At 68.8% G+C, this 109878-nt stretch carries 122 protein-coding genes and 3 tRNA genes (1 of these 125 running past the window's edge); 76 read left to right on the top strand and 49 right to left on the bottom strand.

What is annotated here, in order from left to right; genetic code table 11:
• Positions 1–147: 147 nt before the first annotated feature.
• Positions 148–1236 carry a S1C family serine protease gene (locus ACIHA7_RS06065; RefSeq protein WP_397286007.1) on the top strand — a complete coding sequence of 363 codons (1089 nt, stop codon included), beginning with the start codon at positions 148–150 and terminating at the stop codon, positions 1234–1236.
• Here the strand turns inward: ACIHA7_RS06065 and ACIHA7_RS06060 are convergent.
• Together ACIHA7_RS06060 and ACIHA7_RS06055 are read right to left on the bottom strand one after the other, a co-directional pair.
• Positions 1233–1799 carry a vitamin K epoxide reductase family protein gene (locus ACIHA7_RS06060; RefSeq protein WP_397286005.1) on the bottom strand — a complete coding sequence of 189 codons (567 nt, stop codon included), beginning with the start codon at positions 1797–1799 and terminating at the stop codon, positions 1233–1235. The genes ACIHA7_RS06065 and ACIHA7_RS06060 overlap by 4 nt on opposite strands.
• Positions 1796–2572 (bottom strand): DsbA family protein, encoded by a 777-nt coding sequence (locus ACIHA7_RS06055; RefSeq protein ID WP_397286002.1) that lies wholly within the window; start codon positions 2570–2572, stop codon positions 1796–1798. The genes ACIHA7_RS06060 and ACIHA7_RS06055 overlap by 4 nt, the downstream gene beginning before the upstream one ends.
• Before the next feature lie 190 nt (positions 2573–2762).
• Between ACIHA7_RS06055 and ACIHA7_RS06050 the strand changes: the two genes are divergently transcribed.
• Entirely contained in the window at positions 2763–3623 is an 861-nt protein-coding gene (locus tag ACIHA7_RS06050) for an LLM class flavin-dependent oxidoreductase (RefSeq protein WP_397286000.1), read from the top strand.
• Between the two features lie 5 nt (positions 3624–3628).
• Here ACIHA7_RS06050 and ACIHA7_RS06045 read toward each other — a convergent pair whose 3' ends face one another.
• The 4 genes from ACIHA7_RS06045 to ACIHA7_RS06030 form a co-directional block, all read right to left on the bottom strand.
• Positions 3629–4477 carry a polyphosphate kinase 2 family protein gene (locus tag ACIHA7_RS06045; RefSeq protein ID WP_397285998.1) on the bottom strand — a complete coding sequence of 283 codons (849 nt, stop codon included), beginning with the start codon at positions 4475–4477 and terminating at the stop codon, positions 3629–3631.
• A 30-nt stretch (positions 4478–4507) separates the two neighbouring features.
• Positions 4508–5227, bottom strand: coding sequence for an ESX secretion-associated protein EspG (locus ACIHA7_RS06040; protein ID WP_397285996.1), 720 nt, complete (start codon positions 5225–5227; stop codon positions 4508–4510).
• 5 nt (positions 5228–5232) lie between these two features.
• Complete coding sequence (locus tag ACIHA7_RS06035; RefSeq protein ID WP_107659614.1) at positions 5233–5871, bottom strand: hypothetical protein; 639 nt, start codon at positions 5869–5871, stop codon at positions 5233–5235.
• 84 nt (positions 5872–5955) lie between these two features.
• The gene (locus tag ACIHA7_RS06030) at positions 5956–6348 is read right to left on the bottom strand and encodes a hypothetical protein (protein WP_397285994.1); all 393 of its coding nucleotides are present in this window, start codon (positions 6346–6348) and stop codon (positions 5956–5958) included.
• Positions 6349–6528: 180 nt separating this feature from the next.
• On the opposite strand from ACIHA7_RS06030, the gene ACIHA7_RS06025 reads away from it, so the two are divergent.
• From ACIHA7_RS06025 to ACIHA7_RS06015, 3 genes are all read left to right on the top strand, one after another.
• Complete coding sequence (locus tag ACIHA7_RS06025; protein WP_397285992.1) at positions 6529–7242, top strand: GntR family transcriptional regulator; 714 nt, start codon at positions 6529–6531, stop codon at positions 7240–7242.
• A gap of 57 nt (positions 7243–7299) precedes the next feature.
• Positions 7300–8544 carry a serine hydrolase domain-containing protein gene (locus ACIHA7_RS06020; protein WP_397285990.1) on the top strand — a complete coding sequence of 415 codons (1245 nt, stop codon included), beginning with the start codon at positions 7300–7302 and terminating at the stop codon, positions 8542–8544.
• Positions 8545–8828: 284 nt separating this feature from the next.
• A complete protein-coding gene (locus ACIHA7_RS06015) occupies positions 8829–9212 on the top strand; it encodes a hypothetical protein (protein ID WP_397285988.1) in 384 nt (127 codons plus the stop codon).
• 78 nt (positions 9213–9290) lie between these two features.
• Here ACIHA7_RS06015 and ACIHA7_RS06010 read toward each other — a convergent pair whose 3' ends face one another.
• The 5 genes from ACIHA7_RS06010 to ACIHA7_RS05990 all read right to left on the bottom strand — a co-directional run bounded on the left by ACIHA7_RS06010 (position 9291) and on the right by ACIHA7_RS05990 (position 14874).
• Positions 9291–10481 (bottom strand): serine hydrolase domain-containing protein, encoded by a 1191-nt coding sequence (locus ACIHA7_RS06010; RefSeq protein WP_397285986.1) that lies wholly within the window; start codon positions 10479–10481, stop codon positions 9291–9293.
• 146 nt (positions 10482–10627) lie between these two features.
• Positions 10628–11260 carry a class I SAM-dependent methyltransferase gene (locus ACIHA7_RS06005; protein WP_397285984.1) on the bottom strand — a complete coding sequence of 211 codons (633 nt, stop codon included), beginning with the start codon at positions 11258–11260 and terminating at the stop codon, positions 10628–10630.
• A 70-nt stretch (positions 11261–11330) separates the two neighbouring features.
• Positions 11331–12581 carry a saccharopine dehydrogenase family protein gene (locus ACIHA7_RS06000; protein ID WP_397285982.1) on the bottom strand — a complete coding sequence of 417 codons (1251 nt, stop codon included), beginning with the start codon at positions 12579–12581 and terminating at the stop codon, positions 11331–11333.
• Positions 12582–12599: 18 nt separating this feature from the next.
• A complete protein-coding gene (locus tag ACIHA7_RS05995) occupies positions 12600–14036 on the bottom strand; it encodes an ABC1 kinase family protein (RefSeq protein WP_397285980.1) in 1437 nt (478 codons plus the stop codon).
• A gap of 154 nt (positions 14037–14190) precedes the next feature.
• Positions 14191–14874, bottom strand: a complete 684-nt coding sequence (locus ACIHA7_RS05990) for a TetR/AcrR family transcriptional regulator (RefSeq protein ID WP_397285978.1) — start codon at positions 14872–14874, stop codon at positions 14191–14193.
• A 236-nt stretch (positions 14875–15110) separates the two neighbouring features.
• Here ACIHA7_RS05990 and ACIHA7_RS05985 point away from each other — a divergent pair, with 236 nt between their 5' ends.
• From ACIHA7_RS05985 to ACIHA7_RS05965, 5 genes are all read left to right on the top strand, one after another.
• Positions 15111–16445: a DUF445 domain-containing protein gene (locus ACIHA7_RS05985; RefSeq protein ID WP_397285976.1), complete on the top strand. Its 1335-nt coding sequence runs from the start codon at positions 15111–15113 to the stop codon at positions 16443–16445.
• A 104-nt stretch (positions 16446–16549) separates the two neighbouring features.
• Positions 16550–17053 carry a helix-turn-helix domain-containing protein gene (locus ACIHA7_RS05980; RefSeq protein ID WP_397285974.1) on the top strand — a complete coding sequence of 168 codons (504 nt, stop codon included), beginning with the start codon at positions 16550–16552 and terminating at the stop codon, positions 17051–17053.
• Entirely contained in the window at positions 17050–17715 is a 666-nt protein-coding gene (locus tag ACIHA7_RS05975) for a heparin-binding hemagglutinin (protein WP_397285973.1), read from the top strand. Before ACIHA7_RS05980 ends, ACIHA7_RS05975 begins: the two co-directional genes overlap by 4 nt.
• Positions 17716–17844: 129 nt before the next feature.
• Positions 17845–18135, top strand: a complete 291-nt coding sequence (locus tag ACIHA7_RS05970) for a DUF2516 family protein (protein ID WP_379291257.1) — start codon at positions 17845–17847, stop codon at positions 18133–18135.
• A 93-nt stretch (positions 18136–18228) separates the two neighbouring features.
• Positions 18229–19269: an alpha/beta fold hydrolase gene (locus ACIHA7_RS05965; RefSeq protein ID WP_397285971.1), complete on the top strand. Its 1041-nt coding sequence runs from the start codon at positions 18229–18231 to the stop codon at positions 19267–19269.
• 18 nt (positions 19270–19287) lie between these two features.
• Here the strand turns inward: ACIHA7_RS05965 and purU are convergent, their stop codons facing one another.
• Together purU and ACIHA7_RS05955 are read right to left on the bottom strand one after the other, a co-directional pair.
• Complete coding sequence (purU, locus tag ACIHA7_RS05960; protein WP_397285969.1) at positions 19288–20178, bottom strand: formyltetrahydrofolate deformylase; 891 nt, start codon at positions 20176–20178, stop codon at positions 19288–19290.
• Between the two features lie 162 nt (positions 20179–20340).
• A complete protein-coding gene (locus ACIHA7_RS05955; RefSeq protein WP_397285967.1) occupies positions 20341–20901 on the bottom strand; it encodes a GNAT family N-acetyltransferase in 561 nt (186 codons plus the stop codon).
• Positions 20902–21056: 155 nt separating this feature from the next.
• On the opposite strand from ACIHA7_RS05955, the gene deoC reads away from it, so the two are divergent.
• On the top strand, positions 21057–21725 hold the full coding sequence (gene deoC, locus ACIHA7_RS05950; protein ID WP_397285965.1) for a deoxyribose-phosphate aldolase: 669 nt from the start codon (positions 21057–21059) through the stop codon (positions 21723–21725).
• 85 nt (positions 21726–21810) lie between these two features.
• Here the strand turns inward: deoC and ACIHA7_RS05945 are convergent, their stop codons facing one another.
• A complete protein-coding gene (locus ACIHA7_RS05945) occupies positions 21811–22539 on the bottom strand; it encodes a DUF2993 domain-containing protein (RefSeq protein ID WP_397285963.1) in 729 nt (242 codons plus the stop codon).
• 99 nt (positions 22540–22638) lie between these two features.
• On the opposite strand from ACIHA7_RS05945, the gene ACIHA7_RS05940 reads away from it, so the two are divergent.
• Positions 22639–23247 carry a hypothetical protein gene (locus ACIHA7_RS05940; protein WP_397285961.1) on the top strand — a complete coding sequence of 203 codons (609 nt, stop codon included), beginning with the start codon at positions 22639–22641 and terminating at the stop codon, positions 23245–23247.
• A 60-nt stretch (positions 23248–23307) separates the two neighbouring features.
• Here the strand turns inward: ACIHA7_RS05940 and ACIHA7_RS05935 are convergent, their stop codons facing one another.
• From ACIHA7_RS05935 to ACIHA7_RS05925, 3 genes are all read right to left on the bottom strand, one after another.
• Entirely contained in the window at positions 23308–24126 is an 819-nt protein-coding gene (locus ACIHA7_RS05935; RefSeq protein ID WP_397285958.1) for a class I SAM-dependent methyltransferase, read from the bottom strand.
• Positions 24096–24617, bottom strand: a complete 522-nt coding sequence (locus ACIHA7_RS05930; protein WP_397285956.1) for a DUF2505 domain-containing protein — start codon at positions 24615–24617, stop codon at positions 24096–24098. Before ACIHA7_RS05930 ends, ACIHA7_RS05935 begins: the two co-directional genes overlap by 31 nt.
• Before the next feature lie 122 nt (positions 24618–24739).
• Positions 24740–25225, bottom strand: a complete 486-nt coding sequence (locus ACIHA7_RS05925; RefSeq protein WP_397285954.1) for a DUF2505 domain-containing protein — start codon at positions 25223–25225, stop codon at positions 24740–24742.
• Between the two features lie 24 nt (positions 25226–25249).
• Between ACIHA7_RS05925 and ACIHA7_RS05920 the strand changes: the two genes are divergently transcribed.
• The 3 genes from ACIHA7_RS05920 (at position 25250) to ACIHA7_RS05910 (ending at position 28491) form a co-directional block, all read left to right on the top strand.
• Positions 25250–26344 (top strand): UDP-N-acetylmuramate dehydrogenase, encoded by a 1095-nt coding sequence (locus tag ACIHA7_RS05920; protein ID WP_397285952.1) that lies wholly within the window; start codon positions 25250–25252, stop codon positions 26342–26344.
• A 68-nt stretch (positions 26345–26412) separates the two neighbouring features.
• The gene (locus ACIHA7_RS05915; RefSeq protein WP_397285949.1) at positions 26413–27645 is read left to right on the top strand and encodes an Ig-like domain-containing protein; all 1233 of its coding nucleotides are present in this window, start codon (positions 26413–26415) and stop codon (positions 27643–27645) included.
• A 45-nt stretch (positions 27646–27690) separates the two neighbouring features.
• Positions 27691–28491, top strand: coding sequence for a patatin-like phospholipase family protein (locus tag ACIHA7_RS05910; protein WP_397285947.1), 801 nt, complete (start codon positions 27691–27693; stop codon positions 28489–28491).
• 1 nt (position 28492) lies between these two features.
• On the opposite strand, the gene mscL is transcribed toward ACIHA7_RS05910, so the two are convergent.
• Both mscL and ACIHA7_RS05900 read right to left on the bottom strand, forming a co-directional pair.
• The gene (mscL, locus tag ACIHA7_RS05905; protein ID WP_397285945.1) at positions 28493–28948 is read right to left on the bottom strand and encodes a large conductance mechanosensitive channel protein MscL; all 456 of its coding nucleotides are present in this window, start codon (positions 28946–28948) and stop codon (positions 28493–28495) included.
• 133 nt (positions 28949–29081) lie between these two features.
• Entirely contained in the window at positions 29082–29816 is a 735-nt protein-coding gene (locus tag ACIHA7_RS05900; protein WP_397285943.1) for an SDR family NAD(P)-dependent oxidoreductase, read from the bottom strand.
• 70 nt (positions 29817–29886) lie between these two features.
• Between ACIHA7_RS05900 and ACIHA7_RS05895 the strand changes: the two genes are divergently transcribed.
• From ACIHA7_RS05895 to ACIHA7_RS05865, 7 genes are all read left to right on the top strand, one after another.
• Complete coding sequence (locus ACIHA7_RS05895; protein WP_397285941.1) at positions 29887–30708, top strand: alpha/beta fold hydrolase; 822 nt, start codon at positions 29887–29889, stop codon at positions 30706–30708.
• A 138-nt stretch (positions 30709–30846) separates the two neighbouring features.
• On the top strand, positions 30847–32268 hold the full coding sequence (gene mshA / locus ACIHA7_RS05890; RefSeq protein WP_397285939.1) for a D-inositol-3-phosphate glycosyltransferase: 1422 nt from the start codon (positions 30847–30849) through the stop codon (positions 32266–32268).
• A gap of 5 nt (positions 32269–32273) precedes the next feature.
• Positions 32274–32771 carry a YbjN domain-containing protein gene (locus ACIHA7_RS05885; protein ID WP_397286545.1) on the top strand — a complete coding sequence of 166 codons (498 nt, stop codon included), beginning with the start codon at positions 32274–32276 and terminating at the stop codon, positions 32769–32771.
• Positions 32768–33673: an ROK family protein gene (locus tag ACIHA7_RS05880; protein ID WP_397285937.1), complete on the top strand. Its 906-nt coding sequence runs from the start codon at positions 32768–32770 to the stop codon at positions 33671–33673. The genes ACIHA7_RS05885 and ACIHA7_RS05880 overlap by 4 nt, the downstream gene beginning before the upstream one ends.
• Positions 33674–33767: 94 nt before the next feature.
• Positions 33768–34505, top strand: coding sequence for a phosphoglyceromutase (locus tag ACIHA7_RS05875; RefSeq protein WP_397285935.1), 738 nt, complete (start codon positions 33768–33770; stop codon positions 34503–34505).
• A 393-nt stretch (positions 34506–34898) separates the two neighbouring features.
• Positions 34899–36956 (top strand): CocE/NonD family hydrolase, encoded by a 2058-nt coding sequence (locus ACIHA7_RS05870; protein WP_397285933.1) that lies wholly within the window; start codon positions 34899–34901, stop codon positions 36954–36956.
• A gap of 204 nt (positions 36957–37160) precedes the next feature.
• A complete protein-coding gene (locus ACIHA7_RS05865) occupies positions 37161–39191 on the top strand; it encodes a CocE/NonD family hydrolase (RefSeq protein ID WP_397285931.1) in 2031 nt (676 codons plus the stop codon).
• Positions 39192–39286: 95 nt separating this feature from the next.
• Here the strand turns inward: ACIHA7_RS05865 and ACIHA7_RS05860 are convergent, their stop codons facing one another.
• Complete coding sequence (locus ACIHA7_RS05860; RefSeq protein WP_397285929.1) at positions 39287–39949, bottom strand: NADPH-dependent F420 reductase; 663 nt, start codon at positions 39947–39949, stop codon at positions 39287–39289.
• A gap of 89 nt (positions 39950–40038) precedes the next feature.
• On the opposite strand from ACIHA7_RS05860, the gene ACIHA7_RS05855 reads away from it, so the two are divergent.
• The 3 genes from ACIHA7_RS05855 (at position 40039) to ACIHA7_RS05845 (ending at position 42617) form a co-directional block, all read left to right on the top strand.
• On the top strand, positions 40039–40446 hold the full coding sequence (locus tag ACIHA7_RS05855) for a winged helix-turn-helix transcriptional regulator (protein ID WP_397285927.1): 408 nt from the start codon (positions 40039–40041) through the stop codon (positions 40444–40446).
• Positions 40447–40695: 249 nt separating this feature from the next.
• Positions 40696–41931 (top strand): cell wall metabolism sensor histidine kinase WalK, encoded by a 1236-nt coding sequence (locus ACIHA7_RS05850; RefSeq protein WP_135233643.1) that lies wholly within the window; start codon positions 40696–40698, stop codon positions 41929–41931.
• Positions 41928–42617 carry a response regulator transcription factor gene (locus tag ACIHA7_RS05845; protein WP_069160635.1) on the top strand — a complete coding sequence of 230 codons (690 nt, stop codon included), beginning with the start codon at positions 41928–41930 and terminating at the stop codon, positions 42615–42617. Before ACIHA7_RS05850 ends, ACIHA7_RS05845 begins: the two co-directional genes overlap by 4 nt.
• 69 nt (positions 42618–42686) lie before the next feature.
• Here the strand turns inward: ACIHA7_RS05845 and ACIHA7_RS05840 are convergent, their stop codons facing one another.
• Positions 42687–43019 (bottom strand): hypothetical protein, encoded by a 333-nt coding sequence (locus ACIHA7_RS05840; RefSeq protein WP_397285925.1) that lies wholly within the window; start codon positions 43017–43019, stop codon positions 42687–42689.
• A 79-nt stretch (positions 43020–43098) separates the two neighbouring features.
• Positions 43099–43896, bottom strand: coding sequence for a hypothetical protein (locus ACIHA7_RS05835; RefSeq protein WP_397285923.1), 798 nt, complete (start codon positions 43894–43896; stop codon positions 43099–43101).
• A 143-nt stretch (positions 43897–44039) separates the two neighbouring features.
• On the opposite strand from ACIHA7_RS05835, the gene ACIHA7_RS05830 reads away from it, so the two are divergent.
• The 9 genes from ACIHA7_RS05830 (at position 44040) to ACIHA7_RS05790 (ending at position 52662) form a co-directional block, all read left to right on the top strand.
• The gene (locus ACIHA7_RS05830) at positions 44040–45074 is read left to right on the top strand and encodes a hypothetical protein (protein WP_397285921.1); all 1035 of its coding nucleotides are present in this window, start codon (positions 44040–44042) and stop codon (positions 45072–45074) included.
• Positions 45075–45099: 25 nt separating this feature from the next.
• Positions 45100–46680, top strand: a complete 1581-nt coding sequence (locus ACIHA7_RS05825; RefSeq protein ID WP_397285919.1) for a hypothetical protein — start codon at positions 45100–45102, stop codon at positions 46678–46680.
• Positions 46681–46808: 128 nt separating this feature from the next.
• Positions 46809–47675, top strand: coding sequence for a sugar phosphate isomerase/epimerase family protein (locus ACIHA7_RS05820; RefSeq protein ID WP_397286543.1), 867 nt, complete (start codon positions 46809–46811; stop codon positions 47673–47675).
• 135 nt (positions 47676–47810) lie between these two features.
• Positions 47811–48710: a thioesterase family protein gene (locus ACIHA7_RS05815; RefSeq protein WP_397285917.1), complete on the top strand. Its 900-nt coding sequence runs from the start codon at positions 47811–47813 to the stop codon at positions 48708–48710.
• A 22-nt stretch (positions 48711–48732) separates the two neighbouring features.
• Positions 48733–49569 carry a pyrroline-5-carboxylate reductase gene (proC, locus tag ACIHA7_RS05810; protein WP_397285915.1) on the top strand — a complete coding sequence of 279 codons (837 nt, stop codon included), beginning with the start codon at positions 48733–48735 and terminating at the stop codon, positions 49567–49569.
• A gap of 171 nt (positions 49570–49740) precedes the next feature.
• The gene (locus ACIHA7_RS05805) at positions 49741–50025 is read left to right on the top strand and encodes a helix-turn-helix domain-containing protein (protein ID WP_370465384.1); all 285 of its coding nucleotides are present in this window, start codon (positions 49741–49743) and stop codon (positions 50023–50025) included.
• 263 nt (positions 50026–50288) lie between these two features.
• Positions 50289–50390 (top strand): 30S ribosomal protein bS22, encoded by a 102-nt coding sequence (locus tag ACIHA7_RS05800; RefSeq protein ID WP_003402602.1) that lies wholly within the window; start codon positions 50289–50291, stop codon positions 50388–50390.
• 215 nt (positions 50391–50605) lie between these two features.
• Positions 50606–51640 (top strand): NAD-dependent epimerase/dehydratase family protein, encoded by a 1035-nt coding sequence (locus ACIHA7_RS05795; RefSeq protein WP_397286541.1) that lies wholly within the window; start codon positions 50606–50608, stop codon positions 51638–51640.
• Positions 51637–52662 (top strand): lysophospholipid acyltransferase family protein, encoded by a 1026-nt coding sequence (locus ACIHA7_RS05790; protein WP_397285912.1) that lies wholly within the window; start codon positions 51637–51639, stop codon positions 52660–52662. Before ACIHA7_RS05795 ends, ACIHA7_RS05790 begins: the two co-directional genes overlap by 4 nt.
• A gap of 152 nt (positions 52663–52814) precedes the next feature.
• On the opposite strand, the gene ACIHA7_RS05785 is transcribed toward ACIHA7_RS05790, so the two are convergent.
• A complete protein-coding gene (locus ACIHA7_RS05785) occupies positions 52815–53768 on the bottom strand; it encodes an HAD family hydrolase (protein ID WP_397286539.1) in 954 nt (317 codons plus the stop codon).
• A 186-nt stretch (positions 53769–53954) separates the two neighbouring features.
• On the opposite strand from ACIHA7_RS05785, the gene ACIHA7_RS05780 reads away from it, so the two are divergent.
• The 5 genes from ACIHA7_RS05780 (at position 53955) to ACIHA7_RS05760 (ending at position 59640) form a co-directional block, all read left to right on the top strand.
• Positions 53955–54215, top strand: a complete 261-nt coding sequence (locus ACIHA7_RS05780; protein ID WP_397285910.1) for a glutaredoxin family protein — start codon at positions 53955–53957, stop codon at positions 54213–54215.
• Between the two features lie 250 nt (positions 54216–54465).
• A complete protein-coding gene (locus tag ACIHA7_RS05775; protein WP_397285908.1) occupies positions 54466–55323 on the top strand; it encodes a redox-sensing transcriptional repressor Rex in 858 nt (285 codons plus the stop codon).
• Positions 55324–55387: 64 nt separating this feature from the next.
• Entirely contained in the window at positions 55388–56827 is a 1440-nt protein-coding gene (locus ACIHA7_RS05770) for a glutamyl-tRNA reductase (RefSeq protein WP_397285906.1), read from the top strand.
• Between the two features lie 79 nt (positions 56828–56906).
• The gene (gene hemC, locus ACIHA7_RS05765; protein WP_397285904.1) at positions 56907–58001 is read left to right on the top strand and encodes a hydroxymethylbilane synthase; all 1095 of its coding nucleotides are present in this window, start codon (positions 56907–56909) and stop codon (positions 57999–58001) included.
• 73 nt (positions 58002–58074) lie between these two features.
• Positions 58075–59640, top strand: a complete 1566-nt coding sequence (locus tag ACIHA7_RS05760; protein WP_397285902.1) for a uroporphyrinogen-III synthase — start codon at positions 58075–58077, stop codon at positions 59638–59640.
• A 61-nt stretch (positions 59641–59701) separates the two neighbouring features.
• On the opposite strand, the gene ACIHA7_RS05755 is transcribed toward ACIHA7_RS05760, so the two are convergent.
• The 3 genes from ACIHA7_RS05755 to ACIHA7_RS05745 all read right to left on the bottom strand — a co-directional run bounded on the left by ACIHA7_RS05755 (position 59702) and on the right by ACIHA7_RS05745 (position 61785).
• A complete protein-coding gene (locus ACIHA7_RS05755; RefSeq protein WP_135233633.1) occupies positions 59702–59974 on the bottom strand; it encodes a hypothetical protein in 273 nt (90 codons plus the stop codon).
• Between the two features lie 116 nt (positions 59975–60090).
• Positions 60091–60969: a tetratricopeptide repeat protein gene (locus ACIHA7_RS05750; protein WP_397285899.1), complete on the bottom strand. Its 879-nt coding sequence runs from the start codon at positions 60967–60969 to the stop codon at positions 60091–60093.
• A 30-nt stretch (positions 60970–60999) separates the two neighbouring features.
• Complete coding sequence (locus ACIHA7_RS05745; protein ID WP_397285897.1) at positions 61000–61785, bottom strand: hypothetical protein; 786 nt, start codon at positions 61783–61785, stop codon at positions 61000–61002.
• 243 nt (positions 61786–62028) lie between these two features.
• Here ACIHA7_RS05745 and hemB point away from each other — a divergent pair, with 243 nt between their 5' ends.
• The 6 genes from hemB to ACIHA7_RS05715 all read left to right on the top strand — a co-directional run bounded on the left by hemB (position 62029) and on the right by ACIHA7_RS05715 (position 65270).
• Positions 62029–63006: a porphobilinogen synthase gene (gene hemB / locus ACIHA7_RS05740; RefSeq protein ID WP_397285895.1), complete on the top strand. Its 978-nt coding sequence runs from the start codon at positions 62029–62031 to the stop codon at positions 63004–63006.
• Complete coding sequence (locus ACIHA7_RS05735; RefSeq protein ID WP_397285893.1) at positions 63003–63527, top strand: hypothetical protein; 525 nt, start codon at positions 63003–63005, stop codon at positions 63525–63527. The genes hemB and ACIHA7_RS05735 overlap by 4 nt, the downstream gene beginning before the upstream one ends.
• Positions 63528–63839: 312 nt before the next feature.
• Positions 63840–64394, top strand: a complete 555-nt coding sequence (locus ACIHA7_RS05730; protein WP_397285891.1) for a hypothetical protein — start codon at positions 63840–63842, stop codon at positions 64392–64394.
• Positions 64391–64639 carry a hypothetical protein gene (locus ACIHA7_RS05725; RefSeq protein ID WP_397285889.1) on the top strand — a complete coding sequence of 83 codons (249 nt, stop codon included), beginning with the start codon at positions 64391–64393 and terminating at the stop codon, positions 64637–64639. Before ACIHA7_RS05730 ends, ACIHA7_RS05725 begins: the two co-directional genes overlap by 4 nt.
• Positions 64640–64722: 83 nt before the next feature.
• The gene (locus tag ACIHA7_RS05720) at positions 64723–64962 is read left to right on the top strand and encodes a hypothetical protein (protein ID WP_397285887.1); all 240 of its coding nucleotides are present in this window, start codon (positions 64723–64725) and stop codon (positions 64960–64962) included.
• A 65-nt stretch (positions 64963–65027) separates the two neighbouring features.
• Positions 65028–65270: a hypothetical protein gene (locus ACIHA7_RS05715; protein ID WP_397285885.1), complete on the top strand. Its 243-nt coding sequence runs from the start codon at positions 65028–65030 to the stop codon at positions 65268–65270.
• 7 nt (positions 65271–65277) lie between these two features.
• Here the strand turns inward: ACIHA7_RS05715 and ACIHA7_RS05710 are convergent, their stop codons facing one another.
• Positions 65278–65649: a hypothetical protein gene (locus ACIHA7_RS05710; RefSeq protein ID WP_397285883.1), complete on the bottom strand. Its 372-nt coding sequence runs from the start codon at positions 65647–65649 to the stop codon at positions 65278–65280.
• Between the two features lie 211 nt (positions 65650–65860).
• Here ACIHA7_RS05710 and hemL point away from each other — a divergent pair, with 211 nt between their 5' ends.
• The 7 genes from hemL to ccsB all read left to right on the top strand — a co-directional run bounded on the left by hemL (position 65861) and on the right by ccsB (position 72839).
• The gene (hemL, locus tag ACIHA7_RS05705; protein ID WP_397285881.1) at positions 65861–67198 is read left to right on the top strand and encodes a glutamate-1-semialdehyde 2,1-aminomutase; all 1338 of its coding nucleotides are present in this window, start codon (positions 65861–65863) and stop codon (positions 67196–67198) included.
• A 590-nt stretch (positions 67199–67788) separates the two neighbouring features.
• The gene (locus tag ACIHA7_RS05700) at positions 67789–68439 is read left to right on the top strand and encodes a histidine phosphatase family protein (protein WP_107660986.1); all 651 of its coding nucleotides are present in this window, start codon (positions 67789–67791) and stop codon (positions 68437–68439) included.
• The gene (locus ACIHA7_RS05695) at positions 68436–69077 is read left to right on the top strand and encodes a TlpA disulfide reductase family protein (protein WP_397285879.1); all 642 of its coding nucleotides are present in this window, start codon (positions 68436–68438) and stop codon (positions 69075–69077) included. Before ACIHA7_RS05700 ends, ACIHA7_RS05695 begins: the two co-directional genes overlap by 4 nt.
• A 77-nt stretch (positions 69078–69154) precedes the next feature.
• Positions 69155–69322 (top strand): hypothetical protein, encoded by a 168-nt coding sequence (locus tag ACIHA7_RS05690; protein WP_397285877.1) that lies wholly within the window; start codon positions 69155–69157, stop codon positions 69320–69322.
• A gap of 48 nt (positions 69323–69370) precedes the next feature.
• Positions 69371–70213 carry a cytochrome c biogenesis CcdA family protein gene (locus ACIHA7_RS05685; protein ID WP_397285875.1) on the top strand — a complete coding sequence of 281 codons (843 nt, stop codon included), beginning with the start codon at positions 69371–69373 and terminating at the stop codon, positions 70211–70213.
• Complete coding sequence (locus ACIHA7_RS05680) at positions 70210–71868, top strand: cytochrome c biogenesis protein ResB (protein ID WP_397285873.1); 1659 nt, start codon at positions 70210–70212, stop codon at positions 71866–71868. The genes ACIHA7_RS05685 and ACIHA7_RS05680 overlap by 4 nt, the downstream gene beginning before the upstream one ends.
• 2 nt (positions 71869–71870) lie before the next feature.
• The gene (gene ccsB, locus ACIHA7_RS05675) at positions 71871–72839 is read left to right on the top strand and encodes a c-type cytochrome biogenesis protein CcsB (RefSeq protein WP_397285871.1); all 969 of its coding nucleotides are present in this window, start codon (positions 71871–71873) and stop codon (positions 72837–72839) included.
• Here ccsB and ACIHA7_RS05670 read toward each other — a convergent pair.
• Entirely contained in the window at positions 72805–73554 is a 750-nt protein-coding gene (locus ACIHA7_RS05670) for a hypothetical protein (RefSeq protein WP_397285869.1), read from the bottom strand. The genes ccsB and ACIHA7_RS05670 overlap by 35 nt on opposite strands.
• Complete coding sequence (locus ACIHA7_RS05665) at positions 73544–73753, bottom strand: hypothetical protein (protein ID WP_397285867.1); 210 nt, start codon at positions 73751–73753, stop codon at positions 73544–73546. The genes ACIHA7_RS05670 and ACIHA7_RS05665 overlap by 11 nt, the downstream gene beginning before the upstream one ends.
• Positions 73754–74146: 393 nt before the next feature.
• Between ACIHA7_RS05665 and ACIHA7_RS05660 the strand changes: the two genes are divergently transcribed.
• Positions 74147–74359, top strand: a complete 213-nt coding sequence (locus ACIHA7_RS05660; protein ID WP_397285865.1) for a hypothetical protein — start codon at positions 74147–74149, stop codon at positions 74357–74359.
• A 28-nt stretch (positions 74360–74387) separates the two neighbouring features.
• Here the strand turns inward: ACIHA7_RS05660 and ACIHA7_RS05655 are convergent, their stop codons facing one another.
• Together ACIHA7_RS05655 and ACIHA7_RS05650 are read right to left on the bottom strand one after the other, a co-directional pair.
• Positions 74388–74597, bottom strand: a complete 210-nt coding sequence (locus ACIHA7_RS05655; protein WP_397285863.1) for a hypothetical protein — start codon at positions 74595–74597, stop codon at positions 74388–74390.
• 118 nt (positions 74598–74715) lie between these two features.
• Positions 74716–74925 carry a BldC family transcriptional regulator gene (locus ACIHA7_RS05650; protein ID WP_040739417.1) on the bottom strand — a complete coding sequence of 70 codons (210 nt, stop codon included), beginning with the start codon at positions 74923–74925 and terminating at the stop codon, positions 74716–74718.
• Between the two features lie 184 nt (positions 74926–75109).
• Here ACIHA7_RS05650 and ACIHA7_RS05645 point away from each other — a divergent pair, with 184 nt between their 5' ends.
• The 5 genes from ACIHA7_RS05645 (at position 75110) to ACIHA7_RS05625 (ending at position 78017) form a co-directional block, all read left to right on the top strand.
• Positions 75110–75463 (top strand): DUF4229 domain-containing protein, encoded by a 354-nt coding sequence (locus tag ACIHA7_RS05645; RefSeq protein WP_397285861.1) that lies wholly within the window; start codon positions 75110–75112, stop codon positions 75461–75463.
• Complete coding sequence (locus tag ACIHA7_RS05640; RefSeq protein WP_397285859.1) at positions 75460–76545, top strand: PLP-dependent cysteine synthase family protein; 1086 nt, start codon at positions 75460–75462, stop codon at positions 76543–76545. Before ACIHA7_RS05645 ends, ACIHA7_RS05640 begins: the two co-directional genes overlap by 4 nt.
• A gap of 186 nt (positions 76546–76731) precedes the next feature.
• Entirely contained in the window at positions 76732–76953 is a 222-nt protein-coding gene (locus tag ACIHA7_RS05635) for a helix-turn-helix domain-containing protein (protein WP_397285857.1), read from the top strand.
• Positions 76953–77537: a Clp protease N-terminal domain-containing protein gene (locus tag ACIHA7_RS05630; RefSeq protein ID WP_397285855.1), complete on the top strand. Its 585-nt coding sequence runs from the start codon at positions 76953–76955 to the stop codon at positions 77535–77537. Before ACIHA7_RS05635 ends, ACIHA7_RS05630 begins: the two co-directional genes overlap by 1 nt.
• 93 nt (positions 77538–77630) lie before the next feature.
• Positions 77631–78017: a phage holin family protein gene (locus tag ACIHA7_RS05625; RefSeq protein WP_397285853.1), complete on the top strand. Its 387-nt coding sequence runs from the start codon at positions 77631–77633 to the stop codon at positions 78015–78017.
• Between the two features lie 13 nt (positions 78018–78030).
• Here the strand turns inward: ACIHA7_RS05625 and ACIHA7_RS05620 are convergent, their stop codons facing one another.
• Together ACIHA7_RS05620 and ACIHA7_RS05615 are read right to left on the bottom strand one after the other, a co-directional pair.
• Positions 78031–78900 (bottom strand): 1,4-dihydroxy-2-naphthoate polyprenyltransferase, encoded by an 870-nt coding sequence (locus tag ACIHA7_RS05620; RefSeq protein WP_397285850.1) that lies wholly within the window; start codon positions 78898–78900, stop codon positions 78031–78033.
• A 90-nt stretch (positions 78901–78990) separates the two neighbouring features.
• Entirely contained in the window at positions 78991–79458 is a 468-nt protein-coding gene (locus ACIHA7_RS05615) for an SRPBCC family protein (RefSeq protein WP_397285847.1), read from the bottom strand.
• 87 nt (positions 79459–79545) lie between these two features.
• On the opposite strand from ACIHA7_RS05615, the gene ACIHA7_RS05610 reads away from it, so the two are divergent.
• Positions 79546–82920: an AfsR/SARP family transcriptional regulator gene (locus ACIHA7_RS05610; protein ID WP_397285845.1), complete on the top strand. Its 3375-nt coding sequence runs from the start codon at positions 79546–79548 to the stop codon at positions 82918–82920.
• A gap of 89 nt (positions 82921–83009) precedes the next feature.
• Here the strand turns inward: ACIHA7_RS05610 and ACIHA7_RS05605 are convergent, their stop codons facing one another.
• Positions 83010–83846 carry an ABC transporter permease gene (locus ACIHA7_RS05605; RefSeq protein ID WP_397285843.1) on the bottom strand — a complete coding sequence of 279 codons (837 nt, stop codon included), beginning with the start codon at positions 83844–83846 and terminating at the stop codon, positions 83010–83012.
• Complete coding sequence (locus ACIHA7_RS05600; protein ID WP_397285841.1) at positions 83843–84829, bottom strand: ATP-binding cassette domain-containing protein; 987 nt, start codon at positions 84827–84829, stop codon at positions 83843–83845. Before ACIHA7_RS05600 ends, ACIHA7_RS05605 begins: the two co-directional genes overlap by 4 nt.
• Before the next feature lie 92 nt (positions 84830–84921).
• Here ACIHA7_RS05600 and ACIHA7_RS05595 point away from each other — a divergent pair, with 92 nt between their 5' ends.
• Both ACIHA7_RS05595 and ACIHA7_RS05590 read left to right on the top strand, forming a co-directional pair.
• Positions 84922–85146 (top strand): antitoxin, encoded by a 225-nt coding sequence (locus ACIHA7_RS05595; RefSeq protein WP_397285839.1) that lies wholly within the window; start codon positions 84922–84924, stop codon positions 85144–85146.
• Positions 85146–85574, top strand: coding sequence for a TA system VapC family ribonuclease toxin (locus tag ACIHA7_RS05590; protein WP_397285837.1), 429 nt, complete (start codon positions 85146–85148; stop codon positions 85572–85574). The genes ACIHA7_RS05595 and ACIHA7_RS05590 overlap by 1 nt, the downstream gene beginning before the upstream one ends.
• A 10-nt stretch (positions 85575–85584) precedes the next feature.
• Here ACIHA7_RS05590 and menE read toward each other — a convergent pair whose 3' ends face one another.
• From menE to ACIHA7_RS05575, 3 genes are all read right to left on the bottom strand, one after another.
• Positions 85585–86718, bottom strand: coding sequence for an o-succinylbenzoate--CoA ligase (menE, locus tag ACIHA7_RS05585; RefSeq protein WP_397286537.1), 1134 nt, complete (start codon positions 86716–86718; stop codon positions 85585–85587).
• Positions 86719–87072: 354 nt separating this feature from the next.
• Positions 87073–87465 (bottom strand): VOC family protein, encoded by a 393-nt coding sequence (locus ACIHA7_RS05580; protein ID WP_397285835.1) that lies wholly within the window; start codon positions 87463–87465, stop codon positions 87073–87075.
• A 1-nt stretch (position 87466) separates the two neighbouring features.
• Positions 87467–88360 carry a 1,4-dihydroxy-2-naphthoyl-CoA synthase gene (locus ACIHA7_RS05575; RefSeq protein WP_397285833.1) on the bottom strand — a complete coding sequence of 298 codons (894 nt, stop codon included), beginning with the start codon at positions 88358–88360 and terminating at the stop codon, positions 87467–87469.
• A gap of 93 nt (positions 88361–88453) precedes the next feature.
• Here ACIHA7_RS05575 and ACIHA7_RS05570 point away from each other — a divergent pair, with 93 nt between their 5' ends.
• The 3 genes from ACIHA7_RS05570 to menD all read left to right on the top strand — a co-directional run bounded on the left by ACIHA7_RS05570 (position 88454) and on the right by menD (position 91505).
• Complete coding sequence (locus ACIHA7_RS05570; protein ID WP_397285831.1) at positions 88454–89110, top strand: PaaI family thioesterase; 657 nt, start codon at positions 88454–88456, stop codon at positions 89108–89110.
• Positions 89111–89253: 143 nt separating this feature from the next.
• Positions 89254–89700, top strand: coding sequence for a DUF6918 family protein (locus ACIHA7_RS05565; protein ID WP_397285829.1), 447 nt, complete (start codon positions 89254–89256; stop codon positions 89698–89700).
• Between the two features lie 161 nt (positions 89701–89861).
• Positions 89862–91505 (top strand): 2-succinyl-5-enolpyruvyl-6-hydroxy-3-cyclohexene-1-carboxylic-acid synthase, encoded by a 1644-nt coding sequence (gene menD, locus ACIHA7_RS05560; RefSeq protein WP_397285827.1) that lies wholly within the window; start codon positions 89862–89864, stop codon positions 91503–91505.
• Between the two features lie 23 nt (positions 91506–91528).
• Here the strand turns inward: menD and ACIHA7_RS05555 are convergent, their stop codons facing one another.
• Together ACIHA7_RS05555 and ACIHA7_RS05550 are read right to left on the bottom strand one after the other, a co-directional pair.
• Positions 91529–91768, bottom strand: a complete 240-nt coding sequence (locus tag ACIHA7_RS05555; RefSeq protein ID WP_397285825.1) for a hypothetical protein — start codon at positions 91766–91768, stop codon at positions 91529–91531.
• A 133-nt stretch (positions 91769–91901) separates the two neighbouring features.
• Positions 91902–92138, bottom strand: coding sequence for a hypothetical protein (locus ACIHA7_RS05550; protein ID WP_397285822.1), 237 nt, complete (start codon positions 92136–92138; stop codon positions 91902–91904).
• A gap of 230 nt (positions 92139–92368) precedes the next feature.
• On the opposite strand from ACIHA7_RS05550, the gene ACIHA7_RS05545 reads away from it, so the two are divergent.
• Entirely contained in the window at positions 92369–92947 is a 579-nt protein-coding gene (locus tag ACIHA7_RS05545; RefSeq protein ID WP_397285820.1) for a TIGR03086 family metal-binding protein, read from the top strand.
• 12 nt (positions 92948–92959) lie between these two features.
• On the opposite strand, the gene ACIHA7_RS05540 is transcribed toward ACIHA7_RS05545, so the two are convergent.
• Positions 92960–93577, bottom strand: coding sequence for a TetR-like C-terminal domain-containing protein (locus ACIHA7_RS05540; RefSeq protein ID WP_397285817.1), 618 nt, complete (start codon positions 93575–93577; stop codon positions 92960–92962).
• 82 nt (positions 93578–93659) lie between these two features.
• Between ACIHA7_RS05540 and ACIHA7_RS05535 the strand changes: the two genes are divergently transcribed.
• Positions 93660–94694, top strand: a complete 1035-nt coding sequence (locus tag ACIHA7_RS05535) for an aldo/keto reductase (RefSeq protein ID WP_397285815.1) — start codon at positions 93660–93662, stop codon at positions 94692–94694.
• Between the two features lie 17 nt (positions 94695–94711).
• Here ACIHA7_RS05535 and ACIHA7_RS05530 read toward each other — a convergent pair whose 3' ends face one another.
• The 4 genes from ACIHA7_RS05530 to ACIHA7_RS05515 form a co-directional block, all read right to left on the bottom strand.
• The gene (locus ACIHA7_RS05530) at positions 94712–98887 is read right to left on the bottom strand and encodes a molybdopterin-dependent oxidoreductase (RefSeq protein ID WP_397285813.1); all 4176 of its coding nucleotides are present in this window, start codon (positions 98885–98887) and stop codon (positions 94712–94714) included.
• A gap of 112 nt (positions 98888–98999) precedes the next feature.
• Complete coding sequence (locus ACIHA7_RS05525; protein WP_397285811.1) at positions 99000–99797, bottom strand: demethylmenaquinone methyltransferase; 798 nt, start codon at positions 99795–99797, stop codon at positions 99000–99002.
• Between the two features lie 71 nt (positions 99798–99868).
• The gene (locus ACIHA7_RS05520) at positions 99869–101008 is read right to left on the bottom strand and encodes a glycosyltransferase family 4 protein (RefSeq protein WP_397285809.1); all 1140 of its coding nucleotides are present in this window, start codon (positions 101006–101008) and stop codon (positions 99869–99871) included.
• Positions 101009–101106: 98 nt separating this feature from the next.
• Positions 101107–101559 (bottom strand): DUF3592 domain-containing protein, encoded by a 453-nt coding sequence (locus tag ACIHA7_RS05515; RefSeq protein ID WP_397285807.1) that lies wholly within the window; start codon positions 101557–101559, stop codon positions 101107–101109.
• Between the two features lie 39 nt (positions 101560–101598).
• Between ACIHA7_RS05515 and ACIHA7_RS05510 the strand changes: the two genes are divergently transcribed.
• Entirely contained in the window at positions 101599–102105 is a 507-nt protein-coding gene (locus ACIHA7_RS05510) for a DUF2505 domain-containing protein (RefSeq protein WP_397285805.1), read from the top strand.
• Between the two features lie 60 nt (positions 102106–102165).
• Here ACIHA7_RS05510 and ACIHA7_RS05505 read toward each other — a convergent pair whose 3' ends face one another.
• Positions 102166–102603: a VOC family protein gene (locus tag ACIHA7_RS05505; protein WP_397285802.1), complete on the bottom strand. Its 438-nt coding sequence runs from the start codon at positions 102601–102603 to the stop codon at positions 102166–102168.
• 102 nt (positions 102604–102705) lie between these two features.
• On the opposite strand from ACIHA7_RS05505, the gene ACIHA7_RS05500 reads away from it, so the two are divergent.
• Positions 102706–103278: a PadR family transcriptional regulator gene (locus ACIHA7_RS05500; protein ID WP_397285800.1), complete on the top strand. Its 573-nt coding sequence runs from the start codon at positions 102706–102708 to the stop codon at positions 103276–103278.
• 11 nt (positions 103279–103289) lie between these two features.
• A complete protein-coding gene (locus tag ACIHA7_RS05495; protein WP_397285798.1) occupies positions 103290–103739 on the top strand; it encodes a deazaflavin-dependent nitroreductase in 450 nt (149 codons plus the stop codon).
• Here the strand turns inward: ACIHA7_RS05495 and ACIHA7_RS05490 are convergent.
• Entirely contained in the window at positions 103736–104164 is a 429-nt protein-coding gene (locus ACIHA7_RS05490) for a helix-turn-helix transcriptional regulator (protein WP_397285796.1), read from the bottom strand. The genes ACIHA7_RS05495 and ACIHA7_RS05490 overlap by 4 nt on opposite strands.
• Positions 104165–104253: 89 nt before the next feature.
• A complete protein-coding gene (locus ACIHA7_RS05485; protein ID WP_397285794.1) occupies positions 104254–105519 on the bottom strand; it encodes a geranylgeranyl reductase family protein in 1266 nt (421 codons plus the stop codon).
• A 194-nt stretch (positions 105520–105713) separates the two neighbouring features.
• On the opposite strand from ACIHA7_RS05485, the gene ACIHA7_RS05480 reads away from it, so the two are divergent.
• Positions 105714–106736: a polyprenyl synthetase family protein gene (locus tag ACIHA7_RS05480; RefSeq protein WP_397285792.1), complete on the top strand. Its 1023-nt coding sequence runs from the start codon at positions 105714–105716 to the stop codon at positions 106734–106736.
• Between the two features lie 82 nt (positions 106737–106818).
• A complete protein-coding gene (gene htpX / locus ACIHA7_RS05475) occupies positions 106819–107697 on the top strand; it encodes a zinc metalloprotease HtpX (protein WP_397285790.1) in 879 nt (292 codons plus the stop codon).
• Between the two features lie 4 nt (positions 107698–107701).
• Here the strand turns inward: htpX and ACIHA7_RS05470 are convergent, their stop codons facing one another.
• A complete protein-coding gene (locus ACIHA7_RS05470; protein ID WP_135233588.1) occupies positions 107702–108193 on the bottom strand; it encodes a YajQ family cyclic di-GMP-binding protein in 492 nt (163 codons plus the stop codon).
• Positions 108194–108360: 167 nt separating this feature from the next.
• Here ACIHA7_RS05470 and ACIHA7_RS05465 point away from each other — a divergent pair.
• From ACIHA7_RS05465 to ACIHA7_RS05445, 5 genes are all read left to right on the top strand, one after another.
• A tRNA-Tyr gene (locus ACIHA7_RS05465) sits at positions 108361–108443 on the top strand.
• Positions 108444–108653: 210 nt separating this feature from the next.
• Positions 108654–108726: transfer RNA gene (locus ACIHA7_RS05460), tRNA-Thr, on the top strand.
• Between the two features lie 92 nt (positions 108727–108818).
• A tRNA-Met gene (locus ACIHA7_RS05455) sits at positions 108819–108894 on the top strand.
• A 42-nt stretch (positions 108895–108936) separates the two neighbouring features.
• Positions 108937–109107 carry a 50S ribosomal protein L33 gene (gene rpmG, locus ACIHA7_RS05450; RefSeq protein WP_014988500.1) on the top strand — a complete coding sequence of 57 codons (171 nt, stop codon included), beginning with the start codon at positions 108937–108939 and terminating at the stop codon, positions 109105–109107.
• 270 nt (positions 109108–109377) lie between these two features.
• Positions 109378–109878 carry the beginning of a fused (3R)-hydroxyacyl-ACP dehydratase subunits HadA/HadB gene (locus ACIHA7_RS05445; RefSeq protein ID WP_397286535.1) on the top strand. It continues 561 nt past the right edge of the window, so 501 of the gene's 1062 nt are visible here — the first part of the coding sequence; it begins with the start codon at positions 109378–109380; its stop codon lies beyond the right edge, outside the window.

Here is a 109878-nt window from a genome sequence, read left to right as displayed (position 1 = left end):
ACTTGCCAAACATGACACATAACGGACACGCCTGAATTACGAACACGCGGGTATTTCGGCGGGCACCGGCGGTCATCGAACCGATTTCGATCTACGGTGAAGATCTCCGGCCACAATGGAATTCGCATGGCATCGAGGCGGAGTGCGATGAATGAGCAACGGTATGGGGGCCGCGCGCTGGCGATGATCGTCGCCGCGCTGCTCGCCGTGGCCGGATTCCTCGGTTACCGGGGTGAATTGCCGGGCTGGCCGCTCGGGGCGAGCGAGCTCCCCGCGCCGATCATCGAGCAGCCCCCGCCGCCGCTCGACCCGCTGGCCGTCGCCGCCGTGGTGGACCCGGCGCTGGTGGATATCAGCGCGTCGGCCGCGCCGTTCGGGCTCGGCGCCGCCGGTTCGGGCATCGTGCTCACCCCCGACGGTCAGGTGCTGACCAGCCACCATGTGGTCAAAGGCGCGGACACGGTGCGCGTCACCGATGTCGGCAACGGGCGCACCTACGACGCGGTCGTGCTCGGCTACGACGCGGGCGTCGATATCGCGCTGCTCGCGCTGTCCGGCGCGGCCGACCTGGTGACCGCGCGCATCGGCAGCTCGGCCGGCGTGCGGGTGCGCGACGAGGTGCTGGCCATCGGCAACGCGGGCGGGCTCGGTGGCACGCCGACGGCGATCCAGGGCACCCTCACCGATCTGGACAGCACCATCGTCGCGTTGAACTCCGCGGACCTGTCCCGCAAGCCGCTCACCGGGCTGCTCGAGGTCGCCGCGGCGGTCAGCTCGGGGCAATCCGGCGGTGCGCTGGCCGACCGGGCGGGCGCGGTGGTCGGCGTGATCGCCGCGGCGTCGGGCGATCCGGCGCGCGCGACGAGCAGGCCGCCGAATGGTTACGCGGTGCCGATCGATACCGCCATGCGGGTGGTCGAGCAGATCCGCTCCGGCATCCCGACCGACACCGTGCACATCGGCCCGACCGCGACCCTCGGCGTGCTGACCACCGACGCGAAACCGAGTGGGGCACGGATCGATCTGGCGCTCTACGGACTACCCGCCTACGCGGCGGGGCTCGCGCGCGGCGAGGTGATCACGGCCGTGAACGGTCGCGTGATCACCTCGGCTCGCGCGCTGCACGCGGCGATCAACGTGCACAAGCCGCACGACACCATCGAGCTCGAGATCCTCGATGTCGCGGGCGGCCGTCGCACGGTCTCCCTGGTGCTCGCGCTGGGCACGCCGAACTAGACCAGCGAGAGCCAGTAATCCTGGAACCGCAGGAAGATCAGCAGCAGCACCACCGCGTAGAACAGCGCGACGATGGTCCAGCGCCACTCCGCGAGCACCCGCAGCGGGCCGCGTGACCCGCCCCAGAGCTGATCGGTGACCACCGCGAGCAGCGGGGTGATCACCGCCCACACCACCATGCAGTACGGGCACAGCGCGTTGATCCGGTACAGGCTCTGGAAGATCAGCCAGCAGACGAAGCCGACACCGGCCGCGAGGCCGAGCCACAGCCCGCCCCAGATCCATTGCGGGAACCCCACCCCGACCACCGACAGGACCCCGAGGGTGACCAGCACCGAGAAGCCGACGATGCCGATCAGCGGGTTCGGGAACCCGAACACCGCGGCCTGCTCGGTCACCATCACCGAGCCACAGGACAGGATCGGATTGATGCTGCAGGACGGGGTGTAGCCGGGGTCGGTGAACAGCTTGAACCGCTCGACGGTCAGCGCCACCGATGCCAGCCAGCCGGCCAGCCCGCCGAGCAGGAGTATCCAGGCGGCCCGGGGCGGGGCGGTGATCACTGCGCCGCGGCGGCGGCGATCACGGGTGCGAGGCCGCCGGGTCCCATGAGCTCTTGGCTCGACTGGATCTGCTTGCCGTTGACGAAGACCGACGGGGTCGACTTGATGCCGCTGTTGAGCACCTCGTCGGTGCGGGCCTGGATGTACTTGTCGTACTTCACATCCGTGATGCAGCTCGCCACCGAGTCCGGGTAGCCCGCGGTCTTCGCGATCTGGACCAGCTTGTCGTCGGGCAGGCCCGCGCCGCCCTCCGGGGGCTGCTGGGCGAACATCGCCGACACCCAGGACATGTACTTCGACGGATCGGCCTCCGCGACGCAGTAGGAGGCGTTCGCCGCGCGCGTCGAGTAGCGGGTGCTGGAGGCCTTGTCCAGGAACGCGATCACGTTGTACTCGACCACCGCGGTGCCGTTCTGCACGGCCTCGTCGAGCACCTTGCCGTTGGCCTGCTCGAAGGCCTTGCACGCGGGGCACTGCAGGTCGGCGACGACCCGGACGGTGACCTTCGCATCCGGCTTGCCGATCCGGATGGCGCCGTTGTCGGTGATCGTTCCGGTGATGCCCGACGCGTTCTGGTTCGCGGCCGCCGCGATGGCCGGGCTGGGCCCCGGGTCGTCCCTGCGGGCCTTCTTCACCGCGACACCGATGCCGATCGCCGCGATGAGCGCGATCAGTACGGCGGCCACGGCCACCTGGATGAAGATCTTGCGGTTGCGGTCGGCGCGATCCGCCGCCAGCAGCGGGTTCTTCTTCCCACCCGGGTTCTTGCTCACCGTGCGTTCACCACGCCTTTCGCTCGACTGCCGGTACCTGCCGCCACGATGGTAGATATGGAAACTCGTCCCCGCGTGGTCGGGCCACGGCCACATCATCGTGGGTCAACCTGAGAGATTCCGAAATATCCGGCACAGACGCGGCCGCGAATGTCGCGCGCTGTCGGACCCGGCGGGTAGGAATGGTCGGATGACTGTCCTCGGTGCCGTATTTCGCCCACAGAATCCGCCGGAGCGGCTGCGGGCCGTGGCCATGGCCGCGGAGGCGGCCGGGCTCGAACAACTCTGGCTGTGGGAAGACTGCTTCCTGGAGAGTGGAATCGCCAGTGCCGCAGCGGCGTTGGCGTGGACCGAGCGGCTGGGTGTCGGTATCGGGTTGCTGCCGGTGCCGCTGCGGAATGTGGCGCTCACCGCGATGGAGGCCGCCACGCTCTACCGCCTGTTCCCCGAGCGGGTGCAGCTCGGCGTCGGCCACGGCGTGCAGGATTGGATGGGGCAAGTGGGGGCGCGGGTCGAGTCCCCAGTCACGCTGCTCGGTGAGTATCTGGACGCGTTGCGCGCGTTGCTCGCCGGCGAACGGGTCACCACCTCCGGTCGCTACGTCCAGCTCGACGATGTGGCGCTGGATTGGCCGCCGCCGGCACCGCCGCGGATCTACGCGGGGGCTCGTGGACCGCGCTCGATCCGGCTGTGCGGCGCGCACGCCGATGGGACGCTGCTGGATTCGATCACCGATGCCGACGGCGTGCGCGCCGCGCGGGCGCTGATCGAGCAGGGCCGCGCCGCGGCGGGGCGCACCGACGAGCACGTGATCGTCGCGAGTCTGCTGGCCGTCACCGGCCCGGACGCCGCGGCCAGGCTGGCCGCCGAACGCACCCCGCAGCACGCGCCGGGCGCGGGCGTCGCCGGTGACGCGCACGCCGTGGCCGCCGCCGTGCGCGCCCTGGCCGCGGCGGGCGCCGCCACCGTCATCGTGCAGCCGACGGCCGACGAGCCGGACCCCGAAGGCTTCGTCCGCTTCGTCGCCGAGGAGGTCCGCCCGCTCGTGTGACCGGGTCAGGCTTGGGCGAGGCGCCGCATCTGCTCGGCTACGTCGAAATTGGCCGGCGGCCAATCGAGGTCGAGGCCGGTCAGCGCCTCGATCAGGAGTTCGGTGACGGCGAGACGGGAGAACCATTTGCGGTCGGCCGGGATGACGTGCCACGGGGCGTAGTCGGTAGAGGTGCGGTCGAGCATGGCCTGGTAGGCCTCCTGGTACGCGGGCCAGAAGCCGCGCTCGTCGATGTCGGACGGGTTGAACTTCCAGTACTTGTCCGGTCGTTCCAGGCGTTGCATCAACCGCTTCTTCTGTTCGTCGAGGGAGACGAACATGGCGACCTTCACCAGCGTGGTGCCCTCGTCCACCAGCTCGCGCTCGAAGGTGTTGATCTCGTCGTAGCGCGGTTCCCACTCCTTCTGTGGAACCAGGTTGTGTACCCGCACCACCAGCACGTCCTCGTAGTGCGAGCGGTCGAAGACGCCGAGCTGCCCGCCGCGCGGCAGCGCGTTGCGGATGCGCCACAAATAGTGGTGGCGCTGTTCCTCCTCGGTCGGCACCCCGAACGCGTGGTGGTCGACGCCCTGCGGATCGACCGAGCCGATGACGTGGCGGACGATGCCGCCCTTGCCCGCGGTGTCCATGCCCTGCAAGACCAGCAGCACATTGCGCAGATCGCCGGATCGTCCATTGGCGTAAAGCTTTTCCTGCAGACCCGACAGCACGACGGTGCGCTCGGCGAGCAGCTCCTGGCCCGCCACCTTGTCACCGTCGAATCCGGGCGTGCCGGAGGTGTCCAGGTCGGCGATCTTCAAGCCGTCGGCTTTCAGCGCCTCGGTGGCCGGAACAGACCAGTTCTTCTTCGCCATCTCCCACAACTACCACAGCGGGCCCTCGCCTCAGCGGATGTGTGCGAGCCCGATCAGCTGGGCCGCGAAGTCGTCGTCGGAGACCGGGGTGAGGATGAGGTCCTGGGACGTGGTCAGCAGGTAGCGGCCGTCGCCGGTGAAGTCGAGCCAGGTGCGGTGGCGCGTCGGCGGCGACATCGGGTTGTCCGGTTCCACGGTGACGGTCAGGAAACCGCGACCGTCCACCGGCTTGCGCAGCGTCTGCCGGAATCGGGCGGCGCCGCGGTGCCCGTTGGTGACGAAGGGCTCGGCGCGGTCCGGGCCGAGCACCGCGTCCTGCGGCTCCCGCATCGCGGCGAGTTTGCCGGCCGGGGCCGAGCCGATGGTCTGCACCAGCCGCTCGCCGACCGCACGGGCGTGGCACATCAGCACGGTCACCTTCTCCGGGGTGGCGACCAGGATGCCCGCGTGGTTGTGCACCACCGCGGCGAAGGCGAGGATGCGCTCGGTGTCGGCGCCGGAGCCGTTGCGCGGGGGCGTGTTCCGCTCGCCCGAGACGGTGATGGTGGTCGCGTCGGAGCGGCCGCACAGCATGAGGGCGGCGGCCAGGTCGGGGTCGGCCTGCCTGGCGAAGCGCTGCGGCAAACGCAGTGCGGCGTACTCGGATTCGGTGCGCACGGTGGCCGCGGGCACCATGTTGACCGGGTATGGCCTGCGGTCCAAGCTGGTTTCGTTTTCCCAGACATGCGAGAACTCGTCCGGGGTGAGCACCCATTTCACTGTCCGGCGCCCCCGTCGCCCGCGGGCAGTGGTCCCTCGGGTGGTGGGGTGAAGCGCGGCACATGATTTCCGGAGGCGGGCATGGTCGGGGCGTAGACGTAGGTCATCGTGTCCCTGACATCGGCCTCGATGTCGGCCGCCGCGCTGTCGTGGGCCATCCGCCGCTTGCCGCCGTACACCGCCTCGGCGGCCGGATCGTCCAACGGCCGATACGGCACGGGCGGCGGAATAGCGGCCCGGATGGCCTGCGCGGCATCGCAATTCAGCTCGAGTAAGCGCGCCACCGCCCGGCAGACATCGTGGGCGTCGGTCCCGGCGAGAACGAACTGCCGGGTGGCCCGTAACGCGGCGTCGGCGGCGCGACCCGACCAGCGGGCGAACTCCCGGTTGGCGGTGTCGGAGAAGGCTTGGAACGCTTCGGCTATCGCGTCCGCGTTCGACTGCCACACCGCCGACGCGTGGCCGAGCGCGGCCGGGTCGAGTGCTTCGTGGACGAGGTCCCAGATCTCCTGGTGGCTGTAGGAGCCGAAGCGTTCCCGCTCCGGTGCGTACGCGGGATCGGTTGTGCCGGAGCGTAATCCGGCCAGTTCCTGGCGGATGTGCTCGGCGGCCGCGCGGGCGGCGGAGTCTGCCACGGCGGGCCCCTCAGCCCGCTCGACGGTGCCCGGCCGGGCCGGGTGTGGGGTCAGCGCACGCCTGCGGCCCGACGCGGGGATGTTTCATCGTGCCTCTAAGTGTTCGGCGACCAGGTCGAGGGCGGCCTTGTGCGCGGCTTCGGCGTCGGCGAACTTCTTGCCCGCCGCCAGGTAGGCGGCCTTGAACAGCAGCGCCGTCTCCTGGAAGGCGGCGAGGGTGTCCAGATACTGCCTGCCCTTGCCGTTGAAGCCGCGGGTAAGGCCTTGTCCGCTCGGCAGATTCGGGAATCCGGTCACCTCGGTCACCAGATGTCCGGTGGCCATGGCCCGGTGCAGGTCCTCGACGAGCTGGTCGCAGGCGGCGGCGAGGTTCTCGGCGACGTCGGTGGCCAGCTCGAAGGGGCGGTCCCCGCTCGCGCCGGTGGCCGCCGCGTACAGTTGCCTCGCGGTCCCCTGCCCGGTGTCCGGTACCGCCATCTGGGAACCCCCTCTGTTCGGTCCACTGGCGTAGCGCCGTACTGGATGGGCACTCTACCGGGCGGTAACCCCTCTGGGGACCTGCTTGGTCTCGCGCTATGGCTGTGATGTGGGGCACGATTGTCACATTCTTCTCCCGGCCCGCGCCGACCGGAGGCGGTGTGCGCAGAGAGGCGACCGGTGCCCGAAATCGATGAAGTCCTGCCGAAATATCTGCGGATATCGGAGTACCTCCGCGATCGCATCGAGCGCGGTGAGCTCGCGCCGGGTGCCGAGGTGCCCTCCGAACGTGAACTCGCCGCCCAGTGGCGGGTGGCCAGGCCGACCGCGGCCAAGGCGCTGAATACCCTGCGGCAGCAGGGGATCCTGGAATCCCGGCGCGGCTCCGGCACCTACGTGGCCGACCGGCCCGGTGGTCCGGTGTTGCGCGAGCAAGTGCCGCGCTACGGTTCGGTCTACGCCGAGGCGGAGCCGGTGACCGTGCTGGCGGCCGCGCTCGTCGCCGCGCCCGACCGAGTCGCCGAGGTACTGGCCCTGCCGAGCGGCGGCCCGGTGATCATGCGAAAGCGATTGACCGACAACGGATCCGGCGGCGCCGAGCTCGTGACGTCCTGGTTCGACGGCGGGCTGGCCGCAGCGGCGCCCTTACTGTTGCGCACCGAAGCCCTGCCCGGCGGCACCCTGCGCTATCTCGAATCGGTGACCGGCCTTCGCGTTGCCTATCTGCGCGACCGGGTCGGCGCCCGGCTCGCCACCGCCGACGAGCGGCGCGTGCTCGGGTTGGCCAGGCCCGCCGCCGTGCTGGTCTGTCAGCTGACGCTGCACGCCGCGGACGACGCCGTGCTCGAGCTCGACGAGATCGTCCACCCACCTGCGACCTGGCTGCCGAGCTGAGCGCCGCGCAGGCGCGAACGATCCTGGACGCCGTCGAACGGTCGATATGCTGGGCGAATGAGCACACTCCCTGGCACGTTGGTGACGGTGGCCGAGGATCTGGACTCGGTGACCACGGTCGGCGACGAGGACGATCCCGCGGCGGCCGCGGTGGCGGCGGCCGACGTCGACGCGCTGTGGGAGTCGGTGCGGGACTGGTACCGGATGGGCACGACACCGGCGATTCAGGTGTGCCTGCGGCGCAACGGGAAGATCGTGTTGAACCGGGCCATCGGGCACGGAAGGGGAAACGCGCCGGGCGACGGGCCGGACGCGGTGCGGGTGCTCGCGACCCCGGAGACGCCGTTCTGTGGCTTCTCCACCGCCAAAGGGGTCGCCGCGGCGCTGATGTTCATGCTGGTGGAGCAGGGCGCTTTTCGGCTCGAAGACCCGGTGTGCAGCTACATTCCCGAGTTCGCGGCCAACGGCAAGGAACGGATCACCATCGGCCATGTGCTGTCGCATTCGGCAGGCGTGCCGTTCGTGACGCCGCCCTACAAAGGGTTCGAATTGGTCGTCGACGAGGAGTTGGCCGCGCAAGGGTTGGCCGATCTGGTCCCCAGTTGGCCGCCCGGGCGATTCCGGATCTATCACGCGCTCACCAGCGGCCTGATCCAACGGCTGCTCGTACAGCGTGCGACCGGAAAACGCATGCGCGAACACCTCGCCGAGCAGGTGCTGGACCCACTGGGCTTCCGGTGGAACAACTTCGGTGTCCGCCCCGAGGACGTCGACAAAGTCGTGGCCGGGGTGAAAACCGGTCCGGGGCCCTCACGCATCTCGAAATACCTGGCGCGCAAGGCACTCGGCGGCGGGATGGGCGGCGCGGTATCGGAATCGGCGACCCGGACCTTCCTCACCGCGGAACTGCCGTCCGGCAATCTCGTCACCACCGCCTTCGAACTGTCGCGGTTCTACGAAATCCTCGCGCGCGGCGGCGAACTGGACGGGGTGCGGATCATGCGCGAAAGCACGCTGCGCGACGCGATCCAACCGGCTGACCGCCTGCCCGGCCTGGCCGGACGGGTGAGTCGGGCCGGCTTCGAACTGGGCGGGCGGCGATCGAAGTTCGGGCGCGACACCCGCACACACTTCGGCCGCAGCGGACTGACCACCCAGTACGGCTGGGCCGACCCGGCCCGTGGGCTCTCCGGAGCCATCCTGACCAGCGGCAAGGCGACCACCGACACGCAGCGACCGTGGCAACTGGTCGCGCAGATCTCCGACCGTGTCGGGCCGAGCGACCGGCCGATGTGGTGGTGATCGGCTCCGCAAGCCCCGGAAAGTAGGGTCGGCGCGAAAGTCGCTGCCGTGTATCAAATTTGGACATACGACCGATAGGGGACTCGGGTGCGGTGAGCGCGCTCATCTCGAGTTGGAGGTCAACCATGTCGCAGTGGAGGAGAAGTCCGCGCACCGTTCGGCAGTCGGTCCTGCTGGCTGTCGTAGCCGGGACGGTGGCGCTCGCTCCCGCCGCGCTTGTCATACCGGCATTCGCAAACCCGGATCAAACCCCGGCTACCACCGCACCCGCCACCATCGCGCCGGTGACCACGGCACCGCCCGTGACGACCATCCCGCCGGTGACCACCGTGCCCCCGGTGACCACCGCGCCGCCGGTGACGACCACGCCGCCGGTGACCACCGTGCCCCCGGTTACGACCGAACCGCCCGTCACAACCCCGTCATTCCCGAAACCCGCTGAGCCGGAGGACCCCTACGGCCCGGACGGTTACGACGTCTGGGGCTACGACCGCTGGGGTTACGACCGCTGGGGCTTCGACAGGTGGGGTTACGACCGGCAGGGCTACGACGAACGCGGTTACACCTCGCAGGGCTGCGCCCGCTCCGGCGAGGACCGGCCGGATGCCGATCGGGTGGCCTGTGAACTGCGCCGGGCCCGGCCGTCCACCGGCAGCGCCGGCAGCTGAACCGGAACTTCCGCTGAGCAACCTCGCACCTCGACCCGTAGCGCGGTAAGCCGCGCGGCGGGTCGAGGTGCGCGACGGTCAACCAGCGCAGAGGGCAGCGTCGACGACGTTGTTCATGGCGGCCCGGTGCAGGAAAGTGGTGACCGGGTCGGGGAATCGGTTCATGCTGAGGGTGACCGCGCGATCCGCGGTCGCGGCGTTGAGGACGACGAAGCCGGTCATCGCGCCACCGTGGCTCCAGCTCTCCAGGCCGCAGGCGTTCACCCGGCGGAACAGGCCTAGCCCGAAATCGTCGTCGCGGAACGGGTCGCCGGATTCGACGGTGCGTTGCATATCGGCCAGCTGCGCGGGCGGGAGCAGCTCGCCGGACAGCAAGGCCATGAAGAACCGATTCAGGTCGGCCCCGGTGGAAACCATCGCGCCATCGGACAGGCCCCACCCGGGATCGATATCGGTGATGTCGACCAGCACGCCGTCGAACTCCTGATAGGCCTGCGGGTGCGGCTGCCGAATGATGTTCTCCAATGGGAACAATGGCCAATAGGTGTCGCGGAGACCGAGCGGGAGAATGATCCGGCGGGTCACCTCCAGCCCCACCGGCTGACCTGTCAGCCGCTGAATCAACTCGCCCGCCAGCAGAAACCCGGTATTGGAGTAGCCGGTACTCGAACCCGGCGCGAATTCGGCGGGTTGATCGAGGCCGAGCCGGATCAATTCCGCCGGTGCACGGGGGGTCTGCAATTCGGCGACGGAGGAGAGGCGCAGCTGCGTCAGGTAATCCGGTATTCCGCTGGTGTGCTGCAACAGGTCTCGCACGGTGATCAGATTTCCGTCGCCGCCGGGCCCGGTGACCACGCCCGGCAGATAGTGTGCCACCGGCGCATCCAGCTGCACCCGCTGTTCCGCGGCCAGCTGCAGCAGCACCGTTGCCACGAATGTCTTGGTGTTGCTGGCGATCCGTACCTGCGCGTTGTCCGGGAACGCGCCGCCGGTCACCAGATTTCCAGCGCCACTGTCGAGTTCGGCGTTCAGGCCCGCCCCGCCGACCACCAGTTGAGCGCCCGGAACACCGAGTGTCCGCACCAATTGATCGAGTTCCGCTTGCAGCTGCTCGAGGGGGGAGCTCGGATCGGCGACCGCTGGGGGAGCGCCGGCCACCATCGAAATCGCCACTGTCACAACGCAGGCCGCCATCATCAACAAATGCCGCACCAGTTCTCCGATTTCGTCGCCTGCTCTCCTCGCGGCCCCGACATCGGGTTCACGCACCGGCGAGGGTGACACCACGGCGAATGTTGGTGGCACAACTACGTTCTGGATGGACACTAGAGGTATCCCCGGCGAGCCGAAGATCGTTTCCGACTCGCGCGGTCCAGTTCGGTGCCGCGCCTACCGAGCGCCCGTGCGACGGCCGTTTACGCAGGCCGGGTGGCGCTGACGTATTGCAGCAGCCGGTGCACGTCCTGTTCGATCTCCACCAGCCCCGCCTCGGCGAAGAGGTCCGGGAACGTTCTGGTGTCGAAGACGCGCAGTCCGCTCCACCCGCCGACCACCCGGCTGGCCTGCCCGAACGGGTTGTCCGCGCGGTAGCTGGTGGTGATGGCGATGCGCCCGCCCGGCGCGAGCACGCGCAGCATTTCGCGGGTGGCGGCGAGGGGGTCGGGGATCAGATAGAGCGCACCGAAGCAACACACCGCGTCGAACGTGCCGTCGGCGAACGGGAGCACGCGGGCATCGCCGCGCAGATAGCCGACGCGCGGGCCCGCATTGTCGGCGACGGCCCTGGCGAGCATCGGCTCGGAGTAGTCGAGGCCGATGGCGAAGCCGTCACCGCTGAGTGCCCTACTCAGGTGGCGGGTGAAATTGCCCGGCCCGCAGGCGATATCGAGGACCTTCTGCGCACCATCGAGCCGCAGTGTGCGCACGGCATCGCGGCGATCAGCGGCCGTGCTGCGCCCGCTGGCCAGATAGAACAGCGTGGGTCGCCATGCCCGCTCGTAGACCGCGGCCAGCGCCGGATGGTTCATGGTGCGTCGCGCCAGGTTCATCGGATCACTCCTGCGTTCATCGGCGGGCGGGACGCGGCGTCGCCACCGATCCCGCCCCGCCGCACTGTCTTCAGGCCCGCGCGACCTCGATGGTCATCCCCGCCGCGCGCAGCCGCTCGGTGAGCGCGTCGCCCATCGCGGCGGCCGGCGTGAGGACACCGGCCAGCTCGGGCTGGGCGTCGGTGTCGAAGGCCAGGCACAGTCCGCTCTCGCCGAGCAGCACCGCGGTCGCCTTGTAGCCGGGATCGCCCTTGCCCGAGAAGGTCGCGACATACTTCGCGCCCGAAGAGGTGCGGGTGAACGTCTTCATGGCGAACCACCCACTCTCGCGGGCTTTTTCGCTCGGGCCGGTGCCTGGCTTGGGCAGTACCCGATCGAGCAGCTTGCGGCCGATCGACACCCGCGACAGCACCGCGCCCGCCGCCATGGTCGCGACGATGCCGCCCGCCATCCCGGCGGCCACCAGCGGTGCGGCGGCCGAGGTGCCCGCGTTCATCACCTCGCGGTAGCGGAAGTTCTTGCCGTACACCCAGCCGAGCAGACCGTTGGTCCGGCGCACGATCTTGGTGTTGTGCGCAGCCATGACGAAGGTGCTCACCCAGCCGTCCAGGCTCGGGTCGATGGCGCTGGCGCGCGAGAGCGCCTGGTCGGACTGGCGGCCGACATCGGGATCCATCGACTTGTCCGGGCTCAGCGAGTAGGGGTGCGACAGCACCGCACCCTTGCTCGGGTCGGCGGCGATCGCCTCCATCATGGCCCGGCCCGAGTCGATGGTGCCGCCGCTGACGCCACCCTTGAGCGAGGCGACCAGCGTGGTCTCCTCCAGCTCGCCGGTGTTGTCCGCGAGCGAGCGCCGGTACAGCTGATACACGCTCAGGTCCGACGGAATCGAGTCGTACCCACAGGAATTCACGATCTTGGCGCCGGTCGCGACGGCCTGCTCGTGGTACCGGTCGATCGCATCCCGGATGAACAGCGGCTCACCGGTGAGATCGGCGTAGTGCGTTCCGGCCTTCGCGCAGGCGGCGACCAGCGGCATCCCGTAGCGCAGATACGGGCCAACCGTGGTGAGCACCACCTTGGTCCGCGCGGCCAGCGCGGCGAGCGCGGCATCGTCGGTGGAGTCGGCCACCACCAGTCCCCAGTCGGCGGCCACCGGACCGAGCTCGGTGCGCACCTTGGTGAGCTTGTCCAGCGAGCGCCCGGCCAGCGCGATGCGCGCGGACTCCGGTGCGGCGGTGAGCAGGTACTCCGCGGTGAGTTTGCCTACGAAACCCGTTGCGCCGAAAAGGACGATATCGAATTCGCGTGTGTCTGCCATGGTCTTCCGTTCTGCGGGTCAGGCATTGGAGCTGGGCTTCGGGGCTTTCTTCGCCTTGGTACGCGGCTTCTTCGGCGCGACCGGCGGGTGCTCGGCCAGCCACGCGTGATGGGCCTTGCCGAGTTCGGTGACGGGGGGCTCGTCGTAGAGCCATTCGCGGGAGATCTGGTGCCAGTTCGCGGTGCAGCCGAGCTGGCCGAGCATGCCGAAGGTGAGGAAGTCGGCGCGCCGGGAGAACAGGTGCTCCGGCGGCAGGTTCTGCTGCTTCATCCCGGCGAACTCGCTGGCCCGCGGATCGACGGCGAGCAGGAAGGCGCCGCTGGCCAGCTCGGGGGTGATCGTCAGGTCCTCGTCGATCAGGCACCATTCGGAGGCGGCCAGCACGTATTCCAGGCATTCCTCGGCGCCGATCTCCTCCGGCGAGTCGATCACGCCGCGCTCGATCATCAACTGCCGCAGGTCTTCGGCGCGATCTTCGGCGGCCGCGCGCAGGCAGGTGAGCTCGAACTGCACGTGCTCGGGATCCATCCGGTTGAACAGCCCGAAGTCGAGGAAGCCGACCTTGCCGTCCGGGGCGAGCAGCACGTTGCCGGGGTGCGGGTCGCCGCAGAACTCGTTGAAGGTGAACAGCGAACCGACGTAGAAGCGATAGATGATCTCGCCGATCCGGTCGCGCTGCGCGGCCGGCAGCTGCCGGATCTCCTCGAAGCCCTTGCCCGCCACGTACTCGCTGACCAGCACGCGGGTGGTGCTGAGCTCCGGCATCGACCGGGGCACCACGATGAACGGATGCCCGGCGTAGAGCTCGGCGATCTGTAACTGGGTGTTGGCCTCGGCCTGGTAGTCGAGTTCGCTCTCCATATTGAGCCGCAGCTCGTCGAGCACGGCGGGAGTGACCCACGGCATCGCCGATTGCAGCACCCTGCGGAACATGGCCAGGTTCTTCAGATCCGCGCGCACCGCGGCGTCGATGCCCGGGTACTGCACCTTCACCGCGACCTGCCTGCCGTCGTGCAGGGTGCCCCGATAGACCTGGCCGATGGAGGCGGCCGCGATCGGCTCGGCCTCGAACTCGGCGAAGATCTTGTTCAGCGGCTGGCCGAAATCCTCCTCGATCACCTGGCGCATCGACTCGAACGACACCGACGGCGCGGCGTTGCGCAGCACCGCGAGCCGCTTCTGGAACCGCTCGCGATGCGCCTCCGGCACCAAATCCATATCCAGCACGGACATCATCTGCCCGAGCTTCATGGCCACGCCCTTCATGGTGCCGAGCACCATGACCACCTGCTCGGTGGTGCGAATCATGGACTCCTCGGCCATCTTCGCGCGCACGGCCTCGGATCTACCCCGCATCGACAGCCGCGCGCGTTGCGTGCGGATCACCGAGCTGGCTGCGACGGCACCTAGCTTGGTGCCACGAGCAAGCCGAGAGGTCGGTACTTGCTTCGCCATCGAGGTACCTCCATTGGTGCCAGTGCGCGGGGCGGTGACGTAGCCCACTGGGCGCACCGCTCGGGTTCAGAGTAGCCAACCTCGCGGCAAAGTCGAGCCCGTCGTCACACTTTTGCTAGCACCCCAGCTAGCACCCCGGAAGTCGGGCGATTGATCAGTTCGCCGAGTTCGCGCCGGGTGTCGGTAGCACGTGCGGCTGCGCGTTGAACACCTCGCGCGAGCCGTTGGCACGCGCCATCCCGTCGATCGCGCTCCAGGCCATCATGGTCAGGTAGTCGATCACCTGCTCGCGCGACATCGTCTTGTTGGTGGTCCACCAGTGCGTTGCCAGCTGGATGCCGCCGACCAGCACATAGGACCAGAGCATCGCGCCCTCGGTCTGGATGCCCTTCTCGGTCGCGCGGTCGATGATCACCGCGGCGACCACCTCGGCGAAGAGTTTCTCGAACTCGGCGAGCGAGGACTGATCGGCCGAGCCGTTGCCCATGATGAACCGATAGACCTCGGGGTCCTCGTCCACCGTGCCGACGTACTCGCCGAGGGCCGAACGGACCAGCTGATACTCGTCCGCGTCGAGGCTGATCGCGCCGTAGACCCGTGGCATCAGGGTGGTCTCGATGAACCGCTGCATGGTCGCGTGGACCAGGTCGTTCTTGTCGGAGAAGTACCGGTACAGCACGGTTTTCGAGACGCCGATCTCGGCTGCGATCTCGTCCATGCCCGCATTGGAGCCGCGTGCTCGAACAGCGGCAAGAGTGCCGTCGACGAGTTCCTCGCGGCGGTCGATCTTGTGCTGGCGCCATCGGCGTTTGCGGCCATCCTGTCGGCCGGTGCGCACCGCCGCCGGTCGGTCGGCGATCTCGCCGACGTCGACAAGGTCATCGGTGGACAGCGTGGGCTCCCTTGTTAGTCGGATTCTCCGTGCGCCTCCAGCTTATGTCCCGGTCGCTGGTGATATGCGCGTTTGGGTCGGGATGCGACAGGTTGCACATCTTCGGCGTGGTCGGCTCGCGAGCGCGAAGGCGCGTGGCCGCCCTCCGGCGGGCGCACCGCTCCGCACAGCAGAATGGAGCCATGGAGAAAGCTCCCGGCAACATCGCGGTCCTGGAAACGCCCCCGGCGCCCGCGGCGGCCGCCCCGTTCGGCTTCGCCGCGGTCCTCGACGAGGAGAGCAAACGCCGCGACCTCTGGCGGATGAAGGCACTGGCCACCGGACTGCTCGCCGTGGCGACGGCGATCTATCTGTTCTGTCGCTGGCTGGAGTCGCGCGGCAGCGAAGGGTGGGTGGACTATGTGCGCGCCGCGTCCGAGGCGGGCATGGTCGGCGCACTGGCCGACTGGTTCGCGGTGACCGCGCTGTTCCGGCACCCGCTCGGCCTGCCCATCCCGCACACCGCGATCATCCGCAAGAAGAAGGACCAGCTCGGCGAGAGCCTCGGCACCTTCGTCGGCACCAACTTTCTGGCGCCGGAGGTGGTTTCGGCCAAGGTGACCTCGGCGCAGATCTCCTGGCGGGTCGGCCGCTGGATGGCCGTTCCCGGCCATGCCGCCCGGGTGGCCGAGGAGAGTTCCACGCTGCTGCGCGCGGTGGTCGGGGTGCTGCGCGACGAGGACGTCGAGCAGATCATCGACCAGACGATCGTGAAGCGGATCGCCGAACCGCTGTGGGGCCCGCCGATCGGCCGGGTGCTCGCGGAGTTGCTCGCCGACAATCGCCAGCTCGCGCTGATCGACCTGCTCGCCGAGCGTGCGCACCAGTGGGCGTTGGGTTCGCAGGAGACGATCGACCGCATCGTCTTGCGCGACGCACCGCAGTGGGCGCCGAAATTCGTCAACATTTTGTTGTCCGAACGGATTTATCGGGAACTGGTGGAGTTCACCTGGAAGGTCCGGTCCAATCCCGAGCACGAGGTGCGGCTCGCGGCGAATCGTTTTCTCGAGGAGTTCGCCGACGATCTGCAGCACGACGACGCGATGATCAAGAAGGCCGAGCGGATCAAGGCGCAGATCATGGGCCGCGAGGAAATCACCGGGATGGCCGAGGCGACCTGGCGCGCGGCCAAACGTTTGATCTTGGAATCGGCCGACGACCCGAACAGCACGCTGCGGCGTAAGGTCTGCGAGAACGTGCAGCAACTCGGCGAGCGGTTGCGCGACGACGCCGACATGCGCGCGAAGGTGGACGGCTGGATCGACCGGGGGGCAAGGTATCTCGTGGAGAACTATGCCGGGGAGATCAGCACCCTGGTCACCGATACGGTTGCCAGGTGGGATGCGGACGAGGCAAGTAAGAAGATCGAATTGCAGGTCGGGCGTGACCTGCAATTCATCCGCATCAACGGAACGGTCGTCGGTTCGCTTGCGGGCCTGGCGATTTACACGATCTCGCAGTTGATGTTCGGCGGCTGAGCCGCAGCGCGCCGAATGTTTGCCGAGAGGGTGCTAGCAGACTGCTTGCAATAGTTAGCACCCTGCCCTAGAATTGAACTCGTACAACCGCCAGAAGGTGAGTGATGGCAGACCAGCCCGAGGTTTCCGCCGAGTACACCGATAGTTCGGCCGAGCAATCGGCCGGCGTCGGAGAAAAAGCGGCCCGCGTGGTGAACGCGGCGCACGACATCGGAGGCTTCATCAGGGCACAGCGAGAGGCCGCGCAAGTCTCGCTGCGTCAGCTCGCCACCCTTGCGGGAGTGAGCAATCCGTACCTCAGCCAGATCGAGCGCGGATTGCGCAATCCATCCGCCGAGGTACTCGCGCAGATCGCCAAGGCACTGCGGGTGTCTTCGGAGGTGTTGTACGTCCGGGCCGGCTATCTCGAACAGCGGCCACACAGCCCGGTCCGGGACGCCCTGCTCGCCGATACGTCGATCAGCGAACGGCAAAAGCAGGTGCTGCTCGAAATCTATGAATCGTTTCGCCGGGAAAACGGAGGGAACGAGCCCGGGGGGGATGGGGACAGCGTCGTTCCGCGCACACCAACCGAAACTCCGCCACGCCAGGAGAACGAAATACCATGACCGAGAAGAACCCGACCGTGACCAAGCCGCTGCTCGCTACCGTCGGTGCCGGCGACGCCATCTACGCCGCCGTGACCGATGTCGTCACCCAGGTGCGGGAGCGGGCCGCCTCGACCGACGTCTCCGCCCGGGTCGACGAGGCCCGCGAGCGCTTCGCCAACGTGCCCGCCGATGTGCAGGCCCAGTTCGAGACGCTGCGCGAGCGGCTCGCCGGACTGCCCTCGGAGCTGCCGGAGGACCTCGCCGAGCTGCGCGAGAAGTTCACCCCCGAGGAACTGCGCACGCTGGCCGACAAGTACTACCACCAGGTGCTCGACATCTACGCCGACCTCGCCGTGCGCGGCGAGGAGACCGTGGAGCGGCTGCGCGCCAACCACCTGGTCGAGGAGCAGATCGAGCGCGTCGAGACGCTGTACAAGGACGCCGCCACCCGCGCGGAGGACGTGCTCGGCCGGGTCAACGGCCTGCTCGGCCGCCCGGCCAAGGTCGAGGGCGAGGTGCCCGCGCCGGTCGTCGACGCGGAGGTCGTCACGGTGACCACCGAGACCACCCCGGCCCCCGAGGAGAACGGTGCGCCGGTCAAGGCCGCCGCGCCCGCCGCCAAGAAGGCCGCGCCGGCCAAGAAGGCGCCCGCGAAGAAGGCCGCGCCGAAGAAGGCATGAGCTGACCGATATGCCGTGCGTCCCGAGCGTTGATTCGTAAGGGCCGCAAGGGTATTGGAGTTCGACCGAGCAACGCCCCCGCACACTCTGGTGTGCGGGGGCGTTGCTCGTATGATGGGTGAGGTGAATATGGTGCACGGATTGACCGGGATGATCCTGCTCGTGCTGTGGCTGGCGGCGCTAGGCGCGACGATCTTTGCGCTGATTCATGCCGTGCGGCAGCGTCCGGACGCGTTTACCGCGGTGGACAAACTGACCAAGCCGATCTGGCTGGCGATCCTCGGGGTCGCGGTGCTGCTGCTCCTGCTCTCGCCCGCGGGTCTCGGGCTGCTTTCCTTCGCCGCCATCATCGCCACCGGTATCTATCTGGCCGATGTGCGGCCGAAGGTGGACGAGGTCCAACGGGGTCCACGCTGGTAGATGACGAATACTCGATAACTTTTCGAGTGCTTGCACTAGCAAGCGGCACGAATCGGAGTTACTGTATCGAGCAGTAACACAAAGGAGTGTCCGATGCGTGCCAAGCTGCCGACTGCGTTGGTGAACTTCCCGAGTCAGCTTCGGGGGTTGCTCGACGCACACCGCGCGAACCTGCGGTCCCGTACCTACGCGACCACGGCGTTCAACCCGCCCACCGTCGTGCCCGAGGTGATCCCGGTGACCACCCGCGACGGTGTCCGGCTCCGCGTCCACTCCTACGGCCCCGCCGACCGCCCCGTGATCGTGCTGGTGCACGGCTGGACCTGCTGCATCGAATACTGGAACGCCCAGATCAACGCCTTCGCCGGCGAGTATCGCGTGGTCGCCTACGACCAGCGCGGCCACGGCGAGAGCGAATACGGCACCGGCGTGCTGAGCATGGAACTGCTCGCCGACGACCTGGATTCCGTGCTCACCGCGGCGCTGCGTCCTGGCCAGCGGGCCGTTCTGGTCGGGCACAGCCTCGGCGGCATGACGCTGCAGGCGTGGGCCGCGCGCTACCCCGACCGCGTCGCCGAGCAGGCGCTCGCCGTGCTGCTCACCAATACCGCGGCCGATCGGCTGGTTTTCGAGACCACCGTGGTGCCGCTGCTGAACCGGCCGATGCGGCTGCTGGAACTGAAGGTGCCGCTGCCGTTCCTGTTCGGGCGCCTCGGGCTCGGCGCCCCGCTCGTCTTTCCGCCGATCGCGCCGGTGCGGTGGCTGTTCGCGCGGTCGATCATGACCACCAAGGCCAAGGGCGACCTGCTCGACTTCAGCATGGCCATCGTGCGGTCGTGTCCGGCCATGGTGCGGGCCAGGTTCGGCAGGCTGCTCGCCGACATGAACGTCGGCGAGGGCGCGCGGAACCTGGTGGTGCCCACCACGGTGATCGCGGGATCGTTCGATGACATGACGCCCGTGGTGCATTCGGAACGGATCGCGGAGATGCTCAGGGAGACCGGACATCTGGCGCGCTTCACGGAGCTGCCGACCGGGCATCTCGGCAATACCGAAGCCTACGAGCAGTTCAACGAGGAGCTGGCGCGCGTCCTGGAATCGGTGCGCCCGCGCCGCGCCGAGATCGCGGGCTGATGTCGCGGCCGCGCGCGCTCAGGTGAACACGACCGTGCGGCGGCCGTGCACGAGCACCCGGCCCTCCAGATGCCAGCGCAGGCCACGCGCGAGCACGACGCGTTCGATGTCGCGACCCTGCCGGACCATGTCGCGCACGTCGTCGGCGTGATCGATGCGGCTCACGTCCTGCTCGATGATCGGGCCCGCGTCCAGTTCCGCGGTGACGTAGTGACAGGTGGCGCCGATCAGCTTCACACCGCGCGCGAACGCCTGGTGGTACGGGCGGGCGCCCACGAACGACGGCAGGAAGCTGTGGTGGATGTTGATCGCCCGGCCTGCCCAGTGCGCGCACAGTTCCGGCGGCAGCACCTGCATGAAGCGGGCGAGCACCACCGCGTCCGGGTTGTGCGAGTCGACCAGCGCCTGTAGCTCGGCGAAGGCGGGCCCGCGCTCGGCCGGGTCCTTCGGGAACGGCACATGATGGAACTTCACGCCGTGCGCCTCGGTCATCTCGGCCAGATCGGGGTGGTTGCCGATCACCGCCTCGATGGTCGCGGGCAGCTCGCCGCTGGCGGCGCGCCCGAGCAGGTCGTGCAGGCAGTGCCCGTCCTTGCTGACCAGCAGCACGCTACGGCGGCGTGCGCCGGAGTCGAGCAGCTGCCACTCCGTCTCCGGCCCCAACTCGGCGGCCACGGTCGCGAATCGGTCGCGCAGCTCCGCGAGGCCGAACGGCACCGTCGCGGCCTTGATCGCCTGCCTGGTGAAGAACCAGCCGCTGTCGGTGTCGGAGTGGTAGCCCGCCTCCACGATCGACCCGCCGAACTCGGCGATGAAGGTGGTGATCCGGGCGATGATGCCGGGACGGTCGGGGCAGCCGAGCGTCAGCACGAAGCGTCGATCGTCCAGGGCGGGTGGAGCGGAACTCATGCCGCTCATCCTTCCAGGTCAGCCTGGAAGGCGGAGCGACAGGTTTGCCAGGAGGGTGGCTCGATCGCCGAAGGCCGCCGTGACGACTGATTCGGTGCTCAGCCGCGCTGGTGCCGTCGGTCGCCAACGCTGACTTTGGTGGCACCCGAGTCTGGCCTGAATTCACGGGGAGGCGGGACTGTAAAACGGTTCCGGGTAGTGGAATTCGCCGGTGATGCGGGGGTCGTAGGCGCTGAGCGGGCGGACCTGGAAGTGCGATATCCACGCGGGGACATCGGGGGTGATGCCGAGGCGGGCGGCAGGCACGAACCCGAATCGCGGGTAGTAGTCGAGGTGGCCGAGCAGGCAGACCAGGGGTTCGTCGAGGGCGTCGGCGGCACCGAGGGCGGCGTGCATGAGTGCGGAGCCGACACCGCTGTGCTGGTGTTCGGCGACGACACCGATCGGGCCGAGCGCCAGCACGGGGAAGGGGCCGACGGCGGCCCTGGTGAGGCAGACGTGGCCGATGACGGTGTTGTACTCCACCGCCACCATCGAGAGGGTGGGGATCCAGCCAGGGTCGCTGCGCAGCCGCGCGACCAGATCGACCTCGGGGGGATCGGCCTCGCCGTCCTCAGTAGGTTCGCCGGTGCGATCGCCGTCCGCCTGAAGCGGACCGAACGCGCTGCGATGGACGGCGGCGATCTCGGCGATGTCGTCGGCGCGCTCGCGACGGATCAGCACGGTGTCGTCTCCTCCCGAACAAGTAGGGGCCCATCCGCACACGTTAATCAGTCGACCGCTGCGTCACTACCGGCGATCTGTCACCAGTACGAGTGTGCGGGAGTGTCGCCAGGCGCGCAACGGAATTCGCCACCGGTGTGCCAGACTCTCAGCTCATGGCTAGTTCCGCGTCACTCACCAGGGCCGAAGTGGCCGCCATGATCGATCACACACTGCTGGCGCCGGGGGCGACCCCCGACGACGTCGCCACGTTGATCTACGAAGCCCGCGAACTGGGGGTGCTGGCGATCTGCGTGTCCCCGTCGATGCTGCCGGTGCGCGCACCGGGGCTGGTGGTCGCGACCGTCGCCGGATTCCCGTCCGGCAAACACCATTCGCTGGTCAAGGGCGCCGAGGCGCGGCTCGCGGTGGACCAGGGCGCCGCCGAGGTGGACATGGTCATCGACGTCGGCGCGGCGCTGGCCGGCGACTACAACGCGGTGCTCGCCGACATCGTGACGGTCCGCGAGGCGATCGGCGACCGGGCGGTGCTCAAGGTGATCATCGAGGCGGCCGCGCTGCCGGACGCCGCGATCGTCGAGGTCTGCCGGGTCGCCGAGCGCGCCGGCGCGAATTTCGTGAAGACCTCCACCGGTTTTCACCCCGCGGGCGGCGCCAGCGTGCACGCGGTCGAGCTGATGGCGGCGACCGTCGGCGGTCGGCTCGGGGTCAAGGCGAGCGGTGGTATCCGCACCGCCGAGGCCGCGGCGGAACTGATCGCGGCGGGCGCGACGCGGCTGGGGTTGTCGAAGTCGCGCGAGGTACTCGAAGGGTTCTCGGCCTGAGTCGTCGCCGAGCGCGCTGCGCCAGCCGCTGGTCCGCGAATGCCGCTGCGGTGCAGTGGGTTTCGGCCCGCTGCTCGGAGACGCCTCAGGCGCAGGTGGCGTTCGCGTTCTCGGCGGCGGGCAGCTCGGCGCGACCGCCGGCGAGCTTGACCGCGATACCGTCGTCGGTCACCTTCACCTCGGTCGGCGCCATGTTGTACGGATAGCTCTGCAGGCTCTTGGTGAACACCTCGACGATGCCCTGCACCAGGTCGGTAGGCAGCCCCATGCCGAGCAGCTGCGCCGACATCGTCTCCACCTCGATGACCCCGCCCTTGATCACCGGCTTGACCTGCAACTGGGCCAGGCCGCCGAGCACATCCAGGGTCAGCATGTCCGAGGCCGCCGACGAGCGTACGCCGCTGACCAGGCCGCCGAGCGTCTGCCGGATGCCGTCGTTGTGCCAGGTGACATCGGCCGACGAACTGCCGATCACGCCGCCGCCGCGACCGTTGTCGGTCACCTCGACCCCGTGGAATTCGGCGTGCACCACCATGCCGACCGCGGGGCCGAACTTGGTGTCGTCGCTGTCCACCTTCACCGTCGGCACCTTGCCGTCGATCCAGGTGATCAGCATCGGTTTGGCGCCGAAGCCGACGTTGATCTTCGAGCCCATCTCCTTCTCGAATTGCGTACTGATGCACTGGGAGACGGTGTGCCTGGCGTACGCCTCACCGCCGGCCAAGGCCGTGGCCAGCAGAATCGCTACCACGGTCAGGGCGATCAGCAGGGCTCGCCGGGTGATCGTCTTGGGGGCCGGAGACTGCGTACTCATGCGGCTGATTCTTCCCGACGTTTCTGTGCCGTCTCTGAGGGGGCGATGAGGGGTTCGAATGTGACATGTGACACAGGATTCCAGCGTAGCCTTAGGCGCATGGCTGGCGAGGCGGCGGGCCGGGCCCTCGGTTCCGCGGAACACGGCTGGCGTGTGCTGCGGCGACTGGCCGGGCGGCACGCGGGTTTCTTCACCACCCGCCAGGTGGTGCGCACACGGTGTGAGGCGCGGGTCCGGATCGCGCTCGGCGACGGCTCGGTGACCAGGGCCGGGGTCGGGTTGCTCCGGTTGGCCGAATGGCCCGCGGGCCCGCTCGACGAATACGCCATGTGGGCCGCCTGGTTCGACGGTGCCGCGGCGGTCTCCCATCACAGCGCGGCCGAACTGCACGGCATCGGCCGACTACGCCCCCGATTCCTGCACCTGTCGGTGGGTGCGGGCCGCCCGCCGGTGACCCCGCGGCTGGTGGTGCTGCGCCGCTCCCTGATCGGCACCGAGATCGAGTCGGCAGGCCCGTTCCTGGTGACCACACCGCTGCGCACCGTGCTCGATCTCGCCGAAGCGGACATCGGCCAGTCCGCGCTGGACGAGGTGGTCGCCGACGCGGTCGCCATCAACCGCTGCGCGAGCGACGAAATCCGCACCGCCGGTGCGGGACTGACCCCACGCGCGGCGGCCAGGGTTTATCGAGCCCTGGCGAGCGCCTAGTCGGCGCACGAAAGCAGCAGCGGCGCACGGCAAGTCAGTAGGTGCGCAGGTTGCTGGAGCTCAGCGTGCCCGAGGCGGTTCGAGTTTCGGCGCGACGGTATCCCACGGCACCGAAAGTACGCAGTCGCGCATGCGGCGACGGTAGGTTCGCAGCGGAAACCCTTCCTGCCGTAGTGATTCGGCGGCAGCACGCCAGCGGATACGCGGACCGAACGGGGCGAGCGGCGCGGCGCGGGCCCAGGCGCGGTCGGCGGCGGTCAGCAGGGTGTGGATTCGCTCGCCGGGAACATTGCGGTGGATCAAGGCTTTCGGCAGCCGCTCGGCGATGTCGGAGGGCTGGGCGACGGTGAACGGGTCCCAGGCGAGCGTGAGCGACCGCGGGCCGGTGCGGTCGAGCAGCACCCAGGCGCAGCGGCGGCCCAGTTCGTCGCAGGTGCCGTCGATCAGCAGCCCGCCGGGGGCGAGACCGGACAGGATGGTCGACCAGGCTTCGGGCACCGCCGCCTCCGGGTATTGCCGCAGCACGTTGAACGCGCGCACCAAAACCGGTCGCAGTCCGGCCAATTCGAACCCGCCGCGGGCGAAGGTGACGCCGTCGCGACCGGGCACCACCCGTTCCGGATCGATCTCGAGGCCGACGACCCGGACGTCGGGCCGCACGGTGCGCAGCCGCGCCGCCAACTCCAGCGTCGTCCACGGACTCGCGCCGTACCCGAGATCGACCACCAGCGGATCGGCCGCCGCACGCAGGCGCGCCACCACCGACTCGTCGTTGATCAACCAGCGGTCGCTGCGGCGTAGCCGGTTGACGCCGGTGGTGCCGCGGGTGATGGCGCCGAGAGGTTTGGTCAGCGGGTCGGGTGGTGGTCGTCGAGCCACTGCACGGTGAACTCGGCCTCGGCCCGGAACAGGTCGATCAGGTTCACCAGCATCAGCTGCTCGAGCCGAGGCCCGACCATCGGGATGAACACCTTCGCCTCCGAAGAGAAGCGCATGGTGCAGCCGGTATCGGTGGGGAACAGACGGATGGTGCCGCCGAGGCTGCCCGGCCCGGCCGGGATCGAGGCCGAGTACTTGCCGGTGATCTCCTCGGCACCGAACGGCCCGTAGCTCTCCTTGCGGGTGATCACCATGTCCTTGCGCATCACGGCCTGGGCGATCTCGGGGAGCATGTCGCGCGGCAAGATGTGGTGCAGCTCGACGTCGATGCCGCCGTCACCCGCCTCCAGGTGCGCCACTTCGTTGCCCGGCGAGTACTTCCGCATCTCCGCCATCCGCGCGTCCCAGTAGTCGCGGTTGGACAGCACCGCATACAGCTCTTTGGTGGTGTGCAACGGGTAGCGCGCGGAGTAATCCAATCGACGGGCCATGAATCCAGAGATTACTGGGTGGCACGGCCCCCGCCTCGCTCGGCGGTAGGGTCCACAAAAAGTTGAGCGGGAAGTGTGCTGTCGCAACAACTTCCCGCTCCGAAGCGCTGGTTCTCCGCGTGTCAGTGCGTGTCGAGCCAGGTGTTGGTGAACTCTTCCTCGTTCTTGAGCACCTCGGTGAGGTGCTCGGCGATCGCGGCCTCGATCTTGCCGCCGAACAGCGGGATCTTCACCTCGATGGTGCCGTTGGCGGCGGCGGTCGAGCCCGCGCCGTCCTCCCGCAGCGTGATGGTGCCGCGCACCTCGGCGGGCGCGCCCTCGACGGTCGCCTGGAAGGTGGCGGCGTCGCCGGTCCAGTTCTCCACCCGGGGGATGATCAGGTCGCCGGGGCGGACCGCGGTGATCGCGGCGGGCAGCAGCTCGGCGGCGATGGCCTGCACCAGCTGGACGCGGATCTGGTCGCCCTGGACGGTCACCGAGTCGAGCCGGGCATTCGGCCCGCCGACCTCGGCGACGCGGTCTTTCCAGTACTGGTCGTTCGCGAACGCCGCGCGCACGGCGGCAGCGGGATGCGAGTAGCGGGCCGTGTACGCCAGCGGTGTAGCCATGGTCGGACACGCTACCGTCTGCCTGTGCGAACTTCACGTGTGGTGCCGTCGGATGTGCTGGCCGCCACCGGCGCCCGGATCCGCGAATCGGTGCCGCTTGCCGAGCTGACCACGCTGCGGGTCGGTGGTCCGGCCACCGTCGCCGAGTGCGCGAGCACCGAATCGCTGGTGGCGACGGTGCGCGCGCTGGACGCGGCGGGGATCCCGGTGCTGCTCATCGCGGGTGGCTCCAACCTGCTGATCAGCGACGACGGTTTCGACGGCGTGGTGGTGCGGGTGGCGACCGAGGGGGTCGAGCTCGGCGCGGACGGTGTGTGGGCCGAGGCGGGCGCGAACTGGGACGCGGTCGTCGCGGCGACCGTCGCCGCCGGGCTCGGTGGTCTCGAGTGCCTGTCCGGAATTCCGGGTTCGGCGGGGGCGACGCCGGTGCAGAACGTCGGTGCGTACGGCGCGGAAGTGGCGAACCTGCTGCGCCGGGTGCAGCTGCTCGACCGCCGCAGCGGCGCGATCCGCTGGGTCGGGCCCGATGAGCTCGGTTTCGGTTACCGCACCAGCGTGCTCAAGCACCGCGACGACGCGCTGGTCCTCGCGGTCGAGTTCGCCCTCGACCCCAGCGGCGCGAGCGCACCGCTGCGCTTCGGCGAACTCGCAACCCTGCTCGGCGCCGCGAACGGCGAATCCCGCCCGGCCGCCCAGGTCCGCGACGCCGTGCTGCGCCTGCGCGCGGGCAAGGGCATGGTCCTCGACCCGGTCGATCACGACACCTGGAGCGCAGGCTCCTTCTTCACCAACCCGGTCGTGCCCGAGCACCGCGTGCCGGAGGTGCGCGCCGCGATCTCGGCCCATGTGGGTGATGTCACGGTGCCGACCTATCCGGCGCCGGACGGAGTCAAATTCTCCGCGGGCTGGCTCATCGAGCGCGCCGGTTTCGCCAAGGGTTTCCCCGCCCCCGAGGCACCGGCCCGCCTGTCCACGAAACACACGCTGGCGCTGACGAATCGCGGGTCCGCGACCGCCGCGGACCTGGTGGAATTGGCCAGGACGGTGCGCGACGGGGTCGCCGAGCGATTCGGCATCCGGCTCGAGCCCGAACCCGTCACCGTCGGTGTCACCGTGTAACCGGGTGAAACGGACACCACACCTTTCGCTAGTCAATCGAACGAGTTTGCCCGCGTAAATTCGATGTGGTGAGCAAGCGTCCAGTGATCCGTAGACCGGTCGCCGCGGTATCGGCCGTGCTGCTCGTCGTGGTCGCCTTGGTGGCCGGATGCAGCAGCGGCGGTGGCGGTAACAGCAACTCCTCCCGCGAGGCGGGCCCCGTCGCCAAGGTCGCCTTGGCACCGGAGAACAACGCCGCGAAGGTCAACCCGACGGCACCCGTCTCGGTCACCGTCACCGACGGCACCATCGATCAGGTGGCGTTGACCAACGCCAACGGTAAACAGGTCGCCGGTGAATTCTCCCCGGACAAGCGCGTTTACACCATCACCGAGCCGCTCGGCTACGGCGCCACCTACACCTGGTCCGGCACCGCGGTCGGCACCGACCGCAAGCCGATCCCGATCGACGGCACGTTCACCACGCTCGCGCCGAAGAACACCGTCCCCGCCACCATCAACATCGCCGACAACCAGGAGGTCGGCATCGCCGCGCCGATCATCCTGCAGTTCAAGGCTTCCGTGCAGAACAAGGCCGCGGTGGAGAAGGCGATGACCATCACCACCGACCCGCCCACCGAGGGCGCGTGGGCCTGGTTCCCCGACGACAACGGCTCCCGATTGCATTGGCGCCCCAAGAATTACTGGGCGCCCGGCACCACGGTGCACGTCGCGGCCAAGCTCTACGGACTGGATCTCGGCGAAGGCAACTACGGATACTCCGACCTGACAACGGATTTCCGCATCGGCCGCAGCCAGATCGTGAAGGCCAACGCGCCGAGCCACCGCATGCAGGTGGTGCGCGACGGCCAGACCATCTTCGATTTCGCGGTCAGCTACGGCGAGGGCAACGAGCCACGCAACGTCACCCGCTCCGGGTTGCACGTCGTCACCGAGAAGTACGAAGACTTCATGATGTCGAACCCGCCGTTCTACACCAACGTTCGCGAACGCTGGGCCGTACGCATCTCCAACAACGGCGAATTCATCCACGCCAACCCGGAATCGCTGTCCGCCCAGGGTTCCTCGAACGTCACCAACGGCTGCATCAACCTCTCGCCCGCCGACGCGCAGGCCTACTTCGGGACCGCGCTCTACGGCGACCCGGTGGAGGTCACCGGCACCTCCATCCCGCTCTCGGCCGCCGATGGCGACCTGTACGACTGGACCATCGACTGGGCCACCTGGAAAACCATGTCCGCCTTGGACGGTTCTACCTCGGTCGTCACCGCGACCCCGGTCGCACCCGGCCCGCCACGGTAGGTTCGACCTCGTTGATATCGATGTGCTCGACGAGAAGGTGACGCGGTGAACGACGGGCGTGCGGTGGTGCTCGGTCCGGGCGGGGTGGTCGGCACCGCCTGGTTGCTCGGGGTGGCGGAAGGCTTGCGCCGCAACGGAATCGAGCTGGCCGACGCCGACCTGCTGGTCGGTACCTCGGCGGGCGCCATCGCCGGTGCGCTGCTGGCCGACGGCCGTGACCTCGCCGCGCACGCGCAACCGCCGAGGGCCGCGGGTCCCGCGCCGCGGGTGGATCCGGTGGTGACGGCGCAGGTGCTCGAACTGCTGCGCGGCCCGGACGCCGCGACGGCCTGGCCGCGCGTCGCCGAGCTGACGCTCAGCGCGTCCACCGGGCCGCAACGGCTACGGATCGAGGACTTGAAAGCCATGGTCGGCGAGGGGGATTGGCCGCACCCGGGGCTGCTGATCCCGACCGTCGATGTTCATTCGGGTGCGCCGAAGGTGTGGCGCGGTACCGAGGGCGTGCCCGTGCACCTGGTGATCACGGCGAGCACCGCGATGCCGGGTATGGCCGCGCCGGTCACCATCGGCGGCCGCCGCTACGTCGACGGCGCGCTGCGCAACGGCTCGAATGCCGATCTGGCCGAAGGCATGTCCACGCTGGTGCTCATCGAGCCGCTCGCTCATCTCTTCGCGACGACGATGCCGTCGAGCGTGCAGCGGGTCGCCCGGATCGTGCCGGACGCCGTGGCGCTCGACATCTTCGGGCCGGACCTCAACGACGGGTCGGCCTGGACCGCGGTGTTCGGCACGGGCCTGCGGCAGGGCAAGGGCGCCGCCGACGAGATCAGTTCGATCTGGACCTGACCTAGCGGCGCAGCGAGGTATCGAGGTCGGGGTCGTTCTCGACGGCGTGGTCGGCGGCCCGCTGGGCGCGCACGGCGTCGTGGCGTTCGGCGAGCAGGTCGCGGATCTCGATCAGCAGTTCGGTCTCGGTCGGCTCGGCCGCCTTGGTGGTGCCGAAACGGTTCTTGATCGTCTTCATCGGCAGCATCAGCACGAAGTAGAGCACGGCGGCGACCACGAAGAAGTTGATGAACGCGGTGATGATCGGGCCCACCTGGATGAAGGTGGCCGGCTTGCTCGCGATCAACTGGACGCCGAGGCCCAGTTCGTTCTGGCTGCCGAACACGGCGAGCAGGGGGTTCACGACGCCCTTGGTGACCGAGGTGACCACGGCGGTGAAGGCGGTGCCCATGACGACGGCGACGGCGAGGTCGATGACGTTCCCGCGCATCAGGAACTCTTTGAACCCCTTGAACATGCGCACAACTCCGATCCGAGGTAGACGACGTCGAAGCATCCGATGCTAACGGCAGCCGAGGCCCGTCGTTGACTCAGCAATTGTGCGGCGAACCCGCCCCCGCCGAGTTGTGATGCGGTTCAGCTATAACGCGTCAGTTGCGGCGGGCGAAGCGGCCCGCGTCCGCCTGATCACGGGGCTTGACGATGATCTGGTCGAGGTTCACATGCGGCGGCCGCGAGGCGACGAAGCCGACGATCTCCGCGATGTCCTGGGCCACCAGCGGATCGATGCCCTCGTAGACCTTCGCCGCGCGTTCCTCGTCGCCGTCGAAGCGCACCAGCGAGAACTCGGTTTCCACTGCGCCGGGGGCGATCTCGGTGAGCCGCACCGGCTGGCCGAGCAGCTCGCCGCGCAGAGTGCGGTGCAGCACGGCCTGGGCGTGCTTGGCCGAGGTGTAGCCCGCGCCGTTGTCGTAGGCGACGAAGGCGGCGACCGAGGTGATGGTGACGATGAGGCCGTCGCCGGAGGCGATCAGCTTGGGCAGCAACGCTTTTGTGACGCGCAGCGTGCCGAGCACGTTGGTCTCCCACATCCAGCGCCAGTCGTCGAGATCGGCGTCGGCGACCGTGGCCAGGCCCTTGGCGCCGCCCGCGTTGTTGACCAGCACGTCGGCGCGCTCGACCGCGGCGGCGAAGGCGCGCACCGAGTCGTCGGAGGTCACGTCGAGTTCCAGTGCGGTGCCGCCGATCTCGTCGGCGACGCGCTGCAGGCGGTCGAGTCTGCGGGCGCCGACGTAGACGTGGTAGCCCTGCTTGGCCAGTTCCCGGGCGGTGGCCTCCCCGATGCCGGAGCTGGCTCCGGTGACGACAGCGGTGCGAGTGCTCATGCCTGCGATCCTAAATGCAGGCGTTTGCGGGCAGGAGCGCTGTCGCGGGGATCACCGTTAGCCTGACGTCATGGCTATACGGGACGCGGTGAGCGCGGATGGCACCAACATCGTCTATCGCGTGAGCGGTCCGGCCGACGCGCGGCCGCTGGTGTTGTTGCACGGGTGGTCGGCGAATCTGCGCTGCTGGGGCCGGGCGGCCGACGACCTGGCCGCCCGCTTCCGGGTGATCGCGGTCGATCTGCGCGGCCACGGTTACTCCGACGCGCCCGCCGCGGGCTACGACGATCCGAAGAACTGGGCGGCCGACGTCGCGGCCGTGCTGGCGGGGGAGGGCATCGAGTCCGGCGCGATCCTGCTCGGCTGGTCCTACGGCGGCATCGTGCTCAGCGACTACCTGACCGCCTACGGCACCGGCGCGCTCGCGGGTGCCGTGTTCACCGGTTCGCAGGCCAATATCGGGCGCGGCGTGCCCGGCGCGGCGAGCGGATCCGCGATGCAGGCCGCGATGCCCGGTGTTTTCGAGGAGAGCGCGGGTCGCGCGGTGCGCGCGTTCGGGGCATTCGGCAATGCCAACACCGGCCCCGGCGCGGACAAGGGCGCCGACGCGCAACGCCTGTTCGGCACCAGCCTCGCCACCGCGCCCTCGGTACGCAAGGCGCTGTTCTACCGAACCGTCGACAACACCGAAACCCTTCGCGCACTGGATATTCCGGTACTGGTGCTGCACGGCACCGCCGACCCGGTGGTCCCGATCGAGAACGGCCGCTACGTCTTCGAGGCGGTGCCGGACGCGCGCGCCTCGTTCTGGGAGGGGGCCCAGCACGGGCTGTTCATCGAGGACCCGGCCCGCTTCGTAGGCGAGATCAGCATGTTCGCCGACAGCTTGTGAATCGGTCGAACCGGACTGGGGAAATCCGAGTCGGCCCAGGTGGCGTCGGCGCCCAGTTGTGAGTGAGTTCACCAATCGTCTGTGATAGCTCTCACTTGGTGGCGTGACGGCATGGAGGCCGGGAATGCAACGTGCACTATGGATAGTGTGAGTCAACGCCCGGACCTACGGCCGAACCGTGTCGCCGTGCTATCGGTGCACACCTCACCACTGGCTCAACCGGGCACCGGCGACGCGGGCGGCATGAACGTCTACGTGCTGCAGACCGCGCTGCAGCTGGCCCGGCGCGGCACCGAGGTGGAGATCTTCACCCGCGCCACCTCCTCCAATCTGCCGCCCGTGCAAGAAGCGGGCCCCGGCGTGCTCGTGCGCAACGTGGTGGCCGGCCCCTTCGAAGGCCTCGACAAACACGATCTACCCACCCAGCTCTGCCCGTTCACCGCGGAAGTGCTGCGCCAGGAGGCGCGCCATCTGCCGGGCTACTACGACCTCGTGCACTCGCACTACTGGTTGTCCGGCCAGGTCGGCTGGCTGGCCAGGGACCGCTGGCGGGTGCCGCTGGTGCACACCGCGCACACGCTGGCCGCGGTCAAGAACGCCGCGCTCGCCGACGGTGACTGTCCGGAGCCGCTGACTCGCGAGATCGGCGAGAAGCAGGTGATCGCCGAGGCGGATCGGCTGGTCGCCAATACCGCGGACGAGGCCCGCCAGCTCGTCGAGCTGTACGGCGCGCAGCCCGAGCGCATCGATGTGGTGCCGCCGGGCGCCGACCTGACCCGGTATCGGCCGGGTGACAAGGCCGAGGCCCGTGCGGCGCTCGGCCTCGCCACCGACGAGCAGGTGGTCGCGTTCGTCGGGCGGATCCAGCCGTTGAAGGCGCCGGATGTGCTGGTGCGTGCCGCGGCCGAGGTGCTGCGCGCCGACCCTGCCCACAAACTGCGCGTCCTGATCGTCGGCGGGCCGTCCGGCACCGGCCTGGACCGGCCGGACGCGCTGATCGAGCTGGCCGCCGCCCTCGGCATCGCCGACCGGGTCACCTTCCTGCCGCCGCAGCCGCCGGATCGGCTGGTGCTCGTCTACCGCGCCGCCGATCTCGTCGCGGTCCCGAGCTACAACGAATCCTTCGGCCTGGTCGCGATCGAGGCCCAGGCCAGCGGCACCCCCGTGCTCGCCGCCGATGTCGGCGGGCTCGGCACCGCCGTCCGGCACGGCGAGAGCGGGCTGCTGGTGCCCGGCCATCGGACACCGGATTGGGCGGGTGCCCTCGGCTATCTGCTCGACGACCCCGAACGCCTGCGCCGGATGAGCGGGCGCGCGGTCGAGCATGCCGCCAACTTCTCCTGGGAGCACACCGCCGACGGACTGCTGGACAGCTACTGCGCCGCACTGACCGATTTCCGGGCAGGCCGGGCCGGGCTCGGTGCGGGCCGGATAGCCGCGGGCAGCGGCGCGCTGCGTGCCGACGTGCGCGAGTGGGTACCCGGTGAACGCACTAACCTGGAACCGAATCAGGCCAGGTCGCGGGCGCTGTGGCGGCGCCGGATGGGAGCACGCCGGTGAACGAGGTGCAAGCAACCGCTCAGCTGATCGAGCAGACGCTGCGCGACCGGGAGATCGAATACACCCGCTCCGGCGAGGAGACGTTCGTCGTCATCCTGCCCGGTGAGCGCAAACTCAAGACCTCGGTGATGCTCACCGTCGGTAAGCATGGGGTGCGCATCGAGTCGTTCGTCTGCCGCAAGCCGGACGAAAACTTCGAGGGCGTCTACAAATTCCTGCTGCGCCGCAATCGCAGGCTCTACTGCGTGGCCTACACCTTGGACCGGGTCGGCGACATTTACCTGGTCGGTCAGATCTCCGCGCACGCCGTCACCGCCGATGAACTCGATCGCGTTTTCGGCCAGATCCTGGAGGCGGTCGACGCTGATTTCAACGTGCTGCTCGAACTCGGTTTCGCGGAATCCATTCGCAAGGAATGGAAGTGGCGGGTTTCGCGCGGTGAGTCGCTGAAAAACCTGCGCGCCTTCGAACACCTGGTAGACACGGCCGATAAACCGCGATGACAGTTCTCGCACTCGATATCGGCGCGACGAAGTTCGCGGCCGGTGTGGTGCACACCGGCAACGAGGTGCGCGACGTGCGCCGCGTCGATGTGCCGCGCGAAGACGTCTGGGGTGCCTGTCGCGATTTGCTGCGCGCGGTGGCGGGCGACGCGACGATCACCGCCGTCGGCATCGGTTCGGCCGGACCGGTCGACGTGCGCACCGGCAGTACCGCCCCGCTGAACATCCCCGAATGGAAATCGGGCTTCGCGATCGTCGCCGCGGTGCGCGAGCTGTTCCCCACGGCGGCAATACGATTCGCCATCGACGGCGCCTGCCTGGCCTTGGCCGAGCATCACGTCGGCGCGCTGCGCGGGGTGCCGAACGGGTTGGCGCTGACGGTCTCCTCGGGGATCGGCGGCGGGCTCATCGCGGACGGCCGGGTCGTGCTCGGCCGTACCGGCAACGCCGGTCATATCGGCCATATCGTGGTGCCCGGCTGGGCGGTGCCCTGCCTGTGCGGCGGCGTCGGCTGTGTCGAGGCGGTCGCCAGCGGCATGTCCTCGGTGCGCTGGGCGGTCGCGCAGGGTTGGCAGGGCAACACCGGCGTGCAACTCGCCGAGGACGCGCACCGCGGCGACGAGATCGCCCTCGCGGCGCTGCACCGGGCGGGTACCGCGCTCGGTCAGGCGATCGCCTCGGCCGCGGCGCTGCTCGACGTCGACCGCGTGGTGATCGGCGGCGGCTTCGCGCAATCCGGTGCGCCGCTGTGGGATCCGATGCGTGCGGCGCTGGCCGAGCACGCGCGCCTGGACTTCGTGCGGGGCATCAGCGTTGTGCTTTCCGAGATCACCAACGGCGCCACCCTGGTCGGCGCGGGTGTGCTCGCCACGGGCGACGCGGGCATCGACGACCTCGGCTGACCACGGGCACACCCGTGCGACCAGGTCCGGCCGGTGACCGTGGACCGTCGGGGAACGATGTGACGGCATTTTCCGCACATGGAAAGATGGCCGCATGACGTACACCCTCGTGCTGCTGCGCCACGGCGAGAGCGAATGGAACGCCCTGAACCTGTTCACCGGCTGGGTGGACGTGCACCTGACCGACAAGGGCATCGCCGAGGGGAAGCGGGCGGGGGAGCTGCTGGCCGAGCACGGCATCCTGCCCGATGTCGTCTACACCTCGCTGCTGCGCCGCGCGATCAGCACCGCGAACATCGCGCTGGACGCCGCCGACCGGCACTGGATCCCGGTGATCCGGGACTGGCGCCTCAACGAGCGGCATTACGGTGCGCTGCAAGGCAAGAACAAGGCGCAGGTCAAGGATAAGTACGGCGACGAGCAGTTCATGCTGTGGCGCCGCAGCTACGACACCCCGCCGCCGCCGATCGACCCGGACGACGAGTACAGCCAGGAGGGCGACGCCCGCTACGCCGGCATCGAGGTCCCGAAGACCGAATGCCTGCTCGACGTGGTGCGCCGCATGGTCCCGTACTGGGAGGACACCATCTCCAAGGACCTGCGCACGGGCAAGACCGTCCTGATCGCCGCGCACGGCAACTCGCTGCGCGCGCTGGTCAAGCACCTCGATCAGATCTCCGACGAGGACATCGCCGGCCTGAACATTCCCACCGGCATCCCGCTGCGCTATGAACTGGACGACGACCTTCGCCCGGTGCGCCCGCGCGAGTACCTGGACCCGGAAGCGGCCGCCGCGGGCGCCGCCGCCGTCGCCAACCAGGGCGGTAAGTAACCCGCTCCCCAGCCCGCAACGCGCCGCGCCCGATTCGGGTGCGGCGCGTTGTCGTTTCGGCGCAACGCACGAACTACGGGATCGTGCTGGCTGGTTGCTGAGGACTCGCCCCTCAGAGTCGCATCTGCGCTGGTCAGGGGTGTTCTTCGCCACACTGGCGCGCTGAGTGCCAGTGGTGAATGGCTAATTAGTGTGAGTGCACAGTGAGCGTTGGTTCTCGCGGTGGTTTGCTGGCGAAACCCGCTCTACCTGCGCTTTGGGCGAGGCATTGCCATTCGAGTTGCTGTATGTGAACCTCTATTCGGAATCAGTACGTGTTACCCCTTGTCATTACCGACAAGTAGGTATGTACACTTTGGTCGTTCGACCAGCCCGAGAGGTAGATCACGCCTGATGAAGCACGCGTTGCGGTTCACAGTCGCGGCAGTTGCCGCCGCGATGCTCGTCCCGTTCCTCACCAGCGGCGCTTCCGCCGCGCCGACGCCGACCGGCCCCGACGGCGGAGCCGCGGGCGCGGCTTGGCAGGCGACCCAGGACGCCCCGCAGCAGTATCCGAACATCCACATCGAATGGGACGTCCCCATCACGATGAGTGACGGAACGGTCTTGAAGGGCAATGTCTATCGCCCCGCGGACGCCGCGAGCCGTCCCATCGATACGCCGACGCCCACGGTGGTCAACCTGACGCCCTACACCAAGCTGGTGTCGAACCTGGCCGACCACGCGCAGTCCATCCCCGGCCTGTCCGACGCGTTGCTCGGGCTGTTCCGCGAGATCGACCTGAGCGGCACCCCGCTCTCCGGCGTCACCGACCTGACCAAGGCCTTCGGCGGCGGCGAGCTGCGCAACTTCACCGTCGACCGGCAGCTCATCAAGAGCGGCTACTCGCAGGTCGTCGTCGACGTGCGCGGCACCGGCTTCTCCCAGGGCACCTGGGACATGCTGCGCCAGCGCGAACAGCGCGACACTGTCGAGGTGATCGACTGGGCCGCGCGTCAGCCCTGGTCCAACGGCCGCATCGGCATGAACGGCATCTCCTACTCCGGCATCAACCAGGTGCAGGCCGCGCAGCAGAACCCGCCCGCGCTGAAGGCGATCTTCCCCGTGGTGCCGGGCAGCGACCTGATGAACGACGTGCTCGCCCCCGGCGGCGGCTTCGGCTTCAACTTCATCCCGCTGTGGCTGACCGCCATCAACGGTCTGAAGCTGGTGCCCGATCTGGCGTCGGTGCTCAACGGGCAGTTCGACACCCAGTGGCTGGCCGACCGCGTCCGAGATCCGTTGACCTTCATGGACGTCCTGCTCAACGTCTACACCACCGCGCGCGTCGAGGACCTCGATCCGCGCGCCAAGGAACTGCTGACCGGCAGCTCCCGCCCGCGCGACGGCTGGCTCAGCGATCCGTCCAAGATTCAGGTGCCGACCTTCGTCACCGGTGGCTGGCACGACCTGTTCACCTACTCGGAATCGAAGATCTACAACGAGATTCCGCTGCCGGCCGGGCAGAAGCAGCTGCTGATGGGCAACACCTACCACGTCAATTCCGGCAACGAGTACGCCAAGCCGGGCCTGCCGCCGCGGCTGGACGTGTTGCAGCGCGCGTGGTTCGACAAGTGGCTCAAGGGCATCGACAACGGTATCGATCAGTACGGCCCGATCACGTTGCGGCAGCAGGGCGGCGGCTGGATCACCACCGGCTCGTTCGCCGCGCCGAGCGTGACCGCCGACGCGCAGTCCGCGACGCATCAGCGGATGTACCTGTCCGCCAACCCCAGTGGCACCGCGAACAGCGTGTACGACGGATCGCTCACCGCCGCCGCCAACGGCGACACCGCGCGGTTGTCCATCGCGCCCGGCCTGACCAGCCTGTGCTCCAACGACGCGGCGCAGGGCAGCGCGGGCATCCTGTCGATCATCGACGGCTGCGCGAAGGACTCCAGGATCCAGGAGACCAACGGGCTCACCTTCACCAGTGCGCCGGTCGCCGAGCCGACCTCGGTGTCCGGGCGGATCGCGGTGCGGCTCAACACCGTTCAGGACGCCGCCGACGGATACTGGGTGGTCACCGTCAACGATGTCGCGCCGGACGGCCAGTCCACCGTGTTGTCCTCCGGGCAGATCATGGCATCGCTGCGCGAGATCGACGAGGCCAACAGCACCCGCTCGGCCAACGGCGACTACACCGATCCGCGGCCGTTCACCTCGCTGGAACACCGGCAGCCGACGGTGCCCGGTGAGGCGACGACCCTGGATATCACCATGCCCGCGACCGAGGCGCTGCTGAAGCCCGGGCATCGGCTGCGCGTCGATGTCTATGCGGGCAATTTCCCGAAGGGGCTGCCGATTCTGCCGATGTTGCTCGATACCGGGCTGAAGCCGCAGCATGTGCAGCTGGATCCGAATCGGCCGAGTTTCGTGAATGTGCCGGTGCGGGGAAATCCCGGTTGGTGATGTCGGCCTGAATATCTCGAAAGGGCGCTTTCGTCTCGAATGATTCGAGCGAAGGCGCCCTTTCGTCTATCGGCATACCGCTGCTTTCGCGGGCCGGAGCTTGTGAGCATGCACGAACTTTCGTGATTTTCCCGCGCGGACCAGCCGATCTCTGTTTCCCTCCTCTGGTTAGAGAGCAACCGTTCCCCTAAGAGAGTGGATTCAATGAGGTATGCGCTCCGCACCGCGGCCTTGGCTGTCGCGGCGGTGGCCTTGGCCCCCTTCCTTTCGCCCTCTGCGGCAGCGAGCCCCGTCGGCCCCGACGGCGGCGCCACCGGTGCGGCGTGGGCCGCGACCGAGGACGGCCCGCAGCAGTATCCGAACGTCTTCATCGAATGGGACGTGCCGATCACCATGAGCGACGGCACCGTGCTCAAGGGGAACGTCTACCACCCGGCCGACGCTGCGGGACAACCGATCTCGACGCCTACGCCGACCATCGTCAACATGACGCCCTACACCAAGCTCGGCTCGATGATCGCGGACAGCATGATCTCGATCCCGTGGCTGTCGGACGCGGTGCTGCAGGTGGCCCGCGATGTCGACCTGTCCGGCACGCCGTTCTCCGGCATCACCGATCTCACCAAAGCGCTCGGCGGCGGCCTGCTGCGCAACTTCACCGTGGACCGGCAGCTGATCAAGAGCGGGTACACCCAGGTCGTCGTCGATGTCCGGGGAACCGGCTTCTCGCAAGGACTCTGGGACCTGCTGCGTTACCGGGAACAGCAGGACACCGTCGAGGTGATCGACTGGGCGGTCAGGCAGCCGTGGTCCACCGGCGACATCGGCATGAACGGCGTCTCCTATTCGGGGCTGAACCAACTGCAGGTCGCCGCGAAGAATCCACCGGCGCTGAAGGCGATCTTCCCGGTGGTGCCGAGCCGGAATCCTTTCCGGGACTTGGTCGCACCCGGCGGCAGCATCGGCGTCACCTTCATGCCCGCGTGGCTCGCCGCGGTCAACGGCGGCAAGTTGGTGCCCGACCTGGCGTCGGTGCTGCGCGGCCAGTTCGACATGAAGTGGCTGATGGATCGGCTGGCCGATCCGTTCACCTTCGTCGACGCGCTGGTGAACGTGCTGATCACCCCGGATATCAACCAGCTCAACCCCAAGGTGCAGGAGGTGCTGCACTCCGACAGCCCGTTCCGGCAGGCCTGGGAGACCGACCCGACCCGAATCACCGTGCCCACCTTCGTGACCGGCGGCTGGCACGACGTGTTCGTCAATTCGCAGGCCGACGTGTACCGGCGGATTCCGTTGCCGCCCGGGCAGAAGCAGCTGTTCGTGGGCGACGGCTACCACATCAGCAACGGCAACGAGTCCGGCCGTCCCGGCCTGCCGCCGCGGATGGACGTGCTGCAGCGCGCCTGGTTCGACAAGTGGCTCAAGGGCATCGACAACGGCATCGATGAATACGGCCCGGTGACCGTCCGGCAGCAGGGCGGCGGCTGGATCACCGCGCCCTCGTTCCCGCAGCCGGGCGCCGAGCACCGGCGGATGTATCTGTCCGCCGTGCCGAGCGGGACCGCGACCAGCGTGCACGACGGCTCGCTGTTCGCCGCGCCGAGCCCGAGCGTGGACCGGCTCACCGTCGCGCCGGGCCTCACCGGCCTGTGCTCGCGCGACGCGGCCCAGCAGACCATCGGGGTGCTCTCGATCATCAATGCCTGCGGCCTGGATTCGCGGATCCAGGAACTCAACGGGCTCACCTTCACCAGTGCGCCGGTCGCCGAGCCGACCACCATCTCCGGCCCGATCGCGGTGCGGCTCAACACCGTTCAGGACGCCACCGACGGCTACTGGGTCGCCACGGTGAACGACGTCGCGCCCGACGGGCAGTCGACCGTGCTGTCCTCGGGGCAGCTGGTCGCCTCGCTGCGCGCCATCGACGAGGGCCGCAGCACCCGTCTGCCGAACGGCGACTACACCGACCCGGTGCCCGACCTGTCACTGGACAGCAGGCAACCGACGGTGCCGGGACAGCCGACGGCCCTGGATATTTCGGTGCCGGGCATCGAGGCGGTGCTGCGACCGGGCCATCGGCTGCGCGTCGATGTCTACGCGGGCAACTTCCCCAAGGGCCTGCCGCCGACCCCGCTGCTGGTGGAGAGCGGTCTGCGTCCGCAGCACCTGTTGCTGGACCAGAACCAGCCAAGTTTCGTGAATATCCCGGTGCGCGGAAACCCGGGCTGGTAAACCGTAACCCGGTCTGAGCGTGCACTTATCGCGCATCGAAGCTTCATCTCGCGGGGTATGAGCGAGTAGCGCGCGCTCAGTCCGGGGCGCACCGGTTACTGATCCACCTCGGCGAACGCCGCCTCGAGCGGCGGGAAGATGGCGCGCGCGTCCTCGCCCGCGAACCAGAGCCCGACGGTGAACACCGACACGGCCTCCAGATATTTCGCCCGATGCAGCCCGCCCGCCGAAACCGGCTGCAGCTTCAGATCTTCGACCAGGGTGGCCACGCGCGCCAACGCGTCCGGGTCGTCACCGCACAGCGGCACGCCCAGCCTGCGCTGCTCGAATACGCGAGCATCCGATTCCCACACCTCGGCCGCGCACAGATTGAACGCCTTCACGACGTGCGCCCCCGGCGCCGCCGCCGCGATGCGTTCGGCGACAGCCTCTTCCGACAGCACGAACGCCGTCGCACCCTCGGGTGCGGCCGCGTCCGGCTCGTAGGCATTGGTGCAGTCGACCACGGTCCGCCCGGCGAGCAGCCCGCCGACCGTCCGCAACACCTCGTCCAACGCGTCCACCGGCAGCGCGAGCAACACCACCTCGCCGAACGCCGCGGCGTCGCGAATACTTCCGGCCCGCGCGCCGATCGTGGCCGCCAACTCCGCGGCCGCGGCCGCCGATCTGGCACCGATGCGGACCTCGTGACCCGCCGCGACCCAGCCACCGCCGAGCGCCCGCGCCATCGCCCCGGCACCGATGATTCCGATTCGCATATCCACTCCTAGCTCGAAAGGTCTTGTCCAAACGCTAGGAAGATCGATAGGCACCTGCGGGTGCCCAATAACGCTGGCATGCTGGTGGCATGACCGCCGTGCACGCCGAGCCGATCACCGCCGAACGGGTGGAGTTCGCGCCCTACGGCGATTTCGAGTCCGATTGCCCGGCCCGGATGGGCGTCGACGTCTTCGGAAACTCCTGGCTACCGGTCGTCGTCTACATGCTCCGCGAGGGCCCGATGCGCCCGAGCGACCTGCGCGCGTCGATCGGTGGCATCAGCCAGAAGATGCTGACGCAAACCCTGCGCCGGATGGAGCGGATGACCCTCATCGAACGTCACCGCTACGCCGAAGCTCCACCCCGCGTCGAGTACCGCCTCACCGAAGCGGGCCGAGACCTGCTCACTCCCATCTACGCCCTCGGCGAATGGGTGGACAAACACGGCCGAGCCGTCAGCGCGGGCCTGGCAGGCCCGGACGACGAAGACGACTGATCTCGCGAGCACGACGAAGCGACTGACGTCGCAGGCACACGGGTAACTTGCCGGCCCCAGCTAACTCCGCCGACCCCCTCCTCACCGCCCACCGACGGCACTCGCACCGCACCCGGGGTCGACCCGGAGTCGCGGTGCGGCAGAACAGCACGTAAACGGGGGGCTAACAGGGTCGGAAGTAGCTATGACCTGCACGAAACATCGTGCACCCGGAGTTGGATACGTCCTACGCGACCGTACGATTCAAGTGTGAGTGTTCCGCAAGCCGTGCTACTGGCAGTCCTTGCGGCTGTCGTAGGTCTGGCAGTCGGCGGGCTACTTATCCCCTATATGAACGCCAGGCAGCAGGCCAGGCGGCAGGCCGACTCCGGCCTGACCATGTCGCAGGTGCTCGACCTGATCGTGCTCGCCTCCGAGAGCGGCATCGCGGTGGTCGACGAGTACCGCGACGTGGTGCTGGTGAATCCGCGTGCCGAGGAGCTCGGCCTGGTCCGCAACCGCCTGCTCGACGAGCGCGCCTGGGCCGCGGTGGAGAAGGTGCTGGCCACCGGCGAGTCCGCCGAGTTCGACCTCACCGCGAAGAACCCGGTGCCCGGCCGCGGCCGCATCGCCGTGCGCGGCGTGGCCCGCCAGCTATCGCGCGAGGACACCAACTTCACCGTGCTCTTCGCCGACGACGACTCCGAGCAGGCCAGGATGGAGGCCACCCGGCGCGACTTCGTCGCCAACGTCAGCCACGAGCTCAAGACCCCGGTCGGCGCGATGAGCCTGCTGGCCGAGGCCATGCTCGAGTCCGCAGAGGATCCCGAGGCGGTGCGCCACTTCGGGCAGCGGGTACTCGGCGAATCCCGGCGGCTCGGCAAAATGGTGACCGAACTCATCGCGCTGTCCCGGCTGCAGGGCGCGGAGAAGCTGCCCGAGCTCGAGGTGGTCGACGTGGACACCGTGGTGATGCAGGCGGTGGACCGCTCGCGCACCGCCGCCGAGGCCGCGGGCATCACCGTCAGCACCGACCGGCCCAGCGGGCTCGAGGTGCTCGGCGACGAAACCTTGCTGGTCACAGCCCTATCGAACCTGGTGGAGAACGCGATAGCGTACTCACCGGCTGGCTCACACGTGTCGGTGAGCCGCTCCCTACGCGGCGACCATGTCGCGATGGCCGTGACCGATCGCGGCATCGGCATCGCCAAGGAAGACCAAGAGCGGGTGTTCGAACGTTTCTTCCGGTCCGATAAGGCCCGCTCGCGCGCCACCGGCGGTACCGGCCTCGGCCTGGCTATCGTCAAGCACGTGGCCGCCAACCACAACGGTGAGATCACGTTGTGGAGCAAGCTGGGCACCGGTTCGACGTTCACCCTGCGAATACCTGCCCACCACGAGGCCGACGGAGAAGAGGATTCCGCCGGTCCGACGGTGAGCATGAGAGAAACAAGCCCGCGCCCCTCGGGGCCGGGCCGACCCAATGGTGTGGAGGCACGCAGATGACGAGTGTGTTGATCGTCGAGGATGAGGAGTCGCTGGCCGATCCGCTCGCGTTCCTGCTGCGCAAGGAGGGTTTCGAGGTCACCGTTGTCGGTGACGGACCATCCGCGCTCGCCGAGTTCGATCGGTCCGGTGCCGACATCGTGCTGCTCGATCTCATGCTGCCAGGCATGAGCGGCACGGACGTGTGCAAGCAGTTGCGCACCCGCAGCGGCGTACCGGTGATCATGGTGACGGCAAGGGACAGCGAGATCGACAAGGTGGTCGGGCTGGAGCTCGGCGCCGACGACTACGTGACGAAGCCATACTCGGCGCGCGAGCTGATCGCGCGCATTCGGGCCGTGCTGCGCCGCGGCGCGGGCGACGAGTTGGACGGCACCAATGAGAGCGGCGTGCTGGAAGCGGGCCCCGTCCGGATGGATGTGGACCGCCACACCGTCCTGGTGAACGGCAAGCCGGTGACGTTGCCGCTCAAGGAATTCGACCTGCTCGAATATCTCCTGCGCAACTCCGGCCGGGTGCTCACCCGCGGCCAGCTGATCGATCGCGTCTGGGGCGCCGACTACGTCGGCGACACCAAAACCCTCGACGTGCACGTGAAGCGGCTGCGCTCGAAGATCGAGGCGGACCCGGCCAAGCCGGAGCATCTGGTCACGGTCCGCGGACTCGGCTACAAACTCGAGGCGTGAGCTGACAAAGCTACGGCCGAGGGCGCTGCGAAGCCCTCGGCCGTAGTTTCGGTTGTGCGGTGCTACTTCTTACGGCAGGTAGGTCCAGGTCGGGCCGACGCCGGGGACGTCGATCTTGCGCAACGAGATCCAGCCCAGGTCGTCTTCCTGCATGCAGTCGTAGACGTCCGCGGCGTTGGTGCCGCGGCAGGCGATGGTGCGCGAGGTGCCGTACGGGCTCATGATCAGGTTCTTGCCCGCCTTGGCGGCGCCCATGGCGTCGGGGGTGTTGGCGGGCAGGAAGTCGGCGGTGAAATCGGCGTACTTGGCGGGATCACCGTTCGGTTCGGCGTGCGCCATTGCGGGGAGACACAGTGCGGCGCCGAGCGAAACGGCGGCCAGGGTCAGAACTTTCTTGGACATGACCGCACATCAAACCGCAAACGGGTGAAGATCGCATGCCTTACAGGTGAACGGGGTGCAAGCTCGCATTCCGAGGGGCTCACCCGGCCGCGGTGTTCGCGCTGTCGCGCATGCGGTCCGCGTGCACCGTCGCCGGGTGGATCGCGATGAGGCCGAGCCCCGCTCGACGCTTGCAGTGCCTGGCCAGTTCGTCGTAGGCCGGTGCGCCGAGCAGTTCCTTCAGTTCCGGGCCGTAGGACTGCCACACCGGCCGGGTGCCGACGTGGGCGTCCGGCGAGCCGGAGCAGTACCAGTCCAGGTCTTCGCCGCCGGGGCCCCAGCCGCGCCGGTCGTACTCGGTGACCGTGGTGCGCAGGATCTGCACGCCGTCGGGCCGGTCCACCCACTCCTGGGTGCGCCGGATCGGCAACTGCCAGCACACGTCCGGCTTCACCTCCAGCGGTTCGATGCCGCGGCGCAGCGCCATGGAGTGCAGCGAGCAGCCGACACCGCCGGCGAAGCCGGGCCGATTGAGGAAGATGCACGCGCCGTCGAACCGGCGGGTGCGCAGCGCGGGCTCGTCCTCGAGCTCGTCGAGCTCCAGATAGCCCTTCTTGGTGACCTTGCCCGCGGCGTCGGTCGCCTCGCCCATCAGCTGCCAATCCGCTGGTGTGAGCATTTTCACAGCGTCCTGCAGGCGCTTGCGGTCGTCCTTGTCGGAGAGGAACGCGCCGTGCGAGCAGCAGCCGTCATCGGGGCGCTCGGCGATGATGCCCTGGCAGGCCGGGGTGCCGAAGACACACGTCCAGCTCGACAGTAGCCAGGTCAGATCCGCGACGATCAGATGCTCGTCGTTTGCTGGATCGACGAACTCGATCCATTCGCGGGGGAAATCCATGTCGACCTCGGGACTCGGATCGATCTTCCCCGCTGGTCGGGGCCGCTTCGGCCCACTCGCTGATGCGCCTACCGTCACACCTCGGAACGCTAACAGTTCAGTCGCTTAACCTATAGGACCGGATCACCCAGTACCGTGTTCTTGTGCGGCTTGGGGTACTCGATGTCGGAAGCAATACCGTCCACCTGCTGGTGGTGGACGCGCATCGGGGTGGTCACCCCATGCCGATGAGCTCTACCAAGGCCACTTTACGGCTGTCGGAGAACATCGACGGCGAGGGCAGGATCACCGAGGCGGGCGCCCAGCGGCTGATCGCCACGGTCGCCGAATTCGCCAGCATCGCTGAGACTTCCCGGTGCGTCGAGCTGATGCCGTTCGCCACCTCCGCACTGCGCGAGGCGACCAATTCCGAGGACGTGCTCGGCCGGGTCCGCGCGCAGACCGGCGTCGATCTGCAGGTGCTCTCCGGCGTCGACGAGGCGCGGTTGACCTTCCTCGCGGTGCGCCGCTGGTTCGGCTGGAGCGCGGGGCGCATCCTCAATCTCGACATCGGTGGCGGCTCGCTGGAGATGACCAACGGCGGCGACGAGGAACCCGATGTCTCGCTGTCGCTGCAGCTCGGTGCCGGACGGTTGACCAGAGAGTGGCTGCGCGAGGATCCGCCGGGCAAGCGGCGGGTCAACGTGCTGCGCGACTGGCTCGACGCGGAGCTGACGCTGCCCGCCAAACAGCTGCTCGACGCGGGCAAACCGGATCTGGCCGTCGGCACCTCGAAGACCTTCCGTTCGCTGGCCAGGCTGACCGGAGCGGCACCCTCGGCGGCGGGCCCTCGGGTGCGTCGTACACTCACCAGCTCAGGTCTGCGCCAGCTGATTGCGTTCATCTCGCGGATGACGGCCGCGGACCGTGCAGAATTGGAAGGCGTAAGTTCCGATCGGTCACAGCAATTGGTGGCTGGCGCATTGGTCGCGGAGGCGAGTATGCGGGCACTATCGCTGGAGTCCCTGGAGATTTGTCCCTGGGCGCTGCGAGAAGGACTGATCCTGCGCAAACTGGATACCGACATGAATGGCGGACCCCGAGCAACCTGCTTACCGGGCCCGGCGACCGACAGCGGCGACCCGGTGCTCGGTGCTGCCGCCGCGCTACCCGGTCCGATAGGGACGGTGTCGTCATGAATGGGCGCGCTAGCGAGGCGAAGTCATGAGCGATGATTCCAAACAGCTATCGGTCGCTGAGCTGCTGGCCCGCAACGGGCAGCAGGGCGCGTCCGCCGCTGGAGGTGGCCGACGCCGCCGCGGCGGTCGCGGGATCTCGGTGGCCGAGCTGACCGGTGACATGCCTGCCATCGGCAGCGGTCACTCCTCGCATGCCGCGCCCGAGGCCGACGTGCCCGACGAACCGGTCTACGAGGCCCCGGCCTACGAACCGCCTGCGCCGGAACCTGTCTCATACGCGCCACCCGCGCCGGACCCCGCGGCGTATTCCCCGATCTCCGGCCCGATCTCGATGTACGACCCGCTCGCGGCGTACGCCCAGCCCGAGCCGGCCGCCGACCCGTTGCCCGGCCGATCCAATCGGGTGATGCCCGGCCGGGAGATGCCGCCCGCGCGGCACGGCGGCTCCGCCGATCCGCTGTCCCCGCGCACGCCGGTAGACGACCTGTACGCCCCCTCGCCCAACCCGTACGCGCCGTCACCCAACCCGTACGCCCCGTCGCCCAATCCCTACGCGAGCGACCCGGTGCCCGACGAGCCCCCGCCGCGGCGCTCCGGCCGCCGCCGCAGGCAGGACGACCACGACGACGCGACCACCGAGGTGCGCCCGCTGCGTGAGGTCGCCGCGCCCGACCAGGGTGGCCGCGGCGCGACCAACGGCCGCGCCGAGCGCAACGGCGCCACCGGCGGCCGGGCCGCCCGGCGTCGCGCGGCCGAGGCCGAGGCCGAAGAGGCCGCACCGTCGACCGCGGCCTGGTCGCCGTCGGCCGCGGATTACGAGCCGGAACCCGAACTGCCGGAGTCGCGCGCCACGGCGCCGTGGGCGCCGACGCCCGAGCCACCGCCGGAACCCCCGCGAAGATCAGCGCAGCGCAACGGTGCCGCCGAGGGCGGTCTGCCCGCGTGGTCGGCGCGAAGACGCAAACCCGATGCGCCGCAACGCAACGACCCGCCGCCCGAGGTCGAGGGTATTTCGACCGCCGCCTGGTCGCTGGCCAGCCAGGACCAGCAGCTCGTTTCCGGCCAGACGGTCGCGGGCGATCTGCTCAGGGACGGTGTCGAGCGGGCCGAACGCGCGGGCGCCGAACGCGCGGCCGACGCCGCCGGACGGGGCAAACGCGGTCGCGGCAAACGCGATTCGGGCCGCGCGCCCGTCGACGAGCTCGAGATGTACGACGGCAAGACCGATTTCTTCGAGCCGGTCGACCTGGACGCCGAGCACGACGACCTCGACGAGGACGAGCAGTCCGAGCGCGCCGCGCCGCGCCGCTCGGCCAGGGCGGCCAGGAAGGCCGAGTACGACGCCAACCGCCGCCAGTGGATGATCCTGGGTGGCCAGAGCACCGGCGCGGCCGTCGCGGGCATGCTGCTGTTCAAGGGTTTCGAGCGGATGTGGGAGATGCTCCCCTGGGTGGCGCTGGCCCTGGCGATGATCGTGATCCTCGGTCTGGTGGCGTTGGTACGGATTCTGCGCCGGACCGACGACGTGCTGAGCACTGTGATCGCGGTCGTCGTAGGCGTCTTCGTCACGCTGGGGCCGCTAGCCTTTCTGCTCAGTACGAACTGAGGCAGGGAGCGCCAGTGGGGAAAACCGGACAGGCAGACCAGACCAGGGTGCATCGCGCCCCCGCTGCCGAAGCGCGACCCGCGGCGGTCGCGCCGGGGGAGTCCGCGGGTGCGCCGGACCGGCGCCAGATCCTCGTCGGGCTCTCCACCGCGTCGGTGTATCCGCAGAACACCGAGGCGGCTTTTCGGTATGCGGCCGAACTCGGTTACGACGGCATCGAATTGATGGTCTGGGCCGAACCGGCCAGCCAGAGCATCGCCACCGTCCAGTCCTATGCCCGCAAGTACGACGTGCCGGTGATCGCGATTCACGCGCCGTGCCTGCTGATCTCGCAGCGGGTGTGGGGTTCGGATCCGGTTGCCAAACTCGAACGCAGCGTGCGCACCGCCGAGGCGCTCGGTGCGCGCACCGTCGTGGTGCATCCGCCGTTCCGCTGGCAGCGGCGCTACGCCGAGAACTTCGCCGACCAGGTGGCCGAGCTGGAGGAGCACAGCCCGGTCATCGTCGCGGTGGAGAACATGTTCCCGATGCGGGCCGACACCCTGTTCGGGCGCGGCGCCCGCTCGGTGCGGCGGCTGGAGCGCCGGGGTGGGCCCGGCGTTGGGCTCACCGCGTTCAGTCCGTCGTATGACCCGACCGACACCGGTTTCGAGCACTACACCCTCGATCTGTCGCACACCGCCACCGCGGGCGCGGACCCCCTGGCGCTGGCCGCCCGGATGGGTCAGGGCCTGGCGCACCTGCATCTGGCCGACGGCCGCGGCGCCGCGCACGACGAGCATCTGGTGCCCGGCGAAGGCACCCAGCCGTGCGTCGAAGTGTGTGACACGTTGGTGCGCAACGGTTTCGCCGGTCAGGCGGTCGCCGAGATCAACACCCAGAACGCGCGGACCACGCAGGCCCGCGCGGCCATGCTGCACCGCACCCTCGCCTTCGCCAGGCTGCATCTCAACGGCCAGACCGCGCCGGCGCCGACCTCGGCCCATCACGCCTGACCGGCACTGTGACGCACGTCGCCGTCGTCTCGCCGAGGGGGATGCGCACGTCGAGCGGGCTCGTTCTACGCTGTATGAACGCCGCGTATCAGCAACCCTGATCGCCGACGCGGCAGCTGGACGACAGGAGTGACGATGACAACGGAGCTGGGTACGACAACGGAGCTGGGTACGACACCGGTCACCACGACGGATGCCCCGTTCAGCCAGGTACTCACGTTGACCGAGCTGGCTCCGACCATCCCCGATACCGGCCGCTACCTGGGCACCATCGGCAAGACCTGGACGATCGGCAAGAAGGTGCACGGCGGCACCATGGTCGCCGCCAGCGCGTCGGCGGGCCTGAAATGGTTGCGCACGGCCGATCCCGCGCTCGCGGGCATGGCGCCGATCGTCGCCGGCTCCGATTTCCTCGGCGCGCCCGATCCGGGCGACGTCGAGTACGAGGTGCACATCCGCAAGATCGGCAGGCAGATCTGCCTGGCCGACGTGAACCTGATCCAGAACGGCCGCACTCTGGTGCGCACCGCTCTCACCTTCGGCCACCTCGACGACGCCGAGCCGCTGTTCGCCCGCGAACACAGCGACATGCCGGTCGAACCACCGGCCGACGCGGTCGGCTACGAGCCGGGCTCGCCGATGGGCCGGATCGTGCACGTCGGCCAGGCCGCCGAGCTCTACCTCGATCGGGAGTGGGCCCGCTTCCTCGACGGCGAAACGGCCGAGCCGCGGCTGCGGCTGTGGATGCGCCCGCGGCCCGCCGACGAGCAGGACCCGGACGTCGCCATGTTCTTCGCGATGATGGCCACCGACATCAGCCCGCCGGTGCCGTACAACCTCGGCCACTACGGCTGGTCGCCCACCGTCCAGATGGTTAGCTTCCTGCGCCGCAAGCCCGCCCCCGGCTGGCTGCGGGTCATCGCGACCACCCACGAGGTCGGCGGCCGCATGTTCGACGAGGATCAGTTGGTGCTCGACGCCACCGGAGCCGTGGTCGCACAGAGCCGCCAGCTGGCGCTGATTCCGCAGCGATGAGCGCCGTCTAGCCTTGACCCCCATGACGAGAATTGCGGTTATCGGTGGCGGGCGCATCGGGGAGGCGCTTATCGCAGGTCTGCTCGAATCGGGGCGGCCGGCAAAAGACCTGGTTGTCGTCGAGACCTTTCCGGAGCGCGGCGCGCAGATCGCCGAGCGCTTCGGCGTGCGGGTCACCGATTCGGTGGCCGACGCCGCGGTCGGGGCGGACCTGCTGGTCGTCGCGGTCAAGCCCGCGGACGTGGACGCGGTGATGACCGCGCTGGGCAAGGCCGCCCTCAGCGACGACCCGAGCGTCGGCAACGATCGCGACCAGATCCTGGTCTCGCTGGCCGCCGGCGTGCCGACCGCGCGGTTGGAGGCGAAGCTGCCCGCCGGTTTCCCGGTGGTCCGGGTGATGCCGAATACTCCGATGCTGGTCGGCCAGGGCATGAGCGTCATCGCACCGGGCCGGCACACGCGGGCGCCGCAGCTGGAGCTGGTGACCGAGGTGCTCGGCGCGGTCGGCAAGGTGGTGACTGTCGCGGAGTCGCAGATGGACGCGGTCACCGCGGTCTCCGGCTCGGGGCCCGCCTACTTTTTCCTGGTCGTCGAGGCCATGGTGGACGCGGGCGTCGGTCTCGGCCTGACCCGCGAGGTGGCCACGCAGCTGGTGGTGCAGACCATGGTCGGCGCGGCGGCGCTGCTCGACGAGTCCGAGCAGAGCGCGGTGGAGCTGCGCGCCGCAGTCACCTCACCGGCGGGCACCACCGCCGCCGCGATCCGCGAGCTCGAGCGTGGCGGGGTCCGTTCGGCCTTCCTGGAGGCGCTGCACGCCGCGAAGCAGCGCTCCGCCGAGCAGGGCACGACCGCCGAATAAACAGCGCGCGACCGGTTGGTTTCCGAAGGGAAAAGCTGATTTCTCACTCCCGTCGCAGTAACACCACTGGTCCCGCTAAGCTTCAAGGAGCACGTGCGTGTCTGTTCCGCCGGTGGGGAAGCCGGCGGCGCGGACGTGCCGGAGGTCAATGGTGCAATGATGTCTAACAAGATGTCTGCAAGTAGCTCAGGAAGTTCGAGTGGCTCAGGTCCCTCAGGCGCCCGGGCTGGTTCCCGGACGCAAGGTGGTTCCGGGTCGCAGGGTCAACCCATGCTCGGCGGCACTCAGTTCCTCACGGTCGCCGAGGTGGCGAGCCTGATGCGAGTGTCCAAGATGACGGTGTACCGGCTTGTGCATTCCGGTGAGTTGCCCGCGGTGCGGGTGGGTCGTTCGTTCCGGGTACACGCCAAAGCGGTGCACGACTATCTGGAGACGTCCTACTTCGACGCCGGATGAACGACTGATCCGACCGCGCTCCACGGGGTGCGGGCCGCCGACGGAGCAGACTCCGGCGGCGTTGGATCAGGCGGTTTCGAAGCTAGCTGGACGTGCCGGTACGATGGACCCTCGGTTCGTGTTCGCCCGCCGGAGGCATTGCTTTGTGGTGCCCGGTGGTACCCGGCGGCGCGGACACTGGGCGTGAGGCTTGCCGAGCGACCGGTCAGTTGGCGTACGTGTGTAGCGTGCGCGCCGAGTAGAGAGACGCGAGGAACAACCCTATGGGTTCTGTGATCAAGAAGCGCCGCAAGCGCATGTCGAAGAAGAAGCACCGCAAGCTGCTTCGCCGCACACGCGTGCAGCGGCGCAAACTCGGCAAGTAAGCGCTGCGCGTCAGCTCGAAGGCCCGTCACCTCCAGGTGGCGGGCCTTTTGTTTTCAGGTGACCGAAGTCATCGTTAGATCCTTGTTAATCCAACGGAACCCGTGAACGCAGCGGCTACCCTAGGAACCGGGGAAATAAATGAAATGGGGGCTTGCCAAGGTGGGATGCGGTGCCGGTGGCTTCTGACGCTCGAGAAGGACACACGCCGAAGGTCGTGTTGGTGACCGGCGCCAGTCGCTTCTTCGGCGGCAACGTGGTCGCTCGTCTCGCGCAGGATCCCGATATCGAACGCATCATCGCCGTCGACACGATGACCCCGAGCCGAGAGTTGCAGCGGCGCATGGGCCGTGCCGAATTCGTCCGCGCGGATATCCGAAATCCGTTGATCCGCAAGGTGATCGACGGCGGCGCGGTGGACACCGTTGTGCATGCCGCGGTGCTGGCCAGGCCGCCGGCCGGCGCCGGGCGCCCGGTGATGAAAGACCTCAACGTGCTCGGCGCGATGCAATTGTTCGCGGTCTGCCAGAAGGCGCCGACGGTGCGTACGGTCGTCGTGCGTTCCTCGTCGGCCGTGTACGGCTGCAGCGCGAAGGACCCCGCGAAATTCACCGAGGAAATGAGCGCGCGTACCCCACCGCGCGGTGAGTTCGCGCGCGACATGATCGACATCGAAGGTTTCCTGCGCGGGCTCGGTCGGCGTCGACCGGATATCGCCACCTCGATTCTGCGGTTGGCGCCGATTGTCGGACCCCGGCTGGCCAGCCGCGGTGTGCAGTATCTGCGATCACCGATCACGCCGACGGTGTTCGGCCGCGACGCGCGCATCCAGCTGCTGCACGAGGAAGACGCGGTCGCCGCGCTGGCGCATGCCGCGCTGACCGGCCGCGGCGGCACCTTCAACATCGCGGGCGACGGCGCACTCGCCCTGTCCCAAGCGGTCCGCCGCGCCGGCCGGATCGAATTACCGGTGCCGTTCGCGCTGTTCCGCACCGCGGGCCGGGTGCTGATGGGTCCGGTGATGCGCGAATTCTCCGGCGAACAGCTCGACTATTTTCATTTCGGTTGTGGCCTGGACACCACCCGGATGCGGGCCGAACTCGGGTTCGTGCCGCGCTGGACCACGGTGCAGGCCTTCGACGACTTCATCGGGGGCGCAGCGTTGCGGCCCGTGGTCGATCCCGCGTGGATCGATGCCGCAGAAAACAAACTGCTCGGCCTGCTCGGGGCCGGTACGGGAGCACAGCAATGAACGACGTAGCGAAAGTCATCCACCTCCACGACGTGCAGGACGAGGCGCGCCACCGGCCGACCGCCCGGCGCTGGCCGGAGCAGGTGCCCGGCGAAGTGCCCAGCCCGGTGACCTCGCTGACCGAGCGCTTGGCGGCCGCCGAACCGCCTGCGCCGCAGTCGTTGTCGGACCTGGTGCGCGGCGCGATCGGCAAGCAGATCGGCAAGACCGCCGACTTCGCCCGCCGCCGGATCACCGGCGACTATCAGGTGGACGAGTTCGGTTTCGACGAGCATCTGCTCGAGTCGGTCCTGCTGCCCGCGCTGCGCCCGATGTCCGAGCTGTGGTTCCGCGTGCAGGTCAGCGGTGTGGAGAACATTCCGGAGGTGGGCGGCGCGCTGATCGTGGCCAACCACGCGGGCACCATTCCGCTGGACGGGCTGATGCTGCAGCTTGCCATCCACGACCGGCACCCGAAGCAGCGGGCGCTGCGCCTGCTGGCCGCCGACCTGATCTTCGAAACCCCGGTGCTCGGCGCGCTCGCCCGCAAGGCGGGGCACACGCTGGCCTGCCGCGAGGACGCCGAACGATTGTTGCGCTCCGGCGAGCTCACCGGTGTCTTCCCGGAGGGCTTCAAGGGCGTCGGCAAGCAGTTCGCCGATCGCTACAAGCTGCAACGGTTCGGTCGCGGCGGTTTCGTGGCCGCGGCGGTGCGCACCGGCGCGCCGATCATCCCGTGCTCGATCGTCGGTTCCGAGGAGATCTACCCCAAGCTGGCCGATCTGCAGCCGCTCGCCCGGCTGCTCGGTTTGCCGTATTTCCCGGTGACGCCGCTGTTCCCGCTGCTCGGCCCGCTCGGCGCGCTGCCGCTGCCGTCGAAGTGGTACATCGAGTTCGGCGCTCCCATCCCCACCACCGGCTACGAGCCGGAGGCGGCCGACGACCCGATGACCATGTTCGAGGTCACCGACCAGGTCCGCGAGACCATCCAGTCGACGCTCTACAAGCTGCTGACCAAGCGCCGCAACCCGTTCACCGGCTGAGCCGTTGATCGCCTCGAGAACGGAGTCCACCCGCACCGGACCGTAGCGACCCCGTCGGTCCGGCGAACGCCGGGCACCAGTCGGTAAACCCCTCGGCCGCACTGGTTTCCGGCGTTCGCCGGACCGCCGGGTGCGCTACCGGTTGCCGGAGTTCAGTGGTCGCGGCGGCGGGTGACCGCGGCCGCGACGGCACCACCGGCCGCGCCGAGCGCCAGTGCCGTCGGCACGCCGATCTTCGCGGCCTTGCGACCGGTGCGGAAGTCGCGGATCTCCCAGCCTCGGTTCTTCGCCACCTCCCGCAGATCCGAGTCGGGGTTGATCGCGACCGCGGTGCCGACCAGCGAGAGCATCGGCACGTCGTTGTGGCTGTCGGAGTACGCGGTACAACGCTTGAGGTTCAACCCTTCTCGGATCGCCAGCGTGCGCACCGCGTGTGCCTTGCCGAGCCCGTGCAGGATGTCGCCGACCAGTCGTCCGGTGAACGTGCCGTCCACACTCTCGGCCACCGTGCCGAGCGCGCCGGTGAGCCCGAGCCGCTTGGCGATCACCTGGGCCAGCTCGACCGGTGTCGCGGTGACCAGCCAGACCTGCTGGCCCGCGTCCAGGTGCATCTGCGCGAGCGCCCTGGTGCCCGGCCAGATCTTGTCGGCGATGATCTCGTCGTAGATCTCCTCGCCGAGCGCGGCCAGCTCGGCGGTGGAGCGCCCGGCGATGAACGCCAGCGCCTTCTCCTTGCCGCTGACCATGTCCGAGCTGTTCTCCCGCCCGGTGACCCGGAATTTGACCTGCTTCCAGGCGACGTCGACCAGATCGGAAGTCTTGAAGTACTTGCGCGCGGCCAGACCTCGGGCGAAATGCACGATCGACGCGCCCTGCACCATGGTGTTGTCCACATCGAAGAACGCCGCCGCGGTCAGGTCGCGCGGTACCTCTGGTCCGGTCTCGTCGGCCTCGGCGAGCGCCAATTCGGCGTCGTGTAGCGACAATGCGGCGTCCGCGCTGGCTTCACCGGCCAGGTTGGCCCGCAGCTCTTCCTCGCTGGGGCCGAAGGGGCTGCGCGGGATGCGGGCCAGCTGATCCTGCAGGCCCTGACCGATCGGACCCAGATTCCACCGCGCCGGAAACTCGCCGAATCGGCCCGCGATGAATCCGGCCCTTGCCACCTTCGATCGTTCCGGCACCAGTACCTCCGCCCGTCGCGCGAACCACGTCCACAGTAACCGGGTCGGCCGACAGTCAGCGCAGTACCTGGCACACCGATTCCGGCGTGGCGAGGGGATTTAATATCCGCCATGACCAATCCCACACCTTCGGTGACCCTGTTGACGAGATCCGGCTGCGGCCTGTGCGCGACCGCGCTGGACCAGCTGCGGATGATCTGCGCCGATTTCGGCATCGAGCCCGCGACGGTGGATGTCGACGCGGCCGCGGCCACCGATCCCGGCCTGCGCGCGGAGTTCGGTGACCGGTTGCCGGTAGTGCTGCTCAACGGTCGTGAGCACAGCTATTTCGACGTTGACGAGGCCCGATTGCGGGCCGACCTGAGCCGCTGACCGGTAGCGATGACTGTCCGTTTCCGCCGCAGCGCTGGTCGCGGCGGAAAATGAGGCCAATTTCACCGACTTTGTGAAGGGCTGCACAAGCAGTTACGGTGGTGGCACGCGGACCCGCTTGCCGAGGCTGCGGGCCCACCGCGTAAAGACACAGCATTTGCGACCCTTCGACCATGGCACCGGACCGTCCCGGGCCAGAGGTCCAGCGACGAACCGTAACCCGATCGGGCCGGAACGAGGAGCCGACGACGTGACAGAGCAGCATGAGGCGCCGAGCGGCGTCTCCGGCAGGGCTCTGCAGAAGGACATCCCGCAGGCCACCGTCGCGCGGCTGGCGACCTATCTCCGGGTCCTCGCCACCTTGGCCGACGAAGGTGTTGCCATCGTATCGAGTGAGGAACTCGCTGTCGCGGCGGGTGTCAATTCGGCGAAGTTGCGCAAGGACCTTTCCTTCCTCGGACCCAACGGCGTACGGGGTGTCGGCTATGACGTAGCCAGGTTGCGGGCAAGGATCGAGGATGTGCTCGGCCTGTCGCAGGGACACCGCGTGGTGCTCGTCGGCGCCGGGAATCTCGGCCGGGCGCTGGTCGGCTACGGCGGATTCCAGCGGCGTGGCTTCACCGTGGTCGGCATCTTCGACAACCACCCCGAGGTGATCGGCCGCTCGGTCGCAGGTTTGGTGGTGCGCGATGTCGCCGGACTGGCCGAGGCGGTCGCCGCGCTCGAGCCGACCATCGCGGTGATCACCGTGCCCGACGACGCCGCCCAGGACGCCTGTGACCGGCTGGTCGCGGCGGGCCTGCAATCGATCCTCAGCTTCGCGCCCTGTGAGTTGATCGCACCCGCGACGGTCGAACTGCGCCGGGTCGATCTCGCGGTCGAACTACAGATGCTCTCGTTCGAGCGGGTGCGCAACGCGGACAACGTTTCCGAGGCTCCGGCGAACAGCGAGGCCGCGCGTCCCGCCGCGGGCAGGCTCAGCCGCCGCGCGCCCACCGCGCACACCTCGGCGATCCATCAGGCACTCAAGCATTCGGCAGCCGCGCATACGGCGTCCTCGCATACGGCAACGGAGCCAAGCAGCAAGGGATCGGTGGTTACTCCATGAGCGAGCGAATCATGACACCGCGCACCACGCGCGTGCCTGCGGCGAACGTCGGCGAGGTGCGGGCATGAGCGTTCTTCTGGTCGGGATCTCGCACCGGAGTGCGCCCGTCTCGGTCTTGGAGAAGGTGGCTATCACCGACGCCGACCGGCCCAAGCTGATCGACCGCATGCTGACCTCGAGCCACGTCTCCGAGGCGATGATCGTCTCCACCTGCAATCGCGTCGAGGTCTACGCCGTAGTGGATGCCTTCCACGGCGGTCTCGCCGAGGTCGGCGACCTGCTCACCAAGCACTCCGGGTTGCCGCTGCCCGATCTGACCAAGCACGCCTACGTCCGCTACAGCGAGGCCGCCGCCGAGCATCTGTTCGCGGTGGCCAGCGGCCTGGACTCGATGGTGATCGGCGAGCAGCAGGTGCTCAGCCAGATCCGCGGCGCCTACGCCTCCGCCGACGCCCAGCAGGCGGTCGGCCGGACGCTGCACGAGCTGGCCCAGCACGCGCTGCGGGTCGGCAAGCGAGTGCACTCCGAGACCGGCATCGACCGGGCCGGCGCGTCGGTCGTCTCGGTGGCGCTGGATCGTGCGCAGCACGTACTCGGCCCGCTGGCCGGGCAGACCGCGGTGGTCGTCGGTGCCGGCGCGATGGGCAGCCTTGCAGTGGCCCATCTTTCGCGCGCGGGCATCGGCCGGATCATCGTGGTCAACCGCACCATGGCGCGGGCCGCTCGGCTCGCCGAGACCGCGGGCGGCTACGGCGTCGCCGCCGAGGCGATGGAGCTGTCCAGGCTCACCGAGGCGATGGCCGTCGCCGATGTGGTCATCACCTGTACCGGCGCGGTCGGCAACGTGGTGACGCTGGCCGACACGCACCGGGCGTTGACCGAACGCGAGCGTGGCCTCGAATCCGCAACGGCGGAGCGGCCGTTGGTGTTCTGCGACCTCGGCCTGCCCCGTGACGTCGAGCACGCCGTGGCCGGACTGCCCGGCGTGACGGTCATCGACATCGAGACCTTGCAGCGCGACCCCGCTGCGGGCGCGGCCGCCGACGACACCGCCGCCGCCCGCGCGATCGTCGCCGACGAGCTCGCCAAATACCTGACCGGCCAGCGGATGGCCGAGGTCACCCCGACCGTCGCCGCGCTACGCCAGCGCGCCGCCGAGGTGGTCGAAGCCGAACTGCTGCGGCTGGATTCGCGGCTGCCGAGCCTGGCCGATCCGGAACGCGACGAGGTGGCCCGCACGGTGCGCCGGGTGGTCGACAAGCTGCTGCACGCGCCGACGGTGCGGGTCAAGCAGCTGGCCTCCACCCCGGGCGGCGACAGCTACGCCGAGGCGCTGCGCGAGCTGTTCGAGCTGAAACCCGGTGCTGCGCAGGCGGTTGCCGCACCGATGGAGATCACCGCGATCGGCGACCACGCGGGCATCCTGCTCACCGACGCCGAGATCGCGCTGGCCGACGACTTCACCGCGAGCCACCGCGCCGACGAACAGGGGCATCCGGCATGAGCGCGCGGGGCGACCGAACCATCGGCACCGCGCCACGAAAGGCCGGTATGGCCGCGCCGAGCACCCGTGAGGTGCGGGCATGACACTCGTGCAGGAAGAGGACAACGTGACCGCAGGCAGCACCGGTGCGCCGTGGCGCATCGGTACCCGAGGCAGCTTGCTCGCGCTCACCCAGTCGGGCACCATCCGCGACGCGCTGATCGCCGCCGGGCACGCAGCCGAGCTGGTCGTCGTCAAGACCGCCGGTGACCTGTCGTCGGAGCCGGTGCAGCAGATCGGGGTCGGCGTGTTCACCTCGGCGCTGCGCGACGAGCTGGCCGCAGGCGCAATCGATATCGCGGTGCACTCCTACAAGGACCTGCCGACCGCCCAGGATCCGCGCTTCACCATCGCCGCCATTCCGGCCAGGGAGGACCCGCGGGATGCGCTGGTCGCCCGCGACGGCCTGGTGCTCGGCGAGCTGCCCGCGGGCGCTCGGGTCGGTACCTCCGCGCCGCGGCGCGCCTCGCAGCTGCGGGCGCTCGGCCTCGGACTGGACATCGTGCCGCTGCGCGGCAACCTGGACACGCGGCTGCGCCGGGTCAGCGAGGGCGAGCTCGACGCGGTCGTGGTCGCCAGAGCGGGCCTGGCCAGAATCGACCGGCTCGACGCGGTGACCGAGGCATTGGAGCCGGTGCAGATGCTGCCCGCACCGGGCCAGGGTGCGCTGGCCGTCGAGTGCCGTAGCGACGACAAAGAACTCATCGAGGTGCTCGCCGCACTCGACGACGCGCCCACCCGCGCGTCGGTCCTTGCCGAGCGGGCGTTGCTCGCCGAACTGGAGGCGGGCTGCACCGCGCCGATCGGCGCGCTCGCCGAGGTGGTCGAGTCGATCGACGAGGACGGACGGATCTTCGACGAGCTGTCACTGCGGGCCTGCGCGGCCGCCGTCGACGGCTCCGATGTGCTTCGTGCCTCGATAGTCGGAGCGCCTGCGAACGCGGATGAGCTCGGCCGCGCGCTGGCTCGCGAGTTGCTCGATATGGGCGCACGCGAATTGCTCAGCGTCACCGAACAATCCAGCACATCCCCAGGGGTCAATGCCCCGGAGCCGGAATCCGGTTCGGACACAACGGCGGTGAATGCGCCCGCCTCAGACTTCACCCAACCCAGCCCAATGGAGAACAGCCAATGAGCGAGCGCAGCGAGCGATTCATGACACAGTGCGCACCGCGCATGACGGAACCGAGCGCCAGCGAGGTGGAGGCATGAGCGGTCGAGCTACCAAGAAGCATCCTGGTCGGATTCTTTTCGTCGGGTCAGGTCCGGGCGACCCGGCGCTGCTCACCGTGCGTGCTCGCGAGGTGATCGGACGCGCGACGCTCGCGTTCACCGACCCCGACGTCGACAAGGGCGTGCTCGCCCTGATCGGGACCGCGGTCGAGCCCGCCGCCGACGGTGAGCGCCCGGTCGACGTGCGGCCCGCCCTCGGCGAGCCCGCCGAGGTGGCCAAGACGCTGATCGCCGAGGCCCGCAACGGCCACGACGTGGTGCGTGTTGTCGCCGGTGACCCGTTGACGACCGATTCGGTGATCGCCGAGGTCAACGCGGTGACCCGCTCGCACATGGTGTTCGAGGTGCTGCCCGGCCTGCCCAACGGTTCGGCGGTGCCGAGTTACGCGGGCATCGCGCTCGGCTCCGGGCACACCGAGGCCGACGTGCGCGGCGAGGTCGACTGGGCCGCGCTGGCCGCCGCGCCGGGACCGCTGGTGCTGCACGCGACCTCGGGTCACCTGGCCGAGACCGCGAGTGCCCTGGTGGAGCACGGCATGGCGCCGCAGACCCCGGTCGCGGTGACCGTGCGCGGCACCACCCGGCAGCAGCGCACCATCGAGGCCACCCTGGCCACGCTGAACAGCGCCGCCTCCGAGCTGGTCGGCCCGCTGGTGGTGACCATCGGCAAGGTGGTCGCGGCGCGCTCGAAGATGTCCTGGTGGGAGTCGCGGGCGCTGTACGGCTGGACCGTGCTGGTGCCGCGCACCAAGGATCAGGCGGGCGAGATGAGCGAACGGCTGGTCACGCACGGCGCCATTCCGATGGAGGTGCCGACGATCGCGGTCGAGCCGCCGCGCAGCCCCGCGCAGATGGAGCGCGCGGTGAAGGGCCTGGTCGACGGCCGCTACCAGTGGGTGGTGTTCACCTCGACCAACGCGGTGCGCGCGGTGTGGGAGAAGTTCGCCGAGTTCGGCTTGGACGCACGGGCTTTCTCCGGTGTGAAGATCGCCTGTGTCGGTGAGGCCACCGCGGACAAGGTGCGCTCGTTCGGTATCAACCCCGAGCTGGTGCCGAGCGGTGAGCAGTCCTCCGAGGGACTGCTGGCCGACTTCCCGCCCTATGACGACGTTTTCGACCCGGTGAACCGGGTCCTGTTGCCGCGCGCCGATATCGCCACCGAGACGCTGGCCGAGGGCCTGCGGGATCGCGGCTGGGAGATCGACGATGTCACGGCCTACCGCACGGTGCGTGCCTCGCCGCCGCCCGCGGAGACCCGCGAGATGATCAAGACCGGCGGCTTCGACGCGGTGCTGTTCACCTCGTCCTCCACGGTCCGCAACCTGGTCGGCATCGCGGGCAAGCCGCACACGCGCACCATCGTCGCGTGCATCGGCCCCAAGACCGCCGAGACGGCTATCGAATTCGGTTTGCGCGTCGATGTGCAGCCCGAGGTCGCCCAGGTCGGTCCGCTGGTCGAGGCGCTGGCCGAGCACGCCGCTCGGCTCCGCGCCGAGGGCCTGCTGCCGCCGCCGCGGAAGAAGAGCCGCCGCAGCCGCTGATCCGCTCCGCGCACCCTGCCCGTACCGAGTTCGGTACGGGCAGGGTGCTTTTCGCGGTGCCTCAGTACCGCTTGCGCATCAGCGTGCGCACCATGTTGCAGGTCGTGTCGGAGGGCGGGCGAATGCCGACGACCTCGGCGGTGTGCCGAATCCGCTTGTTGTTGGCGTTGCTCGGGTTGTAGACCCCCGAATCCAGCAGGGCGATGGTCAGGCGCATCGCCTTGAGCTTGCGGTTGTGGCGGACGTACCACGACCGCGGCCGCCCAGCGGGCAGCGGCTTCTTCTCCAGCGGTGTGTAGGGACGATCGATGAGGACGGTCTTCGTCGCGGGCACAGGCTTCCCTCCCGTTGCGATCGGGGACTCGGCGAGTCCCCTCGAACACTCCTTCGATTATATCGAAGGGCACCGACAAAAACCGCTGGCCGCAAGGGTTTTGGCGAGCCCGATCCTCAGATGTCGTGCAGCAGTCGCAGTGACTGTGGGTGGCCGAGTGCGGCGGCGCGTTCCAGGAGTTGCCTGGCTTCCTGCTGGGCCGGAGTGCGGCCGGTGGCGATCGCCGCGGCCGCCCGCAGGGCACCTGGTTCGCTCAGATCGCCTGCGAACGCCGCGGCATCCTGCCCGCGTAGGAACAGGGCCAGATGGAACATGGAGTCGGGGTCGCCGGCCTCGGCCCCGCGGCGCAACCAGTACTCGCCCGCCGCGGTGTCCTCGTGGTCGAGATGCAGTGAGCCCAGAATGGCCATGGCATCGGTGCGCCCGCGCCGGACCGCCTCGGTGAGCAGCTCGACGGCGAGGTCCAGTTCGCCGCGGCGAGCCATATAGAGGCCGAGAGTCCGCATGGCCGTTGGGTTTCCGGCTCGGGCGGCGCGCTCGTACCACTGCTCGGCCTCGTCGTTGCTGCCGCGCCGATTGGCGACGACGCCCATGTTGCACAACGCCTCCGGCGACCCGGCCTCGGCGGCGGGCCGCAGCCACCGCTCGGCGTCGTCGATCTTGCCGCGCTCCAGATGCAGCAATCCCAGTTGCAGACCTGCCCCCGGACAACCCGCCGCGTCCGCAGCCTCGAGCCAGTGCACCGCCTCGGCGATCCGGCCGTGCGTGCCGAGCAGCAGGCCGAGATCGGCCATCGCGGCGGCACTGCCGTGCTCGGCGGCCCGGCGCAACCACTGCTCGGCGCCGTCCAGCTCGTTCGCCTCGCGCAGCAGCCGCGCGAGGCGCTCCATGGCGCCGAGGTCGCCGCGCTCGGCGATCGCGCGCAGCGCGGCGAGCCTGCGCTGGTGCGCGGTGGGCACCGGATCGGGTCGGGCGCCAGGCGCGGGCGGTGTCATGGCGGAGCGGTTCGGGTCATCGCGGACCTTTCAGGCCGGATCGGGCGATCCGTGCCGATAGCCGTTGGCGTCGGCGTACTCGGCGAGCTGGGATTCGTAGCTGCTCAGGCTGTCGAGCAGCCAGGTGTCTCCAGTGTCCTTCACCACCACGATCGGCCCCTTGGTGCCCGGCTCCAGCACCGGCGAGGTGCCGTCGGCGTACCAGGACGTGGTGGACCAGGGGAAGACGAACGCCCAGCCCACATCGGAGACGTGCCCCTGCGGTCCCAGCTGGAACGGATCGGCAGGCGTGGCGAACCGCGCGCTGTGCTGCGCGAGCAGGTGCCTGGCGCTGTTGCGGGCCACCCGGATATCCATCGGTCCGGTCGTGGTGTTCGGGAACGGCAGCGTGGCGTCGGGGATGGCGCTCAGCTGCCATCCCGCGGCGACGGAGACCTGACACGGCCTGCTCTGCAGGCGCAGGAAGATGGTGTGCGCGGTGTCGGAGAAGCGCAGCTGCACGGTGGCGTCCTCGGTGTGCCCGACCAGGTGCCTGCCCAGGCTCTGCGTCATCTCGCGCTCGTCCGGTGTCATGCCGAGGTCGTCGAAGGCGCGCCGCGCCACCGTCATCAGCTCGGGCTCGGCCAGCTGCCTGGCGATGAACTCGACGCGGAAAATCTGCCCGGTGCCGTCGGCGGCGCGCCAGGCGCGCAGTGTCGTCGCCGGTGGCGTGAGTCCACCGGTGAGCACCGGCCACCAGTCCGACAGTAGGACCGCCACCCACGACTCGAAGTCGGCGGCTCGGGCCAGCGAGATTTCGGTGTGTGGTTCGGTCATGCTGTCCCCCAGGGGGTCTCGCCCTCTTGTCGGAGTATGCGCCATCGGCCTGCGTGGCAGGTGTGATTTCACACACCGTTACCCCCGAACTCGGGCTCGGCGGGTCGGGCTGTGCATGCCGGGCCCGCGATCGAGCGACTGTCATGGCGAAACGGCAGGCTCCGGCGCGGCGGGCCGAGGTGCCCCGCGCGTGAGGCGACGGGCGCTCGCGACAGCTTCCGGCGCCGGGCGTATCGTGCGGTTATGACCGGATTGGACCGCCCACGGCGGTTGCGCCGTACCCCCGCTATGCGTCGTCTCGTGGCCGAAACCACGCTGGAGCCACGGCAATTGGTACTGCCGATGTTCGTGGCCGACGGCCTGGAAGAGCCCAGGGAAATCAGTTCGATGCCCGGCGTGCTGCAGCATTCGATGGATTCGCTGCGCAAGGCCGCCGTCGAGGCGGTGACCGCGGGCGTCGGCGGACTGATGCTCTTCGGCGTGCCGCGCCCCGAGGACAAGGACGCCACCGGCAGCCAGGCCAGCGACCCGGACGGCATCCTGAACCGCGGCCTGCGCGCGCTGGCCGACGAGGTCGGCGAGTCGACGGTGCTCATGGCCGATACCTGTCTCGACGAGTTCACCGATCACGGGCACTGCGGGGTGCTCGGACCCGACGGTTCCGTCGACAACGACGCCACGCTGCACCGCTACGTCGAGATGGCGCTGGCCCAGGCCGCCGCAGGCGCGGACCTGCTCGGCACCAGCGGCATGATGGACGGCCAGGTCGGCGCGATCCGGCGCGGACTGGACGCGGTCGGGCGCACCGACACCGGCATCCTCGCCTATGCCGCCAAGTACGCCTCGGCGTTCTACGGCCCGTTCCGTGAGGCCGTCGGCTCGTCGCTGGAGGGCGACCGGCGAACCTACCAGCAGGACCCGGCGAACCGCCGCGAGGCGATTCGCGAACTGCAGCTGGACCTGGCCGAGGGCGCGGACATCGTGATGGTCAAGCCGGCCATGTCCTACCTGGACATCCTGCGCGACGTCGCCGACCACTCCACCGTTCCGGTCGCGGCGTACCAGATCTCCGGCGAGTACGCGATGATCACCGCCGCCGCCGAGCGCGGCTGGATCGACCGGCGCGGCGCCATCCTCGAGTCGCTCATGGGGATCCGGCGGGCGGGTGCGGACATCGTGCTCACCTACTGGGCGACCGAGGCCGCACACTGGCTGTCGTGACGAACCCGCCGAGACCGGTCGGCGCCGCGCCCACCCCAGCGCCGGTGCCGGTGGATGTCGGCACCGCCCGGCAATTGTGGTGGGGCGTGGTCGGATTCGGCGTCGTGCAGCTGATCGCGTCGGTGCTGGCCGCGCTGCCGCAGCGGCGCACCTTCGCGCAGCAGGTGCTCGACCAGGCCAAGGAGCAGGACCCGCACGTCACCCTGGCCAGCGCCGAACTGATGGTCACGCTGGTCTACGTCGTAGCGGTGTTCATCGGGCTCGGTGTCGCCGTGCTGGCGCTGCTGATCGTGCATCAGTTCGCGCGCGGAAAGCTCTGGGCGCGCACCGTGCTGACCGTGGTCGGCGCGTGGCTGGTGGTGATCGGCGTCGGCGCGCTGTTCGCGATCGACTCGGTGACCGGCGCCGCCTCGCTGGTGGCGGGCGGCGCGGCGATCGTGCAGGCGGTGCTCGCGGGCGGGGCGATCTACCTGGCGCACCGCCCGGAACCGACCGCTTATTTCCAGATGAGCCGCCGGTGAACGGTTGGCGCCCGAATTTGTCGGGGCACGGTCGGCATGTATCGTGAGGGTTGTCACAGTGGACATGGGAACCGGTAGTTGTTTGTCAGACGTTGTCTTACCTCGCGTGAGGGAATCCGTCAGATGGCTCCGGGGAATCGGAGGCATCAGTGCGAGTGGTGATCCAACAGCCGCAGAGCATTCGGCGGGAACTGGCCGTGTTGAGCCTGCTGATCCTGTTCGCGGTGCTCACCGTGGCCGTGCTGCTGTTGCCAGGTCTCACTCGCTGATTCCGCGCTCCGCCTTGCCGATTCGTGCCGCTGTGAGCGTCGCGTGAGCAAGGCGCTCGACAATTCTGGCGTGCTGTTCGCCGAGCCGGGTGCCCGGTGGCGCACCGTGGCCTACGGCCCCATTCTGTGCCTGATCATCTTCGTGCTGGAAATCGCGACCGGTAGCTCTGTGCACTGGTTCGCCCTCCTTTTCTGCGGCTCGCTGATCGCCATGTTCGTTGTGCTGCAGGTGACCGCCGGCCGACGGCACGTCAGCGTCGAACTCACCGAGACCGCGCTGCGCGACGGCACCGAGACGCTGCCCCTCGGTTCGATCGATGCCGTACTGCCCGAACGCGACGAAGACTCCTGGGACGACGAGGACTGGGAATCCGCGCGGGCGCTGGGGGAGTTGAGCGGCGTGCCCCGGCGACGCACCGGCATCGGGTTACGGTTGTCCGACGGCAGCCTGGTGCAGGCGTGGGCGAAAGACCACCGAGCACTGCGCGCCGCGTTGACCACGGCGCTCGGCCGGGCACCCGAAACCGAGTCGGCACCGGACGATTCGGCACCGGAGACCGCCGCCGACCAGCACAGCGAGAAGGGAATGGACCGTTGAAGACATCGGTCACGGTGATCACCGTCGAACTCGGTCTGGTCGTGCTCGGACTCGTCGCCGCGGTGTTCAGCTGGCGCAACGGCATCCAGACCACCACCTTCGCCGCGCTGGGGGAGGCGCCGGAGTTCGTCGCGACCCGCTATGTCGCGCCGTGGTTGCTGCTCGCCGCGGTGCTGCTCGCGATCGCCGGGTTGTTCGCCATCGACGCGGTCGGTCGCGCGGTGCGCGTTCGCCGGGACCGCTGACAGGTCGCGCCCGCCGACAGCGGCCCCGCTGACACAGCCGGCCCACACCGTTTCAGCCCGCCGATCGCGGGAACATCGAACCCATGAAACCCACAGTCACGGTCAAGCGAACGCTCCTCGGCGCGGCCGCCGCGGGCCTGATCGGCGCGGCAACGGTGACCCCGGCGGTCGCGGCACCCGCCGAGGTTTCCCCGGCCCCACCGGCCGCGGTGGTGCCCGTCTTGGTGCAGACTCCGCCCCCGCCGTTGCTGCACGCGCTGCCCGCACCGCTGGCCTGCCTGGCGACCACCGGCTTCGCGCTCTGGTGCATCGGCATTACCTGACCACAATCCCACTGCGGCCGTTAGTATTTCGGCCGTAAACCTGTGTCTACCAAGGATTGGGATTGATGAACCGGCTTGCTGTGAAAGTCTGTGCCGCACTGGCGATATCCGCCGCGATCGGGATCGGTGCCGCGCCAGCGGGTGCGAACCCCGGACTTCCGCTCGAGCCCGCGGGCGCGGTCGACGCCGCGGTGAGCCCCGTGGACGCGCCGGTGCTGGTGCCGGACTCCGGTTCCGCGGGCCCGTACAACACCTTCATGTGCTACCTGCACACCGTGTCCGCACAGGCACCGTGCATGTACAGCTGAGCCCGGCTCAGCTCCAGTTCTGATACACGTCGAGCACGCGGCCGTTGCGGGTACCTGGGGCGTTCAGGAACAGGGTGATCGTTCCGTCGGAGTGATTCGCCGCTTCCACGATCGTCTGCCGCAACGACGCGTGCACGCCGCCGTTCTCATCCTTGTAGATCGCGGTATCGGCCTTCAGGCCGACGCCGATCCGGTTGAGCGGCACGAACATGGTGACCACCGCCGGAATGGGACCGTCGGCGACCATCCTGGTCTCCGCATGACTCAGCTGCACGCCGATCCGATCGGGCTGCGCGATCGGTTCCACCGCCGCGGCCGAACCGGCGCCGAACGCGACGGTCGCACCGACGAGCGCGGTGGATACAGCAGCACTGAACATGGCAAACCGCATAGAAATCCTCCGGGGCAGATGGATGGTGACGCCCGAGATTACGCACCAGCAATCTCAGGGCGATCGAATACGGCGTAAACAGCGCCCCGGCGTGTTGCGGTCTGCGTCACCCCACTACAGAGCGCTTGCGAGTCGCGAATGCGCGAGGCCGCACACCCTGTCGTCGACCCGTTCGGAACGGGCTGAGACACTGGAGGTCGTGAGTTCTTCTCCGCGCGTGACCAGCGCATCGGTGCCGGTTTCCGCCCAGCTCTTCGACCGGGCATGTTCGGTGATTCCCGGCGGTGTCAACTCGCCGGTGCGTGCCTTCAACTCCGTTGGTGGCACACCGCGATTCATCGCGTCCGCGCACGGCTACACCCTCGTCGACGCGGACGGCAACGAGTACGTCGACCTGGTGTGCTCGTGGGGCCCGATGATTCTCGGGCACGCGCATCCCGCGGTGGTCGACGCGGTGCGGCGAGCCGCGGTCGGTGGCCTGTCGTTCGGCGCGCCGACCGAGGCGGAGATCGAACTGGCCGAGGCCATCATCGAGCGCGTCGCCCCGGTGGATCGGGTGCGCCTGGTGAACTCGGGCACCGAGGCCACGATGAGCGCGGTGCGGCTGGCTCGCGGCTACACCGGGCGCTCCAAGATCATCAAGTTTTCCGGTTGCTACCACGGTCACGTGGACGCGCTGCTCGCGGACGCGGGCTCCGGCGTAGCAACCCTCGGGCTGCCCACCTCGCCCGGCGTCACCGGCGCGCAGGCGGCCGACACCATCGTGCTGCCGTACAACGATCTCGACGCCGTCGCCGCCGCGTTCGCCGCGCACCCCGACGCCGTCGCGTGCGTGATCACCGAGGCCGCGGCGGGCAACATGGGCGCGGTGGCGCCGCTGCCCGGCTTCAACGCGGGGCTGCGCAAGCTGACCGCCGAGCACGGCGCGCTGCTCATCATGGACGAGGTGATGACCGGATTCCGGGTGAGTCCGGCGGGCTGGTTCGGCCGCGAGGGCGTCGCGGGCGACCTCTACACCTTCGGCAAGGTGATGAGCGGTGGCCTGCCCGCGGCCGCGTTCGGTGGCCGCACCGAGATCATGAACCACCTCGCCCCGCTCGGCCCGGTCTATCAGGCGGGCACCCTCTCCGGTAACCCGGTCGCCGTCGCCGCGGGCCTGGCCACGCTGCGTGCGGCCGACGACGCGGTGTACGCCGCACTGGATCGCAACGCGCAACGGCTCGGCGCGCTGTTCGGCGAATCGCTCAACGCCGCAGGCGTCGAGCATCAGGTGCAGTTCGCGGGCAATATGGTGAGCGTGTTCTTCGCCGAACGCCCGGTCACCGACTACGCCGCCGCCAAGGCGAGCCAGACCTGGCGCTACCCCGCGTTCTTCCACGCACTGCTCGACGGTGGCGTGTACGCGCCGCCGAGCGCGTTCGAGGCGTGGTTCGTGTCCGCGGCGCTCGACGAGGACGCGTTCGACCGTATCGCCGCCGCCCTGCCCGCCGCCGCACACGCGGCCGCGGCCGCCACTCCCGAAGGATCCCGCGCGTGAGCTCCGATCACGATCAGCCCGATGCCGACAAGCGCGAGCTAGAGAAGTCCGCCACCGACTCCGCCGACGCCGCGGGCACTGCCGACGCCGCGGGCACTGCCGACGCCGCCGCGATCGAGGCGGGAGTCGATGCCGTCGCCGCCGATTCGGATGCAGCTGGCTCTGTTGCCGGGCTGGGTGCCGCGCCGGTCGCGGAGGCAGGCCCCGCATCGGGCGTCGTCGGGTCGGGCGTCGCCGGGACGGGTGCCGCGCCGGCCGCCGACGCCGCTTCCGCTGACGCCGCCTCCGCTGACGCGAGCACCGTTGAGTCCGGCGCAGAGAAGGCCGTTGCCGGGTCTGTCGCCGGGCTGGGCGCCGCGCCGGTCGCCGACTCCGGTGTCGTCGAGTCGGGCGGTGAGCCTGCCGCCGGGGCAATCGCCGGTCTGGGTGCTGGACCGAGCGCCGACACCGCCGCCGAGTCGACCGTCATCGACGCGGGCGCGCAATTCGCCGCCGCCGCATCGGGTCCGGCCGATCGGATTCCGTCGGTCGAGGAAAATGACGGCGCCGCAACGTCTTCCGAGCCGAAGGCGGCGCCGCGCGAAGCGCGCGTGCACGATGGCGGCACCGCCCCGGTGGAGACGATCGTGCATGTGCTGCGCCACGGCGAGGTACACAACCCGAACGGGATCCTCTACGGCAGGCTGCCCGGCTTCAGCCTGTCGGTGGCGGGCCGGTCGCAGGCCGGTGCCGTCGCGCGGGCGCTGGCCGAGCACGATATCGCCGTGGTCATCGCCTCGCCGCTGCAGCGGGCCCAGGAAACCGCGGAACCCATTGCGGCACAACATCATCTGCTCGTGCGCACCGACGAGAACCTGATCGAGGCGGGCAACACCTTCGAGGGGCTGCGGGTCTCGGTCGGCGACGGTGCGCTGCGCAAGCCGCGGCACTGGTGGAAGCTGCGCGATCCGTTCACCCCGTCCTGGGGCGAGCCGTACCTGCAGATCGCGCACCGCATGCTGGCCGCGGTGAACAAGGCGCGGGTGGAAGCGGCCGGGCGCGAGGCGGTGCTGGTGTCGCATCAGCTGCCGGTCTGGACGCTGCGCCGATTCCTGCAGGGGCAGCGGCTCTGGCACGACCCGAGGCAGCGGCAGTGCTCGCTCGCGTCGCTGACTTCGCTGGTCTACCAGGGCGATACGCTCGTCGACATCGTTTACTCCGAGCCCGCCGGTGGCTCGGATCCCTCGGTACACGGCGCATGATCGGGTGCACCGCCTCCACTGAACCGCCCGCCGTATCGGCCCGGCGGGTCGCCGCGGCCCTGCTGGCCTGCGTCGCCCTGGTGGTGACGCTGGCCGGCTGCTCGAGCGGTAAGGACGCGGTGGCGTCCGGCGGCACCTTCGAATTCGTCTCGCCGGGCGGCAAGACCGAGATCTTCTACGACCCGCCCGGTTCGCGCGGCACCATCGGCAAGCTGGCCGGACCCGATCTGATGACCGAGGGAAAAACTACCTCGGTGCAGGATTATCCGGGCAAAGTCGTGGTACTCAATCTGTGGGGCCAGTGGTGCGGACCCTGTCGCGCGGAGGCGCCCGCGCTCGAAAAGGTCTATGCCGCAACGAAAGACAGCGGCGTCGCCTTCATCGGCATCAATGTCCGTGACCCGCAGAAGGACAAGGCCCAGGACTTCGTCGTCGACAACAAGGTCGGCTACCCGTCCATCTACGACCCGTCCATGCGCACCCTGCTGGCCCTCGGTGGCAATTTCCCGACCAGCGTCATTCCCACCACCCTGATCTTGGATCGTCAGCATCGCGTCGCCGCGGTGTTCCTGCGCTCATTGCTGGCCGACGATCTGCAACCGATTGTTCAAAAAATCGCCTCGGAGGAAGCACAGTGAATCGCGATCGTCGTACCCGTACCCTGCGTGCCTGTCGCCCTCGGCAGGGCGCCCGCCGAATCGGCGGTGCCTGGGCCGTGGACGACCGATGGAAGGGCATCGCCACCGTGCCGCGCAGCGTCGCGGCGGACTCGCTGCTCGACTTCGGCGTGCTGTTCGAGTCGACCGAGCCCACCGAGCAGCGCGTCGTGCTGCGCGGCGACGACGAGCCGGCCGAGCAGGCGCCGGAGGGTGAGGCCGGGTGAGTCCCCGCGTGACACCGGTGGCCCGGTCATGACACCGGTGGCCGAGTAATGCCGCTAGCCGCCGTGGGGGATTCGTTCCAGCAGACGGCCGCGACCGGACCGTTGCTGCTGGCGCTCGGCGCCTGCCTGCTTGCTGGTCTGGTCTCCTTCGCTTCGCCGTGCGTGGTGCCGTTGGTGCCGGGCTACCTGTCCTACCTCGCCGGACTCGTCGGCGCCGAGGCGCCGCCCGCCACCGTCGCGCAAGCCACCGGGGCGCAACCGAGTCCGGTGACGGTCGCGTCGGCCAAGGCCGACCTGCGGGCAGGCCGGCTGCGGGTGGCCGGCGCGGCGGGGCTGTTCGTCGCCGGGTTCACCGTCGTGTTCGTGCTCGCCACCGCAACGGTTTTCGGCGTCATCCAGACCCTGAACGTGAATCGTGAACTGCTGCAACGCATCGGCGGCGTGGTCACCATCCTGATGGGTCTGGTGTTCATCGGCCTGATCCCGGCGCTGCAGCGCGACACCAGGATGGAACCGCGCAGACTCACCAGCATCGCGGGCGCGCCGCTGCTCGGCGGCGTCTTCGCGCTCGGCTGGACGCCGTGCCTCGGACCCACCCTGTCCGGTGTGATGGCGGTGGCCGCGGGCACCGAAGGCACCACGGCGGTGCGCGGGGTCGCGCTCATCGTCGCCTACTGCCTCGGTCTCGGTCTGCCGTTCGTGATCCTGGCGTTCGGGTCGGCCAGCGCGTTGCGCGGCGTCGGCTGGCTGCGCCGCAACTCGCGGACCATCCAGGTGGCCGGCGGCATTCTGCTCGTCCTGGTCGGCGCCGCGCTCGTCACCGGCGTGTGGGACCAGTTCGTCGGCTGGGTGCGCGACGCGTTCGTCTCCGAGGTGACACTGCCGATATGACCGTGACGGAAAATCCGGTGACCGAACCCGCCGCGGTGCCGAGGCAATCGCGGCTGCGCCGTGTAGTGGCCTTCGCCCGCAACACCTGGCGCGGGCTGACCAGCATGCGCACCGCGCTGGTGCTGCTGTTCCTGCTCGCGTTGGGCGCCATTCCGGGCGCCCTGCTGCCGCAGCGAAACCTCAACGAGCAGAAGGTCGCCCAGTACATCGCCGACCGGCCCACGCTCGGCCCGTGGATGGACCGGTTCGAGCTGTTCGACGTGTTCGGCAGCTTCTGGTTCACCGCCATCTATGTGCTGCTGTTCATTTCGCTGGTCGGCTGCATCCTGCCGCGCTGCGTCGACCACTATCGCGCGCTGCGTACCCCGCCGGTGCGCGCGCCGCGCAACCTGACGCGGCTGCCGCACCACTACGCGGGCAGCGCCGAGCAGACGCCCGACGAGGTCGTCACCCAGGTCCGTAACGCGTTGCGGGGCTGGCGCACCGAGGTCCGGCCGGGTACCAGGGACGGTGAGATCACCCTCGCCGCGGAGAAGGGATACACCCGCGAGCTCGGCAATCTCGTCTTCCACCTCGCGCTGGTCTGCCTGCTGGTCGCCATCGCGGTGGGCAAGCTGTTCGGCTACGAGGGCAGCGTCATCGTCATCGCGAACAACGGGCCCGGCTTCTGCACCACCTCGCCCGCGGTCTTCGACTCGTTCAAAGCGGGCAATGTCAACGACGGCACCGGCATGGCGCCGATCTGCGTGCGGGTCAAGGACTTCAAGGCCGACTACCTGAACAACGGTCAGGCCGAGATGTTCACCTCGAACATCGAATACCAGTCCGGCGACGACCTGCGCAGCGACACCTGGCGCGCCACCCGCATCCAGGTGAACCATCCGCTGCGGGTCGCGGGCGACCGCATCTACCTGCAGGGCCACGGTTTCGCGCCGACCTTCACCGTCACCTTCCCGAACGGGCAGACCCGCACCGAGACCATCCAGTGGCGCCCCGACGACGCGATGACCTTCCTGTCCAGCGGCGTGCTGCGCATCGACCCGCCCGGCGGCATGTACGCCACCGACGAGGAGCGGCGCAAGAACCAGATCGCCATCGAGGGCCTGTTCGCGCCGACCGCGCTGTTCCACGGCAGCCTGATGACCTCGTCGTACCCCGCGATGAACGATCCCGCCGTCGCCGTCGACATCTATCGCGGTGACACCGGCCTGGACACCGGCAAGCCGCAGTCGCTGTTCGCGCTCGACCCCGAGCAGGTCAAGCAGGGGCGACTGGCCAAGGAGGCCAGGGTGAACCTGCGGCCCGGCGAGTCGACCAGCCTGCCCAACGGCACCAAGGTGACCTTCGACGGTGCCGAGGAGTTCGTGAACCTGCAGGTGTCGCACGATCCGGCGCAGCAGTGGGTGTTGGTGAGCGCGGTGGCCATGATGCTCGGCCTGCTGGTCTCGCTGCTGGTGAAGCGGCGCCGGATCTGGGTCCGGGTCTACCCCGCCGAAGGCGAAGCCGGTACGTTGGGCAAACGACGCACCGTAGTAGAAATGGGCGGGCTGGCCAGGACCGATCAGGCGGGCTGGGGCAGTGAGTTCGACCGGCTACGCGCGCGCCTGCTGGATGCGCGGCCCGACTCGGCCGACGCGAAGACCACGGGAGAGTAGAGATGCCGATCAACGAGACCATCGCGCGCTACAGCGATTTCTCGTTCAAGACCGCGATCGTGGTCTACGCGCTGGTGCTCGTGCTGCTGATCTGGCAGTACGCCACCGCGCGCAGCCGCCAGGTCGCCGAGCGCGAACTCGTCGGCGCCGGCGGGCCGAGCGTCGATCCCGCGCTGCCGGGCCGGGTCGTCGAGCCGCAGGCTAAGCCGCTGTCCGAGCGGCTCGGCAACATGGCGTTCTCGGTTCTGGTCGTCGCCGTCGTCCTGCACATCGGCTCGATCGTGCTGCGTGGTTTCGCGACGCACCGGTTCCCGCTGGGCAACATGTACGAGTTCGTCACCATGGCCACCGCCGCCGCGGTGCTGATGGGCGCGCTGTTCCTGCGCGAACAGCGCTACCGCGCGATGTGGGTGTTCCTGCTCGTCCCGGTGCTGATCCTGCTGTTCCTCGCGGGCACCATCCTCTACGCCGACGCCGCCCCCGTGGTCCCGGCCCTGAAGTCGTTCTGGCTGCCCATCCACGTCACCATCGTCAGCATCGGCAGCGGCGTCTTCCTCTTCGCCGGTGTCGCCAGCCTCCTGTTCCTCTACCGCATCCGGCAGCCCGAGGGCCACGAGTCGAACAATGTGCTCGGCACCGTCGCCCGCCGCCTGCCCGACGCCCGCACCCTCGACCGCCTCGCCTACAAAGCCACCATCATCGGCTTCCCCCTCTTCGGCGCGGGCGTCATCCTCGGCGCCATCTGGGCCGAAGCCGCCTGGGGCCGCTTCTGGGGCTGGGACCCCAAGGAAACCTGCTCCTTCATCGCCTGGGTCCTCTACGCGGCCTACCTACACGCCCGCGCCACCTCCGGTTGGCGCGACACCAAAGCCGCCTGGATCAACGTAGCCGGTTTCGTAGCAATGCTTTTCAACCTCTTCATCATCAACATGGTGATCAGCGGCCTGCACTCCTACGCCGGACTGAACTAACAGCTCCTCCCCAGGCATCTGGGCTGTCTTCACCCGTGGCTGAGTCCGGCTCATCGACCTCGATACGCAGTGAGTACGCAGTGGAACCGGGCCAATCCCGGATCGCAGCGCCGACCGCAAGGCAGGTTGTCTCGTCCACCGCCCGCAGGCGCACGAGCAGGTCCGGATCGACCGGCTCCCACCGGTCCTGATCAGCAACGGGCCCGCTCGGCCGCGCTCGGCGGCGCCGGGGCGGTACGGCGTCGGCGCGCAGCGGGTTGACCATGGCCTCGGCGGGCACCACCGCCACCAGACAGCCATAGGTGGTGCGGCCGAGGTACTCGCCGAGTCCGGTGACACTGCGGCGGGTGTTCGCGGCGGCGAGCACCTCGGCCTGGCCCGCGGTGAGCACGACGCGCCTGCTGCCGCGGCGGACCGGCACGACCGGCGCGCGGTCGACCAGCCGCGCGGGCCACGGTGTGCCCACCGGGTCGCCGCGGCGCACACATTCCTGGACCAGCACGTGCGGTGCGATACGGCAGATCGCGGCGAGCCATTCTTCGGCGGTCGCCACGCCTGCTTCCGATACCAGCCGGGCCAGCCCGCTCGTCCGCAGGCAATCGGCGGCGGTGACCGCCCCTTCGGCTAGATGAAAGGCGCCGTCACCGGCGAACAGCACTCCGGTACGTTTTTCGTTTTCCAGTCGGCGCAGTTCTTCGGCGAGCTCACTGCCCATGGCCGCCTCCTGCGAATTCGGCGAGAATTCCGTGCAGCCGGAAACGTGCCATCGCCAAATTTCCGGTGTCGTCGTCCAAGAGGACGTGGACGAAAAGCAGGCCGTCGAAGTCGCCGTGTACCAGATTCAGCAGGTGATAAACGCGGGTACCGCAGACGATGATCTCGGTGAGGTCCTCGTCGTGTTTGCCGTTCGTCAATGCGGGACAGTCGAGTACGGCACGCACGACGTCGGTGCTGGCGGCTGCGGCTTCGTGCTGGTCGATGACCTGGTCCAGTACCTTTTGGTATTCAATACCTCGTAGTATCCATTCCCCTTCGGTACTGAATACCGTGCAGTATTGAATACCTTGTGGTTTCTGGCATTTCGAGTTTCGTCAATCGAAAGTCGACAGCGCGAGGCGAGCTCCGGCCGGGCGTCTGTGCGGGGCAGTGACACGCCTGCGACAGGCAAGCGGGCACCGGGAGAATGGCGGGCGCGCACCGTAGTGGCGTACATCACGCCTGCCTCGGCGTGCCGTTCGGCGAAACGCCGTGTCCTGTCTACATGCGATGCGCTGATCCTGCGCACACAGTTTCGAGGAGACGGGCTCTTGGATTCCGATTACTTCACCTATCTCCCGGCTGCGGTTGTCGACGCGGACGGAAGTGTGGTCGAGCAGTTGAACAACAGTGCGTTGCGCAGGTTGGCGCGGACGGCGGCGGGCCTGTCCGTGGAGGCGCAGCACTATCTGGCGATGCTCGCGAACCGACTGCGCGCGAGCGAAGGGTTGCACGCGCGCAACTACGCCGACGGTGAGATGTAGTGCGCGAAAGGGGATCCGGGGCGAACGCTCAGCGCTCGGTGCTGCCGGGTTCTCCGTCGCGATGCTGGCGGGATAGCCGCCAGAGGAACTCCGGGTCGTCGTCCGGTCCGACGACACGCTTGCGCTGCGGTGGACGCGTAGGGCCGGCGGTCGGTCCGGCGGATTTCTCGGGGCCGAACGCTTTCCAGCACAACACCGCGACTGCCACGACCGCGATGAGTGCCAACAGGTACGTCACGTCGCTCACCTCCTGGTTACGAGGGTAGTCCCGTGCGCAACCCGCGCACACCACAGCCGGGAAATCAGGGTCACGGGTGGGCGCGGGCCCCGGCACGATGGGCCCGCGCGGCCCGCAGTCAGCGTGCGGTCGCCTCGGTGGTGAGCGACTTGAGCAGCTGCATTACCTCTGATTCGCGGAACCGGCGATGTCCGCCCGGTGTGCGCAACGATCCGAGACGCCCGGCATGGGCCCAGCGGGTGACCGTCTTGGGATCGACGTGGAACATGGCAGCAACCTGCCCTGGTGTCAGCAGGGTGTCCTGGCCGCCGACGGTGATCGCACTCATAGCAAACCTCTCCGTTCTCGACAGTTCCCTCATCAGATGGCGACATCGTTGCACTGAAACCCCTAGGTACTCGAACCACCTACTGTTGGTAAAGGGGAAGTAATAGACAAATCGGATACGCTCTACGACCTCGGCGACAGGTGTGCGCCGAGCGCGGGCAACAGCTTCGCATAGGCTGATCGACGTGAGTGACGCAACTCCACCTGATGGTGCTCCAGGACAGCAAACCGCTGGCGCGGGCCGTCGGCTCGCCCGCGATCTCGGTCTGTACACGGTGGCCAGGCTCGGCCTGGTCGTGCTGATCACCGTGCTGATCATGCTGCTGGCCAGGCTGGTGTCGGTGGACATCCCGCTGGTGGTAGCGGCGCTGTTCGCGCTGATCATCGCCATGCCGCTGTCGCTGACGCTGTTCAAACGGTTGCGCACCCGGGTCAACGAGGACATCGCGGTGGTGGACGAACGCCGCAGGCACGACAAGGCCCAATTGCGCGCCCGGCTGCGCGGCGAGGCGCCCGAGGACAATCAGGGGACATCGTGAAGTCCTGCGATCGCAGCACCCCGCGCGACTGGGTGGACAACGCGGTGCGGCTCATCGACGCCGACGCCCAGCGCAGCGCCGACACCCACCTGCTGCGCTACCCGCTGCCCGCCGCGTGGAACGTCCAGCTGTATCTGAAGGACGAATCCACCCATATCACCGGCAGTCTCAAGCATCGACTCGCCAGATCGCTGTTCCTGTACGCGATTTGCAACGGGTGGATCGATGAGGGCACCACGGTGGTCGAGGCGACCTCGGGTTCCACCGCGGTCAGCGAGGCGTATTTCGCGAAGCTGCTCGGGCTGGATTTCGTCGCGGTGATGCCGGCGAGCACCTCGCCGCAGAAGATCGCGCTGATCGAAGCGCAAGGCGGCCGTTGCCATTTCGTGCAACGACCACCCGACATGTACACCGAGGCGGCCCGCCTCGCCGCCGAATGCGGCGGCCACTTCATGGATCAGTTCACCCATGCCGAGCGGGCCACCGACTGGCGCGGCAACAACAACATCGCCGAGTCCATTTTTCAGCAGATGGCGTTGGAGACCCACCCGGTGCCGGAGTGGGTGGTGGTCGGCGCTGGTACCGGCGGCACCAGCGCCACGATCGGTCGTTACATCCGATACCGCAGGCACGCAACGAAATTGGCCGTCGTCGATCCGGAGAACTCCGCGTTCTACGGCGGCTACGAGACCGGCGACGCGGGTTACGAGACCGGAATGTCTTCGCGCATCGAGGGAATCGGGCGTCCTCGGGTCGAGCCGTCGTTCGTCGGCGAGGTGGTCGATCGGATGATCGAGGTGCCCGACGCGGGTTCGATCGCGGCGGCGCGGTACGCCAGCCGGGTGCTCGGGCGCCGGGTCGGCGGTTCCACCGGCACCAACCTGTGGGGCGTGTTCGGCATCATCGCCGAGATGCTCGCCGCCGGACGCGGCGGCAGCGTGGTCACGCTGCTGTGCGACGGCGGAGACCGTTATGCCGGTACCTATTTCGATGACGCGTGGGTCGAGTCCCAAGGCTTGAGCCTTGCCGAACCGACCGCGATTCTGGACAAGTTCGCCGCCACCGGCGAATGGGCGGGCTGAGTACCGCTCATTCGGCCGTGCTCGACGCAGGCCACTTAACGATCCATTGAAGGCCACCTTCACTCGGGAAGCGCACCCGAGCGAAGGTGGCCTTCGTGCTGTCTACCCGCTCCTTCGCTGAGCGCGAACACTCGGTGCGTCAATTTTTGTTGACAACCCTCCGCATCGTCAATCAAACTTGACGACATGACAGAAGCAACCACACTGGCGGCCGCCGCGGGCAGCCCCGACCCCGAAGTCGGGCTGCGGGCGGTGCTCGCCCTGCGGCGGCTGCTCGAACGCCTCGAGGCGATCCAGGTGGCCAACGCTCGCGAACAGGGCTGGTCCTGGCAGGCGATCGCGGAGGCGCTCGAGGTCAGCAAGCAGGCAGCCCACCAGAAGCACAACCGGAAAGGCAGGAACCACTGATGTTCGAACGGTTCACCAAGTCGGCGAGGATGGCCGTCGTGTCCGCCCAGGAGGACGCGCGAGCATTGCGCTCCTCGTCCATCGAGGTCCAGCACGTGCTGCTCGGCCTGCTGTCGCAGAGCGAGGACGACGTGCGGGCGCTACTGGCCGACGCGGGCATCACGCACGACAGTGTGAAGAGCGCACTGGCCAAGCGCGGAAAAGGCGAACCGCTGGGCGAGCAGGACGCCGAGGCGTTGCGTTCGATCGGCATCGATCTCGACGCCGTGCGAGAGACACTGGCCGAGAACTTCGGCGAGGACGCCCTCGATCGCGCGGCACCACAGGAGGAGCGGCGCGGACTGTTCGGCTGGGGCCGCGGCGGCGACTTCGGGCACATCCCCTTCACGCGGGAGTCGAAAAAGGTGCTCGAGCTGTCGCTGCGGGAAGCACTGGCGCGCAAGGACAAGACCATCGAAACCGGGCATCTGCTGCTCGCGATCCTGCGCGCCCCCAATCAAACGACCTTCGACCTACTCGGTGGCTCCGACCGGATCCACCAGTTGCGGCCGAAGGTGCTCGCGCTGCTCGATCGCGCGGCCTGAAGCGGCGGACAGGCGCAGCGCATCACGCGCTGCAGTCCGGCGTCGGCCGCGTCGGGCCGCGCGCAGGGCGGGTACTCGCCTTAGCATGAGCGCATGCAGCTTCTGATTCGGTTGGTCATCAACGCGGTAGCGATCTGGCTTGCCGCCGCCTGGGTCGACAAGATCGACATCATCAGTCCGGCGGAGAACGGCAACGGCGGCAAGATCCTCGTCCTGCTCGCCGTCGCCGTGGTGTTCACGGTGGTGAACGCGCTGGTCAAACCGATCGTCAAGCTACTGTCGCTGCCGCTGGTGATCGTCACGCTCGGCCTGTTCCTGCTGGTGATCAACGCGCTCATGCTGTGGCTGACCGCGAAGATCACCGAGACCACCGACTACGGCCTGCGCGTGGACGGCCTCTGGGCGGCGATCATCGGTGGCCTGATCGTCTCGATCGTCAACTGGGTCCTCGGCATTCTCGTCCCGGACGGTGACGACTAGCTCACTCGCCAGGTCACCCGAAGCTGATGGCCAGGGCGGTGAGTGCCGACCAGGCGAGCATCGCCAGGCCGGAGTCGCGCAGCGCCGGAATGAGTTCCAGGCCACCCTTGCCGGACCGGACCGGGGCGTTGGCGCGCACCGCGAGCGGGATGGCGACCAGCCCGACCAGGGCGAACGGGGTGCGCGCCACCAGCAGCAGGGTGCCGAGGAACGGGACGGTCAGCAGGGCGAGCTGCAGCGTCCTGGTGCGCGGGTCACCGAGCTTGACGGCGAGGGTGACCTTTCCCGATTGCGAGTCGGTCGGGATGTCGCGCAGGTTGTTCGCGACGAGTACCGCGCTGGAGAACGCGCCGACCGAGACCGCGAGCACCGCACCGGCCCAGTCGATCCGCTCCGCCTGCACGAACTCGGTGCCGAGCACGCCGATCAAGCCGAAGAACACGAACACCGCGATCTCACCGAATCCGCTGTAGCCGTAGGGCTTGCTGCCGCCGGTATAGAACCAGGCGCCGGCCAGGCAGGCCACGCCGACGAGCAACAGCCACCAGGCCGTCGTCGCCGCGAGTACGAGGCCGACTATCGCCGCGATGCCCAGGCTCAGCATGGCCGCGTTGCGCACTGCGGCGGGTGACGCGAGCCGCTGCCCGACCAGGCGCACCGGGCCGACCCGGACGTCGTCGGTGCCGCGAATGCCGTCGGAGTAGTCGTTGGCGTAGTTGACGCCGATGATCAGGGCCAGCGAAACCAGCAGCGCCAGAACGGCTTTCCACCACACCGCGCCGTCGAGCGAGGCGGCGGCGCCGGTGCCTGCCAGCACCGGGGCGATTGCGTTCGGCAGGGTGCGTGGACGCGCGCCCTCGATCCATTGCGCTGCAGTAGCCATGCCCGCAGCATAATGTCGCGCCCGGACTCAGGCCGCTCAGAGCCCGCGCTCGGCCTGGTCCGGCGCCGCTCGCCTGCTGCTGTCGCCCGCTCAGCGCCCGTTGGCCTCGGCGACCGCTTTCAACCGGGCGAGCCCCTTCTCGAAGTCCTTGCCGACGATCCGGTCGGTCGGGATGACCTTCGACAGCACGCGCATCAAGCCCCGCTGTTCGCCGGTCATCCGCCAGACCACCTCGGTGGCACCGGACTCGGTCGGGTTCAGCTCGAACACGACCTGATTGGTGGCCTTCCACGGCTTCTCGAAGATCAGCCGGATACCGATCTCGCGCTCGGCGCTCGCGATGATCTCCATGTTTCCGCTGCCGACCTTGCGGTCACCGACCCAGGCGTAGGTGGCGCCGACGCCGGCATCCGGCCCGGAGTAGGTGCGCTGCAGCTGCGGATCGATGTCCTCCCACGGCGACCATTTGGTCCACTCGTGCAGGTTATCGATCAGCCCGTGAATCCGCGACGGCTCGGCCGAGATCACGGCCTGCCGGACCACTTCGAACTCAGCCATGCGGACAGCGTAGGCGAACGACCACTGGAAATGGGGTGAAAAACCATGTCGGCTCGGTCGGCGCCGCTCGCATACGATGGCCGCGGGATGTTGTCGGATCAGAGCGGCCCGAACGGTCGCGGTCAACTGTTGCGGGCGCCCGCAGGGGACCCGGTGGTGGTCGCCCTGCTGGGCGAAGTCGCCCTGCGCCGAGACGGCGCGCTCACCCCGCTACCCGGGGCGCGTTCGCGCCTGCTGCTCGCCGCCTTGGCGCTGCGGCCCGGCCGTAGCCGCAGCGCCCAGTCCCTGATCGACGACGTGTGGGGCGAGCAGCCGCCACGCGCGCCGATGAACGCACTGCACACCCAGGTATCCCGGCTGCGTTCCGCACTGCCGGACGGTGCGCTCGAGATCGGGCCCGCCGGATACCGGTTGACCTTGCCCGGTGACCAGGTGGACCTGACGCGCGTCGCCGAACTCGGGCAGCGGGCCCGGGCCTGCCGGACCGCGGGCGACGACGCCGGCTGCCTCGAGCTGGTTGCCCGGGCACGCGCGCTGTGGCGTGGCGAACCCGGCGCCGACCTGCCGCCCGGCGAGGTCGCCGACGCACTGGATGCCGCGGCGACGAGCAGGCTGGCCGAACTCGACACACTCGAGATGGGGGCCCGCGAGTCGATCGGCGACCTCGACGGTGCGTTGCGGATCGCTCGGCTCCGGGCCGAGGTCAACCCGGTGGACGAGTCGGCTCAGCTGGCGGTGATGCGGCTGCTCGTCGCGGCGGGTCGAGCCAACGAGGCTCTGGAATCGTTCGCCGCCTTTCGGATTCGGTTGGTCGAGCACCTCGGCGCGGACCCCGGGCCCGCGCTCGTCGAGCTGAACACGGCGATCCTGCGCGGAGAACCCAATGGTTCCGCGGTCCGCTCCGGCAGCGAAGGTGTGCCGCGGACACCCGGTCTCCCAACACTTTCCGGCAACGGCGGTCCCACACCACTCGACGCGACCACCGAGTTCGGTGTGCCCACGGCGATCGGCCTGCGAGCGGCGCCCAACGCGCTGCTCGGCCGCGAGGACGATCTGGCTGCGCTCGACACCCTGCTGCGCACGTCCAGGGTGACAACCGTGCTCGGCCCAGGCGGGTCGGGAAAGACGCGTATCGCCAACGAAGTCGGCGCCCGCGTCGCGGGCAGCCGCCGCGTGGTGCTGGTGGAACTGGCCTCGCTCCGGGCCGACGCCGCCGATGCCCCGGTCGAGATCGAGGCCGCGATCAGTGCCGTGCTCGGACTGAGCGACCTGACATACGGCACCACCAGTTTGATCAGCCGCATCGACGCCCGTAAACGCCTGCACGAAGCCGTGTCCGCGCGCCCCATGTTGTTGATCCTGGACAACTGCGAGCATGTGATCGATGCCGTCGCGGTGGTGGTCGCCGACCTGATCGGTGCCGCCGATCGGCTGACCGTGCTGACCACCAGCCGGGCGCCGTTGATGATCACCGCCGAAACCGTCTACCCGCTACCGTCGTTGACCATCGACCCCGCCGGGTCGCCCGCGACGGAGTTGTTCGCGGCGCGGGCCAGGTCGATCCGCCCCGGCGTGCGGCTCGACCCCGACGCGGTCGCGCAGCTGTGCCACACCCTCGACGGACTGCCGTTGGCCATCGAATTGGCCGCCGCGCGGGTCCGCGCGATGAGCGTGGAGGAGATCAATCTGGGCCTGGCCGACCGGTTTTCGCTGCTGCGCCATGGCGATCGCAGTTCACCGGAGCGCCACCGCACTTTGCATGCGGTCATCGACTGGAGCTGGAATCTGCTGGATACGGCGCAGCAGGCGGCCCTGCGCCGATTGTGCCGATTCCCAGCCGGTTTCACCTTGTCCGCCGCCGAAGTGGTTGCGGGCGGCCCCGAGATCGACGACGTCGCCGCGGCGGTGGACGGTTTGGTGAACCAGTCGCTGCTCACCGTGCTGGACGAGGACGCACTCGGCACTCGCTACCGCATGCTGGAGACGGTTCGCGAATACGGTGAGGAACAACTGGCCGCCCAACCGGGCGAAGCCGACCTGGTGACCGCTCGAATGATGGCCTGGGCCAGGGCGTACGCCGTCGACGTGGTGGCCGGGTATGCGACCGGTGACCAGGTGCGGCTCGCGCTGTCGGTGGCCACCGAGCTGGACAATCTGCTCGCGACGCTGCGCGCCGCGATCGACAAGCAGGACGCCGACACCGCATACACCGTCTTTCCGGTCGTCGCCGGCCTGTGGATGCTGCGCGGTTCGCACATGGAGGTGATCGCCTGGGCCAGGCGGATCGCCCCACTCGAGCCGGACGCGAACAGCCCGGACGCGCCACCCGCCGATCTGCTGCTGATGAGTTATCAGACGATGTGCCTGCACTTCACCCACCTCAGTGGCGCGGTGCGCGAGCTGGCCCGGATGCGCACCCGGGTGCGCCGAATGCACAGCGGCCACACTGATCTCAGCCCTAGCCTCCGCTTCGTCAACGGCCTCGTGCTGTGCAGGCCCGACGGCCGCGGCCTGGCCCGGTTGATCGCGCGGGCCGTGCGGTCCCCGGATGCCGAAACCCGGGGCAGCGCGCTGCTGTTGCGCGCGAACATCAAGGAGAACCTCGGCGACGTGCGCGGCTCGACGGTGGACGCGGTCCGCGCGCAGGACATCTTCGGGCCGGAGAACGTGTGGAACGCGGCCATGGTGAGCAGGCACCTCGGCCAGGTGTACGGACAGATCGCGGAGTACGCGAAAGCGGTTGTGCACTACCACCGTTCGCTCGACATGCTGCAACGGCTCGGTGCCTACGAGGACACCGTCGAGACCCGCAGCATGCTGGTCGCCGCGCTGTTGGGGGCGGGCGAACTGGCGGCGGCCGAGCACGAGCTCGACCTTGCTTTCGGCTCATCCGAAGGCGAGAACTCGGTGCAGGGGAAGAACCATCTGCTCGGTGCCGTCATGCACAGTGCCGCCGAGGTGGCGCTCGGCAAGGGGGATGTCGCGGAGGGTCTGCACCGCTACGACCGGGCATTGGAGCTCGGCGGCTGGCCGGATATCGACAGCGGTCCGGGGCAAGGCCTGCTCATGCTCGCCGCTTCGGCCGTCGACGCGCGGGTGCTGTACGGCGCGGCCGAGACGGCAGGGGAGTTGGTCGAGCAACTGATCGAGCGGGCGCCGGCGATGATGGTGCAGTACACCGATCTGCCGCAGATCGGCGGTATCGCCTGCGCCGTCGGCTCGTATGCGATCGCCACCGGGCAGGATGTGGTCCGCGGGCTGGAGTTGGTGGCCTTGGCGCCGAATGTGTACTGCCGCCAGGACTATCCGTCCATGCGCTGGTCGACCCACGCCGAGCTGGCCGGCAGGCTGCTCGGTGCGGACCGGTTCGCGCAGGCGCGGGCGGCGGCGGTCGAGCTGCGCAGGCAGGCGTCGGCTGAGCGAATCATGCAGCTACTGCGTGAGTTTCAGAACACGCGCTGATCCGGCGCTGGCTGTCTGTTCGAGGTACCGACGACGCAACGCCGGGCGACCACTGTCGACCGGCGCTGCGTCCCTTCGGTTTTCGGCTGTCATGCCCGGCGCATGTACGCCTTGACGGCGAGCGGGGCGAAAACGGCGATCACCACCACCGCGCCGATCAGCGACCAGGCCAGGTTGGGGCCGTAGACGTTGCCGTTCATCAGGTCCTGGCACGCGTTCACCATGTAGTACACGGGATTGACGTGGTTCACCCCTTGCAACCAGCCCGGCATCGTGTGCACCGGCGCCAGCGCGCCGGACATGAACGTCAGCGGGAACATGATGATCATCGAAATGCCTTGCACGCTCGAGGCACTCTTGCCGGTGACACCGACCAGCGCCCAGATCCAGCTGACCGCGAACGAGCACACGATGATCACCAGGGCGGCGGCGACCACACCGGCGAAGCCGCCGCCGGGCCGGTAACCGATGCACAGGCCGACCACAATGGTGAGCACCGTCGCGATCGTGTAGCGCACCATGTCGGCGATGAGCGCACCGGCCAGCGCCGAAATGCGGGCGATCGGCAGGGATTTGAACCGATCGAAGACGCCCTTGTCCATGTCCTCGCGCAACTGGGTACCGGTGACGACCGAGGTCAGGATCACCGTCTGCACCAGGATGCCAGGGATGAGGGTCGGCAGATAGTCGTGCACGCTGCCGCCGATCGCGCCACCGAAGATGTAGGCGAACAACGCGGTGAACAGGATCGGCTGCACCGTCACGTCGAACAGCTGTTCCGGGTTGTGCTTGATCTTGAGCAGGCCGCGGTAGGCCATCGTGAACGAGGTTTCGACGGTGCGGCGCAACGAGAGATGGTTGCTGACCGCGGGAATGTTGACCGGCGCCACGCGGCGCGTCGTGGCGGGTGCGGTGATCGTGGTCATGCCGCGCTCCGTTCGGAATCGTTGTCGGCGGCCGGGTGGCCGGTGATGGTGAGGAAGACCTCGTCGAGACTGGGCTTGCTGACGGTGATCTCGTCGACGCCGATCTCCCGCTCGCGTAGGCGAATCAGCAGATCGGCGGTCACCCCGGCGTCGCGCAGCGGTGCGGTGAGCCGGCCGGCCTCGGGGGTGACCACGGTGTCCACGCCGAGGAATTCGCTGACGATGCGGCGGGCCGCGTCGAGATGATCGCGGTCTACCAAAGTCAGGTGCAGTGAGGAGCCGCCGACCGAGGCCTTGAGCTCGTCGGCGGTGCCGTCGGCGATCACCCTGCCGTGGTCGATCACCGCGATGCGGTCGGCCAGTTGGTCGGCCTCGTCGAGGTATTGGGTGGTCAGCAGCACCGTGGTGCCGCCGCGGACCAGCCTGCGAATGGTCTCCCACATCTGGGCGCGGGTGCGCGGGTCGAGTCCGGTGGTCGGCTCGTCGAGGAACAGCAGCGGCGGCGTCGCGATCAGGCTGGCGGCGAGATCGAGCCTGCGCCGCATGCCGCCGGAGAAGTTCTTCAGCGGCTTGGCCGCCGCCTCGACCAGGTCGAACTCCTCGAGCAACTCGACGGTCTTGCGGCGGGCATCGGTGCGGCTGAGGCCGAGCAGGCGGGAGAACAGGATCAGGTTCTCGGTGGCCGACAGGGCCTCGTCGACCGAGGCGTACTGCCCGGTGACGCCGACGAGGGAGCGCACGGCCGTCGGTTCGGCGACCACATCGTGGCCGAAGATGCGGGCGCTGCCGCCGTCCAGGCGAAGCAAGGTGGCCAGCATCTTGATGGTCGTGGTCTTGCCCGCGCCGTTCGGTCCGAGCACGCCGTAGACCGAGCCCTGCGGCACCGCCAGGCTCACCCCGTCGACGGCGCGCTGGTCTCCGAACACCTTGACCAGCTCGTCCGCCTCGACGGCGAGTGCTGAAGTGGGTGTGAATGAAGTCATGGGAATGACTGTGCGGCCCCCTTCTTGCACGACCCTTGCACGGCAGTGGCGCAAGCATTGCATCAGATGTGATTCCGAGTAGCATCAGATGCATGCGGACGACAATAGATATCGACGCGGTTGTCTTGGAACAGCTGCGGCGTCGAGCCAAACAGGAGCGGAAGACGTTGGGGCAATTGGTCTCCGAACTGCTCGCTCGTGCGCTCGCGGAGGACGAGCAGGTGGTCGCCGCCGATATCGCTTGGCCGAGCGCGACTCTGGGCCTGCGGGTCGATATCGAGGACAAGCACGCGCTGTACGCAGCACTGGATGCCTGATGTCGCGCACCGTCGACACCAACGTCCTGATCTGTGCCTCGGATGCCGGCTCGCCGGTGCACCGGCAGGCTGCCGCGCTGGTGCGAGATCTGCTGCGTGGGCCGGAACTGACCACCCTGTTCTGGCCCGTCTTGCAGAGCTACCTGCGCATCGTCACGCACCCGACGATCTGCTCGTCGCCGCTACCGATCGCGACGGCACACCAGGCGGTCGAGGCGGTGCTGGCGTCGCCGTCGATCCGGGTGGTCGCCGAGGGCGAGAACTTCTGGCGCTGCTACCGCCAGGTCGGCGGCGGACGCGGCAACGACGTGCCCGACGCGGTGATCGTCGCACTCATGCTCGAGCACGGCGTATCGACGATCTACAGCCGGGACAGGGACTTTCGGAAGTACCCGGCCATCTCCGTCCGCGACCCGTTCGTGGACTGAGCCGGCCGGGTCAGCGCGCCGAGTCGGCGAGCAGGTTCTCCCGCAGCAAGGTGCGGTCGGGCTTGCCCGGCCCGCGCATCGGAATCTCGTCGACCAGGGTGAGTTCGCGCGGGGCCGCGATGGAGTCGAGTTCGGCCACGACGAATTCGCGCAGTTCCTCGAGCGTCGGTACCGCTCCTGGCGCGGGAACCACCACGACCGCGACCCGCTGGCCGAGGCGCTCGTCCGGCAGGCCGAGCACGACGCACTCGCGGATGGCCGGATGGTTCATCAGCACGGCCTCGACGACCTGCGGAATCACCAGGAGCCCGCCGGTCATGATCGCCTCGTCCAGTCGGCCGGTGATGCGCAGCCTGCCGTTGTCGAAGACGCCCGCGTCCTCGGTGCGGAACCAGCCGGGCTCGGCGAAGGCGGGATGGCCCGGCTGGCCGCGGTAGCCGGAGGCGATCATCGAGCCGCCGAGCAGCACCCGGCCGTCCTCGATACGGACCTGCGTGCCGTCGAGCGGGATGCCGTCGTACACGCACCCACCGCAGGTCTCACTCATGCCATAGGTGCGAACAACGTTGATGCCGGCCGCTTTCGCGCGCTCGTACACCGGCGGCGGTGTGGCCGCACCGCCGACGAGAACGCCGTCCAATGCGGCGAGCGCCGCCGCGGCGACGGGCGCGTCGAGCGCCTTGATCAGCTGGGTCGGCACCAGCGCGGTATAGCGCCGCTCGCCGCGCATGCTCGACACGGCACCCGCCAGCGCCTCGGGCAGGAAGCCACCCGACACATCGAGGATGGTGGGCTGGGTGCCGGCCAGGATGCTGCGCAGTAGCACCTGAATCCCCGCGATGTGGTGCGTCGGCAGAGCAAGCAGCCAACTACCCGGACCGCCGAGACGGTCGTGCGTCGCGGTACCGCTGGCCCGCAGCGCGGCCGCGCTGAGCATGGCGCCCTTGGGCACACCGGTGGTGCCGGAGGTGGTCACCACCAGCGCGACCTCGTCATCGATCGTCTCGCCCGGTGCCAGCGCGTCACTGAGACGCCTGGCCTCGCGGCGGTCGCTGGTCGGGATCGGCAGCCACGCGGGGCCATTGCCCTCCAACGCTTCTCGCAGATGCGGAAGCACCTCGCCCGCACCGGAGCCGGTGGGCATAGGCAACGTGCGAAGCGTGCGACTCACGACTTAACCCTAAAGGTGCCAAGACCCCTGTTGGGCCTACTCACAACCCCACTGCGCTCGCTCACGTCAGCGATCGTGTCATGGCCGCGTCGCCGAACGCGGAACGGGTGGTCGGTTTGCGGGGGCGGCGCGAGACATGTGCGGCCGCCCCCAGGAAATGGGGCTCAGGTACGCCAGGCATCGAGACTGCGATTCACTCGTCGGACGGGTTACGCATGGTGGCCGGGCCGGACATCGGCGGTCGGGGGCCTTCCGAGCGTTATCGTCCTCGCCGTCGCGCGCCTTGGCAACTCGGTGCGGTCATCGACCGCGCATACACAGGCAATGTCACTCCGGTGACCAGCGCGGATCCCGCCGGATCGGATGCGAGGGCGGCACCTCGACGAGCACGATCGGCACCCCATCAGGGTCGCGCACCCACATCTCGATCAGCCCCCACGGCTCCTGCACGGGCGCCCGGTCGAGGGGAATGCCTTTCACCGCGAGTTCCGCGGCCGCGTCCGCGACGTCGCGCACCTGCAGCCAGATCGCACCCTGGAAGGGCGACGACTCGCCGGATCCGCCGTGCGCGGCCACCTCGATCAGCGACTGCCCGGCGAAGAACACCGTGCCGCCCGGATACTCGCGCGCGATGGCCAGCCCGAGCCCATCGCGATAGAAGTCGAGGGCCCGCTGGTAGTCGGCGGGCCGCAGGATGATGCGGCTGTTGAGGATGTCCATGTCAGAAGTACCAGGGGTAGGGGGTCCAGTCGGGCTTGCGCTTCTCCAGGAACGCGTCACGGCCCTCGACGGCCTCGTCGGTCATGTAGGCCATCCGCGTCGCCTCGCCCGCGAACAATTGCTGGCCGACCAGACCGTCGTCGAGCAGGTTGAACGCGTACTTGAGCATGCGCTGCGCCTGCGGTGACTTGCCGTTGATGTCGGCGGTCCATTCCAGCGCAACATTTTCCAGCTCGGCGTGGTCGACAACCTTGTTCACCGCGCCCATCTGGTGCATCTCCTCGGCGGTGTACGGCCGGCCGAGGAAGAAGATCTCGCGGGCGAACTTCTGGCCAACCATTTTCGCGAGATAGGCGCTGCCGTAACCGCCGTCGAAGCTGCCGACGTCGGCGTCGGTCTGTTTGAACCGGGCGTGTTCGCGGCTGGCCAGTGTGAGGTCGCAGACCACGTGCAGGCTGTGCCCGCCGCCCGCGGCCCAGCCGTTCACCAGCGCGATCACCACCTTCGGCATGAACCGGATCAGCCGCTGCACCTCGAGGATGTGCAACCGGCCCGCCCGCGCCTGGTCGACGGTGTCCGCGGTGTCGCCGCTGGCGTACTGGTAACCGTTGCGGCCGCGGATGCGCTGGTCGCCGCCGGAGCAGAAGGCCCAGCCGCCGTCCTTCTCGCTGGGGCCGTTGCCGGTGAGCAGTACCGCGCCGACGTCCGGGGTCATCCGCGCGTGGTCGAGTGCTCGGTAGAGCTCGTCGACCGTATGCGGGCGAAACGCGTTGCGTACCTCCGGTCGATCGAACGCGACACGGACCGTGCCCTGTTCGAGGTGCCGGTGGTAGGTGATGTCGGTCAGATTCTCGAACCCGGGGACGGGCCGCCACAACTTCGGATTGAACGTCACCCCAGTGATTATTGCCTTCGGCGCGCAGGCGGCTTATCCAGTGTCCGAAGTGTCCCGACTTGACGGTGTAAAACAAGGGATTACCGTGCAGGTATGAGTGAGCGAGTGAAACCGGTTATCGACCGCAGTGCGGTGGACGAGTCCCGGTACGAGAAACACGGGGGATTTCCGAAGGTGTCCCGCGCGAAGATCGGGCGCAACTTCGCCCCGTTCGTCGAGGCCATGCGCACCCTGCAGGATCTCGCGGTTTCCGTAGACGCGCCCGACGAGGTCTTCGGTGACGCGCTCGCCCAGGCCGAGCAGCTGATCGCGCTGTTGGATCCGTACCGCGCGCCCGAATTGCAGGGGCCTGCGGGCCGGGCCGTCGAGCTGCCCGGCCGCGGCAGCCTGCTGTTGCTGCCGTGGCGAGTCGTCGAGGCGGGTCCGGACGGCATCCGGATGACCGGCGAGTTCCGCCGTTTCCACCTCGGCGGCAACGGCGCGGCGCACGGCGGCGTGCTGCCGCTGCTGTTCGACGATCTGCTCGGCATGATCGTGCACTACGCCGGGCGGCCGATCAGTCGTACCGCGTATCTCCATGTGAATTACCGCAAGATCACCCCGCTGGAGACGCCGCTGGCCGTGCGCGGGCGGGTCGATCGGATCGAGGGTCGCAAGACCTTCATCACCGCGGAATTGCTCGATGAGCAGGGAAATGTGCTCGCCGACTGCGAGGGATTGATGGTCCAGTTGCTGCCGTGGCAGCCATGAGCGACCGTCCGGTCTGTATTTGCGGTGGCGCAGGCCACGTTTCGGACGAACCGCGTTAGCGGGTGAGTGCCGCGACCAGTTGCGTGGGGATGCGTATAGTTGCGCCTGCTCGTTCATCGAAACCTATTCCGGAGGACCTGAAAGTGGTTGCAGCACTGTCTGAATCCCTGCTCGACGACGCCAAGCGCCCGGCTTTCCTTGCCGATGCCGTCGAGGTTCTTGATGCCGAGGTCTCGGACAAGGGTGGTGCGTCCGGCCTGGCTGTGAAGGGTGGCTACGCGGCGGTCAAGAAGATCAGCCCGTCGATCGTGCCCGACGCCCTGGAGTCGTTGGCGCCCAAACTCGTTGCGCAGCTGGACCCGTTCTGGCAGGAATACACCGCTTCGGGGTCCGGCACGTTCGGCGATCTGCTGGTCGCCAAGTCCGATGAGGTTGCCGAGGCCTTGCTCTCGGTCACCGACGCCCGCGCCGAAGCCTCCACCCGGCCCGCGCTGAAGAAGGTCTACTCGTCGATGCGTTCGTCGGCGAAGAAGAACGTCATCGAGGCGCTGCCGCGCGTCGGCGACCTGATTCAGAAGCACGCCAACTGAATCGACACCGTGCACGTCGAACGCGTCGCACATCGACCGGCCGCCCGCGGCCGTACTCTTCGATGTGCGGCGCGTTCTGCCGTGCACGGGAGTGGCACACCCGCTGCGGGTGTGAGCAGGGCGACGAAGACGGGACGCGCACTGTCTGAGAGGCTGGAGAGGTGAACCCGTCTACAGCACAAGCGCAGGTCGTGGTGGACGAACTCGCGCGTGGGGGTGTGCGCGACGTCGTCCTGTGTCCCGGTTCGCGCAACGCGCCGCTGGCCTTCGCGCTGCAGGCCGCCGACGCCGCCGGTCGGCTGCGGCTGCACATGCGCATCGACGAGCGGACGGCCGGTTTCCTCGCCATCGGCTTGTCGGTGGCCAGCCGCCTGCCGGTGCCCGTCGTGATGACCTCGGGTACCGCGGTGGCCAATCTCGGCCCGGCCGTGCTGGAGGCCAATTACGCGCGCATTCCACTGGTGGTGCTCAGCGCCAACCGGCCCTACGAGATGCTCGGTTCCGGCGCCAACCAGACCGTGGAACAGCTCGGGCTGTTCGGTAGCCAGGTTCGTGCCACCATCAGCCTCGGCCTCGCCGAGGAGGAGGCCGAGACCGCCGACTGCGTGGCGTACGGCCACCAGAACAGCCAGTGGCGCTCGGCCGTCTGCCGGGTGCTCGCGGCGGCGCGCGGCACCCGCTCCGGCAACGCGGGCCCGGTGCACTTCGACATCCCGCTGCGGGAACCACTGGTACCGAATCTGGCCCCGGGGGAGACGGCCCCGGATGGCCGCGCGGACGACCAGGCGTGGACTCGAACCCAGTACGCCACGCTCGACGTGCCGCTGGATCTCGATCTCACCCCCGACACCGTCGTCATCTCCGGACACGGCGCCGGGCTGCGGCCGGAGCTCGCCGACCTGCCGACGGTCGCCGAACCCACCGCCCCGATGCACGGCCCCGCCCTGCATCCGCTCGCACTGCCGCTGCTGAAGCCACGCCAGGCCATCATCACCGGACGGCCGACACTGCACCGCCAGGTCTCCAAAGTCCTTGCCGACCCGGCTGTTCGGGTCTACGCGCTCACCACCGGCCCGCGTTGGCCCGACGTCTCCGGCAATGTGCTCGGCACCGGCACCAGGGCGGTCACCACCGGCGCACCGCGCCCGGAGTGGCTGGCCTACTGCCGCGAACTCGACGCGAAGGCCAATCAGGTGGTGCGCGAGGAGCTCGACCGGCACCCCAAGCCGACCGGCCTGCACGTGGCCGCCGTGGTGATGAACGCGCTGCGCGACGGCGACCAGCTGCTGCTCGGCGCCTCCAATCCGGTGCGCGACGCCGCGCTGGTGTCGCATCCGCGGCCGGGCATCAGGGTGCTGTCCAACCGAGGTGTCGCGGGCATCGACGGCACCGTGTCCACGGCGGTCGGGGCGGCGCTACGGCACGAGGGCCGCACCGTCGCGCTGATCGGCGACCTGACCTTCCTGCACGACGCCTCCGGCCTGCTGATCGGCCCCGGCGAGCCACGCCCCGCCGATCTGACCATCGTGGTGGCCAACGACGACGGCGGCGGCATCTTCGAACTGCTCGAGCAGGGCGACCCGCAGTACGCGGGCGTCTTCGAGCGCGTCTTCGGCACCCCGCACGGGATGGATCTGGCCGCGCTGTGTGCGGCCTATCGCATCCCGCATCGGCAGGTCGATCCGGCGCAGCTGGCCGTCGAGCTGGCAGGCAACGCACACGGCACCCGGGTGCTCGAGGTGGCTACCGAGCGTTCCAGCTTGCGCGAGCTGCACGCGACGGTGCGGGCCAAGATCGGCCCCTGAGCCGACCTGCTCGGGTGCCGCGCTCAGGCAGGATCCGGCTCGTCGTCGAGAGGGACGGGAATCGACTGCTCGAACACGTCGGCCGGGTCGGCGTCCCAGGCGTCGCGGGCGACGGTCCGGGCAATCTCCTGGTCTATCACGCCGTCCTCTTCGAGTCCGTCATCGACGTAGCCCGCCTCGTCCGGGTAGGCGGGGATGGACTGTTCGGCCAGGTCGGCCTCGGGAACGGCGTTCATCTCGGTGGACGTGCTGCGATCGGTCATCGTGCGCTCCTCTCCGCAGTGGGTCTCGGTCGAGGCGTACCCAGTTGTGGCGCGCCACAATCAAGGCGGACAACAGTCCAGCACTGTCGAGCATGCGCCAGGTCCGGTCACTGAGCAACCCCGCGGCGTCCGGTTACTCGCCGTCGAGCGGGCCGGTGCCGTCGGCCGGATATTCGACCAGGGCCAGCGTCCGGCCTGCCATGAATCGGGCGGTCCGCACCGCCGTGCCGGTCCGCGTCACCTCGCTGACCTCGACTACACCGCGCGCGATGCGTACCTCGACTCGGCGCCCCGCGCGGGTGGCGGCCACTTCATAACTGCGAGACCCGTCGCCGAAGTCGACAACGATCTCTACTCGATCACCCTTCATCTACCAATTGTCCGCTTTTCCAGCGCTTTTCGCGGTCACGACTTGGTCGCGGCGCACGTGGACGGGCGGAGTCGGACGGGCCTGGTAGCCGGGCGAATTCGGCCGCCGACCCGCGGCGCCGCGAGGGGCTCCGGTGGACCGGCGGCCTGCGCGCCGGAGCGGACCGATGAATCCCGCTGCGCCGCCCCGTCTGCACAAGAGGAGCCGTCCGCATCTGCCCAGGAGAACCCATGAATCCGGAGTTCGATTTCGAACCGGCCGCCACCGCACTCGAGGCCGTAGTCGCCCGCATCACCGATGCGCAGCTCGGCAACGCGACGCCGTGCGCGGACACCACCGTGCGCGATCTGCTCGCCCACGTCGTCGACCTGACCGAGGCGTTCCGCCAGGCGGCGACGAAGGAGGCGGTCGGCGGGTCGGTCGCACCCACCGTGGGGGAGGAGCGCGCGCTGGCCGGCGATTGGCGCACGCGCATTCCCGCGCAACTGAAGGCGCTGGTCGCCGCGTGGCGTGAGCCGGGCGCCTGGGACGGCGTGACGGAGGCGGGCGGGGTCAGCGAGCAGGCGCCGGTGATGGCCATGATCGCGCTCGACGAGCTGGTCGTGCACGGCTGGGATCTGGCCGAGGCCACCGGTCAGCCGTTCACTGCGACCGCCGCCGATCTGGCCATCCTGCTCGACCTGCTCCGCGAGACCCCGTCCGAGGGCACCCCAGGTCTCTTCGGTCCGGTGCTCCAGGTCCCTGCCGAGGCCTCCGCGCTCGACCGGGTGCTCGCGCTCACCGGTCGCAGCGCCGCTTGGGCCGGGTGACGCGAGCGCGGCTCACTGTTCGACGACGAATATGCCTGCGGCAACCGCGGTTACGGCGGCTCGGGCGGCGGACGTCACGACGCGATCGTCGATCGGGTCGCCGCTGGCGAGCATGCGGTAGTACAGCGGCGCCGACACCGCCGAGAGCACCGCGCGGGGATCGGTGCCCGGTGGCGCCTCGCCGCGTGCCACGGCCCGCTCGACACAGGGCGACCATTCGGTGAGCCGGACGTCGTAGAAGCGGCGCAGGGCCGCGGCGGCGGCCTCGTCACAGGTGGCCGCGGCGATCACGGCCTGAAAGAGCCTGCCCTGCCGACGATCGGTGAGGGTCTCGGCGACCAGGCGGGCGTTGGCGGTGAGGTCGCCGAGCAGCGAGCCGGTGTCGGCGTGCGGCAGCGACTGCTCGGCCATGTCGGCCAGCAGGTCGGTGACCAGACCGGTGGGGTTGCGCCAGCGGCGGTAGACGGTGGTCTTGCCGACCTCGGCGGCGGCCGCGACCTCGGCGAGGTCCAGGTGCGCGAAGCCGCGCTCGGCGAGGAGGTCGCCCGCGACCTGCAACACGGATTCGCGGACCCGAGCGGTGCGTCCACCTGGGCGGATCGAGCCTGGAACCGCCTCGTCTCCAGTCATAATGGGTCTCCAGTTTCATTTAGCGCCGATTGGGTGTACCGTTCGACGTGTTAACGGAACTATAGACCCTTTAGGAGTCACAATGGAGTACCGGCGGCTTGGCGCATCAGGTCTGCACGTTCCGGCTCTGAGCTTCGGCGCAGGCACCTTCGGCGGGCGCGGCGAACTGTTCAGCGCCTGGGGTGACACCGACGCCGAGCAGGCGCGGCGGTTGGTCGACATCAGCCTGGAGGCGGGTGTCACCATGTTCGACACCGCCGATGTCTACTCCGACGGCGCCTCGGAGGAGGTGCTCGGCGCGGCCATCAAGGGCAGGCGCGATCAGCTGCTCCTCTCCACCAAGGCCTCGCTGCCCACCGGCCCAGGCCCGGCGCAGGCCGGTTCCGGCCGCGCCCGGCTGATCGGCGCGGTGGAAGCCTCGCTGCGCAGGCTCGGCACCGACTACATCGACCTGTTCCAGCTGCACGCCTTCGACGCGGGCACCCCGGTCGAGGAAGTTGTTGCCGCACTGGACGATCTGGTGCGCGCGGGCAAGATCCGCTACCTCGGCGCCTCCAACTTCGCGGGCTGGCAGCTGATGAAATCGCTTGCCGCGGCCGACAAGCACGGGCTCACTCGCTACGTCGCGCACCAGGTGTACTACTCGCTGGTCGGCCGCGACTACGAGTGGGAGCTCATGCCGCTCGGCCAGGACCAGGGCGTCGGCGCGGTGGTCTGGAGCCCGCTGGGCTGGGGCAGGCTGACCGGCAAGATCCGGCGCGGCCAACCCCTTCCGGAGGGCAGCCGGTTGCACCAGACCGCCGCAGCCGGTCCGCCGGTCGACGACGAAAAGCTCTACGACGTAGTCGACGTCCTCGACGAGCTCGCCGCCGAAACCGGCAAGACCGTCCCGCAGATCGCCCTCAACTGGCTGCTGCGCCGCCCCACCGTTGCCACCGTCATCGTCGGCGCCCGCAACGAGGACCAGCTACGCCAGAACCTCGGCGCCATCGGCTGGGAACTGACCACCGACCAAATCGCCCGCCTGGACAAGGCCGGCGCAACCACCCCGCCCTACCCCTACTACCCGTACTACCGCCTGGCCGACTTCACCCGTCTGAATCCCCCTGCGGTGTAGCCGAACCGGTGCGTCGCTCAGTAGACGTCGCGGACGTAGCGCTTCTGGGCGACGAGTTGTTTGCGGAAGGCGAGGGCGCCCGCTTCGTCGAGGTTGCCGTGGACGCGGGCGATGCGCAGCAGCGCTTCGTCCACGTCCTTCGCCATTCTGGTCGCATCGCCGCAGACGTAGAGGTGGGCGCCGTCGCACAGCCAGGACCACAGCTCGGCGCCGTGCTCGATCATGCGGTGCTGCACGTAGATCCGCTCCCGCTGGTCGCGGGAGAAGGCCAGGTCGAGGCGGGTGAGGAAGCCGGAGCGGAACATGTCTTCCAGTTCGGTCCGGTAGTAGAAATTGCGGGCGGCGTGCTGTTCACCGAAGAACAGCCAGTTGCGGCCGGTGCAGCCGAGCGCGCGGCGCTCCTGCAGGAAGCCGCGGAACGGCGCGATGCCGGTGCCGGGGCCGACCATGATCATCGGTGCCGTCGGGTCGGCGGGCGGGCGGAAGTGCGGCGCGCGCTGCAGGAAGATCGGCACGGCGGCGGCGCCGGTGCCCGCCCGGTCGGCCAGGAAGGTCGAGCACACCCCGCCGCGCCGGGCCGACGATCCGATGGCCGCGGGGTCGCCGTAGCGCACCACGCCGACGGTCAGCTGCACCTCGTCGGGGCTCACCAGCGGGCTCGACGAGATCGAATACTGGCGCGGCTGAAGTTTTTTCAGCGTGCCGAGCCAGTCGACCAGATCGGCTCGCACCGGGAAATCGCGCAGCACGTCCACCGCTTGGCGGTCCCACAGGTAATTGTCGAGTTCGATCCGATTGTCGCGCCGCAGCAGCTTCGCCAGCCGGGTGTTCGGGTTGCGTTCGGCGATGAAGGTGAGCAGGTCGTTGCTCACCTTGCTGATGTCGTAATGCGTGCGCAACGCCTCGGCGAGCGACAGTTCGCGATCATCGACCTCGATGATCCGGCGCCCGTCGAGCCCGGCACCGGCCAGCCACTCGTCCACCAGCGCCGTGTCGTTGGTCGGCCAGACGCCGAGCGAGTCGCCGACCTCGTAGTCGGCCTCCAGACCGCGCAGATCGAAGCCGAACTGCCGCACCTCTTTCGGCGAGTCACTGAGGGTGAGCGGCTCGTTGCGCACCAGCGCCGCCGGTACCGGCGCGTGCCGGGTGAACGGCGCGATCTCCCGCCGGGTGCGCCCCGGCGCGGGAGCGGGCGCGCGGGTGAGCACCGCCGTCATGGTGCCGCCGCCACGGCTGGGCGTCGGGCCTTTCGCGGGCGGGCCCGGATCGTGTTCCGGCGCATCACTCGCCGAACCCGCACCGAGCAGCGCCACGATCGCATCGAGCCAGCGCTCGGCGGGCTCGCGGAAGTCCGGTTCGCTGTCGACGCGCTCGAGCAGCCGCACCGCACCGCATTCGGCGAACCGTTCGTCCAGTTTGCGGCCGTGCCCGCAGAAGTCGTCGTAGGAGGAGTCACCGAGGGCGAAAACCGCGTAGCGCACGCCGGTGAGACGAATCGCAGTGCTGTCGAGCTGGTTCCAGAAGTCGGCGCCGTTGTCCGGTGGCCCGCCGTCGCCGAAGGTGCTGCTGATCACCAGCACGTTACCGGACAACGCGTCCACCGCAGACGAATCCATGTCGAGCAGCCTCGGCGCGAAACCACACTCGGTGAGCCGCGCGGCCACCGTCGCCGCGAGCTCCTCGGCCGTCCCGGTCTGCGAGGCCCACAGCACGGTCACCGGGTGGGCACTCGCCGCCTCGGGTGCCTCGGCGCGGGAGTACATGCCTGCCAGCACGCCATCGATCCAGAGCCTGCTCTGCGCGGACATCGGCGCGGCGGCGGGCAGCACGGGCTGCCCGGTCACCGGAACCGCCTGCAGCGCGGCGAGATACCCGCTGAGATAGATCCGCTCGGTCTCGCTGAGCATCGGGGTGGTGGCGGCGTCCAATCCGAACATCGCGGCCAGCGGATGTGCCGCGGCCATCGCTGGCGTCGGCACCGCGGGCGAGTGCGGCGGGTCGACCTCCGGCACCGCCACTCGGCGCAGCGAGACCGCGCACGCTTTCAACTCCGGTTGCAGCGACGCCGGATCGACGGCGTCGTTGGTGACCGCGTTGATCGTCAGATATTCACCGTGCTCGTCGTTCCAGTGGAACGGCGCGAAGCAGTCGCCCGGCCGGACCCGGTCGCTGATCTGCACCGGCAGGACGGCCCGCCCGCGCCGTGAGGCGATCTCGAGGTGGTCGCCCGCGCGCACCCCGAGCCGCTCCGCGTCGGCCGGATGCACCTCGACGAACGGCTGCCCGTTCAACTTGTTCAGCTTGTCGATCTTGCCGGTCTTGGTCATCGTGTGCCATTGGTGCTGGAGCCGACCGGTATTGAGGACGAACGGGTAGTCGTCGTCGGGCAGCTCCGCGGGCGGCAGGTGCGGGCGCGGCCAGAACACGGCGCGCCTGCTCGGGGTGGCGAACGCCAGCCTCGGCCGATGGCCGGACTCGTCGACATGCAGGGTCTGGCTGACCCCGTCGTTGCGATAGCGAATCGGATTGCGGGGGCCGCCGCCCTCGGGGCACGGCCACTGCATCGGCCCTTGCCTGAGTCGCTCGAAATCCATGCCGCGCAGGTCATATCCGGTAGCGGGGTTGGCGAACTGTTTGATCTCGGCGAAAACCTCGGCGCTGGAGGCGAAGTCGAAGCCGGCGAAGCCCATCGCGGTGGCCACCTGGGCGATCAGCAGCCAGTCCGGCCGGGCGTCGCCGATCGGATCGACGGAGCGCTGCAGCAGCGTGACGTTGCGTTCCGAATTCACCATCACCGCATCGGCCTCGGCCCACAGCGTGGCGGGCAGCAACAGGTCCGCGTAGGCGTTGGTCGCGGTTTCGGCGTACGCGTCCTGCGCGATCACCAGTTCGGCCGCCTCCAGCCCGTCCAGCACGGTCTTGCGGTTGGCCACCGTGGCAACGGGATTCGTGCAGATGATCCAGGCGGCCTTGATGGTGCCCGCCGCCAGCTCGCGGAACATCTCGATGGTGCCAGGGCCCACCTCGTCGCGAATCGTGCCCGCCGCGAGGCCCCAGGCGGTCTCCACGAACGCGCGGTCGGCGGGGGAGAGCACGCTGCGCTGGCCGGGCAGGCCGGGGCCCATGTAACCCATTTCGCGGCCGCCCATGGCATTCGGCTGTCCGGTCAGCGAGAACGGCCCGCTGCCGGTGCGCCCGATGGCGCCGGTGGCCAGGTGCAGATTGCAGAGCGCGTTGGTGTTCCAGGTGCCGTGGGTGGACTGGTTGAGCCCCATCGTCCACAGCGACATCCACTCACCCGCCGCGCCGATCCACTGTGCGGCGGTACGGATGTCGGCTTCGGCGAGCCCGGTGATCTCGGCGACCCTGGCGGGTGGATAGTCGGTGAGGAATTCGGGCATCCCGGCCCAGCCCTCGGTGTGCTCGGCGATGAACTCCTGGTCTATGTCACCGTTTTCGACCAGCAGATGCAGCAGGCCGTTCAGCAGTGCCAGGTCGGTACCTGGCGCGATCTGCAGGAAAAGGTCGGCGCGCGCCGCGGTATCGGTGCGCCGCGGGTCGACGACGATCAGCTTGGCACCGGCCTTGACCCGATCGACCATGCGCAAGTACAGGATCGGGTGACAGTCGGCCATGTTCGCGCCGATCACGAAGAACAGGTCGGCGTGCTCGAAGTCGTCGTAGGAGCCGGGCGGCCCGTCCGCACCCAGCGACTGCTTGTAACCGGTACCGGCACTGGCCATGCACAGCCGCGAGTTCGCCTCGATGTGCACGGTTCGCAGATAGCCCTTGGCCAGTTTGGTCGCCAGGTACTGCGCCTCGAGCGACATCTGCCCGGAGACGTACAGCGCGATCGCGTCGGGCCCGTGCTCGTCGAGGATCGCCCGCAACCGGTCGGCCGCCTCGCGCACGACGTCGTCGACCGGCACCGGCACCGGCTCCTGCCCGCGTTCGGGCCGTCGGAAAGCGGTCTCCATCCGGCCGGGGGCGCACATCAGTTCCAGGTGGGTGGCGCCCTTGGTGCACAGCCTGCCCGCGTTCGCCGGGTGCAGCTTGTCGCCGCTGACCTTGGCGATCACCGGTGCCCCGTCGGCGCCGGCCCGCGTCTGCACCGTGACGCCACAACCGACGCCACAGTACGAGCATGCCGTCCGCGCGGTGCCGTCCGCGCGCGTCGTGCCTGCGTCCACCATGCCCCGATCATGGCCATCGCCGATTGCGGCGGGTTTACCGCGCGTTATCGCCAGATGACATTGCCCCTCACAGGCGGAAAAATCGCCGGTGAGGTGTGACGCAGGTCGCTGATCAGCCCAGTTTGTACGCGCGATGCAGCGCGACGATCCCGCCGGTGAGGTTGCGCCACTTCACCGAGGACCACCCGGTGCTCGCGATCCGCAGCGCCAGTTGCCGCTGGTTCGGCCAGGCGCGGATGGATTCGGCCAGGTAGACGTACGCGTCCGGATTACTGCTGACCGCGCGGGCCACCTTCGGCAGCGCCTTCATCAGGTACTCCATGTACACGGTGCGGAAACCGGGCACGACCGGCGTGGAGAACTCGGCGATAACGAGCCTGCCGCCCGGCTTGGTGACCCGAAGCATCTCGCGCAGCGCGCCCTCGGTGTCGGAGATATTGCGTAGCCCGTAAGAGATCGTCACCCCGTCGAACGAGTCGTCGGCGAACGGCAGCGCCAGCGCGTCGGCGGCCACCATCGGCACCTTGCGGTGCCGCCCTGCGGCGAGCATGCCCTGGGAGAAGTCGGCGGCCAAGCACCAGGCGCCGGACTTCGCCAGATCGACCGTGGACACCCCGGTGCCCGCCGCGAGGTCGAGAATCCGCTCGCCCGGCCGCGGCGCCAGCGCCTTGCGCACCGCCCAGCGCCAGTAGCGATCCTGACCGCCGGAGATCACGGTGTTGGTCAGGTCGTACCGTCGCGCGACACCGTCGAACATCGTCGCGACCTCGCGCGGCTGTTTGTCCAGCGAGGCCCGGACTGATCCGCCTCTCCGCGTATTCAGGCCATACAAGTCGGGTGCCTCCTGGGTCGCGTTCAGGTCCTGCGTCAGATGCGCCGCAGTTTTGGGCGTGCCCGACGAGTTACCCATGTTCTCACGAGACCTGTTGTCGCGTTCCGCTCGGCCGCTGCGCGGCGATCAGCGCAGAGGAACAGCGTGGTTCAGGCTGTATGCGGTAGCCGCATTCGGTTACCGGTCACGTCCGCGTAATGCCCCATCAGTTCGGTGCAGATCGCCGGCCAGGTGCGGTGCAGCACAGATTTGCGTGCGGCTCCGGCGAATCGGGCCCGCAGTACCGGATCATGCAGTGCGCCAACGGCACTCGGCAGCAGTTCGGTGAAACGATCGACCGGGAGCAGATAGCCGTTGCGACAGTGCGCGATCAGGTCGCGCGGGCCGCCCGCGTCGGGGCCGATCACCGGGATACCGGAGGCGAGCGCTTCCTGTACGCCCTGACAGAAGGTTTCGTGCTCGCCCGCGTGCACCATCACGTCCAGGCTCGCGTACGCCTGGGCCAAGGCGTCGCCGCCGAGTTCGCCGGTGAACACGGCGGTCGGCATCATCCGCGCGAGCCGCTCGCGCTCAGGCCCGTCACCGACGATCACCAACTGGATGTCCGGGTCCTTCGCCAGCACCGCGAGCCGCTCGACGTGCTTCTCCGGTGCCAGCCGTCCGACGAAGCCGACCACCAGCCTGTCGCCGTCGAGCCAGGAGTCGCGCAGTGCGGTCCGCCGCGCCTGCGGGGTGAACCGGACGATGTCCACGCCTCGTCCCCACCGGTGCACGCGCGGAATTCCGTGCTGCGCCAAATCTTCCGCCGCCGCCCGGGACGGCGCCAGCGTCCTGGTCGCGCCCTCGTGGATGCGCCGCGTCCAGGCCCACGCCGCCCGGCTGGCCAACGCGAGCCCGTAGCTCTTGGCGAATCCGGCGACGTCGGTCTGGTACACCGCCACCGTCGGCAGATCCAGCCGCATGGCCGCGGCGAGACCGCCGGCCCCGAGCAGGAACGGCGAGGCCAGATGCACCACGTCGGCGTCGAAATCCTCGATCGCCGAGACGATGCCCGGCTGCGGCAGCCCCACCGGCAGTGAACTGATCTTCGGCACCATCACCGCGGGCACCCGGTGCACCCGGAACCGCTCGTGCCAGCGCGCGGCGGGGGCGAGCCCGCGCGTGGTGTCCGGCGCGATGATCAGGGCGTCGTGGCCGTGCCGGTCCAGGTGATCGAGCACCCGGAGCACGGAGTTGACGACGCCGTTCATATTCGGCAGAAACGACTCGGCAACGATCGCTACACGCACACTCTCAGGTTGACGGCCACAGCGCGCCGTCTCGCCACGCATGCGTGAAGGACACCTAAAGATCGAGCGAACTCCTCGGGCCGACCCGGCGCGGTGCCTCAGCTCGCGCCGGGCCGTCGCCTGCCGAGCCGGATCAGTAGCCACACCGTCGGCAGGGCGATCGACCACACCACGACGATCACCGACAACGCGGGTGGAATCGCGACGCGGACATCGCGCCCCTCCACCCGGACCAGATCGGGGTCCGCGCGGTTGTATTCGACCCGGATGCGTTCACCCGCGGTGAGATTGGTCGGGTACAGCACGCCGACCTTCGGATTGTGCGTCTCACCGTCGGGGGTCACGTACATGACCGCGGAGCGCAGCCGCCCCGCGGAGAGCACCTCGGCGCTGGCCACGCCCTTGTCCGAGCTGATCAGGTAGTCGTTGCGCCAGGCGGCCAGCACCAGGAGCACGACGAGCACGCTGATCACCGTCGCCGCCGTGAGCACGCCGATTCTGGCCCGCCGCAGGCGGATCGATCGTCGATCAGACTGCGTGGTTTCCAACACCGCAACAGGCTACCGATCGACTGGACTACCGTGTCGCGCATGTCCCGAAAATTCAGCTTCACCGTGCCTTACACCGTCCCGGTCGAAGATCTTCACCGGGCACTTACCGACGAGAAAGTCTGGCAGGCGCGTTTCGCCGACGCCGAGACCGCGACATTGGACCTTTCGCATCCCGAGGGCGAGGGCACCATCCGCATCCACATGACCGAAAAGGCCGCGCAGGACAAGATTCCCAGCGTGGTGAGCAAGGTGCTCAAGAGCGAGCTCATGCTCTCGCGTACCGACAACTGGCAGGCGCTCACCGGCGAGGTCGCCAAGGGCACCTTCGAGGGCGCGACCGGCGGCATCACCACCGAGATGTCGGGCACCTACGAAATGCGCTCGACCGCAGAGGGTTCCGAGATCGAGGTGGTCGGCACCGTGCAGGTGAAGGTGCCGCTGGTCGGCGGCGCCATCGAGCCGCTCGCCGAGCAGCTGCATCATCGGGTGCTCAACAGCGAGCGCAAGTTCATCGAGGAGTGGGTCGCCGCGCAGGCGACTGCCTGAGCTCCTGGCAGAACCTGAACCCGTCGTCCCGACAGCACGGCCGGGGCGACGGGTTTCGTTTTACGCGAAGTCCGCGGGGGAGTACTCCTTCTGCTCCACCAGCACCAGCCAGTTCCCGGAGTTGTCCCGGATGATCGCCTCGGTGCCGTAGGGCCGTTCGGCGGGCGGCTGAACGAACTCGACGCCCTTGGCGGTGAGCTCCTCGAAGGTCTGCTGGCAGTTCTCGGTGCTCAGGCCGAGCGCGCCGTGCGTGCCGTTCGCGAGGGCACGGCGGATGGCCTCGGCCAGGTTGTCGTCCAGTGGCGGTCCTGGGACCATCAGGGTGATCTCGAGCTCCGGGTGCTTCGGGTGCGCGATGGTGACCCAGCGGAACCCGTTGTCGCCCATGACGATGTCGGCGACCTCGACGAAGCCCAGCTTGTCGATGTACCACTGCTTCGATTCGGTCTGGTCCGTGACGTACACGGTGACCAGCGAGACATTCGTGATCGTTGTCATGCGGCAAGGCTATGGCGGCGGCTCGGCCGGTTGCTTCTCGGAAATTGCTGTCTTCGCGGTATAGTCGAGTTCGGTTATTCGAGTTCGAGTATTTGGAGCGTGATGGCGACACAGCGAGCCCGCAGAACCCCCTTGGCCCTGGCCGTCCTGAGCCTGCTCAACGAGCGCCCCATGCACCCGTACGAGATGCAGGCGCTCATCAAGGACCGCCACGTCGGCCGGGTGGTGCGGATGCGCGGTGGATCCGTCTACGACGCCGTCGCGCGACTTGCCGCGAGCGGGCTGATCGCTCCGGTGGGCACCAGCCGGGCAGGCGCGCGTCCGGAGCGCACCAGTTACGAGATCACCGCCACCGGGCGCGCCGAACTCGACTCGTTGCTCGACGAATATCTCGCCGAGCCGATCAACGAATATCCGCGCTTCCCGGCCGGTCTCGCGCACATCCTCAATCTGGCACCGGAGCGCGCCGCCGAACTGCTCGGTCTGCGGGCCTCGGCCTTGCGCGCCGCCGCGGCCGAGTTGACCGCCGACCTGGCCGCAGCGCGGGCCGCCGGAGTTCCGGAAGTCGTCCTGATAGAGGGCGAACTCCAACGCGAACTACTCGACACCGAACTGCGGTGGGTGGAGCGCGCCGCACGACGGATCAGCGACGGCGATCTGCCGTGGCCGACCTGAAAGGAGTTGTCATGGAAACGAAACTGGGCCTGCCCGGTTGGCTGAAACCGATGAATCGCGTGGTGATCACGCTGAACCGGCTGGGGCTCTCGATCGGCACGATGCGGGTGCTTTCGGTGCCCGGCCGGGCCTCCGGCGAGCTACGGACCACCCCCGTCTCGCCGCTGACCGTGCGCGACGCGCGCTACGTCGTCGGTCACGCCAAGGCCGAGTGGGTGCGCAACGCGCGCAAAAGCCACTGGGGCATCCTGGCCGAGGGGCGCAAACGCCACCGCGTCGACCTGATCGAACTGCCCGCCGAGGAACGCGGCGCGGTACTGCGCGAATTCCCGCGGGAGGTGCCGCACGGCGTGCCGTTCTTCATCAAGCTTGGCCTGGTCGAGTCCGCCGACCCGGACGAGTTCGCGGCCGCGGCCCCGCGCTGCGCGGTGTTCCGCATCGAAAACCCCACTGCGGCCTAGCTACTGCGCTTCCGATCGCTCAAGCCGTGCATGAACACGTAGCACCCCGGAATGCGTGGTGCGCCGTCGGCGAACTTGGCCTGATATTCCGAGGGCGAGACGCCGACCAGCTGACGGAATTTGCTGCTGAACGAGCCGAGGCTGCTGTAACCGACCAGCATGCACACCTCGGTCACCGTGACATTGGTGGAGCGCAGCAGATCCTGCGCGCGTTCGATCCGCCGCTCCGCCAGATACGCGGCCGGCGTCAACCCGTAGACCGCGGCGAACGCCCGCAGGAAGTGATATTTGGAAACCCCTGCGGCGGCCGCTAATTCCTCCAGCCGGAGCGGATCGGCGTACCGCCGATCCGCGAGGTCGCGGGCCCGCCGCAGATGCGGCAGCAAAGACAACGCGGGTAAGCCACCTGCTGGTTGTTCACCCATGGCGGAACCTGTCGTTACGAGGGCAAGGCGGGTTCAGCCTATACCGGCCGCGCACATCGCCGACTCGGGGAAACCGCAGGTCCGCCGGGTCAGGCGAAGGGCGGAAGGTCGTCGGCGCGCATCGACATCCGCCCCGCCGCCCGCCAAGCCCGCGCGGTCAGATCCACGTCCTCGTCGGTTACCAGGTTGCCCATCACCCGGACCGCGGTGCGCTGCAAGTACTTCGACCACATCACCGGCGGCCCGCCGATCGGCACCATCCGCGGATGGGTGGCCAGCCCGGCGATCCGCCGCGCCACCGAGAAGGTGCGCCCGTACTTCGCGCGCAGCAGCTCAGGCCAGACGCGGGTGAGGTCCGGTTCGTCCAGCAACCCCGCCAGCATGTGCCCGCCCTCCAGGCCGTAGTCGATGCCCTCGCCGTTCAGCGGGTTCACACAGCCCGCGGCATCGCCGACCAGCACCCAGTTGCGGCCGGCCACATTCGACACCGCGCCACCCATCGGCAGCAGCGCCGAGGCCACCGCGCGCAGCGAACCCTCGAACTCCCATTCGTCGAAACGCAGCTTCGTGTAGTGCTCCAGCAGCGGTTTCAACGCGATATGCGAGGGGCGCTGCTCGGTGGCCAGCGAACCGACCCCGATATTGACCTCGCCGTTGCCGAGCGGGAAGACCCAGCCGTAGCCGGGGACCAGCGCGTTGTCGGCGTCGCGCAGTTCCAGATGCGAGGTGATCCACTGGTCGTCGCTGCGGCCGGACTTGATGTAGGCGCGGGCCGCCGTGCCGTAGGCATACTGCCGATGCCAGGTGCGGCCGAGCAGCCGCCCGATCGGCGAACGCACCCCGTCGGCGACGATCAGCGTCGCGCAGTCGATGATGTGCGTGCCTGTCGCGGTTCGCACCGTCACACCGGTGACCCGGTCCCCGTCGCGGGTGACATCGACCACTTTGCTGCCGTCGATCATCCGCGCGCCGGACTTCACCGCGGTCTCGCGCAACTTGTCGTCGAGTTCGGTTCGTGGGACGGCACTTCCGTATGTCGGGAACGAACCGGCGGGCCACGGCAGCAGGGCCTCCCTGCCGAACCCGGTCATCCGCAGGCCGTGGTTGACGGTGTGCGCGCGCAGCCAATCGCCGAGGCCGAGGTGTTCGAGTTCGGCCGTCGCGCGCGGGGTCAGCCCATCGCCGCAGGTCTTGTCTCTGGGGAAGACGGCGGAGTCGAGCAGCACCACGTCGCGCCCGGCCCGCGCGGCCCAGGCGGCCGAGGCCGATCCGGCCGGGCCCGCGCCGACCACCAGCACCTCGGCCCTGCTTGGCAGCGCATCCCCGCCCGCGGGAGTGACTTCCGGTGAACCCATGCGCTCAATACTTGCAGGGCAATCTTGTTCGTGTCGACGGCGGGCGCGTCGGCGGCGCCGCGGGTCGGCGCGGCGCGCGGAAAATGGTGTGCGAAAGTGTCTGATACACCGCATAGTGACGGTGTTCATGGGCCATCCGCTGGGGACACGCTAGGTTCTCTATCGTGGGGTCGGACGGATCGGTGGGAGAAGAAATGAGCACATCGGCTGTGAAGGACGAGAGCACCGTGGTGGCCGGGGTCGATCTCGTCGACATTGAACTCGCGGCGACCGTGCGCAACGGCCTGGAAGAGGTCGAGAAGCTCCTGGTCGACGAGCTGTCCGACGGCGAAGACTTCCTGCAGGAGGCGGCGCTGCACCTGGCGAAAGCCGGCGGCAAGCGGTTCCGCCCGTTGTTCACCATCCTCACCGGCCAGCTCGGCCCGAACCCGACCGATCCCGCGCTGATCACCGCGGGCACCGTCGTCGAACTCGTGCACCTGGCCACGCTCTACCACGACGACGTGATGGACGAGGCCACCATGCGCCGCGGCGCCCCGAGCGTGAACGCGCGGTGGGGCAACAACATCGCGATCCTGGCCGGCGACTACCTGTTCGCGCACGCCTCCCGACTCACCTCGACGCTGGGTCCCGACGCGGTCCGCATCATCGCGGAAACCTTCGCCGAGCTGGTCACCGGCCAGATGCGCGAGACCATGGGCGCCCGCGAATCCCAGGACCCGGTCGAGCACTACCTGCGCGTCGTCTGGGAGAAGACCGGCTCGCTGATCGCGGCCGCCGGCCGCTTCGGCGGCACCTTCTCCGGCGCGGGCGCCGAGCACGTCGAGCGGCTGGCCCGCCTCGGTGACGCGGTCGGCACCGCCTTCCAGATCTCCGACGACATCATCGACATCTCCTCGGCCGCCGAGCAGTCCGGCAAGACCCCGGGCACCGACCTGCGCGAGGGCGTGCACACCCTGCCGGTGCTGTACGCGCTGCGCGACGAGGGCGCCGACGGCGACCGCCTGCGCAAACTCCTCGCCAACCCCCTGCAGACCGACGCCGAGGTCGAGGAGGCCCTCGACCTGCTGTCCCGCTCGCACGGCATGGTGCTGGCCAAGGAGAAGCTGCAGGGCTTCGCCGACATCGCCCACGCCGAACTCTCCGCCCTGCCCGCGGGCCCCGCCAACGACGCCCTCGAACACCTCGTCCGCTACACGATCGAGCGCGTCGGCTGAGTTCAGCAGGAACTTTGCTTCGTGCTTCTATCGTTGACCCGTTGTCAACACTCAACGTTCGGGGGAGTGGGCAAGGAGACCGATGCACGGGCACGGGTACGCGAATGGCTTGAAGACCTTCGGGCTGATGGTCGGCCTGTCGGCTTTGATCGTGCTCGCCGGCGCGGCGTTCCGCAGCCCGACGATCCTGATCATCGCCATCCTGCTCGCCGTCGGCATGAACGCCTACGCCTACTTCAACAGCGACAAACTCGCGTTGAAGGCGATGCACGCGCAACCGGTCAGCGAGCTGGAAGCGCCGGTGATCTACCGGATCGTGCGTGAGCTGGCGACCACCGCGCGCCAGCCGATGCCGCGGCTCTACATCAGCCCGACCAACGCACCCAACGCCTTCGCCACCGGCCGCAGCCCCCGACACGCCGCGGTCTGCTGTACCAGCGGCATCCTGCAGATCCTGGACGAGCGGGAGCTGCGGGCCGTGCTCGGCCACGAGCTATCGCACGTCTACAACCGCGACATCCTGATCTCGTCGGTGGCGGGCGCGCTCGCCGCGGTCATCTCCGGCCTGGCCAATCTGGCCTTCTTCGCCTCGGCGTTCGGCGGCAATCGCAACGGCGAAGGCCCGAACATGCTCGGCGTGCTGCTCGTTTCGCTGCTCGGGCCGATCGCCGCGAGCCTGATCAAGCTGGCCGTCTCCCGCTCCCGCGAATACCAGGCGGACCAGTCGGGCGCCGAACTCACCGGCGACCCGCTCGCCCTCGCCTCGGCGCTGCGCAAACTGGAGCGCGGCGTGCAAGCCGCCCCGTTGCCGCCTGAGCCGCAATTGACCGCCCAGTCACACCTGATGATCGCCAACCCGTTCCGGGCGGGTGAGCGCGCCGCCCGCTGGTTCTCCACGCACCCCCCGATGGCCGAGCGCATCGCTCGGTTGGAGGAAATGGCGGGCGGCCCGAGGCCGTAGCCCGCTAGCGGTAGTTGACGAACTGCAGTGCGATACCGAAATCCTCGCCCTTGAGCAGCGAGATGACGGCCTGCAGGTCGTCGCGCTTCTTGCTGCTCACCCGCAGTTCCTCACCCTGGATCTGCGCCTTCACGCCCTTCGGGCCCTCGTCGCGGATCTTCTTGGTGATCTTCTTCGCATGCTCGGTGTCGATGCCCTGCACCAGTGTTCCGGTGATCTTGTAGGTCTTGCCGGAGGCGACCGGCTCGCCGGCGTCGAACGCCTTGAGCGAGATGTCGCGGCGAATCAGCTTCTCCTTGAACACCTCCAGCGCCGCCTTGACCCGCTCCTCGGCCTCGGCCGTCAGCACGATCTTGTCCTCGCCGGACCACTCGATGGCCGCACCGGTGCCACGGAAGTCGTACCGGGTGGTCAGCTCCTTCTCGGCCTGGTGCAGGGCGTTGTCGACCTCCTGACGTTCGACCTTGCTGACGACATCGAATGACGAATCGGCCACACTTCGCTCCTGTCCTGGCGGTCCAACTACTCGCTCGACCGGTTGATCGGTCACCGTTAGTTGTACCCCGCGGCGCGACCGTAGTCCCGCCGCATGGCCGATGGCCAGCCGGTTTGCAATCAGGGCGGGGGGTGGATGTATTCTGCTTTTCGCGCCGAGAGCGCGACGGCAGATTGCCCGAGCGGCCAATGGGAGCGGACTGTAAATCCGTCGGCGAAAGCCTACGTAGGTTCGAATCCTACATCTGCCACCCGGAACCCCCGTGGATCGTCTTCGATCCGCGGGGGTTTCGTGCTGCTGGGGTCTGTCCGCCGCTTTCGATGCCGCCGCCGGCCGGATGATCTCCGGAAAAAGGCTTCTGACCACCCGGTTTGGAGCTCTGACCGTTGGGTGTGTAACCTCGTTCAAGACTTCGCCGCGCCGGGGTCCAGTGTTCAAGTCCTGGTGCGGAAGTAGTCATGCCCCCTTAGCTCAGTCGGCAGAGCGTTTCCATGGTAAGGAAAAGGTCAACGGTTCGATTCCGTTAGGGGGCTCGCCGGATTGCCGGTGGTGACCGACTCGGCATCGCATATAGTTTCCACTCTGGTGGAAGCCGGGGCGCCGCACCACAGCAATGCGACCCCGTGGCGGTGTAGCTCAGTCGGTAGAGCAAACGACTCATAATCGTTGTGTCGCCGGTTCAAGTCCGGCCATCGCTACCAAAACCGATCAGACCAACTGGTTGACCCGAAAGAAGGAATATCGTGGCCGCGAAGTCCACCGATGTCCGGCCAAAGATCACCTTGGCCTGCGAGCAGTGCAAGCACCGCAACTACATCACCAAGAAGAACCGGCGCAACGACCCGGATCGGCTGGAGCTCAAGAAGTTCTGCCCGAACTGCGGCACGCACCGGGGACACAAAGAATCCCGCTAGTCCGCCACGCGTGATGCTGCCGCGTGGATCGGCGTCGGGAGCCTGATTGCTCCCGGCAATCTCGGATCGTGACAGTGCGAGGGCCGGACGTTTGTCCGGCCCTGACGCATTTTCGCGGTCGGGTGCGGTAGGTGAGCGAGCAATAGCGAGGGAACGAGAGTCACAGCCGCCACTGCGGTCACGACGGAAGCCGAGCGCTAGCGAGGCCAGCTCGTGAACGCTCCGCCGACTCCGGGCTCGGGGTCAGATAGGTACAGTCCTCCCGTGACAATCAACACCGGTACAGACGAAGCGGTTCAGGCGGTCGAGACCTTCGACCCCGCGGCGCACGCGGCCTCGATGGTCGGTCACCACTACCGCGTCGACGACTACTACGAGGTCGGCCGCGAGAAGGTGCGCGAATACGCGCGCGCCGTGCAGGACTACCACCCGGTGCACTGGGACGAGGACCTCGCGCAGGAGTACGGCTACGACGGCCTGCTCGCGCCGCTGACCTTCATCTCCCTGGTCGGCATTCTGGCCCAGCGCAAGCTCTTCGAGCAGATCGTCACCGGCTACGACCTGAGCCAGATCCTGCAGACCGACCAGATTCTGGAGTTCCACCGGCCGATCAAGGTCGGCGACCAGCTGGTCTGCGACGTCTACCTGCACTCGTTCCGGCAGGCCTTCGGCGGCGACATCATCGTCACCAAGAACATCGTCACCGCGCAGAACGACGAGCTGGTGCTCACCACCTACACCACGCTCATCGGCCGCAGCGGCGGCGACATC

Origin of the sequence: Nocardia sp. NPDC052316, assembly GCF_044547795.1 — a bacterium.
Lineage (GTDB): Bacteria > Actinomycetota > Actinomycetes > Mycobacteriales > Mycobacteriaceae > Nocardia.
This window is presented reverse-complemented; position numbering and strand designations above follow the sequence as displayed.

Excerpts from the sequence above, each read along its gene's own strand:
- deoC (WP_397285965.1), top strand. The coding sequence starts at position 21,057 with ATGGCTAGTTCCGCGTCACTCACCAGGGCCGAAGTGGCCGCCATGATC.
- ACIHA7_RS05860 (WP_397285929.1), bottom strand. The coding sequence starts at position 39,949 with ATGCGAATCGGAATCATCGGTGCCGGGGCGATGGCGCGGGCGCTCGGC.
- proC (WP_397285915.1), top strand. The coding sequence starts at position 48,733 with ATGACGAGAATTGCGGTTATCGGTGGCGGGCGCATCGGGGAGGCGCTT.
- ACIHA7_RS05865 (WP_397285931.1), top strand. The coding sequence starts at position 37,161 with ATGAGGTATGCGCTCCGCACCGCGGCCTTGGCTGTCGCGGCGGTGGCC.
- ACIHA7_RS05600 (WP_397285841.1), bottom strand. The coding sequence starts at position 84,829 with ATGACTTCATTCACACCCACTTCAGCACTCGCCGTCGAGGCGGACGAG.
- ACIHA7_RS05555 (WP_397285825.1), bottom strand. The coding sequence starts at position 91,768 with ATGACCGATCGCAGCACGTCCACCGAGATGAACGCCGTTCCCGAGGCC.
- hemB (WP_397285895.1), top strand. The coding sequence starts at position 62,029 with ATGACCGGATTGGACCGCCCACGGCGGTTGCGCCGTACCCCCGCTATG.
- htpX (WP_397285790.1), top strand. The coding sequence starts at position 106,819 with ATGCACGGGCACGGGTACGCGAATGGCTTGAAGACCTTCGGGCTGATG.
- ACIHA7_RS06020 (WP_397285990.1), top strand. The coding sequence starts at position 7,300 with ATGAGCACACTCCCTGGCACGTTGGTGACGGTGGCCGAGGATCTGGAC.
- ACIHA7_RS05840 (WP_397285925.1), bottom strand. The coding sequence starts at position 43,019 with ATGTCCAAGAAAGTTCTGACCCTGGCCGCCGTTTCGCTCGGCGCCGCA.
- ACIHA7_RS05670 (WP_397285869.1), bottom strand. The coding sequence starts at position 73,554 with ATGGGCAGTGAGCTCGCCGAAGAACTGCGCCGACTGGAAAACGAAAAA.
- ACIHA7_RS05500 (WP_397285800.1), top strand. The coding sequence starts at position 102,706 with ATGGCGACACAGCGAGCCCGCAGAACCCCCTTGGCCCTGGCCGTCCTG.
- ACIHA7_RS06000 (WP_397285982.1), bottom strand. The coding sequence starts at position 12,581 with ATGGCAGACACACGCGAATTCGATATCGTCCTTTTCGGCGCAACGGGT.
- ACIHA7_RS05695 (WP_397285879.1), top strand. The coding sequence starts at position 68,436 with ATGATCGGGTGCACCGCCTCCACTGAACCGCCCGCCGTATCGGCCCGG.
- ACIHA7_RS05980 (WP_397285974.1), top strand. The coding sequence starts at position 16,550 with ATGGCAGACCAGCCCGAGGTTTCCGCCGAGTACACCGATAGTTCGGCC.
- ACIHA7_RS05895 (WP_397285941.1), top strand. The coding sequence starts at position 29,887 with ATGGCTATACGGGACGCGGTGAGCGCGGATGGCACCAACATCGTCTAT.
- ACIHA7_RS05750 (WP_397285899.1), bottom strand. The coding sequence starts at position 60,969 with ATGACACCGCCCGCGCCTGGCGCCCGACCCGATCCGGTGCCCACCGCG.
- ccsB (WP_397285871.1), top strand. The coding sequence starts at position 71,871 with ATGCCGATCAACGAGACCATCGCGCGCTACAGCGATTTCTCGTTCAAG.
- ACIHA7_RS06005 (WP_397285984.1), bottom strand. The coding sequence starts at position 11,260 with ATGAACCTGGCGCGACGCACCATGAACCATCCGGCGCTGGCCGCGGTC.
- ACIHA7_RS05720 (WP_397285887.1), top strand. The coding sequence starts at position 64,723 with ATGAAACCCACAGTCACGGTCAAGCGAACGCTCCTCGGCGCGGCCGCC.
- ACIHA7_RS05505 (WP_397285802.1), bottom strand. The coding sequence starts at position 102,603 with ATGACAACGATCACGAATGTCTCGCTGGTCACCGTGTACGTCACGGAC.
- ACIHA7_RS05780 (WP_397285910.1), top strand. The coding sequence starts at position 53,955 with ATGACCAATCCCACACCTTCGGTGACCCTGTTGACGAGATCCGGCTGC.
- purU (WP_397285969.1), bottom strand. The coding sequence starts at position 20,178 with ATGAGTTCCGCTCCACCCGCCCTGGACGATCGACGCTTCGTGCTGACG.
- ACIHA7_RS05945 (WP_397285963.1), bottom strand. The coding sequence starts at position 22,539 with ATGAGTACGCAGTCTCCGGCCCCCAAGACGATCACCCGGCGAGCCCTG.
- ACIHA7_RS05485 (WP_397285794.1), bottom strand. The coding sequence starts at position 105,519 with ATGGGTTCACCGGAAGTCACTCCCGCGGGCGGGGATGCGCTGCCAAGC.
- ACIHA7_RS05710 (WP_397285883.1), bottom strand. The coding sequence starts at position 65,649 with ATGTTCAGTGCTGCTGTATCCACCGCGCTCGTCGGTGCGACCGTCGCG.
- ACIHA7_RS05900 (WP_397285943.1), bottom strand. The coding sequence starts at position 29,816 with ATGAGCACTCGCACCGCTGTCGTCACCGGAGCCAGCTCCGGCATCGGG.
- ACIHA7_RS05540 (WP_397285817.1), bottom strand. The coding sequence starts at position 93,577 with ATGACTGGAGACGAGGCGGTTCCAGGCTCGATCCGCCCAGGTGGACGC.
- hemC (WP_397285904.1), top strand. The coding sequence starts at position 56,907 with ATGACACTCGTGCAGGAAGAGGACAACGTGACCGCAGGCAGCACCGGT.
- ACIHA7_RS05525 (WP_397285811.1), bottom strand. The coding sequence starts at position 99,797 with ATGGGTAACTCGTCGGGCACGCCCAAAACTGCGGCGCATCTGACGCAG.
- ACIHA7_RS05615 (WP_397285847.1), bottom strand. The coding sequence starts at position 79,458 with ATGGCTGAGTTCGAAGTGGTCCGGCAGGCCGTGATCTCGGCCGAGCCG.
- ACIHA7_RS05635 (WP_397285857.1), top strand. The coding sequence starts at position 76,732 with ATGACAGAAGCAACCACACTGGCGGCCGCCGCGGGCAGCCCCGACCCC.
- ACIHA7_RS05790 (WP_397285912.1), top strand. The coding sequence starts at position 51,637 with ATGAACGACGTAGCGAAAGTCATCCACCTCCACGACGTGCAGGACGAG.
- ACIHA7_RS05535 (WP_397285815.1), top strand. The coding sequence starts at position 93,660 with ATGGAGTACCGGCGGCTTGGCGCATCAGGTCTGCACGTTCCGGCTCTG.
- mscL (WP_397285945.1), bottom strand. The coding sequence starts at position 28,948 with ATGTTCAAGGGGTTCAAAGAGTTCCTGATGCGCGGGAACGTCATCGAC.
- ACIHA7_RS05825 (WP_397285919.1), top strand. The coding sequence starts at position 45,100 with ATGAGCGATGATTCCAAACAGCTATCGGTCGCTGAGCTGCTGGCCCGC.
- ACIHA7_RS05760 (WP_397285902.1), top strand. The coding sequence starts at position 58,075 with ATGAGCGGTCGAGCTACCAAGAAGCATCCTGGTCGGATTCTTTTCGTC.
- ACIHA7_RS05625 (WP_397285853.1), top strand. The coding sequence starts at position 77,631 with ATGCAGCTTCTGATTCGGTTGGTCATCAACGCGGTAGCGATCTGGCTT.
- ACIHA7_RS05925 (WP_397285954.1), bottom strand. The coding sequence starts at position 25,225 with ATGGCTACACCGCTGGCGTACACGGCCCGCTACTCGCATCCCGCTGCC.
- ACIHA7_RS05580 (WP_397285835.1), bottom strand. The coding sequence starts at position 87,465 with ATGGACATCCTCAACAGCCGCATCATCCTGCGGCCCGCCGACTACCAG.
- ACIHA7_RS05880 (WP_397285937.1), top strand. The coding sequence starts at position 32,768 with ATGACAGTTCTCGCACTCGATATCGGCGCGACGAAGTTCGCGGCCGGT.
- ACIHA7_RS05685 (WP_397285875.1), top strand. The coding sequence starts at position 69,371 with ATGCCGCTAGCCGCCGTGGGGGATTCGTTCCAGCAGACGGCCGCGACC.
- ACIHA7_RS05610 (WP_397285845.1), top strand. The coding sequence starts at position 79,546 with ATGTTGTCGGATCAGAGCGGCCCGAACGGTCGCGGTCAACTGTTGCGG.
- ACIHA7_RS05800 (WP_003402602.1), top strand. The coding sequence starts at position 50,289 with ATGGGTTCTGTGATCAAGAAGCGCCGCAAGCGCATGTCGAAGAAGAAG.
- ACIHA7_RS05965 (WP_397285971.1), top strand. The coding sequence starts at position 18,229 with ATGCGTGCCAAGCTGCCGACTGCGTTGGTGAACTTCCCGAGTCAGCTT.
- ACIHA7_RS05490 (WP_397285796.1), bottom strand. The coding sequence starts at position 104,164 with ATGGGTGAACAACCAGCAGGTGGCTTACCCGCGTTGTCTTTGCTGCCG.
- ACIHA7_RS05605 (WP_397285843.1), bottom strand. The coding sequence starts at position 83,846 with ATGACCACGATCACCGCACCCGCCACGACGCGCCGCGTGGCGCCGGTC.
- ACIHA7_RS05875 (WP_397285935.1), top strand. The coding sequence starts at position 33,768 with ATGACGTACACCCTCGTGCTGCTGCGCCACGGCGAGAGCGAATGGAAC.
- ACIHA7_RS05985 (WP_397285976.1), top strand. The coding sequence starts at position 15,111 with ATGGAGAAAGCTCCCGGCAACATCGCGGTCCTGGAAACGCCCCCGGCG.
- ACIHA7_RS05975 (WP_397285973.1), top strand. The coding sequence starts at position 17,050 with ATGACCGAGAAGAACCCGACCGTGACCAAGCCGCTGCTCGCTACCGTC.
- ACIHA7_RS05595 (WP_397285839.1), top strand. The coding sequence starts at position 84,922 with ATGCGGACGACAATAGATATCGACGCGGTTGTCTTGGAACAGCTGCGG.
- ACIHA7_RS06030 (WP_397285994.1), bottom strand. The coding sequence starts at position 6,348 with ATGGCGGTACCGGACACCGGGCAGGGGACCGCGAGGCAACTGTACGCG.
- ACIHA7_RS05550 (WP_397285822.1), bottom strand. The coding sequence starts at position 92,138 with ATGAAGGGTGATCGAGTAGAGATCGTTGTCGACTTCGGCGACGGGTCT.
- ACIHA7_RS06065 (WP_397286007.1), top strand. The coding sequence starts at position 148 with ATGAATGAGCAACGGTATGGGGGCCGCGCGCTGGCGATGATCGTCGCC.
- ACIHA7_RS05815 (WP_397285917.1), top strand. The coding sequence starts at position 47,811 with ATGACAACGGAGCTGGGTACGACAACGGAGCTGGGTACGACACCGGTC.
- ACIHA7_RS05715 (WP_397285885.1), top strand. The coding sequence starts at position 65,028 with ATGAACCGGCTTGCTGTGAAAGTCTGTGCCGCACTGGCGATATCCGCC.
- ACIHA7_RS05630 (WP_397285855.1), top strand. The coding sequence starts at position 76,953 with ATGTTCGAACGGTTCACCAAGTCGGCGAGGATGGCCGTCGTGTCCGCC.
- ACIHA7_RS05870 (WP_397285933.1), top strand. The coding sequence starts at position 34,899 with ATGAAGCACGCGTTGCGGTTCACAGTCGCGGCAGTTGCCGCCGCGATG.
- ACIHA7_RS05570 (WP_397285831.1), top strand. The coding sequence starts at position 88,454 with ATGAGTGAGCGAGTGAAACCGGTTATCGACCGCAGTGCGGTGGACGAG.
- ACIHA7_RS05770 (WP_397285906.1), top strand. The coding sequence starts at position 55,388 with ATGAGCGTTCTTCTGGTCGGGATCTCGCACCGGAGTGCGCCCGTCTCG.
- ACIHA7_RS05530 (WP_397285813.1), bottom strand. The coding sequence starts at position 98,887 with ATGGTGGACGCAGGCACGACGCGCGCGGACGGCACCGCGCGGACGGCA.
- ACIHA7_RS05480 (WP_397285792.1), top strand. The coding sequence starts at position 105,714 with ATGAGCACATCGGCTGTGAAGGACGAGAGCACCGTGGTGGCCGGGGTC.
- ACIHA7_RS05930 (WP_397285956.1), bottom strand. The coding sequence starts at position 24,617 with ATGGCCCGTCGATTGGATTACTCCGCGCGCTACCCGTTGCACACCACC.
- ACIHA7_RS05845 (WP_069160635.1), top strand. The coding sequence starts at position 41,928 with ATGACGAGTGTGTTGATCGTCGAGGATGAGGAGTCGCTGGCCGATCCG.
- ACIHA7_RS05590 (WP_397285837.1), top strand. The coding sequence starts at position 85,146 with ATGTCGCGCACCGTCGACACCAACGTCCTGATCTGTGCCTCGGATGCC.
- menE (WP_397286537.1), bottom strand. The coding sequence starts at position 86,718 with ATGCCCACCGGCTCCGGTGCGGGCGAGGTGCTTCCGCATCTGCGAGAA.
- ACIHA7_RS05620 (WP_397285850.1), bottom strand. The coding sequence starts at position 78,900 with ATGGCTACTGCAGCGCAATGGATCGAGGGCGCGCGTCCACGCACCCTG.
- ACIHA7_RS05995 (WP_397285980.1), bottom strand. The coding sequence starts at position 14,036 with ATGGCGAAGCAAGTACCGACCTCTCGGCTTGCTCGTGGCACCAAGCTA.
- ACIHA7_RS05745 (WP_397285897.1), bottom strand. The coding sequence starts at position 61,785 with ATGACCGAACCACACACCGAAATCTCGCTGGCCCGAGCCGCCGACTTC.
- mshA (WP_397285939.1), top strand. The coding sequence starts at position 30,847 with ATGGATAGTGTGAGTCAACGCCCGGACCTACGGCCGAACCGTGTCGCC.
- ACIHA7_RS06050 (WP_397286000.1), top strand. The coding sequence starts at position 2,763 with ATGACTGTCCTCGGTGCCGTATTTCGCCCACAGAATCCGCCGGAGCGG.
- ACIHA7_RS05495 (WP_397285798.1), top strand. The coding sequence starts at position 103,290 with ATGGAAACGAAACTGGGCCTGCCCGGTTGGCTGAAACCGATGAATCGC.
- ACIHA7_RS05545 (WP_397285820.1), top strand. The coding sequence starts at position 92,369 with ATGAATCCGGAGTTCGATTTCGAACCGGCCGCCACCGCACTCGAGGCC.
- ACIHA7_RS05855 (WP_397285927.1), top strand. The coding sequence starts at position 40,039 with ATGACCGCCGTGCACGCCGAGCCGATCACCGCCGAACGGGTGGAGTTC.
- ACIHA7_RS05940 (WP_397285961.1), top strand. The coding sequence starts at position 22,639 with ATGGCTGGCGAGGCGGCGGGCCGGGCCCTCGGTTCCGCGGAACACGGC.
- ACIHA7_RS05970 (WP_379291257.1), top strand. The coding sequence starts at position 17,845 with ATGGTGCACGGATTGACCGGGATGATCCTGCTCGTGCTGTGGCTGGCG.
- ACIHA7_RS05805 (WP_370465384.1), top strand. The coding sequence starts at position 49,741 with ATGTCTGCAAGTAGCTCAGGAAGTTCGAGTGGCTCAGGTCCCTCAGGC.
- ACIHA7_RS06045 (WP_397285998.1), bottom strand. The coding sequence starts at position 4,477 with ATGGCGAAGAAGAACTGGTCTGTTCCGGCCACCGAGGCGCTGAAAGCC.
- ACIHA7_RS05835 (WP_397285923.1), bottom strand. The coding sequence starts at position 43,896 with ATGGATTTCCCCCGCGAATGGATCGAGTTCGTCGATCCAGCAAACGAC.
- ACIHA7_RS05680 (WP_397285873.1), top strand. The coding sequence starts at position 70,210 with ATGACCGTGACGGAAAATCCGGTGACCGAACCCGCCGCGGTGCCGAGG.
- ACIHA7_RS05510 (WP_397285805.1), top strand. The coding sequence starts at position 101,599 with ATGTCCCGAAAATTCAGCTTCACCGTGCCTTACACCGTCCCGGTCGAA.
- ACIHA7_RS05650 (WP_040739417.1), bottom strand. The coding sequence starts at position 74,925 with ATGAGTGCGATCACCGTCGGCGGCCAGGACACCCTGCTGACACCAGGG.